Below are 115,343 nucleotides of genomic sequence, written 5' to 3'. Positions count from 1 at the left end.
GTCCTGCGCGCTGCGCGGACGGGCCAGCATCACCTGGCTTTGTCCCAGCAGATTGGTGACGGGCGTGCGGAATTCATGCGCGAGATCGGCGGAAAACTGCGACAGCCGCGCATACCCTTCCTGCAGTCGCGCCAGCATGGCGTTGAGCCCATGGATCAACGGCAGCAGCTCCGTCGGCGCGCCGCGCGCCTCGAGCTGCTGCCCCAGCTTGCCAGGCCGCACGAGCGCCGCATGGGCGGCGATATTGCGCAGCGGCCGCAAGCCGCGCAACAGCATCACGCTCGCCAGCAAGGCCGCCACCAGCGCGCTGACGGCCACCGACACGACGATCTGCCAGCGGTAGGCGGCAAACATGACGCTGCGGTCGCCATAGACCCTGGCGATGGAAATATCGGCCATCTGCGCCGGATCGCCGATGCGCGCGCTGGCCGCCACGACCCGCGCCGGATAGCCGTCGCGGCTGGTCCAGCTGACAATCGCGCTGGCCGTCACTGGCGCATCGACGGCCACGGGAACAGCATGCGCGACGTTCTCGCCATACGGATTGACATCGATCAAACGCGTGCCATCGGCGCGCACGATGCGCACGAGCGAATTCTCTTGCCCACTCATGGTGTCGCGAAAATACTGGGGCCGCTCGCGGATGATGTCCAGGGTGCCCGCATTGCCCAGCAACTGCTGGATTTGCCGCAATTTTCCCAGCAATAAAATATCGTCGCGGCGCTCGATTTCCGCCACGAATGAACGGTACAGATGCATGCCCAGGCCGGCCGACACGAGCGCCACAATGAGCACGAACACGAGCGTGACGCGCAGGGTCAGCGAGCGGCGTAGCTGCGCCAGCTTCATGGGGCGGCGCCGCTGTCAGAAACCGTGGGCGCGCGCAATTCGCAGACATACCCCATGCCGCGCAGGGTGTGGATCAGCTTGGGGTCGAACGGGTCGTCGAGCTTGCTGCGCAGGCGGCGGATGGCCGCGTCGATGACATTCGTGTCGCTCTCGAAATGGATGTCCCATACTTGCGCGGCGATGATGGAGCGCGACAGCACTTCACCCTGGCGCCGCGCCAGCAGGTGCAGCAGGCCGAATTCCTTGGCCGTCAGGGTGATGCGCTGGCCCTGCCGGCTGACCTTGCGCTTCATCACGTCGATTTCCATGTCGCCGATGCGGATCACCTCGTCCTCGCGGGGCGGGCCGCGGCGCAGCAGGGTGCGGATGCGCGCCACCAATTCGGCAAACGCGAACGGCTTCACCAGGTAATCGTCGGCGCCCAGCTCCAGCCCTTTCACGCGGTCCTGCACCTCGTCGCGCGCTGTGAGGAAGATCACGGGCACGTCGGCGCCGCCTTCCTGCAGGCGCAGCGCGCGCAGCACTTGCCAGCCATCCATGATCGGCAGCATGACGTCGAGCACGATGAGGTCGGGCGCCTGCGTGCCGGCCATGTGCAGGCCGTCGCGGCCGTTGCGCGCCAGGCTCACCGTGAAGCCGGACTCGGCCAGGCCGCGCAGCAGATAGTCGCCCGTCTTCGGTTCGTCTTCGATTACCAGGATGCGCATGGCCGCTTTCGTCAGGGGGAATGCCCCATTTTACGCCCGCCAACCGGTCGCGAAGATGATAAAAATGTCAGCTGACGGTTTTTGCCGTCTGGCCGAACAGCACGCTTTTCGCGTCACCGCTGACGGTCGGCTGCACATTGATCTCGGCGGCGCGGGCATATGCGCGCACGGTGGCCGGGCGGGCGGCAATCGCCGCGAACCAGCGCGCCAGATGCGGGAACTCGTCCAGGTTCTGGCGCTGGCGCGCGTGCGGCACGATCCACGGATAGATCGCCATGTCGGCGATGGAATAGCTGTCGCCGGCGACGAAGGCGCGGTCGGCCAGGCGCTTGTTCAGCACGCCATATAGACGGTTCGTCTCATTCACATAGCGCGTGATCGCGTACTCGATGGGTTCGGGCGCGTATTGCACGAAATGGTGGTTCTGCCCGGCCATGGGACCCAGTCCGCCCATCTGCCAGAACAGCCACTGCATGACCTCGGCGCGGCCGCGCACGTCGTCCGGCAGGAATTGCCCGCTTTTCTCGGCCAGGTATTGCAGGATGGCACCCGACTCGAACAGCGACAGCGGCGCGCCGCCATCGGCCGGCGCCTGGTCGACGATGGCGGGAATCCGGTTGTTCGGCGCGATGGCGAGAAACTCGGGCTGGAACTGCTCGCCCTTGCCGATATGCACTGGAATGATGTTGTAGGGGATGCCCGCTTCTTCCAGGAACATCGTCACTTTGTGCCCGTTGGGCGTGGTCCAGTAATACAGGTCGATCATCGCGGTCTTTCCAGGTCGGTGGGATGGGACAGGCGCGGTAGGACGATAGTCGCGCTATTGTCGCGCCGCAACTGGTGTGCATGGATATAATGCCATGTCAGCGAAAAACAAGATGGCGGGCGCACCCCGGAGCGATAGAGCAAGCGCCCACCCTCGCCATTGCCATTATTTTTCGCCATTCCTGGGAACCATCAACGAAAGCCGACCATGCGCAAACTCCTGATCGTCATGCTGTCCGTCCTGCTGTCAGGCTGTGTCCAGGACTTCGCCATCTATATGTTCGATGGCCACGACCATTCCCTGACCGTGCGCCGCCAGCAAAGTTACTTTTGGCAAGATACGGTGGAAGTGCAGCTGATGGCCACCAATCTGCCGCACTGCCAGCGCCTGCACACCCTGTCGACGGACGCGCCCGCCGACATCAAGGTCGAGCTGTTTGCGGCCGGCGAAGGCGTGTGGAATATCCGCATGGGCAAGCAGTTGTGGCAGGCGGAAACGAATACCTGCAATAGCCTGACGGAAATGGAAAACGACCCGAAAGCCGACCTGGGCCAGCCGGTCGGGCAATTCGTGGTCGTCGATGACCAGCTGACATTCGAACCGGCGCCGCAAGCGGCGGCGCCCGCCCAGTAAGACCTTAGCGCGCCGCCAGGCTGCGCAGCGGCTTTTTCGCCACGGCGCGCGGCGCGGCGGCAGTAGCGGCCAGACGCGGCGCCGTCCCCTGTTCCTGCGCCGACAGTTTGAAGCGCGCCACCAGCTGCGCCAGCACGGCCGCCTGGTCCTGCATGCTGGACGCCGCCGCCGCCGCCTCTTCCACGAGGGCCGCATTTTGCTGCGTCACGCTATCCATCTCCGTGATCGCCTGGTTGACGTGGCCGATACCCGTGCTTTGCTCATGCGAGGCGGCCGTGATGTCGGCCATGATGTCGGTCACGCGCGAGACGCTGGCCACCACCTGATCCATGGTCGTGCCCGCCTGTGCGACGAGCGTGCTGCCGGCCGCGATGCTGTCGACGGAAGCGCCGATCAGTTCCTTGATTTCCTTGGCCGCGCTCGCCGAGCGCTGGGCCAGGTTGCGCACTTCCGAGGCAACGACGGCGAAGCCGCGCCCCTGCTCGCCGGCGCGCGCCGCTTCCACGGCTGCGTTCAGGGCGAGGATATTCGTCTGGAAGGCGATGCCGTCGATGACGCCGATGATGTCGACGATCTTGCGCGACGACGCGTTGATGGTATCCATGGTGCCGATCACTTGCGCCACCACGGCGCCGCCCTGGCGCGCCACTTTCGAGGCCGACTGCGCCAGCTCATTGGCCTGCACGGCGTTGCCCGTGTTTTGCGACACGGTCGACGTCAGCTCCTCCATCGAGGCGGCCGTTTCTTCCAGCGAACTGGCCTGCATTTCCGTGCGCGCCGACAAGTCCATATTGCCGCTGGCAATCTCGCTCGACGCCGTGGCGATGGTTTCGGCGCTGTGGCGGATTTCGCTGATCGCATCGACCAGGTTGGCCTGCATGGTCTTCATCGCGTACAGCACGCTGTGGCGGTCGCTGGCATGCGTGCGCACGCTGCCGCTCAAGTCGTTGTTGGCGATCTTTTCCGCCACTTCGGCCGCATATTCCGGGTCGCCGCCCAGCGCATGGCGCAGGCTGCGGTTGATGACCACGACGACGGCCGCCAGCAGCGCGCACACCAGCAGCAGCACGCCCAGCGAAGTGAGCAGCGACTGGCGGAAAGCGGCGTCGATATCGTCCATGTACACGCCCACGACGAGGGTCCAGGCCCACGGCTTGTAGGCCACCACGCGGCTCATCTTCGGTTCCGGGGTTTTCTGCCCGGGACGGGGGAAATAATAGTGGACGAAACCCTTGCCCGCATCGCTCTTGCCGACGGCGACGATGTCGCGGTACAGATAGGTGCCGTTGGCATCCTTGAAGTCCGACATGTTCTTGCCATTCGTTTGCGGCGCGGCGGGATTCATCACCACCACGGCATCGAGGTTGATGATGGACAAATAACCGGTGTCGCCGAAACGCATGCTCTTGATGACGGCGGTGGCCTGCTTCTGCGCCTCTTCCTTGCTCAGCGCGCCGCTGGCGGCCAGCTCGCCGAACATCTTCACGGCGCCCAGGCCCAGGTCGGCGGCATTGCTCAAGTCGGCGCTACGCTCCTCGATACGGATCTTGCGGATCTCCAGGGCGTTGTACACAAAAATAACCGTAATGCACAGCAAGCTGCAAATCAGGGGAATCCATAACTTCTGCTGGAACGTCAATTTCTTCATGCGGTGTCTCCAACTGTGTGTGCGGCGAAGGGGGCGTGCCCGCTTCCAGCTCTGCGGCCAGGAATGCGGCGGCGACGGTGCTCTGGCGGCACCGTTCAGACGACTCCAGCATACGCTTGAACTACCGATATTTACAATGCCATACAGCAATTTTTAGCGCAGTGTTGTTAATGCGATGCGACAAGACATGCTGCATCGCAATAAAACTGCGGCAAGCGCCCGCCGCCCTTTTCCGCTACAGTCACAGCACCTTCCCCACTGCACAAGGAGCAGCATGTCGACTACCTTGACCTGGCAAGGCTTTGCCATCCTGTCGGCCGTGTTCGCGGCCATGACGGCCATCCTGGGCAAGCTGGGCGTCGCTGAGATGAACAGCAACATGGCCACCCTGATACGCACGGGCGTCATCCTGCTGGTAACGGCGGCCATCATCTCGCTGCGCTCGGAATGGCAGCGCCCGGGCGGCGGCAACTGGGTGGGCTGGACGTGCCTGATCGCGTCGGGGGTCGCCACGGGCCTGTCGTGGCTCTGCTATTTCCGCGCGCTGCAACTGGGCCCCGTTTCGCTGGTGGCGCCCGTCGACAAGCTCAGCGTGGCGCTGGTGATGCTGGCCGGCTGGCTCGTGCTGGGCGAGCCGTTCACCCTGAAGGCGGCCATCGGTGGCGGCTTGATCGTGCTCGGCTCGCTGATTTTGCTGCTGTGAGGCAATACGCGGCACGCGGCGGCGCGCCTGTGTCAGAATGCACGCCGGATAGATCGAATCACGAAAGAACAGCATGACCAAGAATGAAGCCATGAAACGCATCAATGACCGCCTGGGCAAGCCCACCCTGACGGACAAGAACACGCACTTTGCCAGCGTCGCCAGCTATGGCACGGACGAGGGCTGGTGGTTGAAGATTCCCTTCCTCACCTTCAAGCAGGAATTGCACTTCATTCTCAACAACGAGAAGACGAAGAGCTTCCAGCACCTGAAAATCGGCGCCAACCAGATCCTCAGCCCCGGCATGAAATTCCGCAGCACGGGTGGCGCGGCCGACGCCTTCATGTCGGCCTCGGCGCCGAAGCGCCTGGTCGACTTGCTCGATGGCGGCAGCAAGTACAACTTCACCAAGCATTTCATCAACGACTACCGCTACTAAAACACCTGACCAAACCTACTGCGCGGCGCGCTTTGCGGCCTGCGATGCTCACCGTACTAGAAGTACGGTTGCGCTTCTTAGCCACAAATCACTGCCGCTCGCTACGGTTTTGTCAGGTGCTCTTGAGTTTGTCAGCCCTCCCTTGGCGGCAGCCACGCCTTGAGCAAATGCTGGGCGATGTCGAGCGCGTCGTCGCGGCTGGTGCCGAAATGCAGGGGATAGCCCCAGAACTTGCCGAACATCACGGCGAAGGCCTTGCCGGCCAGACGCTTGGCCGCGCTCGGTTCGACCAGCACCATGCCCTGGATGTAGGCGCGGATGGCCGCCTTGTTCTGCTTCATCCACAGTGCAGCCCGCTTGCGCTCCTCCTGCGGGTGTTCATGCCCATCCTCGTCAAAGCCTTCCTCGCTGAGGATGACAAATGCTTGCCGGCGCGCCAGCAGCGCATCGAACTGGGCGAACAGGATATCGGGTTGGGCGGGCGCTGCCGCGCGGCGCATCCAGACGAGGGGGAAAGTGGATAGATCAAGCTGCATGGTGATGACTCCTTCAATGGGGGTTGCCGTTCCTCCTTACCTTCATCAGAACACTGGCGGCGGCGGTTGCCGTTGAAGCGGGGCTGCGGATCAGCACACGATACCGGTGGCGCGGTCGGACGTCATTGCATAAAATAGCCACAATATTATTCAATCCAGCCAAAGCCCCTGCCATGCCCCATCCCCTCCTGCCCAGCATGCTCTCCGCCCAGCTGGGCCTTGACGCCACCGCTTCCCTCATGGATTTCGACGTCGATGGCGTGCTGCGTCCGCTGCTGGCCGTGGGCCTGGCCAGCGTGCGCGAGGAATGGGAGCAGGCGCCGCACCAGCACCGCAAGGGACAGCTGCTGTACGCCACGCGCGGCGTCATCCATTGCGAGGTAGACAGCGGGGTATGGATCGTGCCGCCCCAGTGCGCCGTATGGATACCGGGCGGCCTGATGCATGCGGCACAGGGCGTGGGCGAGGCCGAGTGCTATTGCCTGTTTGTCGAGCCGGCCATGGCGCCCGCCTTGCCCGCCGTCTGCTGCACCCTGGCCGTCTCGCCGCTGCTGCGCGAACTGATCGCCAAGGCGGCCGGCTTTCCCACCCTGTATGCGCTGCATGGCGCGCAGGAACGCCTGGTGGCCACCCTGCTCGATGAATTGGCGGCCGCCCCCGTGGAAGACTTGCACCTGCCGATGCCGCGCGATGCGCGCCTGCGCCGCCTGGCCGCCCTGCTGCTGGCGCAGCCGGCCGACAAGAGCACCTTGGCCGAGTGGGCCAAACGCATCGGCATGAGCGAGCGCAGCATGACCCGGCAGGCGTTGGAAGAGATCGGCATGAGCGTGGGCCGCTGGCGCCGGCAACTGCACGTCATCGTGGCCCTGCAGCGCCTGGCGGTGGGACACAGCGTGAAAGCGGTGGCGCTGGAACTCGGCTATGAAAACACCAGCGGTTTTGTCACCATGTTCCGCAAGGCCGTGGGCAAGCCGCCGGCGCGCTACCTGGCCGAAAGGGAATCAAAAGGGAAATAAAAAAAGGCGGCATCGCGCCGCCTTCCTCATGCATCTTCGGCGAAAATCAGGTTTCGCGCGCCAACGCCAAGAATTCCGTGCGCAGCGCCAGATTCGGCTGCATCTCGCCCAGCATGGCCGAGGTGATGGTTTCCTCGCCCGGCGTGCGGATGCCGCGGCTTTCCATGCACAGGTGGCGGCAGCGTACGACCACACCCACCGATTTCGGTTCCAGCACGTCCATCAGCGCGTTGGCGATCTGCATCGTCATGCGTTCCTGCACTTGCAGGCGCTTGGAGAAGCAGTCGACGAGGCGCGTCAGTTTCGACAAGCCGACGATCTTGCCGTTCGGCACGTAACCGATGGTGGCCTTGCCGAAGAACGGCGCCAGGTGATGTTCGCAATGGCTGTAGACGGGGATGCCGCGCACGACGATCAGCTCGTTGTACTGTTCCGCACCATCTTCAAAAGCCTTCAGCAAGTCGACCGGATCCTGGCCATAGCCGGAAGTCCAGTGCTTCCAGGCCTTGGTCACGCGCGCCGGCGTTTCCAGCAAGCCAGGACGCTGCGGGTCTTCGCCAAAGCTGCTGATCAGCCGGCGCCAGTCGTTTTCGGAGAATTCTTGAGACATGCTAAAACACCCTAAAATTTGCAATTGCCGCCAGTATATAGAAAATGTGACAGGCTGCCCCGACAGCCATTGCTTTTACTCTGGCGCCGGCGGCCGGTGGGCCCGTACCAGCAACGCGGATATCGATACGCTGGACGTCGCTTCCGGCCACGCATCGCCGGGACCGAACCAGCGCGCCTCGGCGATCTCGTCCTCGTCCAGGCGGATGTCGCCATCGAGGTAATCGGCCGTAAACGCGATCATCAGCGAATGGGGAAATGGCCACGATTGGCTCATGAAGTACTGCAAGTTATGCACGCGCAGACCCACCTCTTCCATCACTTCGCGGTGCACGGCTTCCTCGATCGATTCGCCCGCTTCCAGGAAACCGGCCAGCGGACTGAAACGCTGCGATGGCGAATGCCTGTGCATGGCCAGCAGCACCTGCTCGCCCTTGCGGATCAGCACCATCATGGCCGGCGAAATGCGCGGATACGCGAGCATGCCGCAGGCGGCGCATTGGAAGCAGCGCTCGCCGCGCGCGCGCTGCATGGGCGTGGCGCAGACGCCGCAATAACGGTGCGTGCGCGCCCATTCGGCCAGTTGCGCGGCGCGGCTGGCCAGGCCCAGGAAACCATCGTCGACGGCATTGAACAGCGAGCGCAAGCCATGCCAGGCCACGCCGCCATCGAGGGGCAAGGCATCGTCGTCGCGCCAGACGGTCTGGCAATAACGGCCCTGCCACACACCCACAGGCTGGGCCTGGCTCAGGTCGATATCGAGCGCGGCCACCTCGGCCTGCGTCGGCAAGGCCAGTTCCGGCGTGCGCAGCAGCACGCGCCCGCGATGAAAGACAAACGTCAGCGTCTGGGCGGCGGCGGGCGCCGGTTCGGGCACATCGATCAGGGGGACAAAAGCGTCGGGAGTATGGAGCATGCTTGGCGGAAATTTGTAAAGGTTGCTCATCATACTCCCGCTCCCGGACGCCTGCGCGCATAGCAGCGGCGGGGCCGCAAAGCAAGCATTCATGCGGCATCACAGTGTTTTTTTCCTGGCACATTCAATTCGTTGCGTAAACGAGACTGATAACGATTCTCATTTACGAAATAGCGCCCAATTATTACAATGTCACACAACCCGTTTCCCCAGCCAGCCACTTGCCCGCGTGCAATAGCACTGTGCGCAGCGCCAGCCAGGAACCACTACCCTGACCTTATCGAGAGAGCAAGATGGCAATCAAGAGCCGCAAACACGTCCAATCCCGTTTTAACCAGCATATCGGCGCCGCCCTGGCCGTGATGCTGCTGCCCGTTGCCGCCCAGGCTGCCGACCCGGCCGGCCAGAGCGTCCCGGCATCGCAGCAAACCCTGAACGAAGTCAAGGTCGTGGGTTCCAAGGAAAATGATTTCAAGGCCGAAAAAGCCTCGTCGCCGAAATACACGGAAGAACTGGTCAACACGCCGCAAACCATCGTCGTGATCAAGAAGGAATTGATCGAACAGCAAGGCGCGCTGACCCTGACGGAAGCGCTGCGCAACACGCCGGGCGTCGGTACTTTTTTCCTCGGTGAAAACGGCAACACGAACACGGGCGACGCCGTCTACATGCGCGGCTTCGATTCGTCGGGCAGCATCTATGTCGATGGCGTGCGCGACGTCGGCTCGATCTCGCGCGACGTCTTCAACATCGAACAGATCGACGTGCTGAAGGGCCCGGCGGGCACGGACAGCGGCCGCGGTTCGCCGACAGGCTCGATCAACCTGGTCAGCAAGACGGCCACCATGGAAAACAAATTCAATTCCCTGCTGACGGCCGGCAGCGGCAAGCAGAAACGCGCCACGGCCGACTGGAACCGCGTCCTCGACAGCGATTCGGGCACGGCATTGCGCCTGAACCTGATGACGCAGGACAGCGGCAACCCGGCGCGCGATGAAGTCACGAACAAGCGCTGGGCCTTCGCCCCCACCGTCACCTTCGGCATCGGCAAGCCGACGCGCATCACGGCCAGCTATTTGCACGTCGACCAGGACAACGTGCCCGACGGCGGCGTGCCGACCATCGGCTTGCCCGGCTATTCGACGCCGGACGTCGCCACGAAGGAGAAGCCGGTCATCCGTACCTACCTGAACAGCGCCGCCAGGGTCGATCCAAAGAATTTCTACGGCTCCACCTCGGACTACGACAAGGTCAAGGCCGACATGGGCACCTTGCGCATCGACCATGATTTCTCGCCGACCGTGCAGCTCCAGAACACCACGCGCTACGGCAAGACCAAGCAGGACTACCTGCTGACGGCCTTCATGGCCAATACCGCCAACCTGAATACGGAAACGAACGGGGCGGTAAAAGACAACCCTGCGACCTGGACCCTGGCGCGCTCGCTGCGCACCGTGAAGGACCAGGAAAACACGATCTTGACCAACCAGACCGTGGTCAGCGCGCAATTCGACACGGGCGTGCTCAAGCACTCCCTGGTGGCCGGCGCCGAGTTCACCAGCGAAAAGCAGACCAACTACAGCTATGTGCCAGCCACCCTGGGCACCTTGCCGGCAGCGAACCTGTACCATCCGAACCCGCGCGACCCCGTCACCGGCTACAACCCCGTGCGCAGCGGCGCCTTCACGGAAGGCGAAGTCAACACGCAAAGCCTGTATGTGTTCGACACCATCAAGTTCGGCGACAAGTGGCTGTTCAACGGCGGCGTGCGGTTCGACCATTTCAACACCACGTATGACGCCGTCACGCTGCAAACGGCCGTGGCCCAGGGCCAGGTGCAAAAGCTGCCAGTGGGCACGCCCATCCCCACCCACCTGACCCTGAGCGATACCTTGGCCAACGGCAAGATCTCGGCCATGTACAAACCGACGCCGGACAGCAGCGTGTATGCCTTGCTGGCCACGTCGAAAGCGCCACCGGGTGTCAACTTCGCCCTGAGCACGGGCGCCAGCAGCGCGCAAAACCCGAGCTACGATCCGCAGGAAACGCTCACCAAGGAAATCGGCACCAAGTGGGACTTCCTGAAGCAAAAACTGTCGTTCTCGGCCGCCGTCTACCAGACCACCGTCAAGAATGAAGTGGAACAGGATCCCGTCATCCCCACCATTTATTACCAGACCGGTAAAAAACGCGTGGAAGGGCTGGAACTGGGCGTGGTGGGCGAAATCATGCATAACTGGCTGGTCAGCGCAGGCTATACGCGCATGAATACCAAGGTCGAGTCGGGCAAGGTCGTCACGGCCAGCGGCGTCAACAACCTCAGCTACACGCCGAAGCAGGCGTTCACCAGCTGGACTTCGTACACCCTGCCGTTCGGCCTGAAGATCGGCGGCGGTGCCCGTTACGTCGGTGAAATGCTGCGCGGCACCGATGGCGCCGTCGGCACGCCGGCACGCGTCGACTCCTACTGGGTCTTCGACGCCATGGCGACGTATCCGGTCAACAAGAACCTCGACCTGCAGCTGAACGCCTACAACCTGGCCGACAAGACCTATGTGGCGGCCATCAACAAGTCCGGCTTCCGCTACACGCCAAGCCAGCCGCGTTCGTTCAGCCTGACGGCGAATATCAAGTTCTAACGTCAAGAGAACGCACATTGCGCAACATCAAGCCCCTCTTCGGAGGGGCTTTTTTATTGTCCTGATAATCTTGTCTTTTTCGCGCAACGGCGCCCTGCCACGACTAGCGTATGAAAAGTCATACAGCGATCGCCTCCCCCGTCCAATATTTCGCGCAGTGCGGCAATATAGCAACATTCTTGAATTTAAATAAGTTCTATAAATCAATAACTTATGAAAGGTTCTGTCGAAAAAGCATTTCAGGCATATCCTTTGCTATGTACAGGTTTTGCTGCAAATAATCGCCAGCATGCAAGGGCTTGTTTTTGAGAAATATTGACTCCAAGCTTGAGTTGCTCGCTATCAATAATCCGCTCACAGCGGCGCTTCATTTGGAGGAGTCAAAATGAAAAAGAAACGGCCATTAACCCTGTACATCCTGATTGCCATGATCCTCGGCATCGCCGTCGGCTATGGATGCAACACCGCCTTCCCAGATGCCAAAGTCAGCGCCCAGATCGCTGGCAATATCTCCATCGTCACCGACGTCTTCCTGCGCCTGATCAAGATGATCATCGCGCTGCTGGTGTTCTCCACGCTGACGGTCGGCATCGCCCACATGGGCGACGGCAAGACGGCGGGCCGCATCGGCCTGAAAGCCATGTGCTGGTTCGTCGTCGCCTCGCTCGTGTCGCTGGCGCTGGGCATGGTGCTGTCGAACCTGATGCAGCTCGGCACCAACCTGGGCTTGCCATTGCCGGATATCCACGCCTCGACCAACTTGAAGACGGCCGCCTTTACCTTGAAGGATTTCTTCACGCATCTGGTGCCGAAATCGCCGATCGAGGCCATGGCCAACAATGAAATCCTGCAAGTGCTGGTGTTTTCCATCTTCTTTGGCGGCGCACTGGCCGGCCTGGGCGAGTCGGGCAAGACCCTGACGGCCGTCGTCGACCAGCTGGCGCAAGTCATGTTGCGCATCACCGGCACCATCATGAACCTGGCCCCGCTGGCCGTGTTTGCCGCCATGGCGTCCGTCATCACTACCCACGGCCTGGGCGTGCTGGTCACGTTCGCCAAATTCATGGGCGGTTTCTACCTGGGCCTGATGTGCCTGTGGGCACTGCTGATCGCCGCCGGCTTCCTCGTCATCGGCCCGCGCGTCTTCAAGCTGGTCGGCCTGATCCGCGAACCGTTCCTGCTGGCATTCTCGACGGCCAGCTCGGAAGCGGCCTATCCAAAACTGCTGACGGCGCTCGACCAGTTCGGCGTGGACCGCAAGATTTCCAGCTTCGTGCTGCCGATGGGCTACTCCTTCAACCTCGATGGCTCGATGATGTACTGCACCTTCGCCGTGCTGTTCATCGCCCAGGCCTACGGCATCGACCTGTCGATCGGCACGCAGATCACCATGCTGCTGCTGCTGATGCTGACCTCGAAGGGCATGGCCGGCGTGCCGCGCGCCTCGCTGGTGGTGATTGCCGCTACCCTGAACCAGTTCAATATTCCGGAAGCGGGCCTGCTGCTGCTGATGGGCGTCGACCAGTTCCTCGACATGGGCCGTTCGGCCACCAACGCGGTCGGCAATGCCGTCGCCACGGCCGTCGTTGCCAAGTGGGAAGGTGGCCTGGCCACGGAAGAAGAAGCGGCGGCCGCCAACGCGGCCAACCAGAATACGGAAAGCCATTGGGGCGAAGCGGACCACGCTAGCAAGGCCTGATAGCGCCATGGCCCGCCACAAGCGGGCCATTTATTTGTTTTCAATGTTGAGTAACAAGCAGTCAGGTAGTGCGATCAGTAGTCATCCCCCTTACTAGAGAGATTCTCATGAAAAAAGTCCTGTTTACCCTGCTGGCCCTTGGCGCAGCTTCCGGCGGCGCGCTGGCCCAATCGAGCGTGACCATCTATGGCGTGGCCGATGCCGGCCTGGTGTTCGACAAGGACGCGGCCGGCGACCGCCTGAACCGCGTCGCTTCCGGCGTCGCCTCCGGCTCGCGCATCGGCTTCAAGGGCAAGGAAGACCTGGGCGGCGGCATGTACGCCAATTTCGTGCTGGAAAGCGGTTTCAATATCGATACCGGCACCTCGGGCCAGGGCGGCTTGCTGTTCGGCCGCCAGGCGTATGTCGGCCTGTCCGGCAGCGCCGGCGCCGTCACCCTGGGCCGCCAGTACTCGCCGTACTACCTGGCCCTGCGCGACGTGGCCGACCCCTTCGTCATCGGCCTGGCCGGCACGGCATCGAACCTGATGGCAACGAATATCCGCGTCGACAACATGGTGCAATACACCACGCCAACCTGGAGCCACCTGTCGGCCGACCTGGCCTACGGTTTCGGCGAAGTGGCGGGCGACAATGCGAAAAACCGCAGCATGGGCGGCGCAGTGCACTACATCGATGGCCCGCTGAACGTGACCCTCACGCATCACCGCAAGGAAAATGCGCTGGCAACACAGCAAACGCGCAACACCCTGCTGGCCGCGCGCTATGACTTCGGCGTCCTGCAAGGCAACTTCGGCTACGCGGACAACCGCGCCCTCGACGACAGCAAGAGCAACGACATCCTGGTCGGCTTCAGCGCCCCGTTCGGCGCCACCAAGCTGGTCGCGTCGTATATCCGCCACAACGACAAGAGCAACCTGAACCGTGACGCCCAGCAGTGGGCCATCGGCGCCTACTACGCCCTGTCCAAGCGCAGCGACCTGTACACCGGTTATGGCCACATCAGCAACAAGAACGGCGCCACCTTCGTCGTCGGCAACGCCACCGACAATGGCACCGGCAACAGCGGCTTCAACTTGGGCATGCGCCACACGTTCTAAGGACGTCGGCCAAATCTGCCGCGCGGCGCGCTTTGCGCGCCGGCGATGCTCACCGTACTCGAGTACGGTTACGCTTCTCAGCCGCAAATCACTGCCGCTCGCGACGATTTTGTCGGACGTCGAGAGGTCCGTGAAATAACAGCGTGAGCCGCCGGATGCACATCCGGCGGCTTTTTTTATGTTGAGACACATCAAGATGCGATACTGTCGGTTCTTGCAAGTTGGCACCAGACTATGAATAGCAGCAGCAAACCACCTCTTTCCTGGCGCCAGCGCCTGTCGCAACGGTCGGGCCGCGAAACGCTGGCCTGGGGCGTGGTGCTGGCCGCCTGCCTGGCCACCGTCTGGCTCGTGTATTTCTGGACCGAACGCATCGCCATCGGCAAGCTGCAGGCGAGCGGCGCGCAGCGCCTCGAGGTGTATGTCAGCAGCCTGGAAAATGCGCTGGAGAAATACGACTTCCTGCCCAAGACGCTGGAGCTGAACCGCGACGTCATCCGCCTGCTGCAGCACCCGGAAGACCCCGTGCTCGTCGACACGGTCAACCATTACCTGGAGCAAATGAATGCCCAGGCGAAATCGTCGACCATCTTCATCAGCAACCTCGACGGCAACACGCGGGCCGCCAGCAACTGGCAGCAGCCGGACAGTTTCATCGGTGACAATATCGCCTTCCGCCCGTATGCCCAGGACGCCCTGCGCGGCACGCCGGGGCGCTTCTATGGCGTCGGCACGACGCGACTGGAACCCGGCTATTTCTTTGCCCATGGCATTTACCAGAATGGCCGCATGCTGGGCCTGGCGACGGTCAAGGTGAACCTGGAAAACCTGGAAAAACGCTGGGTGCAGGGCGCGGACAAGGTCATGCTGGCCGACGAGCACGGCGTAATCTTCCTCAGTTCCATGCCGGACTGGAAATACAAGACGCTGGCCCCGCTCTCGCCTGCCATCGTCGATGAACTGAACCGCACGCGCCAGTATTACTCGAAGCAGCTGGCGGCGATTCCCTTCGTCTCCGACCGCCAGCTGGGCAACGGCGCGCGCGTCATCAGCGTGCGCGAGCAGGAGCGGGCCGACGCGCCGCCGAAGACCAGTTCCAGCGTCATGACGCAGATCAAACTCAAGTCGCCGCGCGACTGGACCTTCATTTACCTGTCCGACCTGGCGCAGGCGAAGGCCAGCGCACGCGCGGCGGCCGCCTTCTCCTGCGTGCTGCTGGGCTTTTTCATGCTGCTGTTCTTTTACCTGCGCCAGCGGCGCGCGGCCGTGGCGCAGAAATTGCGCGCCCGCGAAGACTTGCAGCACGCCTACGACAACCTGGAAACCATGGTCGAGGAACGCACGTCGGAGCTCAATGCCATGACGCAAAGCCTGAGCCAGGAAATCGAGGTGCGCAGCAAGGCCGAGCAAAAACTGCACATCACGCAAAACGAACTCTTTCAGGCCGGCAAGATGGCCGTGCTGGGGCAGATGTCGGCCAGCATCACGCACGAGCTGAACCAGCCGCTGACGGCGCTGCGCACCATGTCCGACAATGCCGTCATCCTGCTCGAGCGCGGACGGCTCGACGACGCGCGGCGCAATCTGGCGAAGATCTCGCAAATTGCGGCCAGGATGGGAACCATTACGGGACAATTGAAGATTTTTGCGCGCAAATCGACGACCAGCCTGACCTCCGTCTCGATCCCCACGGCGATCAGCAACGCGCTGTTCCTCGTCGAACGCCGCCTGCAGGTTGAAAATGTGCGTTTCAGCCTGCATCTGCCGCCCGAAGACATCTTCGCCATGTGCGAAAGCAACCGCCTTGAGCAGGTGCTGGTGAACCTGTATGCGAATGCGCTCGACGCCATGAATGGCAGCGACGTGCGCAGCCTGCGCGTGTCCGTCGAATGCACGCGGGAACAGGTGCTGATCCATGTGGCCGACACGGGACCGGGCCTGTCGACGGAAGTGTGCGAACACCTGTTCGAACCGTTTTTCACCACCAAGCCGCAGGGGCTGGGACTGGGCCTGGGCCTGGCCATTTCCGAACAGATCACGCGCCAGTTCGGCGGCGTGCTGCGCGCCGAAAACGCCGCCGGCGGCGGCGCCATCTTCACCATCGAACTACAGATTGCAACGCAGGAGGAAAAACATGTTTGACGGCTTGAAGGTCTTGCTGGTCGAGGACGACCCCACCGTACGCGAAGGCAGCGAGCAGGCACTGCAGCTGGCCGGCCTGGACGTGCTGGCCTTCCACTCGGCCGAACTGGCCTATAAACTGCTGACACCGGATTTCCCCGGCATCGTCGTCAGCGACGTGCGCCTGCCCGGCATGAGCGGCCTCGAGCTGCTGCAAGCCGTGAAAACGCTCGACCCGCACCTGCCCGTGATCCTCGTCACGGGCCACGGCGACATCACGATGGCCGTGCACGCCATGCGCACGGGCGCCTACGATTTCATCGAAAAGCCGTATTCCTCGGACCAGCTGGTCGACGTCATCCTGCGCGCGCTGGAAACGCGGCGCCTGATGCTGGAAGTGCACAGCCTGCGCCGCCAGCTCGAGGACGGTGGCGGCATCGAAGCGCGCTTACTGGGCAATTCCGTGGCGATGCGCGACATACGGCGTCTGATCCTCGACGTTGCCAACGAACCGGCCGACGTGCTGATCTATGGCGACACGGGCACGGGCAAGGAAATGGTGGCCCGCTGCCTGCATGACTTCAGCCATCGCCGCAAGCACAACTTCGTCGCCGTCAACTGCGGCGCGATACCGGAAAGCATCTTCGAGAGCGAAGTGTTCGGCCACGAGCCGGGCGCGTTTACGGGCGCGGCCAAGCGCCAGGTGGGCAAGATCGAGCATGCGGACCACGGCACCTTCTTCCTCGATGAAATCGAAAGCCTGCCCCTGTCGCTGCAGGTAAAACTGCTGCGCGTGCTGCAGGAGCGCTATATCGAACGCCTGGGCTCGAACATTCCCACGCCCGTCGACGTGCGCGTCATCGCGGCGGCCAAGCTGGACCTGGAAGACTTGTCGCAGCAGCAGAAATTCCGCAGCGACCTGTACTACCGCCTGAACCTGATCGTGCTGCATTTGCCGCCGCTGCGCGAACGGCGCGAAGACATTCCCATCCTGTTCGAGCATTTCGTGCTGGCCGCGGCGGCCCGCTACAACCGCGCCGCGCCCATCGTCTCGAGCGCCCAGATGCGCAACCTGATGGCGCACTCCTGGCCCGGCAACGTGCGCGAACTGCGCAATATCGCTGACCGCTTCGTGCTCGGCATCGCCGGTGGCGCGTCGAGCCTGCTGGCAGGCGGCCAGGCCAGTCCCCTGTCGCTGGCCGAACAGGTCAATGGCTTCGAACGCGCCCTGATCGAGCAGGAACTGCGCGCATATTCCGGCAACGTCAGCGAAGTGAGCACCGTGCTGGGCTTGCCGAAACAGACGCTGTATCACAAGATGCAGAAGTACAACCTGGTGGCGGAAGAGTTCCGCTAGGCGAACGCGGGCGGCAGGCCTATGCAAAAGAACAACACAATATTGCCATATGGTATATATTGTTTCTTTTTGATAATTTTCTGAGGCCAATGAAAAACCCTGCTTTCCTGCTGTCCCTGTTATGTTGCGCCGCCAGTTTTGCCCAGGACGCCGTCAATACCGCAGCGCCCGCCGTCTCCACCGAAGCGGCCAGCGCGCCAGCGGCCCCGGCAACCTCCGCCATCAGCCGCCTGCGCCTGTTCGGCCAGAATGGCGCCACTGCCTTCCTCTACCGCGACAGCAGCTGCATCCGCGGCATGTTCAGCGATGGCGTGGAAAAGGCCAGCGGCGGCATGGGTTCCGCCTTCGGCTCCCTGACCGGTACTGTCAGCAATGTCAGCCTGGGCATGGCGGAGACGGAAACGTCGCAAAACCTGGCACGCAAGGATGGCTTTTTCTCGAAAGCGTATTTCCGCGAATATGAGATTCCCGCCGATAAGCCGAGCAGCCTGCGCCTGGGCTTCCAGGATGTCTCGTCGTTCTACGTGGCCAACGGCGTGCGCTATGAAACGGTATCGCCCAGCTGCCATGGCGACATCACCTTCACGCCGCGCGCCGGCGAGGATTACGAAGCCGCGTTCTCGTGGGAAGGCAAGCGCTGCAGCATCAGCATCAACCAGGTGATCGCCAGGGAAGGCAAGACGGAGCTGGTCCCCGTGCCCGTCACGCGCGCGCCGAGCTGCTAAGCAATCTCAGGCGGCGCCGACGAAGCCCGTGCGCAAGGGCCTGACCCAGTCGGGCCGCCCGTTGGCCAGCGCCAGCCGCGCCGCCGTTTCCCAGTCATATTCCACCGCGTGCCACTGCGCCGTCCAGCCGCCATGCGCGTCCTGTTCGGCAATCGCATAGCGCGCGTGCGGCGTGCCGTTCTGCATCAGGTGCGGATAGCCATGGTCGTCGTCGTAAGCCTGCAAGCCCACGCTGCCCGGATTGACGATCAGCCGGCCATCAGCCAGGCGCACCTGGCGCGGCATGTGCGTGTGGCCGCACAGGATCAGCGCCGCGTCAGTATCGCCGGCACGCGTGGCCACCTCGTCCGGCGTGGCGGCGCGGCTGCCCTGCGGCGTGACGGTGTCGAGAAAGTATACGAGGTCGCTGCCTGGCGTGCCGTGCACGAGCAGCACGTCTGGGCGCAGGCGCAAAGTGGCGGGCAGCGCATCTATCCACGCGAGTTGCTCCGGCAGCAGTTGTGCCCGCGCGTAGGCGTCCGACACGCCCATGCGGGCCGGATCGCCCAGCAGCTGGCGCTCGTGGTTGCCGCGGATGGTCGGCAGGCCGAGCGCCATCAGGCGCGCCGCCGTGGCGCGCGGCTGCAGATGGCCCGAGACGATATCGCCGAGGTTGACGGTCACGTCCACGCCACGCCGGGCGATGTCGGCCAGCACGGCGTCAAGCGCGTCCAGGTTGCCGTGGATATCGGATATGGCGGCGATTCTCATGTCGTAACTCCCTCCCTTGCGCACCATTCTGCGCGCGTCAGGCGATACAGGCAATGCGTACGCAATGCGTGCCCTGGCGGCAGGGCCGGATGCTCGAACGTGGCGGCTTCGCGGCGCATGCCCAGGCGCGCCATCAGCGCGCTCGAGCGCCGATTCGGCAAGGCCGTGAACGAGACGATTTCCGGCAGCTGCAAGCGTTCGTAAGCTGCCCGCAGGGCGGCCTGCGCCGCTTCCTGCGCGTAACCTTGCCCCCAGTAATCGAAGGCCAGGCGCCAGCCGATTTCCACGCACGGCGAACAGGGCAATTGCGCGTCGGGAATATGCAGCCCCGTCATGCCGATGAAGCGATCGGTTTCACGCAAGGCCACGGCCCATAAGCCCCAGCCCCGCCCCGCGATCAGGTCGCCGCAGCGCCGCGCCATGGCGTCGCTGGCCTCGCGCGACAGCGTGGAAGGAAAAAATTCCATCACGCGGGGGTCGGCATTCAGGGCTGCGAACGGCGCCAGGTCGCTGTCGCGCCATTGCCGCAGCAGCAGCCGCGGTGTGACCAGTTCCATGATTTCCTGCATCGCTTACTTCCTCTCATAACCAGTCTTTACAGGCGGCTTACCTGCGGTAGGACAAGTCCGACGGCCACTTGGGCCGTGCGGCTACGTAATTTAAAAGTAACAATTGCTACCATTTCCTCATTGCATTGCTGTCCAATGCAGGCCGCCCCAGCGTCGCGGCAGTGTTCACTTTATCTTGAGGAGTTATCCATGTTTTCCACGTCCGTGTCCGCCCGCCTGTCTCCCCCACGTCCGCACCACCTTGCCTTGCGTGGCGCCATGATGCTGGGCGTATTGGGCGTCGCCACGGCCGCCGCCACGGCGCGGGCGGAACCGTCGCCCACCCTGGACCGCGTCAGCATTTCCGTGGGCGCCTTCGCGGCCGATCCGCGCATCAATGTCGGTGCCGACACGGAGTTTGGCCGCATCGACGCGCCCGAATCGAAGCCCAGCCGCACGACGATACCCCGCATCAAGGCTGAATTGCTGATCGGCGACCGCCATGGCCTGGCATTCGACTACTACCGCTACGACAAATCCTACACCCCCACCCTGACGGGCCAGACCACCATCAATGGCCAGCCCGTCACGGGCACGGCCACCGCGGACGCCGACCTGAAGCTGGACCTGGCCAAGATGTCCTACCGCTGGTGGCTCGGCAGCGGCAACGACACCTTCGGCATCGGCCTGGGCGCCGCCTACTATAATGCCAACCTGAACGGCACGGCCACCGGCGTCGTCAATGGCGAGACGGCCACGGCGCGCGATTCCATCGGCGAACACGCATTCGCGCCGCTGCTGGAAGTGGGCTGGCGCCACGCCTTCACGCCGGACTTGCGCATGTATGCGGAAGCGTCGGGCATCAAGAAAAATGGCGGGCGCATCAACGGCCACATTTATGGCGGCAATATCGGCGTCGAGTGGTTTCCATTCAAAAACATCGGCTTCGTCGCCGACTATGGCATCTCGAAGATCAAGCTGCACCGCGACAGCGAACGCGACGCTGACCTGAACGTGCGCCTGACGGGACCGTCGGCGTATGTGAAAGTACGCTTCTAACCCCCTCAGCCACCGCTTTCCGCACGACAGCGCGGCAAGCTTGATCCGGCCACGGCGCCAGTCCCCCGGCGCCGGCATTTCAACAGAATCACACCATCGCCGCATGCCCGCTTGCTCGCTGTAAGCGCCGGCCGGCGCGCCACCGGTCCCGACCCAGGCCAGGAGCACACGCATGCGCTGCGTGATCCTGGCTCCGCGGCATTCATGCCGGCTCTCCCGCATTTCATCCCTGCATTGTCGCCTCTTGTCGCAAACATCTTAGTTTTTATCCAATTGACGATACATTATTGTTTTTAAGTAACATCCGCCATCGCGGTTGACGAGAAGGGCGATCCCCTTGCACAGACCGGCAGACATGCATCTGCCGGCTTTCACCCCAAGCTCAGGAGAGTGCTGCACATGCTATCGATCAAACAGCTGAACAAAACGTATGCCAATGGCGTCAAGGCCATCAACAATGTCAGCCTGGACATTCCGAATGGAATGTTCGGCTTGCTGGGACCGAATGGCGCGGGCAAGTCCTCGCTGATGCGTACCATCGCCACGCTGCAAGATCCCGATAGCGGCAGCATCCATTTCGATGGCCTCGACGTGCTCAAGGACAAGACAGAACTGCGCCGCCAGCTCGGCTACCTGCCGCAGGATTTCGGCGTGTATCCGAAGGTCAGCGCGGAAACCCTGCTCAACCACTTTGCCGTCCTGAAAGGCTTGACGGAAAAGGGCGCGCGCAAGGACGCCGTGCACGCCCTGTTGCAGCAGACCAATCTGTGGGAAGCGCGCAAGCGCAACCTGAGCACGTATTCGGGCGGCATGCGCCAGCGCTTCGGCATCGCCCAGGCGCTGCTGGGCGCACCGCGCCTGGTGATCGTCGATGAACCGACGGCCGGCCTGGACCCGGAAGAGCGCAACCGCTTCCTGAACCTGCTGGCGAAGATCGGCGAGCAGGTGGTGGTGATCCTGTCGACGCACATCGTGGCCGACGTGACCGACCTGTGTCCGCGCATGGCCATGATCGTCAAGGGCGAAGTGCTGGTGCAGGGCGAACCGCAGGCGGCCATCGACACCTTGCGCAACAAGGTCTGGCGCCGCAGCGTCACCACGGATGAACTGGCGCAATACCAGCAGTCGCACAATGTGCTGTCGACGCGCCTGGTGGGCGGCAAGCCGCAGATCAATGTGTTTGCCGACAGCCAGCCCGACAGCGGCTTCACGCCATTTGCCGCGACGCTGGAAGACGTGTACTTCTTACACGTGAACAACGCTGCCCGCCATGGCGCCGCCGCGCCGGCCGCAGTCGCCGCGTAAGGGGCCGCCATGTGGAAGGAATTTTTCAAGTTTGACCTGGCCTACCAGCTGAAACAGCCGCTGCTGTGGGTATTTGCCGTCATCCTGGCCCTGATGGCCCTTGGCGCCACCAGCAGCGATTCGATCCAGATCGGCGGCGCCATCGGCAACATCAACCGCAATGCGCCCACCGTGGTGGCGCAACTGCTGGCGATCTTCAGCCTGCTGGCGATGTTGCTCGTCACCGTCTTCATCGCCGGCGCCGTGCTGCGCGACAGCGACTTCGGCATGGCCGACATGCTGTTCGCCACGCCCATGCGCAAATGGGACTACCTGTTCGGCCGCTTCGGCGCCGGCTTTGTCGCCTGCCTGGCGATCTTTGTCTGCATCGCCTTCGGCACCATGCTCGGCCCCCTGATGCCCTGGGTCGACCCGCAGCGCGTGGGCGCGTTTGCGCTGCACACGTATGCGTGGAGCTTCGCCGTCCTGGTGATTCCGAACCTGCTCTTCATCGGCGCCCTGCTGATGCTGCTGGCGGCCACCACGCGCTCGATGCTGCTCGTGTATGTGGGCGTGCTGGGCTTTTTCGTGCTGTGGGGCACGGCGGGCGCCTTCACGCGCGACATCAACAATGAGTGGATCGCCGTGCTGCTCGACCCGTTCGGCATCCGCGCCTTTGGCCGCATGACGCGCTATTTCACGGCGGCCGAAGCGAATGCGGGCCTGCCGCCGCTGTCCGGCTTCCTGCTGGCCAACCGCCTGTTGTGGCTGGGTATTGCCGCCGTGCTGTTCACCGCCACCGTGCTGCTCTTCAAGCCGCAGCGCGCGGGCACGGGCAAGCGCCTGTTCGGTCAGTACAAGGCGTCAGCGGACGCGACCTTCGCCGCGGCGCCGTCGCAGCTGCCGCGCAGCGTCCCCGCGTTTACCGCCGCAACGGCCTGGCGCCAATGGTGGCAGATCCTGCGCTTCGACGCGGCCGGCGTCCTCAAGAGCCTGCCCTTCCTCGTCATGCTGCTGTTCGGCATGGCAAACCTGATTGCCGGCGCAAATGTCGGCAAGAATATGTACGGCACGGCCGTGTATCCGATGACGCATTTGATGTTGCAACAGATCAGTAACAGCTTCAGCTTCCTGTTGATCATCATCGTCACGTTTTACGCGGGCGAACTGATCTTCAAGGAGCGCCAGGCAAGGATCGCCGACCTCAGCGACGCCATGCCCGTGCCCAACTGGGTGCCGCTGCTGGCCAAATGCACGGCCTTGCTCGGCGTCATCGGCGGCTATCTGCTGGTGGGCGTCATCGCGGTCATCGGCTTCCAGCTCGTCAAGGGCGGCGCCCCCGTGGAACTGGGGCTGTACCTGAAAGGCACCCTGCTGGGCACCCTCGCCTTCGTGCTGATGGGCTTGTGCGCGCTCACCCTGCAAGTGCTGGCCAACAACAAGTTCATCGGCTACCTGCTGGTGATCCTGCTGATGGTGGCGCAAGCCGTGCTGGGCATGCTGCACTTCGAACACAAGCTGTACAACTTCGCCAGCTTGCCTGCGATCCAGTACTCGGACATGAACGGCTATGGCCACTTCCTGACCGGCTGGGCCTGGTTCGCGCTGTACTGGAGCCTGTTTACCGTGGCCCTCGTCATGCTGGCGCAGGCATTCTGGGTGCGCGGCCTGTCCGCCGGCTGGCGCGCGCGCCTGCGCCTGGCCGGCCAGCGCCTGCGGGGCCGTACGGGCGCCGCGCTGGGCCTGGTGCTGCTGTGCTGGGCCGGCACCGGTGGCTGGATCTTCTACAACACCAATGTGCTGAACCAATACGAAACGTCGGACCGCACCATGGACAAGCAGGCGCGCTACGAAAAATTGTACAAGCAGTACAAGGACTTGCCGCAGCCGAAGATCACGGACGTGCAGGCCGACGTGGATATCTATCCCGAGCAACGCAAGGTCTTGATCAAGGGTCACTACGTGCTGCAAAACAAGACGGGGCAAGCGCTCGATACCTTGCGCATCCAGCGCGATCCGGAACTGCAGACGGCGTGGCTGAATCTGCCCGCGCACAGGGTCGAACTGGACGACAAGGAACTCGGTTTCAGCATCCTCAAGCTGGCCCAGCCACTGGCGCCGGGCGCCAGCTTGCCGCTGGATTTCACGGTGGCCGTCACGCACCGGGGCTTTACCAACAGCGGCGCGCCTAACCAGGTCAACCTGAATGGCAGCTTCTTCAACAACCAGTCTTATTTCCCCCACTTCGGCTACGTGCAGGACATGGAGTTAATAGACCGCAACGAGCGGCGCAAGCGGGGCCTGGGCGAGCCGCAGCGCATGGCCAAGCGGGAAGACGCATCTGCCTATGGCAACACGGTCTTCGGCGGCGAAGCGGACTGGATCCATTTCGACACCACGGTCTCCACCAGCGGCGATCAGATCGCCCTGGCACCGGGCTACCTGCAGAAGAGTTGGGAACAGGATGGGCGCCGCTATTACCGCTACAAGATGGACCAGCCGATGATGCCATTCTTTGCGTATCTGTCGGCGCGCTGGGAAGTCAAAAAAGGCGACTGGCGCGGCATGCCGATCGAAATTTATTTCGATAAGAAACATGGCTACAACACGGAGCGCATGATCACGTCCGTGCAAAAGTCGCTCGACTACTACACCACCGAGTTCACGCCCTACCAGCACAAGCAGGTGCGCATCCTCGAGTTCCCCGGCTACCAGACGTTTGCGCAATCATTCGCCAACACGATTCCGTATTCGGAAGGCATCGGCTTCATCGCCGACTTGCGCGACAAGGACGACATCGACTACGTGTTTTACGTCACCGCGCATGAAATGGCGCACCAGTGGTGGGGCCACCAGGTCATCGGCGCCAATGTGCAGGGCGCCAGCATGCTGATGGAATCGCTGGCGCAATACTCGGCCCTGATGGTGATGGAAAAGGAATACGGACGCGACAAGATGCGCCGCTTCCTGCGCTATGAACTGGACCGCTACCTGAGCGGACGCGGCGGCGAAGCCATCGAGGAACAGCCGCTGGCGCGCGTGGAAGGCCAGCAATACATCCACTACAACAAGGGCAGCCTGGTGTTCTACCGCCTGCGCGACGAGATCGGCGAAGCCGCCTTGAACCGTGCCCTGAAACGCTATCTGCAAGACAAGGGCTACCAGCAGACGCCGTTCACCACAGCGTCGGAACTGCTCGCGTACATCCGCGCCGAAGCGCCGCAGGACAAGCAGGCGCTGATCACGGACCTGTTCGAGAAGATCGTCTTCTACGACAACCGCGTGACGCAGGCGACGGCCGTGCAGCGCAAGGATGGACAATGGGATGTCACCATGCAATTGCACCTGGCCAAACTGGAATCGGATGGCAAGGGCAAGGAAAGCCCGCGCGCCTACGACGAGCCGGTGGAAATCGCCATCTTCGCGCGCGCGCCCGGCGCCAAGGAAAAGGATGAAAAAGTCTTGTTCACGGACAGGCGCGTCTTGCAGGGCAGCGACCCGGTGCTGACCATCACGGTGAAGGACAAACCGTTCGACGTGGGCGTCGATCCGTACAACAAGATGATTGACCGGGTCGCGCGCGACAACCGCAAGGAAGTCAGCATACACTAAGCCCGAACCAGGCCAGGCGAGCCTTGATCCAACGCAACAGGCCGCGCCAGCGACGATGACGCGGCCTGTTTTTCATGCGTGGCCTGTGCGCGATCAAGCCATCAACGGTACACGAGGCCACCATCGATCAATGGCGCCTGGCCCGTCATGTAATCGGCATCGGGCCCGGCCAGGAAGGACACGAGGCCGGCCACGTCGTCGGGCGTCTCGGCGCGTCCCAGCGCGATGCCGTCCACGTATTTCCTGTACGTGGCGCCCAGCTCGGCGCCCGTCAGCTCGGCCATGCGCTTGTCGATCTCGACCCACATGTCCGTGCCGACGACGCCGGGGCAATACGCATTAACGGTGATGCCGTCGGCCGCCAGTTCCTTGGCCGCCGCCTGCGTCAGTGCGCGCACGGCAAACTTGGTGGCCGAATACACGCCCAGCAAGGCGAAACCGTCATGCCCGGCGATCGAGCACGCATTGATGATCTTGCCTTTCTGCTGGCGCGCCTTGAAGCTCTTGGCTGCCGCCTGGATGCCCCACAGGGTGCCCTGCACATTGATGCGCATGATGCGGTCGACTTCTTCCGGCGTCACGTCGAGCAGCGGCTGCACTTGCGCGATGCCGGCGTTGTTGACGATGATGTCGAAGCCGCCCAGTTCCCTCTCGGCAAACGCCACCGCCTCGGTCACCTGGTGCAGCTGCGACACGTCGGCGATGCAGGTGACGGCGCGGCGTCCCAGCGCGCGCACTTCGGCGGCGGCGCGGTCCAGTTTCTCCTGGTTCAGGTCGACGAGCGCGATATCGGCGCCATCCTTGGCCAGGCGCAAGGCGATGGCCTTGCCGATGCCTTGCGCGGCCCCCGTGACCAGCGCGACTTTTCCGGAAATACCCATATTGCGTTCCTTTCAGTACAGGGAAGAAGAGCTGCAAAACCGGTCCGGCACAGCGGCGCCTGCGGCCGGTTTCGCATCGAAGAGACGCTTCAGCCTACCTGAAATTTTCAATCCGCCGCCTCTTGAAACGTGCGCGGCCGGAAAAAGCGCGCAGGTCAAGAAAGGTGAAAAAAACGCGCCGCAGCACGCCATTACGCGCGCGATACACGCATCCCATGCGCGCACTGCCGTACTGGCAAATGGCGGCAGCTGGCGTAAGATGGACGGCATCGCCAGCGCGCGCTGGCACCACGTTCAAGGAGAAACGCATGCTGCACCGCCACCTGCCCATCCGCGCCAGCCTGCTGCTGGCAGCGCTCGCCCTTGGCACACCCGCCTGGAGCGCCGATCCCGTCCACAAGGAAAGTGTGGCATTGACGGCGAACAAGGCCGCGCATAGCGTCACGGGCAAGATCAAGGGCTACGCCACGGCCGAATACACGCTGACGGGCAAGGCCGGCCAGACCCTCAGCGTCAAGCTGAAAACCAAGCAGCCCTCGAATTACTTCAACATCCGCCAGACCGGCCAGGACGAAGCCCTGTTCGTCGGTTCGAGCAGCGGTAACACTTTCCAGGCGAAGCTGCCAGCCGATGGCGAGTACACGGTGCAGGTGTATTTGATGCGCAACGCGGCGCGCAGGAATGCGGTGGCCAGCTACACCCTGGAGATGGGCTTGCGCGATTAAGCAGGGAATGGCCAGCGCGCTCAACGCTCATCGCACGGCGCGACGCGGTCGATGCGGCCCGCATAACAGCCCCGCTTGGCGTTATGGACGTGAATATAACTGACGTCCGGATGGCCGAATAACTGCGCGATGACGGTTTCCACGGCCACGCCATCCACCACCTCGGCATCGAGCATCATGCCATCGGCAGCATAGGCGCGCAGCGACAACAGCCGCAACCGCATCGATTCGGGCACCTGATTGACGGCATCGTACGCTTGCGTAGCCCCCTCGCGCACATAGATGGCGTGGGAAGCCCGGTATGGCGTCCTGGCGGGCTGGCACACATGATTGAGCAACAACACGGTTTCGCCCAATTCGGCTTCGACCATTTCTATGCGGTCAGGAAAACCAGGTTTTTGGTCAACCACCTGGCGCCGCATGCCGAACGCCATCAATTCGGCATCGGACAAGGCAAAAAAGGGTCGAAAAGGCTCGGGCGACAAACCCGTGATGCGAAAATCCATGCTGTTCTCCGGCGGTGTCAACACCCCCATCAGACCAGCATCCGGCCAGCGCCGCCACCCGCTTCTTGCTGTGGAATTCGCCAGTCCGCCCCGGATTGCTGTCTACCGCCGTTGAATAAAAAAAAGCCGGCTTCACTGAGGAAGCCGGCTTTTTTATCGACAGTGCCTGACGCAAGGCGTCAGAACGGCGGATTTAGAATGGAATATCGTCATCCATGTCCGAGAAGTTCGGTGCTGGCTTCGGTGCCGGGCGTGGCGCCGGTGCCGGAGCTGGACGCGGGGCTGGCGCCTGGCGCGGGGCCGGGGCTTCGTAGCCGCCGCCACCGCCGTAGCTGTCATCGCCACCGCCGGCGTCGCCGCCCATGCCGGAACGACCGCCCAGCATTTGCATCTGTTCCGCGATGATGTCGGTTGCATACTTCTCGACGCCGTCCTTGTCCGTGTATTTACGGGTTTGCAGACGGCCTTCGACGTAGACGGACGAACCTTTTTTCAGGTATTGGCCGACGATTTCCGCCAGGCGGCCGAAGAACGAAATACGGTGCCACTCTGTCAATTCTTTTTGTTCGCCCGTGTTGCGGTCCTTCGATTTGTACGAAGTGGCCACGGCGATGTTGGCGATCGCGTCGCCGCTAGGCATGTAGCGGATTTCCGGGTCACGGCCCAGATTGCCGACGATGATGACTTTGTTGACTGATGCCATGAATAACTCCTGATGAACTGCGGCGGGAGCCGGAACTCGCGCGCGTTAGATTTTTTGCTAAACGAGGATTATAAGCGACTAGCCCGCGCAAAGCACACGCTTTATAAGCGCCGCCACGAGCTTGCGGCGGCACGTTTTTTTCACGGCAGGTGAAAACAAGAAACTTGAATACTGGTATTATATACAGTGTTTAAACGTCTGCACGCATCTGTATCAATCTTTCCCGGGCACGCTGGCCTGGCGGCGCAATCCGCCCGCAGCCGCCACAGGCATGCAGATCAAAACCCGGCTATAGTAACAGGTTGACCCGTTGTGGCTCCTCATCTGGCAGCTCCCGCAATGCGCCGGCCGCACCACTCACTGAAAGCAAGGCAATCACATGGAACAGATCCGCATTCGCGGTGCTCGCACGCATAACCTCAAGAATATCAATCTCGATTTGCCGCGCAACAAGCTGATCGTGATTACCGGCTTGTCCGGCTCCGGCAAATCGTCGCTGGCCTTCGACACGCTGTACGCGGAAGGCCAGCGCCGCTATGTCGAATCGCTGTCGGCCTACGCGCGCCAATTCCTGCAACTGATGGAAAAGCCCGATGTCGACTTGATCGAAGGCCTATCTCCCGCCATCTCCATCGAACAGAAGGCAACTTCGCACAACCCGCGCTCGACCGTCGGCACCGTGACGGAAATCCACGACTACCTGCGCCTGTTGTATGCGCGCGTGGGCACGCCATACTGCCCCGACCATCCGGAAAACGCGCTGGCCGCGCAATCCGTGTCGCAAATGGTCGACGCCGTGCTGGCCATGCCGGAAGACACCAAGCTGATGATCCTGGCGCCCGTCGTCGCCAACCGCAAGGGCGAACACGTGGATCTGTTCGAGCAGATGCAGGCACAGGGCTTCGTGCGCTTTCGCGTGCAAAGCGGCACGCATGCGGCAAAAATCTATGAAGTCGATGACCTCCCGAAATTAAAGAAAACGGAAAAACACACGATCGACGTCGTCATCGACCGCGTCAAGGTGAACCAGGACATCAAGCAGCGCCTGGCGGAAAGTTTCGAGACGGCACTGCGCCTGGCCGACGGCCGCGCCGTCGCCTACGAAATGGATACGGCCAAGGAACATGTGTACTCCAACAAGTTCGCCTGCAATGTGTGTGGCTATTCCCTGCAGGAACTGGAACCGCGTCTGTTCTCATTCAACAACCCCATGGGCGCCTGCCCCGAATGCGACGGCCTCGGACACATTGAATTCTTTGACCCGAAACGCATCGTCGCGTTCCCGAATCTGTCGCTGGCCTCGGGCGCCGTCAAGGGCTGGGACCGCCGCAACCAGTTTTACTTCCAGATGCTGTCGAACCTGGCCGCCTATTACGAGTTCGACCTCGACATGCCGTTCGAACAGCTGGACTTGAATTCACAGCAGGCCGTGCTGTACGGTTCCGGCAAGCAAGTGATCCCGTTCAGCTATGTGAACGAACGGGGCCGCACCGTCATCAAGGAACACACGTTCGAAGGCGTGGTCAACAATCTGCAGCGCCGCTACCGCGAAACGGATTCGATGGCCGTCAAGGAAGAACTGGCCAAGTTCATCAATGAAAAATGCTGCCCGTCATGCGATGGCGCGCGCCTGCGCGTGGAAGCGCGCTTCGTCAAGGTGGGCACCGGCAAGCAGCAGCGCGCCATTTATGAAGTGGCGGCCAAACCGCTGCGCGAGACGCTGGAATTCTTTGAAAAGCTGAAATTGACGGGCGCGAAGAAAGAGATCGCCGACCGCGTGGTGAAAGAAATCATTTCGCGCCTGAAATTCCTCAACAATGTGGGCCTCGACTACCTGTCGCTGGACCGCAGCGCCGACACGCTGTCCGGCGGCGAAGCGCAACGCATCCGCCTGGCCTCGCAAATCGGCTCCGGTTTGACCGGCGTCATGTATGTGCTCGATGAACCGTCGATCGGCTTGCATCAGCGCGATAATGACCGCCTGATCGAAACCCTGAAACACTTGCGCGACATCGGCAACAGCGTGCTGGTGGTCGAGCATGACGAAGACGCCATCCGCACGGCCGACTACATCGTTGACATGGGCATCGGCGCGGGTGTGCACGGCGGCGAAATCATCGCCGAAGGCACCTTGCAAGACATTTTGAAGAACAAGAAGTCGCTGACGGCGCAGTACCTGAACGGCAAGCTGAAAATCGCCGTGCCGGCCAAGCGCCACGCCAGCAATCCGGAAAAGCAATTGGTGATCACGGGCGCCACCGGCAACAATCTGAAAAAGGTGTCGCTGAGCTTGCCAGTGGGCTTGATGACGTGCGTCACGGGCGTGTCCGGCTCGGGCAAATCGTCGCTCGTCAACGATACCCTGTACCCGGCCCTGTCGCGCCATCTGTATGGTTCGCAGACGGAACCGGCGCCGCACGAATCGATCAGCGGCCTGGAACACTTCGACAAGGTCATCTCCGTCGACCAGGCGCCGATCGGCCGCACGCCGCGCTCGAACCCGGCCACGTACACGGGTTTGTTTACGCCGATCCGCGACCTGTTCTCCACCGTGCCGACGGCCAAGGAACGCGGCTACAGCGCCGGGCGCTTCTCGTTCAACGTGAAGGGCGGACGCTGCGAAGCGTGCCAGGGCGATGGCGTGATCAAGGTCGAGATGCATTTCTTGCCCGACGTCTACGTGCCGTGCGATGTCTGCCACGGCAAGCGCTACAACCGCGAAACCCTGGAAGTGCAATACAAGGGCAAGAACATCACGGAAGTGCTGGGCATGACGGTGGAAGAGGCGCATGAATTCTTCAAGCCCGTACCGTTGATCGCGCGCAAGCTGCAAACCCTGCTCGACGTGGGCCTCGGCTACATCAAGCTGGGCCAGAGCGCCACCACGCTGTCGGGCGGCGAGGCGCAGCGCGTGAAGCTGTCGCTGGAACTGTCCAAGCGCGATACGGGCCGCACCCTGTACATCCTCGATGAACCGACGACGGGCTTGCACTTCCACGATATCGACTTGCTGTTGAAAGTCATCCACCGCCTGCGCGACCAGGGCAACACCCTCGTCATCATCGAACACAACCTGGACGTCATCAAGACTGCCGACTGGATCGTCGACCTGGGTCCGGAAGGCGGCGCCGGCGGCGGGCAAATCATCGCCACGGGGACGCCGGAAGACGTGTCGCTGAACCCGGCCAGCGTGACGGGTAAATACCTGGGGCCGCTGCTGCAGCAGTAAGTGCCGGTTTGCCGGCGTGCTGGAAGTGGAGGACCGCCTGCACGAAACGACGCTGCCGCCGCCATCCTTTCCGGCGGCAGAACCTGGCCAATGCCCGAAAATGAACGATGACGCCAAGCTGCGCTATTTCGTGCCAGCCATGTCTCGCTGAACCGACAAGCCACAAAAAAAAACGGCGCGGATTGCTCATGCAATCCGCGCCGTTTCTCTTTTTGCTAGCACGCCAGTCATTGCCAGCGTGTCATTTATAGCACGCCAGTCTATGCCGGCGTGTTTCTCCCCCACTACAACTCTCAACACCTGACAAGCTACTGCACGACGCGCTGGTCAGGCGCCGCTTGACGTTAACTTACTTATGCACTCAGCCGCTTTTCCAGCGCCGCCTTGTGATCTGCCAATTCTTGCGGCAGATGATACGCGAGTTTTTCAAACAACTCCGTATGCAATTTCAATTCTTCCACCCACGCGGCCTTGTCGATCGAAGTGATGGTGTCGAACTGTTCTTGCGTGAAGGGCAAGCCATCCCAGTTCAAGTCGCCATACTGCGGCGTCGTGCCGAACAGGTTTTCCACGCCGCCGGCCTTGCCTTCGATGCGCTCCAGCATCCACTTCAGCACCCGCATATTGTCGCCGAAGCCAGGCCAGACGAACTTGCCCGCCTCGTCCGTACGGAACCAGTTGACGCAATAGACCTTCGGCAGGGCGGCCGGGTTGACCTTGCCCACCTTGACGCCCATGTCCAGCCAGTGCTGGAAGTAATCGCTCATGTTATAGCCGATAAACGGCAACATGGCAAATGGATCGCGGCGCACGACGCCCATCTGGCCGACGGCAGCGGCCGTCGTTTCCGAGCCCATGGTGGCGGCCATGTAGACGCCTTCGACCCAGTTGCGCGCTTCCGTCACCAGCGGCACGGTGGTCGAACGGCGGCCACCGAAGATGAAGGCCGAGATCGGCACGCCGGCCGGGTCGTCCCAGGCCGCGTCGATGACAGGGTTTTGCGTAGCAGCAACAGTGAAGCGCGCGTTCGGATGCGCGGCCTTGGTGCCGGAGGCCGGCGTCCAGTCCTTGCCCTGCCAGTCGATCAGGTGGCTTGGTGCTTCCTTGGTCAAGCCTTCCCACCACACGTCGCCATCGTCCGTCAGCGCCACGTTGGTGAAGATCGTGTTGTCGCGCATGGACGCCATGCAGTTGTAATTGGTTTTTTCGTTGGTGCCCGGCGCCACGCCGAAGTAGCCGGCTTCCGGGTTGATCGCGTACAGGCGGCCATCGGCGCCCGGCTTGATCCAGGCGATATCGTCGCCGATGGTGGTTACTTTCCAGCCGTTAAAACTTGCCGGCGGAATCAGCATGGCGAAGTTGGTCTTGCCGCAGGCCGACGGGAAGGCAGCCGCCACGTAATGCTTCTTGCCTTCCGGCGACTCCACGCCGAGGATCAGCATGTGTTCTGCCAGCCAGCCCGGATTGCTGTCGGACGCTTGCGCTTCCTGGTAGCCCATGTTCGAGGCGATGCGCAGGGCGAAGCACTTCTTGCCCAGCAAGGCGTTGCCGCCGTAGCCGGAACCGAAGGACCAGATTTCGCGCGTTTCCGGGAAATGCACGATGTACTTGGTGCTGTTGCACGGCCATTTCACGTCTGCCTGGCCGGCGGCCAGCGGCGCGCCCACGCTGTGCACGCAGGGCACGAACTCGCCATCGGTACCCAGCACGTCATACACGGCATGGCCCATGCGGGTCATGATCTTCATGTTGACGGCCACGTAAGGCGAGTCGGACAGTTCCACGCCGATGTGCGCGATCGGCGAGCCCAGCGGGCCCATCGAGAAAGGCACGACGTACATGGTGCGGCCGCGCATGCAGCCGTCGAACAGGCCGTTCAAGGTGTGGCGCATCTCGCCAGGCTCGGTCCAGTTGTTCGTCGGGCCGGCCGCTTCTTTCGTTGCCGAGCAGATATAGGTACGGTCTTCGACGCGGGCCACGTCGCTCGGGTCGGAGCAGGCCAGGTAGGAATTCGGGCGTTTTTCCGCGTTGAGTTTTTTCATGGTGCCGCTGGCAACCATCTCGGCGCACAGGCGCTCATACTCTTCCTGCGAGCCATCGCACCAGTAGATGCGCTCGGGCTTGGTCAGCGCGGCAATGTCGGCTACCCAGTTGATCAGTTTCTGTTGTTTAATATAAGCTGGGACGTTGAGTGCGGCGACGCCACCCATGACGGGCTGATTCATATTACCTCCAATACCAATAAAAGAAATTCTGGTCGTTCCGGCAAGACAGGCAGCATCGTTGAGAGGTGGCTGCGGCTCACTGCGGGCGGCAAGGTCACGCCGGCAGGGCTCTGGTGTCGTGTCAGCGCGGCGTTCGCGCCGGCGGCATTTATCTGGAGCATGCTCCAGACTTGCTGGAACATTGTGCGCTCCATTTGCACTTCGTTCATCAGGAAGCGTCAAAAGTGCCGGCGATTGTACACCCGCAAAACAGCTATTCTCGCAAAAATGTAGGAGAATAGCTTGACTAATGTAGTAGGCTATTCAGCATTTCCCGTATCCTGTTATTTCCCTACCAAATCTTCACTAAAATCGGCCATCCACCATGAAAATTGCCATACTCGATGATTATCAGGATGCCGTGCGCAGCCTCGATTGTTTCAAATTGCTCGATGGACACGAGGTCAAAGTGTTCAGCAATACGGCGCGGGGCCTGGGCCAGCTGGCCATCCGTCTGGCGCCGTTCGATGCGCTGGTGCTGATCCGCGAACGCAGCAGTTTCAACCGGGCATTGCTGTCGAAACTGCCGAACCTGAAACTGATTTCACAGACGGGCAAGGTCAGCGGACACATCGACGTGCCGGCCGCCACGGAACTGGGCATCGCCATCGCGGAAGGCATCGGCTCGCCCACGGCGCCGGCCGAGCTGACGTGGGCCCTGATCATGGCGGCGCAGCGCAAGATCGTGCCCTACGCACAGCATTTGCAGGAAGGACTGTGGCAGACGGCGTCGCTGGAACCGGCGCGCAACACCCTGGGCACGGTACTGAAGGGGCGCACCATGGCGATCTGGGGCTATGGCAAGATCGGCCAGCTGATCGCCGGCTATGGCCGCGCCTTCGGCATGACCATCCTCGTCTGGGGCAGCGAAGCGAGCCGCGCGGCGGCCGCGGCGGCAGGCGACACGGCTGCCCCATCGCGCGAGGCCTTCTTCGAACAGGCCGACGTGCTGACCCTGCATTTGCGCCTGTCCGACGCCACGCGCGGCCTGGTGACGGCAGAGGACCTGGCGCGCATGAAGCCAAACAGCCTGTTCGTCAACACGAGCCGCGCCGAACTGGTGGCGGAAGGGGCGCTGGAAGCGGCGTTGCCGCGGGGATGCCCGGGCGCGGCCGCGCTGGACGTGTTCACGGACGAACCCTTGCCGCCCGGCTCGCCGCTGTTGCGGCTGCCGAATGTGCTGGCCACGCCGCACCTCGGCTATGTCGAGCGCGACAGCTATGAGCTGTATTTCCGCTACGCCTTGCAAAACATCGTCGATTTTGCGCAGGGTCAATGTACGCGCCTGCTCAATCCCGCGGCGCTGACGCATGCGCGGCAAGCCCCTCAGGAGCGCTGAAAGCCCTTCAGCAGGTCCGGCGTGCCCGTCAGGCTGATGGCGGGCGCGGGCAGCACATGGCGGCCGCGCCACAAGCCTGCCCAGCCGGGTGGCCAGGCGATCGCCGGCCCCGCATACGGCGCCACGCCGGCGCGCACGGCAACCACCGGCACGGGCGGCATGTCCTGCAGCGGTGCGCCATCGGCGCGCTGCATGTCCAGGCTATACATATAGTCCGGCAGCAAGGCGTCGCAGACGCGGGCAAACCACTCGCTGTGGTCGTCGTCGCGGCCCAGCGCCTGCGCCAGCCCTTGCGGGTCGAAGCGCGCCAGCGCGTCGATCAGTTCGCCCGTGGAGGCGCCGGGCGAATCGCCCCAGCCCATCACGGGATTGACGTTGTAGTCGGCGCCCGAGCCATACCAGCCTTCGCGCCATGGCCGCTGCATCCAGTCGCGCGGCCCCGTAAACAAATGCCAGCGCCAATGCAGGCCCGACGGTTTCGGCCAGGAATACAGGTACAGTTTTTGATAACCGGCCTGGTGCAGTTCGCGCACCATGGCCATCAGGCGCGCGTGCGGCATGCGGTCGGGCGGCGCGCGGCGAAACAGGATCGGTTCGCCATCGGCGAACTGCACGTCGTCGGTCGACAGGTTCAGGTCCAGGGTGCGCGCTTCGCTGCCAAACCGCGCGGCGATCCAGCCCGTCAGCAGATTGACGGACGTGATCACGCCATAACCGCGGTGGCGGTGAAAAATGACGGTGCCGGGTGCGAGCGCTTTCATACGGGAGTCGGGCCCTTGGGCGAACAAAGAAACAAGTGTACTCACAGATGGCCGAATTTTCCAGACGCGGCGCAAGGCGATCGCCATCAGCGCTACCCGCATCGAACCGGTCATTGACGCAATCGTGGCAATCCACGATATCATGCGCGTCATTCTCCACTGACATCGTGACCACATCATGACTTTGCGCATACTCGCCACCGGCGGCACTTTCGACAAACACTACAACGAATTGAACGGCACCCTGGGCTTTTCCGACAGTCATTTGCCGGCAGCGATCGCCCGCGCGCGCATGACCGCGCCCGTGGCACTGGAACAATTGCCGCTGCTCGACTCGCTCGACATGCAGGATGCGGATCGCCAGCGCGTGCTGGCCTCATGCCGCGCGGCACAGGAAAAAGCCATCGTCATCATCCACGGCACCGATACCATGCGCGAAACGGCGCAGGTGCTGGGCGCGGCGAATCTGCAGCAGACGGTGATCCTGACGGGTGCCATGATTCCGTACGAGATCGACAATTCCGACGCCTTGTTCAACCTGGGCTTTGCCTGCGGCGTGGCGCAAACCTTGCCAGCCGGCGTGTATGTGGCCATGAATGGCCAGATCTTCGCCTGGGACAATGTGCAGAAGAACCGCGCCGCCGGCGTGTTCCAGCCGCTGTAATGCCATTGCGCTGCGACAACGTCGCAGCGCTACAACAAAAATCTGCTGCAACATTTCCAGAAAAATAAAGAATCCGTCCATTAATTCCCATACGGAAATAAAGAAAGTAAAAAAACAATATATTTGTTCATAATTGCAATTTTTTCCTGGGGTTCAATGCTATATTCAGGTCATCGACTAACCCTTTCTGGGAAACCCATCATGACCAAGCGCAAATCGGCTGCACAACTGTTCCAACTGGGCGCCATGGCCGCCGCGTTTGCGCTGAGCGGCGCCGCCCACGCGACGACGAACCTGACGAATGAATACACGGTGACGGCATCGGCCACGGCCGCAGGCGCGAACACGTGGACCTTCGATTACAGCGTCTTGAACAATAACCAGGGCATCGGCGGCCAGACGGGCCTGGACGGCTTCACGATTTTCGTGCCCGTTTCCGCCACGCTGGTCAGCTCCACCGCCCCCGCGCCATTGAATGGCGCGCCCGGCTTCTGGTCGCAAGGCACCAGCGCCCAGCTCGACCTGGGCGGCGACGGCTCGCAAAACCTCGTGGCGCCCTCGGGCTATGCCGCCTATACCTGGTGGGGCCAATACACGCAATCCGTGTACACGCCAGGCTCGACCGCCAACTTCAGCATTACCTTGAGCAATGTTGCCGTCGGTGCCAATACCGTCGGTATCAGCACCTATTTCGGCTATGGCGCCGCGACCGCACAATCTGCCAGCAACCAGTATGGCAATTACTCTACCTTTACCGGTACTTTCGCTTCACCGGTGGCCGCAGTGCCTGAACCGGAAACATACGCCATGCTGCTGGCCGGCCTCGGCCTGGTCGGCTTCATGGCGCGCCGCAGAAAGGCAGGCAAGCAAGCCGCCTGACTTCCACTCTGCAGCACCTCGACAAGCCCGCTTTCAGCGGGCTTTTTTTACATTTTTTTACTTTGCATAAATTCCGTAATGCAACAGTTTTCATCGAATTATTGTTGGCGAAACATCGAATTGCCAATACATTAATTTAATGTTGTAAAAAAACGCCATTATTCATTTTTTAAAACAGTGATATTTTGAAATATAAAACTGCGATTTAACAAATAAATTGAACATTCTTCAGTATCGGCTATTTCTTGCCAAATCCGACACGGTTGATATGCATTTTTCCTTGCTGAGAAGACATAATGTTTGTCTCGACAAGTCAAAAGTGCATTTATAACAATATTGCGCTAAGTAGTCTTCCACCTCCTTCCGATGTGGTTCCGCCTACCGTACACGCCGCCGCAGGCCATCTATCCGATGGCTTTATCGGTGCTCGTGTGCCGCTTGTCGTTATTAAAACTACTACGGAGTAATTGTTACAATGGCATTTAAAGAAAAAATTGGCGTGCGCAGCGTACGCCTGGCCCTGACCGTACTGGCAGGCAGCATGTTGTTCTCCGGCCAATCCATGGCGGACGAAGCAATTCAAAAAGTCGAAATTACCGGCTCGAGCATCAAGCGTATCGCCGTCGAAGGCGCATTGCCTGTGCAACGCCTGTCGCAAGAAGCCATCGCCAAATCGGGCGCTACATCGGTAGCTGACCTGATCCAGGCTCTGCCAGCCATGCAAGGTTTCACCATCGGCGCAGTCGCCGCTGGTTCCGACTCGGGCGGTAACACCAGTGCATCGCTGCACGGTATCGGCGAGTCCTACACCCTGGTACTGCTGAACGGCCGCCGCATCGCGCCACAAGGTTCGGGCACCACGGTCAACTTGAATGCCATTCCGATGAGCGCCGTTGAGCGCGTCGAGATCCTGACCGACGGCGCTTCGGCACTGTACGGCTCGGACGCCATCGCCGGCGTACTGAACTTCATCCTGAAGAAAAACCAGCAAGGCGCCACCCTGGAAGCCACCTACGGCGGTCCGGAAGACAAGGGCGGCAACGCCTGGAATACCAGCGTCACCTACGGTTTCGGCGACCTGGACGAAGACCGCTTCAACGTGCTGCTGTCGTACCGCCATGACGAGCAATCGAAACTGCGCGCCACCGACCGCAACTTCGCCGCCAGCTCCTTCGTGCCATTCAGCCGCAACGGCAATAACTATGTATGGGACCGCACCAGCACCTCGGCTTCGCCGGCCGGCGCCACCGTTGCCTACAAGAGCGGTGCTCCGTCGACCGTATTTTCGCCTTACCTGGCGCAACATAACGGTACCGCCTGCCCTGACGGTTTCGAGATCACCCCAAGCAATACCCGCGCTTGTGGCTTCGACACTGGTTCCACCGTGGAAATCGTGCCGCAATCGAAACGCGACAGCCTGTTCTCCAAAGCAACGTACAAGCTGAACGACAACCTGAACGCGTTCGCCGAACTGGCCTACTCGCGCTACGACCTGACCGCGCGTATCGCCGCCAATCCGATCCCGATCGCGATCGCCAAGGACAGCGCGCTGTACAACACCTATGTGTCGCCATACCTGACGCCAGCACAACGTGCCGACGTCAAATCCGTGACGGCCAACTACCGCAGCACCGACTTCGGCCTGCGCGCCAGCAACACCATCACCGAAACCAAGCACGTCGTGCTGGGCGTTGAAGGCGAGCTGGGCGCGTGGAACTTCGAGAGCGGCCTGACCTGGTCGCAAAACTCGATCGACGAGCGCTACACGGGCGGTTACCAGAAAAACCAGGCGTTCAAGGACATCCTCGCCAATCCGGAATTCGATCCGTTTGCAATGACGCAAAAGCCATCCGTGCAAGCGCAAGTCGCGGGCGCGCAATTCGTCGGTTCGGTGCGTACCGCATCGACCACGATGCGCGCCATCGATACGCACGGCTCGCGTGAACTGTTCGACCTGCCAGGCGGCAAAGCCAGCCTGGGTATCGGTGGCGACTACCGCACCTATATCTATGAGCAATCGCCAGGCAGCAATGCCACCGGCAACGACATCTACAGCTTCAACACGAAGGCTGCCTACGACATGAGCCGCGACACCTATGGCGCGTTCGTCGAATTGCTGGCACCGCTGACGAAGTCGTTCGAAATGACCGTTGGCGGCCGTTACGATGCTGTCAAGGCGATCGATGACAAGCTGAACAACAAAACCGTGGGCAAGAAAGACAGCGCCAATACCTACAAGGTATCGGCACGCTGGCAGCCGGTACAAACCGTGCTGATCCGCGGTTCCTACGGCACGGGCTTCAAGGCGCCAAGCATGCTGGACATTGCTCAGCCGCTGGTCAATGCCAGCTTTACCGCCAAGAAATTTGACTGCCCATACCCAGGTAACGCACTATGCCGCGGCGAACCAACGCAATACAACGCGGTATCGCAAGGCAATCCAGACCTGCAATCGGAAAAATCGAAGCAGTTCACCCTGGGCTTCCGTGTCGAGCCTAGCGCGGCCTTCTCGTTCGGCGCCGACCTGTGGGATGTAAAACTGCGCAACGCCGTGTCCGAAATCACCGAAGATCAGGCATTTGGGGATCCGATCAAGTACGCGTCGAGCTTCACGACCTACATCGAACCATCGACCGGCTTTCAATACTACGCATTCAAGAAACTGTCGGTCAACGTCGGCAAGAAGGAATACCGTGGTATCGACTGGGATCTGTCGGCCAACCACAAGTTCTCCTTCGGTAAGCTGACGGCTCAACTGAGCGGTACGCACATGTTGCACGCCAACTACACCAAAGCCGGTAGCGACAACGTGTTCACCAGCAACATGAACTTCTTCGGCGACACCAACGAAGTCACGTTCCGCAACCTGATGAAGCTGACGACGACCCTGGACACTGGCCGCCTGAGCAACACGGTCACCGTCAACTACCGTAACGGCTACACCGATGCTGCGGCGACCGTCTACAACGTCGATACCCACAAAGAAGAGAAAAACTTCCGCCTGCAAGTACCGTCGTACACGACGTTCGACTGGCAAGCGCGTTTCGTCTTTGACAAGCAAACCACGATCCGCGCAGGCATCAAAAACCTGTTCGACCGTGCACCACCGCTGTCGCTGCGCGCTTCGTCGGGCCACCAGATTGGTTTCGACCCACGCTACGCCGATCCAATGATGCGTTCGTTCTACATCACCGGCAACTACAAGTTCTAATTTGACGTTGTAAATTAGCTTGTCTGAAAAGCGCCTTGCACTTCACCGTGCAAGGCGCTTTTTTTTATGCCGCAACATCGTCACAGGTGAAAACTGCGCGGGCGAAAAAAAAAGGAGCGTGAGCTCCTTTTCTGTACCGGCACGACGGTGTTTACGCGGTCGCTTCGCCGCCCAATGCCTCGACCACGTCGGCCATCAGCTTGCTCAACTCACCCGTCATCAGCATCACGTCGCCGTCGAAACGCTCTTCGTCGTTCTTCGTGCTCGATTCCGTTTCCTTGATCACGTCCAGCGGCTTGACGCTCTTGATGGCCAGCGACTCCGTCAGCACGAACGAGATCTTGTCGTTCCACGTCATGGCCAGGCGCGTGCACTGCTTGCCGGCCGCGATGTGGCGGCGCACGTCGTCCGCTTCCAGCGTGTGGCGCACATAGCGCACGGTGGCCTTGCTCTCGCCCGTGGCGCGCAATTCCGTATCCATGTCGACCGTGAAGCCGGCAGGCGCATCGTCGGCCTGCAGCCATTCCGTCATCACCGCCACCGGCGAGCGCTGCACGCGCAGGCTTTCCAGCGGCAGCTTGTCGACGGCTTTGAGCAGCAGCTTGATGACTTCATCGGCTTTTGCCGGGCTGGCGGCATCGACCACCAGCCAGCCATTGACGGGATCGATCCACGTCCAGACATTGCTGCGGATGCTGAAGGCGCGCGGCAGCAGTTCGTCGGCGACGCGCTCTTTCAATTCCTTCATGGCTTTCTTGCCCGGCGCAAAGCCTTGCGCTTCTTCCATTTCAGCGGCGCGGGCCTTGGCGACCTGGTTGATGACGGTGGCTGGCAGCAATTTCTTTTCCGTGCCCAGCAGGATCAGCATCTGCTTGTTGACCACGTGCACCAAACCGCCATTCGGGCGTGGCGTATCCCAGCCCTGGCGCATCAGATCCATGCTGGTCGCCGGCGTAAATTTGTTCGAGGACAGCGCCTCTTCCAGTTGTTCTGGCGTATAAGCCCATGGTGCGGGCAGGCGGTAAATCTGAAGATTCTTGAACCACATAGTTTTTGTCTTCCGTTTGTTTCAGTAGTGCCAGGGGAACGCCATTCTACACTTTCGACACGCTCATGCCGTCAAAGGCGCGGACTGGCGCGATGCTTGTACAACAGGATTGGTGGCCGCGCGATGCCGCTACAGGGCGGGAAACAGCTCGGCCTGGGCCGGCGCCTGCCGCGTGACCAGGGCAGGATCGGACAGGGTCGAGATGCGCACGCCCAGCAGGCGGATTTTTTTCTCGAACGGCACGCGCCGCAAACAATCGCGGCTGGCACGCAGGATGGCGGCGGCATCCGCCGTGGCGCTGGGCAAGGTGACATCGCGCGTCACCGTGCTGAAATCCTCGAAGCGCAGCTTGATGCCCACCGTGCGCCCCGCCAGCGACTGCTTGTCGAGGTCGCCCGCCACGCGCGTGCACAGGCTTTCCAGCTTTTCCGACAGGGTGGCGCGGTCGCGCACCACCTGCAAGTCGCGCTCGAACGTCGTTTCGCGGCTGACGGACTTGGTTTCCCGGCTCGTCTGCACGGGCCGCTCGTCGATGCCCAGCGCCGCCTGCCGCAGCCAGCTGGTGTACACGTCGCCAAACTGCGTGCGCAGCATGGCCAGGTCGGCTTGCGCCAGCTGGCCGATGCTGACGATGCCCAGCGCTTCCAGCTTGGCCGTGGCCTTCGGCCCGATGCCGTTGATTTTTTTCGCCGGCAGGGGCCACACGCGCGTTGCCACATCCTCGGGCGACAAGATGGTCAGACCATCGGGTTTTTCCAGATCGGAACAGATTTTCGCCAGCAATTTGTTCGGCGCCAGGCCGATCGAGCACGACAGGCCCGTCGCCTCGGACACGGCCGCCTTCAGGCGCGCGGCCATGGCCGGCGCCTGCCCGCCATATTCCGTCAGGTCGACATAGATTTCATCGATGCCCACGTTCTGGATGATGGGGCACAGGTGGGCCACGGCCTGCTTGAAACGGGCCGAGTACTCGCGGTACGCCTCGAAGTCGGCCGGCAGCAGGATGCTGTCCGGCGCCAGCTTGGCCGCCTTCATGATGCCCATGGCGGAAAACACGCCGAACGCGCGCGCCGCATACGTCGACGTGGTGACGACGCCGCGCCCCACGTAATCGCGCATGCGCGCAAACTGCCGCGTGCCATCTTCCTGCAGCACGGGCTGCTGCAAGCGGCCACCGCCGATGACGACGGCTTCGCCGCGCAATTCCGGATATTTCAGCAATTCAACGGACGCAAAGAAGGCATCCATGTCCAGGTGGGCAATCCAGCGGCGCGGCGCGGGTGACTCAGGAAATGTAGGGGCAGATAGGGTCAAGGGCACCTCGCGGCGGGATGCTGTTAAATACTGTTGTTATATACAGTATCGCTGGAAATGCCCGTGGATGCAAGCGCCGGCGCAGCATTGACTGAAATCATGATTGGCTTTTCTATTTAGCAAGAATAGAATCGCTGCACAACAACGAAACCTAGGGAGTTGCCTTGTCCACAGTACCTTACGTCTTACGCCGCCTGGCCGCCTGCTCATCCATCATGCCGGCCCTGCTGCTGTCCACGCTTTCGCCATCCGCGACAGCCGCCGACGCCGCCACCACCACCGTCGCCACGGCCACCGCACCCGTCGCAGCCCCCGTTGCCGCCAAGACAGCATGGCAGGAAACACGCCATGGCACGGTCGTCACGGACGACTACCGCTGGCTGCAAAAGAAGAGCGATCCAGCCGTGATCGACTACCTGAATGCGGAAAACGCCTATACGGCGGCCGTCACGGCACCGATACAGCCGCTGGCCGACAAGGTGTATGCCGAAATCAAGGGCCGCATGCAGGAAGTGGACCTGTCCGTGCCTGCACGCCAGGGCAATTTCTACTATTACACGCGCGTGGAAGCGGGCAAGCAGTACCCGATCCATTGCCGCCGCCCTATCGGCAAGGGCGGCGCCTATGATGCGCAGGCGCCTGAGGAAGTCCTGCTGGACCAGAATCAATTGGCCGAAGGCCAAAAATTCTTTGCCGTGCGCGCGTTTTCCATCAGCCCGAATGAACAGCTGCTGGCCTACACCACCGACACGACGGGTTTCCGCCAGTACGAATTGCACGTCAAGGATTTGAAGACGGGCAAGTTACTTACCGACAGCATGCCACGCGTAACGTCGCTGGCCTGGGCGTCGGACAACGCCACCCTGATGCTGGCCCAGGAAGACGCCACCACCAAGCGTTCGGACCGCGTATTCCGCCTGGCCCTGGGCGGCACGCAGCAGCAGGTCTACCACGAGCCGGTGGAACAGTTCGCCATCAACGTGGGCCGCACGCACGACAAGCAATTCTTTGTGCTCACCTCGGGCAGCACGGATACGACGGAAGTGCTGCTGTTGCCAACCAACAAGCCGGAAGGCAGCTTCCAGCCCGTGCTGAAGCGCGAGAAGGGCCACCGCTACGTCGTCGAGCACCGCGACGGCCAGCTGTATATTCTGACCAACAAGGAGGCGAAGAATTTCCGCATCGTCAGCGCGCCGCTGTCGGATCCGCAGGCCCGGCACTGGAAGACGCTGGTGCCGCACAACAAGGATGCCGTGATCCAGTCCATCGACGTCTTCCAGGGCTACCTGGTGGTGATGGAAAAAGCGCGCGCCCTGAACCGCGCGCGCATCCATGATTTTGCGCAGAAGAACTGGAAAACCGTGCAGTTCGACGATGCCGTCTACCTGGCCAGCGCGGCCGGCACGCCGGAATTTTCCGCCACGCAATTTCGCATGTCCTACCAGTCCCCCGTCACGCCGCCCACCGTCATCGACGTGAACATGCAAGATGGCAAGCGCACGGTGCTGAAGCAGCAGGAAATCGTCGGCGGCTTTGACGGCAGCCGCTACACCACGCAGCGCCTGTGGGTGAAAGCGCGCGATGGCGTGCAAGTGCCGCTGTGGATCGTCTACAAGAAAGGCGTCAAGCTCGACGGTTCCGCGCCGCTGCTGCTGTACTCGTATGGTTCCTACGGCATCTCGACGGAAGCCAGCTTTGCCATCAGCCGCATCAGCCTGCTGGAACGGGGCGTCATCTATGCGCAAGCGCATATCCGTGGCGGCACCGACATGGGCGAAGCCTGGCATGAGGACGGCATGCTGATGAAGAAGAAAAATACCTTCAATGACTTCATCGACAGCGCCGACTACCTGGTGCGCGAAAAATGGACGAGCCCGAACCGCCTGATCATCCAGGGCGGCAGTGCCGGTGGCTTGCTGATGGGCGCCGTCGTCAACATGCGTCCCGAACTGTTCCACGCCGTGCACGCGGCCGTGCCCTTCGTCGACGTGATGAACACCATGATGGACGCCAGCCTGCCGCTGACCACGGGCGAATACCTGGAATGGGGTGACCCGAACCAGAAGGCGGCCTATGACTACATGCTCAGCTACTCGCCTTACGACAACATTGCACGTAGGAATTATCCCGCCATGCTGGTGACGACGGGCCTCAACGACAGCCAGGTCATGTACTGGGAACCGGCCAAATACGTGGCCAAGCTGCGCGCGTATAAAACGGACGGCAATCCCCTGCTGCTGAAAACGAATATGGGCGCCGGCCACGGCGGCGCCTCGGGCCGCTATAACGCCATCGCCGAAAACGCTTTTAATATGGCGTGGATGCTGTCGCAATGGGGCATCGACAGCTAAAACGGTAAAAAGTTGGAAAAAGCGCTTGCAGAAGGATTTTGCCCGTCCTATAATAGCGCCTCTTCCAGACGTGGTGACAAACGTCGGGATGGTTTTCTGAGACAAGCAACGGGTGCTTAGCTCAGTTGGTAGAGCGGCGCCCTTACAAGGCGTAGGTCGGGAGTTCGAGCCTCTCAGCACCCACCAAATCAGAAAACTGTCCAGTGCTTCATGGATCAGCAACACAGATCATACGAGCTTGGAGTGGTAGTTCAGTTGGTTAGAATACCGGCCTGTCACGTCGGGGGTCGCGGGTTCGAGTCCCGTCCGCTCCGCCAATAAAAGAAAAGCCCTTTGGTTCCTGGAACCGAAGGGCTTTTCCCATTTCCGCGCCAGAAAATGCGCCCCGCCTTCTCCTCCCCGGCATTTTTGCGCTTTTTCGCAAAAAAACTGCTTTTATCCCTCAAGAATAGTTGCACAAGCGGGAAGGCGCCCCCTATAATAGTGCCTCTTCCAGACGTGGTGACAAACGTCGGGATAGTTTTCTGGGTATGCGGGTGCTTAGCTCAGTTGGTAGAGCGGCGCCCTTACAAGGCGTAGGTCGGGAGTTCGAGCCTCTCAGCACCCACCACCAAACAGAAAATTATCCAGTGCTTCATGGATCAGCAACACAGATCATACGAGCTTGGAGTGGTAGTTCAGTTGGTTAGAATACCGGCCTGTCACGTCGGGGGTCGCGGGTTCGAGTCCCGTCCGCTCCGCCAATAAAAGAAAAGCCCTTTGGTTCCTGGAACCGAAGGGCTTTTCCCATTGTGGGGCCAGAAATACATCAGCGCTCTTGCCGACTCTGCCGCTCCTGCCTTGATGCACCTGCCCCGCCATCGTCCCCCTACCTTGCGCCTGCGCCTGGCCCATCATGCGCTGCTGCAATTTGCCGCCAGCCTGGCCAGTTCCATGGAAATCCTCGTCTTCCTGGCCGCGCCCGTCTTGCTGGGCCTGCTCAGCGTCATCGCCCTGCCCGGTTTTCTTGCCTTGCCTTGAGCGCCACCGGAAGCAAATGATGGCATGGACTGCCTCTTCTCCCGTCCTGCAGGTCGAGCATCTCGATTTTCATTTCCCCACGCACAGCGTGTTCCAGGGCTGCCGCCAGCCATTCGGCGCCGGCGTCACCTGGCTGCGCGGCGCGCATGGGGGCGGCAAGACCACCCTGCCGAAGCTGGCGGGCGGCGCCCCGCTGCCTGCGCGCGAAATATAGTCAGGAAATACAGCTTTGCAGATGGGGCCGCTACAGCTTACGATGCCGTGTTGCAAAAACCGGCGATCCCGGCGCAGCCACGACAACAAACGGCGGCTTACCAGCCCGCCATGACTATTCTTGGAGAACATGATGTTGAACACCCACTGCAGCGCCCTGGCCATCCTGTGCGCCGCCCTTGCCACGTCCGCCATCGCCGCCGGCCCGACGGGCACGGCCGCCGACTATGGCAGCGCCGCCCCGCATGCCGCTGCCCAGCGCACCATCACCCTGCAGGACGATACCCGCCACGTCAATGTCACGCGCGGCGAGACCGTCACCATCGTCCGCGCCGGCCAGCGCTTTACGTGGCATGTGCAAACCTTCAACCATCAAACCAGATTCGCCCTGGCCGCCATCGCTCCCGCGGACATGCCCGTCGACGGCGTCTTGGTGTATGTCGCCGGCAACCCGCTGTACGCGGGCAGCTGAATTTCTTGCACGTAAAAAAACCGGAAGGGCCTCGCGGTCCTTCCGGTTTTTTTGATCCAGCGCAACGTTAAAAGCTTACGCCGTCAGTGCTTCTTTCGCGGCAGACTCTTCAACCACTTCCTCGTCGTCCGAGCGGATCAGGTGGTCAAAGGCGGACAGGGCTGCCTTCGCGCCTTCGCCGGTGGCGATGATGATCTGCTTGTACGGCACCGTGGTGACGTCGCCGGCCGCGAACACGCCGGGGATCGAGGTCTGGCCGCGGGCATCGACTTCGATTTCGCCGTGGCGCGACAGGGCCAGCGTGCCTTTCAGCCACTCCGTGTTCGGCACCAGGCCGATCTGCACGAAGACGCCTTCCAGTTCGACCTTTTTCGACTCGCCGCTGATGCGGTCCGTGTAGCTGAGACCATTGACGATCTTGCCGTCGCCGTGGATCTCGGTCGTCTGCGCCGAGGTGATCACGGTCACGTTGGGCAGGCTGTGCAGCTTGCGTTGCAGCACCGCATCGGCACGCAGTTCCGCGCCGAACTCGATCAGGGTCACGTGTTTCACGAGGCCGGCCAGGTCGATCGCCGCTTCCACGCCCGAGTTGCCGCCGCCGATCACGGCCACGCGCTTGCCCTTGAACAAGGGACCGTCGCAGTGCGGGCAGTAGGCGACACCGTGGTTGCGGTATTCCTTCTCGCCCGGCACGTTGATTTCGCGCCAGCGGGCGCCGGTGGCCAAAATCACGGTCTTGGCTTTCAGGACGGCGCCATTCGCCGTTTCAATCTCGACCAGCTTGCCCGGCGTCAGTTTCGTCGCGCGCTGGGTGTTCATGATGTCGACCTCGTACTCCTTGACGTGCTGTTCCAGCGCCATGGCGAACTTCGGACCGTCCGTTTCCTTGACGGAAATAAAATTCTCGATGGCCAGGGTATCGAGCACCTGGCCGCCGAAACGCTCGGCCAGCACGCCCGTCTTGATGCCCTTGCGGGCCGCATAGATGGCCGCTGCCGCGCCGGCAGGGCCGCCGCCGACGATCAGCATGTCGAACACGTCTTTCTTGTTCAGCGCTTCGGCCTGACGGGCGCCGGCGTTGGTGTCGAGCTTGGCGAGGATTTCCTCGACATTCGTGCGTCCCTGACCGAAGTGTTCACCGTTCAGGAACATCATCGGCACGGCCATGATCTGGCGTTCTTCCACTTCTTTCGGGAACACGCCGCCGTCGATGGTGGTGACCTTGATGCGCGGGTTGATCACCGCCATCGCATTGAGCGCCTGCACCACTTCCGGGCAGTTATGGCAGCTCAGCGAAATAAACGTTTCAAAGACATAGTCGCCGTCGAGGTTGCGGATCTGCTCGATCACGGCATCGTCGAACTTGATGGTGTGGCCGCCCACTTGCAGCAGCGCCAGCACCAGCGACGTGAATTCATGGCCCAGCGGCACACCGGCGAAACGCACGCCGATGTCGGAGCCTGTACGGTTGATGCTGAACGACGGGGTCCGTACGCCAGCGTCAATGCGCTCGACCAGCGTGATCTTGTCGCTCAACAGGACTATCTCCTGGAGCAATTCCTTCATCTCACGGGCTTTTGCGCTGTCATCGAGAGAAGCGACCAGCTCAAGCGGATACACCACTTTTTCCAGGTAGGATTTCAGTTGGGTTTTGAGGGTTGCGTCTAACATGATTTTTTCCTTTTCTACAAATATTTAGGCGAATGCCGGGCCGGACACCCGGTCCGGCATCGCGGTAACTACTTGTTTGCTGCTAGATGTTTCAAAGCTTCAAAACTTAGATCTTGCCAACCAGGTCCAGCGATGGGGTCAGCGTTGCTGCGCCTTCCGTCCATTTTGCCGGGCATACTTCGCCTGGGTGGCTCGCCACGTACTGGGCGGCTTTGACTTTGCGCAGCAGTTCTGCAGCGTCACGGCCGATGCCGTTGTCATGCACTTCCAGCACTTTGATGAAGCCGTCCGGATTGATGACGAAGGTACCGCGCAGTGCCAGGCCTTCTTCTTCGATCATGACTTCGAAGTTGCGCGACAGGGCGCCGGTTGGGTCGCCGATCAGTGCGTATTGCACTTTCTTGATCGCATCCGAGGTGTCGTGCCATGCTTTGTGTGCGAAGTGGGTATCGGTCGAGATACCGTACACATCGACGCCCAGTTTCTGGAATTCAGCGTGGTGATCGGCCAGATCTTCCAGTTCGGTTGGGCAAACGAAGGTGAAGTCGGCTGGGTAGAACACGAATACCGACCACTTGCCTTTCAGCGACGCTTCCGTCAGGTCGACGAACTTGCCATTGTGGTATGCGGTTGCCTTGAATGGTTTAACTTGGGTATTGATGAGCGACATAGTCATTTCCTCTCGTGTGGTGAATCAGTAAGACTCTAGTGTAAGGGGTTTTAACCCATATGCAAAATTGATTGTCACAATAGTTTCAATTGATTTTAGCTATCGCGACGCTATGGGAACTCCATCATAGGCAGTTCCCACAGGATTGAATAGCGGCAGCGAGATATTCCTGCCACCGCCAGGTGTGCAGTTCTTAGTTCTTCAGCTCTTCCGGGACTTTTCCGCCGTTTTCCGCCAGCTTGATCATCACCTGGCGGTGCAGCCAGATATTCATGCTGGCCGAATCATTGGTATCGCCCGTGAAATGCAGCTCTTGCGCCAGTTCCTTGCGCGACGCCAGGCTGCTGTCGAGTTGCAACAGCTTCATCAGGTCGACGATGGATGTGCGCCAATTGAGTTTTTCCGCATTCTTGCTGGCCAGGTCGACCAGCACCACTTCCACGTCCACCACGGGCACGGCGGCGGCCGGGGCGGCCGCAGGAGCGCTCGCTGCCGGTGCCTCGGTAGCGGCGGCCGGCGTGGCAGCCGGGGCGGCATCGGACGAATGGTGGAAGATCTTGTTGTAGATATTGCTGAAAATGCCCATGAGTACACCTCGAGTTGGAGTGAATGGAAGAAAATTTGCCTGCGCAAGCAGTCGATGACCGGTGACAGCTGAAGCCGGGCGCAGGCGCCAGCGTATCGAGTATAAGCCTGTTCCCGCCGGGAGCCCTGTCCCGCAGGCCTGGCTGGCATGTGCTGGCGCGACGCCCCCATTTCAAGGGTGCAAGGGCCGCTGCGCGTGCAGCAGCGCATCGAACGCTTCGATGGTCAGGGGCGGGGCGAACAGATAGCCTTGCGCATAGTCGCAGCCTATGTCCTGCAGCAACGTCCGCTGCGCCGCCGTTTCCACCCCTTCGGCGATGACCCGCATGCCCAGCTTGTGCGCCACGCTGATGATGGCTTCGCACAAGGCCAGCTCGCTGGCGCCCGGCGCCAGCTTGCGTATCATGGCGCCGTCGATCTTCAGGTAATCGATGCCGCACTGCTGCAATTGCGTCAGCGATGCATGGCCGCTGCCAAAATCGTCGAGGGCGATCTGCACGCCCGCATCGCGCAAATGCTGGAGCCGCTGCGCCATGCCGCTGCCGGCGCCGCTGCCCGTTCCCAGCAGCGCATCCTCGCGCATGTCGAGCACGATGGCCGAGACCGGCACGTCGAGCGCCATCAGCTGGCGCAGCCAGGTGCCGGGCGCTTCCGCCTCGCGCTGCAACTCCAGCGGCGACAGGTTCAGGCACAGCTGCAAGCCCGTCTGCCCGATGGCGTGGCCGTCCGCGCGCCAGCGCAGCAACTGCGCGGCCGCCGCGCGCAGCACCCAGTCGCCGATTTCCACGATCAGGCCGCTGCTTTCGGCCAGCGCGAGAAAGTCGGGCGGGTACACGAGGCCCCGTTGCGGATGGTTCCAGCGCAGCAAGGCTTCCGCCTTGTCGATGCGGCCGCTGTGCAGCGCGACGATGGGCTGGTAATACAGCTGCATCTGCTGCTCGCGCAGGGCCGTGCGCAAGTCCGCGCCCAGGCGCATGCGGTTGACGGCCGCCACCTGCAGGGCCGGCGTGAAATAGCTGTAGCGGTTGCGCCCCGCGCCTTTCGACACATACATGGCCTGGTCCGCATGCTTGAGCAAGTCTTCGATATTGCCCGCGTCGTCCGGATACAGGGTGATGCCGATCGAGGCCGAGACGAATGCCTGCTCCTGCCCCAGCAGGAACGGCGCCAGCAAGCCGTCGAGTATCTGCCGCGCGATGCGGTCGACTTGCTGCAAGTCATCGAGGTCGGACAGGATCACCGTGAATTCGTCGCCGCCCAGGCGCGCCACCGTATCCGTCTCGCGCACGCCGACGCGGATGCGCCGCGCCGCCTCGATCAGCAGGATGTCGCCCTGGTGATGACCAAGCGTATCGTTGACTTCCTTGAAGTGGTCGAGGTCGATGAACAGGATGGCCACACGGCTCGTGTCGCGCCGTCCCTGCGCCAGCGCCAGGCGCAGGCGCTCGTGGAACATGCGGCGGTTCGGCAATTGCGTGAGGGTATCGAAATTGGCTTGCTGCCAGATCAGCGCTTCCGACTGCCGCTTGTCCGTCACGTCTTCCAGCATGCACAGATGGTGCGGACCGCCGTGGCGCGCCGTCTCGATGGCCGTCACGGAGGCGTCGACCCACACCACGCCGCCATCGGGGCGCACGATGCGCTTCGAGTGGCGAAAGCCGCTCAGGCGCCGCGCCAGCAGCTGCGCCACCTGCTCCTGCTCGCCCGCCACATCGTCGGGATGGCTGATTTCCATCCAGCTCGATTTCTTCATATGCTCGAGGCTGCGCCCGGCGATGGCGAGATAGCGTGGATTGATATCGAGAAACTGTCCGCTCAGGGTATCGATCAGGGCGATGCCCATGGGTGCTTCCTCGAACATCGTGCGAAAACGCAACTCCCCCTGGCGGATGGTTTCCTCCGTACGGCGGCGCTCGCGTGCCAGGTTGCTGAAGTGAAACGCTGCCGAGACAGCCAGCAGGCTGCCGGCCACGCCCAGCGACAGGTACAGCCAGCCCAGGTCGGCGCCAGGCACGGGGCGGTAGAGGAAGCCGCGGTAGGCGGCGCTGGCCGTCGCGTCCGGCGCCAGCAAGCCCATGGCCGCGTAGGTATCGGCGATATGCTGCCAGCGCTGGGGATTCATGTAGCCGAGTTCCACCAGCACGGGCTGCAGCAGCAGCTCCATCTGCTGCGCCTCGTACAGCAGGTGCGCGCTGTCGTGGCGCTGGCTGTATTTGGCATGGATCAACTGCGCCATTTCCTCGCGATGGGCCATCGCGTATTGCCAGCCGCGCAGGCTGGCCGCGCGGAACGCTCTCACCCGCTCGGGATGGCGGCGCAGTTCATGCTCGCTGGTAAACAGGTTGTCGCCATAGAAATCGATGCCGGCCGTGCGCGGCGTGAACTGGTAGTAGGGAAAGCCAGCCCGGTCCAGATAGTCGGGCTCGTTGGTGGAATAGGCGGCAATCGCATCGACCTTGCCGTCGATCAAGTCCTCGACCCGGTAACTGGGCGGCAAATGCCGCATCTGCTGCGGCGCGACGCCCATTTTCTTCAGGAACAGCGACACTTCATCGGAAGCGGACGCCACATCGGCAGGCGCGCCTATCATCACGGGGGCGCCCGCCAGCCGGTGCACATCGGGCGCACCGCCATGCTGGCGCATCAGCAGCACGCTGGGCGAATGCTGGAACACCACGGCCAGCACCACCACGGGCTTGCCGGCCAGGCGGCTGAGCAACAGCGTGCTGTTGCCCACGCCATATTCGGCCTGGCCCGCCAGCACGGCCGTCTCGGCGCGCCGGCCGTCACCGCCTTCGACCAGGGTCACGTCGAGGCCCGCCTCGCGGTAATAGCCCTGCTCGATGGCCGCGTAATAGCCGGCAAACTGGAATTGGTGCGTGAAATTGAGCTGCAGGACGACGCGCTCCAGCGCATGGACCGGCATGGCGCAGCAATACAAGCAGGCGAGAAAAAGCAGCCAGGCGAGCGCCCGCCTGCCTGTACGCGGCGGCAAAGGGGAACGGCAAGCGCGCAATGCTTCCATCGGCATGGCAGTCAACCATCAGGAAACTGCCGGGCAGGCAGGATAAGCCTATTGTAGCCGTCCCTTTTGCCAATGGATAATTATTTCACTTGCAGCAAGATCGTTGATGTTTTTGGCAAACAATCTCGCACTTCTTTGCGCTAAAACACGACGCCAGCCACCAGGATGACGTTGGCATACGGACTGCATTCGCCCGTGCGCACGATGGCGCGCGCGCCCTTGCACAGCTGCTTGAACTCCTCGTGCGTCACCTGGCGCGCATCGGGCAAGCCGAGCGCCGCCACCTGGGCCGCCATGGCCGGATTGTGCTGCGGCAGTTCGCTGGCGAGCAAATGGTATTCCACTTGCATTTCGCTCAGCACCGTCTGCACGGTGTCGATGAAGCCGGGAATGCCGCGCGTCAGGGCCAGGTCGATCAGCGGCACGCCCGGCTGCGACGGCAAGCCCGCGTCGCCGATGACGAGCATGTCGCCATGACCGAGCGAAGCGATCAGTTGCGACAGCGCAATATTGAGCAGCGGTGATTTTTTCATGGTCTCAGAACAGCTCGTGCAGGTAAGGGATCGACGTTTGCGCGCCGGGCTTGGTGACGCTCCAGGCGGCAGCGCGCTGGCCCTGGCCGATCGCTTCCGCCTCGTCCATGCCAGACGCCAGGCCCGCGACGAAACCGCCGATGAAGGTGTCGCCGGCGGCCGTCGTGTCGACGGCTTGCACGGCTTCGGCCGGGAACATGGTGTCGCCGCCATACAGGGCCGCGTGCACGCCCTTGTTACCGAGGGTGATGATGACGTTGTCGCTGCCCTGCTTTTGCAGCGCGGCCGCCAGCGCGGGAATGTCGGTGGCGGACTCGGGACTCACGCCGGCCAGCATGGCCGCTTCGATTTCATTCGGGATCAGGTAATCGACCAGGTCCAGCACGCCTTCCGGCAGGCTGGCGGCCGGCGCCGGATTCAGCACGACGGTCTTGCCCAGCGAGCGGGCCAGCTTGATCGCATGCACGACGGTGGCCATCGGCGTTTCCAGCTGCAGCACGACGATGTCGGCCTGTTCGATCAAGCCTTGCGCCGCGTCAATGTGCGCGGGGCTCAATAAATCATTGGCGCCGCCGGCGATGACGATGCTGTTCTGGCCGTTGTCATCGACGAGTATCGAGGCGATGCCGGATGCCACGCCCGGCAAGGTACTGATGTGGCTATCGATGATGCCATCGCCCACCAGCGCCGCGCGCAGGGTGGCGCCGAAGGCGTCGTCGCCCACGCAAGCGACCATGGCCACTTGCTGGCCGCCCGCCTCGACCTTGCCGCTCATGCGCGCGCAGGCGACGGCCTGGTTGGCGCCCTTGCCGCCAGGAATGGTTCGAAAAGCGCCGCCCGTCAGGGTTTCGCCGGGGAGGGGCATGCGCGGCACGCGCAAGACCAGGTCCATATTGATGCTGCCGATAACCACGATCATGATGTCATTCCCATCAGTTCAGTTGCAGGTAAAGAAAAAGGTACTGGCGTGGCCGCCACGCTGGAGCCGCGCACGTGCAGCTCGGGGACGATGCTGCGCTGCTGACGCGGCAAGCCGGGTTCGGCGATGCGCGCCAGCAGGCAGGCGGCCGTGATGTGGCCCAGCTCGCGCGTGTTTTGCGCCACGCTGGTCAGGGCCGGATGCACGAAGCTGGCCAGGTCGATATCGTCGAAGCCGACGACGGCCAGTTCTCCGGGCACGGCAATGCCGCGCTCGGCGGCGGCGCGCAGGGCGCCAAACGCCATCAAGTCATTGCAGCAAAACAGGGCGTCCGGGCGCTGGCCTGGCGGCAGCGCCAGCAAGCCGAGCGCGGCCGCATAACCGCCCGCGCTGCTAAAGTCGCTATGCAGGCACAGGGCCGATTCCAGCACCGCGCCCGCCTCCGCCATGGCGCCGCGCGCGCCAGCGATGCGCTCGTTGGAAATGCTCACTTCGCGGGGTCCGGCGATGCAGGCGATGCGCCGGCGTCCCAGGTCCAGCAGGTGGCGCGCGGCCAGGGCACCGCCGGCGCGGTTGTCGACGGCCACGGCGTCGATGGCCAGGTCGCTGGGGGCGCGGTCGAGCAGCACGGCCGGCACCTTCATCTTGCGCAGCAGTTCGCCATCGCTGTCGGCCAGCGCGGACAGGATCAGGCCGTCGCAACGCTTGGTCAGCAGCACGTTCAGGTAATCGCGCTGCTTGACGGGATCGTCATCGGAATTGCACAAGATTACGCTGTAGCCGGCCGCGTAGCAGCTGTCTTCGATGCCGCGCGCCACTTCCGAAAAATACGGGTTCGTATTGTTGGGAATGATGAGGCCGATGGTGCCCGTGCTGCGGCTGCGCAGGGAACGCGCCAGCGCGCTGGGCACGTAATGCAATTGTTCCGCCGCCGCCAGCACGGCGCGGCGCGCCTCGTCGCTGACGGGGCGGGTATTGTTGAGGACGTGCGAGACGGTGGTAAACGACACCCCCGCCGCCTGCGCCACTTGCTTGATGGTTGCCATGGGACGCGCTTTCTGCTGCGATTAGGCGCGCTCGCCGCGGCGGCGGTAGGTGTCGAGCACCACGGCGGCGACGATCACCAGGCCCGTGACGATGCGTTTCACCGGTTCCGACACGCCCACCTGCGCCAGGCCCGCTTCCAGCACGGAAATGATCAGCACGCCGATAAATGTGCTGATGACGGAACCGCGTCCGCCCATCAGGCTCGTGCCGCCGATCACCACGGCGGCGATCACCTGCAATTCCATGCCGACGCCGCCGTTCGGGTCGGCCGCTTCCAGACGCGACACCTGGAACAGGGCGCCGATGCCGGCCAGCAAACCCATCAAGGCAAACACGAGCACTTTCGACGGCTTCGTGTTGATGCCGGACAAGCGCACGGCTTCTTCATTGGTGCCGATGCCGATCCAGTGGCGTCCCAGCACCGTGCGCGTGAGCACCAGGTGGCCGATGACGACGATGGCGATCGAGGCGATGAAGGCGGGCGACAGGCCGAAGGCGATGGGCGAACTGATGCCTTCGACGGCGCTGCCGATGTATTCCGTGCGCGAGTTGGTGACTTGATACGCCAATCCCCGTGCCATCTCCAGCACGCCCAGCGAGACGATGAACGAGGGGATGCGCCAGCCGACGGAAATCAGGCCCGTGGTGGCGCCGCACAGGGCGGCGACGAACATGCCCAGCAGGGCCGCGCTCCACACGGGCCAGCCCCAGTGCACGACGGCCAGCGACAGCACGGAGGCGGCCAGCGCCATGACGGAGCCGACCGACAGGTCGATGCCGCCGATGATCAGCACGAAGGTCATGCCGACGGCCATCACCACCAGGGTCGGGATATTGTTCGACAGGGTGCTGAGGGTGGCCAGCGTGAAGAAGTTTTCGCTGGCAAACGAGAACAGCACGCACATGGCCAGCAGGGCGCCGATCAGGCCCGCATAGTTTTTCAGGTCGGCCAGGCTGCGCTGCAGATACGAAGGAGAGGAGTTGGTGGTCATGGGAATCTTTCCGGCGGATCAGGCCGCAGCTGGAGTGGAAGTTGGGGTCAAATAGCCGGAGAAGGCGGCCGACAGCAGCGCGTCCTGGCTCCAGGCGCCGCGCTCGAAGGTGTCGACGATGCTGCCCGCGCTCATGACGGCGATGCGGTCGCAGATCAGCATCAGTTCGCGCAAGTCGCTCGAGACGATGACGAGGCCCTTGCCCTGGCGTGCCTGTTCGGCCAGCACCTGATAAATATCAAACTTGGCGCCGATATCGATGCCGCGCGTGGGTTCATCGAACAGCATGACGGGGCAGTCGCGGTACAGCCAGCGGGCGATCACCACCTTTTGCTGGTTGCCGCCAGAGAGCTCGGCTACCGTTTGCGCGCTGTTGCGCGAGCGGATGCCCAGGCGCTGGATATAGTCGTCGGCCACCGACGCTTCGGCCGCGTCGTTGAGCCAGCCGGCGCCACTGACGGAGTCGAGCGACGCCAGGGTCGTGTTGACGGCGATGGACTGGCGCAGCAACAAGCCCTGTCCCTTGCGGTCTTCCGTGATCATGGCGATGCCGGCTTTCACTGCTGCCTGCGGCGAGTGCAAGGCGGCCGGCGTTTCGCTGTCGCCAAGATACACGGCACCGGCGTCGGCGCGGTCGGCGCCGAAGATCAAACGCAGCAATTCCGTGCGGCCCGAACCGATCAGGCCGGCGATGCCGAGGATTTCGCCCGCGCGCAAGTCGAACGAGGTGGGGTGGACCACCTTGCCGCGCGCCAGGCCGCGCACGCGCAGCAGCGGCGCGCCGATGGTGCGCCCGCTCAGGTCGACGGCGTCGTCGGCCGAACGGCCCACCATCAGGCTGACCAGGTCGGCGGCGGAATGGCCCGCGATGTCGTCATCGCACACGAGCTGGCCATCGCGCAGCACGGCGATGCGGTCGGCCACGCGCTTGAGTTCTTCCAGGCGGTGCGAAATATAGATGATGCACACGCCTTCGGCCTTCAGGCGCTCGATCTGCAGGAACAGCAATTCCACTTCGCGGTGCGTCAGCATGGCCGTCGGTTCATCCAGCACCAGCAAGCGGCAGGAACCGATCAGGTTGCGCGCGATCTCGATCATCTGCTGGTGACCGATGCCGAGCGCACCGACGAGTGTCCACGGGTCGAGTCCGCCCAAGCCCACTTTTTCCATCTGCTCGCGCGCATCGCGCTCCAGGCGGGCGCGGTCGATGAAGCCGAAGCGCTGCGGCAGGTTTTTCAAGTACAGGTTTTCCGCGATCGACAGGGTGGGAATCAGATTGAGTTCCTGCATCACCATGCGGATGCCCAGCGCCTCGGCGGCGCCGCGCGAGGCGGGCTGGTAAGGCTTGCCGTCGAGCAGCATGGTGCCCGTGGTGGCTTGCTCCAGGCCGCAGATGATCTTCGACAAGGTACTCTTGCCGGCGCCATTTTCTCCCGTCAGCGCCAGCACCTGGCCAGGGGCGAAGCGCAGGGCCACGCCGCCCAGCACGGGGCCGACATAGGACTTGCCGATATTATCGAGCGTTAACAAGGGGATGGCGGCTGGCGCCGGGGGGATGTCGGTAGGCATGATAAAACTCCGCGATGGTGGCGGCGGGGCCGGCGCCGCCTACTCGCATGAGTGGGCAGGCGCCGGCCCCGGCGGGATCAGACGATCAGGACTGGGCGCCCTTGGCGACCAGTTCGACCTTGGTTTCGATGACGCCACCGAGCTCGGCCTGTTTCTTCTTCTGCGCCAGCGCTTTCAGCACGGTGTCGATGCCGAACACGGCTTGCTGCGAACCGAACTGGTCGGCGGTGGCCAGCACGCGACCATCGGCCAGCATCGGCTTGATGGCGTTGATGTTGTCGTAGCCGACGACGAGGACCTTGCCCGTCTTGCCGGCCGCCTTGATGGCGGAAATGGCGCCGATGGCCATGTTGTCGTTACCGCACAGCAAAGCCTTGATATTCGGGTTGGCATTCAGCATGGCGGCCGCCACCGTGTTGGCGGGGGCGATTTCCCACTGGCCCGACTGCACGCTGACGACTTTCGCACCGGCCGCGCTCATGGCGTCCTGGAAACCCAGGGTGCGCTGCTGCGCGTTATACGTGGTGGACACGCCTTCGATGATGCCGACCGGGTCGCCCTTCTTGATCTGCTTGGCCAGGTAATCGCCGACCACCTTGGCGCCCTTGCGGTTGTCCGGGCCGACGAACGGCACGGTGATGCCCTTCTCTTTCAAGGCGCCCGCGTCGAGCTTGTTGTCGATATTGACGACGATGATGCCCGCGTCGATGGCTTTCTTCAGCACCGGCACTAGCGCTTTCGAATCGGCCGGCGCGATCACCAGCGCGTTCACGCGCGAGACGATCATCTGCTCGACCAGCTTGATCTGGCTCGACGTATCCGTTTCATCCTTGATGCCGTTCGACAGCAGGTCGTACTTGGCGGCATTCGCCTTCTGGTGCGCCTTGGCGCCGTTTTCCATGGTCAGGAAGAATTCATTGGCGAGCGACTTCATCACCAGCGCCACCTTCGGTTTGGCAGGTGTCTGCGCCATCGCCGGCACGGCGGGCAAGGCACACACCAGGACAGCGGCGGCAATCATTTTCAGGCGAATACGGGATGTCATGAGCGTCTCCAGAGTTGTTGGTCAAGCACGTCTACATCATGCTTTTGTGGAATTTCACGGCGCGCAAACGTTTGCGCGAAGCGAATAGTGCCTCAATGCCCCATTCCAGTGCAAGCAAAACTGTATGTGCGGTGCAGCAAAAAGACGACGCCCAGAGGGAAGCGAACAGGCTGATGGCATCAGCCTGTTGCGGAGCATTGCGCAAAAATCAGCGCGTAGTTGCGGACTGGGCGCTGGCCCACTGCACGGCCAGCACGCTGGCCAGCACCAGCAGCAAGCCCAGCATCGACCAGCCCGTCATGGCCTGTCCCAGCAGGGCCCAGCCCAGCACGACAGCCATCAGGGGGCTGAGCAGTCCCAGCGAGGACACGGCCACAGGCGACAGGCGGGCGATGCCGCGAAACCACAGCGCGTAGGCCAGCAAGGCGCCGGCCAGGCACAGGTAAGCGTAAGCCAGCACTTGCTGCAGCGACAAGGCCGGCAGCGCAGGATCGGCCAGCCAGGCGACGGGGGCCAGCATCAGGCCGCCCAGCAGCAATTGCCAGCCCGTCAGCGCCAGCACGGGCAAGTCCGGCTTCCAGCGCCGCGTCAGGTAGGTGCCGGCCGCCATGCAGGCCGTGCCGCCCAGCGCGGCGGCAATCCCCACCGGTTCCCACACCGTGCGCGGCGACAACAATAAAATGCCCATGCCGGCCACGCCCAGCACGCTGGCCAGCAGGGCCAGGCGGGCCGGACGGCGTCCTTCCACGCCCCAGGCCAGGCCCATCACCAGCAGCGGCTGGATGGCGCCCACCACGGCCGCCAGGCCACCGGGCAAGCGGTAGGCGGCCACAAACAGCAGCGCCTGGAAGACGCCGATGTTCAGCGCGGACAATATCAGCACCCTGCCCCAGTCGCGCCGCGCCGGCAGGCGCCGCATGACGAGCAGCAGCAACAAGCCGGCCGGCAAGACGCGGATCAGCGCCGCCGTGAAGGGACGGTCGGGCGGCAGCAGTTCGGATGTGACGATGTACGTGGATCCCCAGATCAGGGGCGCCAGCGCCGTGAGCACGATATCGCCCCAGGCGGGGCGGGCAGGAGCAGAGGTCATACGACTATCTCGACATTAAGATAATTCAGTGTGGATGCAAACTATCTTGATGTCAAGATAAATACCCGCCCAGCGCAATGCCGGCATGAAAAAAGCCCGGCATCGCCGGGCTCTGGGACGGTGCAAGGCAGCAAGCTGCCGCGCCGGGATGCTTAATCGCGCACGCGCTGCAGGGTTCCCACGCGCATGCCGCCAAGGCTGATCTGCGCCGTGTTGTTATTGTTGCTCAGGCTAATCCGCATGACCGTTCCGCCCGCGCCTTCCGGCGCCAGCGTCACGACGTTGCCTTCGGTGGTAAACGTGCCCTTGGTCACCTTGCCATTTTCGATGACGCTGTCACGCGTAAATTCCAGGACATTGCCCCTCGGCGCCTGCCATTTTCCCACCAGCGGGTGGCCGCCAAAGCTGAACACGCTTTTCAGCTTGTCCAGCATGCCCGCACCCTGTACGGCCGGCGACTGTCCGATGGCGGCGGCCATGGCCATGGCCGCCTGGTTCAGCTGCACGCGGTCCGTGACTTGCCACTGCTTGTCGACCAGCGCCAGCGGCAGCTGCACTTCGAGGTCGCCGTGCGGCAGGCGTTCCAGGATCAGCGCGCGGTCCGCCGACTTGGCGAGCCACGCCGCCTCATCGGTCAAGGCCAGCTTGGCCGCGGCCATCGCCACCTGCTGGCCGCCCAGCTCGCGCACCTGCTCGTAGCCGCTGACACTGGCCACTTTCACGCCCTTGGCCACGCACAGCTTGTCGCCGCGCAAGGCCGCCTTGCCGGGGGCGGCCAGCGTGTAGACGAACTGCGATTGCGCGATCCAGCCGCCGCTGCTCTGCTCGACGGGACCCGTGTACAGCTCGCTACGCACGAGCGCATCGAGCCATTGCCGCGTGGAACTGTCGTACGACGCCACGCGGATTTCTTCCTTCTGGTACGGCAGGTTGGACAGGCACAGCAGCTTGTCGCGCGCCGCCTCGTCCGCCGCCAGGTGGGCATCGATGGCGCGGCTGAAACTGCCAGCCGATGCCGCCTCGGGCGCCAGCAGCCACGCCAGGGCGCCGCCGGCCACGACGACGACCGCCAGCACGCCGCCGGCGAGGATGAGGTGGCGCCGCTTCACGCCGGACAGTGCCGGCGCCTGCGCCGGCACCTGCGCCGGTGCAGGCGACGATGCTGGCGCCGGCGCGGTGTTCACGGCGTTGCCGCACTCATCGCAGAAACGCGCGTCGGGCGTGTGGGCGGTGCCGCACTTTTTACAGAATTGCGCCATGGTCAGCCTTACTTGAGTTTATGCGCGCATTCGCCGCAGAACGCATCGTCGGCCGCGACCGGCGCCTTGCAGCTCGGGCATTGCAGGCTGTCAGCCGGCGCAGCGGCCTGTGCTGCTGGAGCGGCGGGCGTGGCCGCCTGCTCGGCCAGGGCGCGCGCGCGTTCACGCGCTTCCTCGGCTTTTTTCTTGACCGTGGCCAGGCCGTCGTTCAGGCTCGCTTCGGAAGCGCTGAAATCGACATTGCGCGTGGCGTTCAGGTAAATGATGCACACGCCCTTGGTGAAGATCAGGCCCGGCACGACGGCCGCTGCCGCCATCAGCAAGCCGCCGCCGAGACCGGCTGCGATGAGATAGCCGGAACCGGAGCCGCCGCGACCCAGGCCCGCAGCCAGCGCATACATATTCATCTCGCCCAGGCTGAGGATGCCAGCCGACATGCCGCTGGTCAGCGACACGCCCGTGCCCAGCACGCCAAAGATCAGCAGCGCCGTAAACGCGGTGATCAGGAACAGCAGCACTTCCAGCAAGATCACCGACACCAGCTTGGTGCGCACGATCAGGTTCAGGCGGGCAATGATCTGGAACACGGTGGCGCCCGACCAGGCGGCAGGGCCGGCCAGCGGCAGCATCACGTAGAACAGCGCGAACACCAGCACGCCCAGCACGATGGCCGAGAGGGGGAAGACAACCGTGTACAGCACGGGACCGAGCACGGGAATCTTGCACACAAACAAGATGATGGCGATGACGATCATGGCCGCCAGCACGATGAGGAATTCGATGATGAAGACGGCGATCAGGCGGTGGCTCGTGTACAGCGAGACGAGCACGGCATCAACCAGGCTCATGCCAGGCTGGCCCTGCGCATCGCGCATCAGCATGATGCCGACGGCGTTGGAGCCGTAAAACATCACGAGGAAGGCCATCAAGCCGCCCAGGAAGGCCAGCACGACACTGCTCATGCTGCCGGCGAGCATCGTCAGGACGCCGCCGACGAGCACGGCGCCGATGAAGGTCAGGGCCAACAGGGCAATCGCGCGGAAGTTCTTGATGGCGTCGGTCGCTTCGATCAGCGAACCGAGGGCGGAGGAAAACGGCAGGGGTTGATGTGCTTCGTTGGAAATGGTCATGTAAGGCCTGGAAGGGGTGAATCGGGATAGGGCGGCCAGCCTGGCCGCCCGTGGCAATCAGTTTTGACGGCGAGCTTAGTACGCGCGCGCCAGCTGCAGCTCCGCTGCAGGCGTTTGGCGCTGGACGATCTGCAACTTGACGTCCTGGCCGCCAACGCGCTTGTTATTCAGGTACAGGGCCGTGCGGACGGGATAAATGCCCTGCGGCACGCCTTCCGGCATGGGAATCGAGAAGCCGCCCTTGTAGGCGCCGCTGCCGTTGTTGCTGCTGACCACCTTGCGCACGGTTTTGATCAAGTCGCCATTCGGCTTGTACAGGCTCAATTCCTCTTCCACCAGCGGGTTCGGATCGCGCGTGCCGGCGGCCACTTCGATATACGAATTGGTCTGTGCCTTCTGGCCCGGACGCACGGAGGCCGGCGTAAAGCCCGTTTCGTATTTCACCAGGGTCGACTGCTCGGGCAGCTTGCCCTTGTTGGCTACCTTGTAATCGCTCTGCACCTGCTGCGCCGTCTTGACTTGCTGGCTTTGATAATTCAAGGCCACGCAGGCAAGCGCGCCCAGGCTAGCGCCCAGGGCCGCGCCGCGCACCGTGTTGTTGCCGCCGCCCAGCAAGCCGCCGACGACGGCGCCGATGCCGGCCAGCATGGCCGTATTGCATTCGCCGCTGGCCGCTTCCGTGCCTGCGGTGGTGGTATTGCCGGTGGCGCCAGGGCCGCCCGGCGTGGCGCAACCGGCCAGCATCGAGGATACGACCAGCATCGCCACCAGGGGCTTGGCCATTTGTTTCAAGTTTTTCACGTTATTCTCCGGAAAGATCAAAATAGGAATGGAAGGCAAGCCGCGCGGCTTACTCGATCTGGATTTGCGACAGCGCCTTGTCTTGCGCCTCTTTTGCCTTGCGCTTGATGTCGAGCGCGTAGCGGTTGCCCGTGTCCATGCGCAGCACGGCATTCGCGTTGGCGATGGCGCAGTCATACTTGCGTTGGCTCATGCAGTGGCTCGCTTCCGACAGGCTGTCCGTGATCACGCCTTCGAGACCGGACGGCTTGCTGGCAGGCGCGGCCGGCGGTGCCACCTTGACGGGTTTGACGGGCTTTTCCACGACGGGCGCCGGTGCTGGCGCCGGCAGCGGCGCGGGCGCCGGGACTGGTACAGGGGTGGAAACCGGGACTGGCGCCGGCGCCGGTTCGGCCGCGGCGGGCGTCGCGGCAGGCTCGGCCGCCGTGACGCCATCGAGGGCCTGATCGCTGATGTCCAGCGGCGCCTCCGCCGCCGGCGCCGCGTCTGTGGTGGCCAGCGCCGCCGGAACAGCGTCCGCCGCAGGCACTGATGCGGATGGGATGCCTGACATGTAGTAATAAGCACCGGCAGCGGCGGCCAGCACCACCGCCGCAGCGGCGGCAGCGATCAGCTTGCTACGCTTGCCGTCAGCGGGCGCAGATTCAGGCGCAGGTTCAGGCAGCGCTTCAGGCTCAGGTACGGGCGCAGGCACGCGTACCGCCTCAGGTGCAGGTTCTGGCTCCGGTGCGTGAACAGGCTCGGCAATGCGCTTCTCCAGCGCGGGAGGCGGCGGCGACTTGCTCAGGCTCAGAGGCACGGCGACCGGCGCCAGCACTTCGGCGACGGTTTCCGGAACGGTTTCCGGAGCGGTTTCCGCAACCGGCTCCGTCACCGGCTCGATAGCGGGCTCAGAAGCTGGCGTGAAGACGGGTTCGGGCAGCGGCGGCGGCACGGATGCAGCGGCGGGCGGCGCGGCCACGGCAGGCGCGGCAACGCCAAAACTGAACGCGCACTTGGGGCAGAACTTGGCGTCCGGCTTGCAGTCATGGCCGCACTGGCCACAGGATTTGCCCTGCACGGGCACGGCAGCGGCAAACGTCGTGCCGCAGGAAGAACAGAATTTGGCGCCCGGCTTATTCTCGGCCTGGCAGGAAAGGCATTTCAATTGGCATCTCTTTTCATATAAACGCTGGAGCCGCCTGCATTCGGCGATTGCCAGAATTACAGCTTTGTTGCCGTACGGCTAAATATTCAGCGAGTATATTTTCAAACCACTAGTTGCCACAAGGGAAAATTGCCTTTTGCTCTATCCAATTTTTAAATATTGGTAAAAAATTTTCCCGCCTGCCATGCACGTCCGGGCCGGCGCGGCGCATAAAAAAACCCGGCAACGCAGGCTGCGTTGCCGGGTTGTGCATCGTCCGGCGCCAGGATCGGCGCGGAATGCCTGACTTGCGACCTACTTGCGACCGCCACGCGCCTGCGCGCCATGGCCGCCCTTGGCCGGCGGCTTGCTGCCACGGCCCATCGGCACGGCGGCCGGCTTGGCCTTGGTCTTGATGGTCGACAGGATCGATGGACGCACTTTCGACTCGACGGCCGTGGCCTTTGGCGCCGCCGCCGTGCCGCCCAGGGCGATGCGGCTCTTGCCTGGCGCCACCTTGAACTTGTCCGGCGTGCCGGCGCCATGCGTCTGGCGGCTGCGTTCGCCAGCGGCCAGGCCGCCCGACTCCGACGACGTCCAGGCGGGGATCAGATGCTTGTCGCCATTGCCGATCAGGTCGCCACGGCCCATGTTCACCAGCGCTTCGCGCAGGATCGGCCAGTTGGCCGGGTCCTGGTAGCGCAGGAAGGCTTTATGCGTGCGGCGGATCTTGCCGCTGCGCGCCGTTTCCACCACTTCCGAGTCGGCCGTGACCTTGCGCAGCGGATTCTTGCGCGTGTGGTACATCGTCGTGGCCATGGCCATCGGCGTGGGCATGAAGGTTTGCACCTGGTCCAGCTTGAAATTGTTTTTCTTCAGCCACAGGGCCAGGTTCAGCATGTCCACGTCCGTCGTGCCTGGGTGGGCGGCGATAAAGTACGGAATCAGGTATTGCTTCTTGCCCGCTTCCAAGGAGAAACGGTCGAACATTTCCTTGAATTCATCGTAGGCGCCGATGCCGGGCTTCATCATCTTCGACAAGGTGCCCTCTTCCGTATGCTCGGGCGCGATCTTCAGCAGGCCGCCGACGTGGTGCGTCACCAGTTCCTTCACATACTCGGGCGAACGCACGGCCAGGTCGTAGCGCAAGCCCGAGCTGATCAGCACTTTCTTGATGCCGGGAATGGCACGCGCCTTGCGGTACAGGGAAATGAGCTTGCTGTGGTCCGTGCCCAGGTTGACGCAGATGGACGGGTAGACGCAGGACAGGCGGCGGCACGAGACTTCGATCTCTTTTTCCTTGCACGCCAGGCGGTACATATTCGCCGTCGGGCCACCCATATCGGAAATGGTGCCCGTAAAGCCTTTGGTTTTATCGCGGATATGCTCAATCTCGCGCAGGATCGACGGTTCCGAACGGCTCTGGATGATGCGGCCTTCGTGCTCGGTGATCGAGCAGAAGGTGCAGCCGCCGAAGCAGCCGCGCATGATGTTGACGGAGAAGCGTATCATTTCCCAGGCCGGGATATGCGCCTTGCCATAGCTCGGGTGCGGGGCGCGCGCGTAATTCATGTCGTACACGCCATCCATCTCATCCATGGCCAGCGGCAGCGGCGGCGGATTGAGCCACACGTCGCGTTCGCCGTGCGCCTGCACCATGGCGCGCGCATTGCCGGGATTCGATTCCAGGTGGAACACGCGCGAAGCGTGCGCATACATGACGGGGTCATCCTTGACGACGTCGTAGGCGGGCAGGCGCACCACCGTCTTGTCGTGCTTTTCCTTGGCCATGGCCAGGCGCTCTTCGCGGCTCATGATGCGGATCGGCTTGATGACCTCGGCCGATTTCGACGCGTTTTCCGTGGCGCAGGCGGTCTTGTCTTCCTGCACCATCTCGTACGGGCTGTAGTGCGGATCGATCTTGCCGGGCACGTCGACGCGGGTCGAATTGTGCACGCCCCAGTCGTCGCCAGGCAGCCAGCCGGACGGCACCATGAAGGCCGTGCCGCGCAAGTCGCGGATATCCTTGATGTGTTCGCCAGCGGCCAGGCGGTGCGTGAGGTCGACCAGCGCCCGCTCGGCATTGCCAAAGATCAACAAATCGGCCTTGGAATCGGGCAAGACGGAACGGCGGACCTTGTCCGACCAGTAATCGTAATGGGCGATGCGGCGCAGCGATGCTTCGATGCTGCCGATGACGATGGGCACGTCGGGGTACGCTTCGCGCGCGCGCTGGGCGTACACGGTGACGGCGCGGTCCGGGCGCTTGTTCGGTTCCGCGTTGGCCGTGTAGGCGTCGTCGGAGCGGATCTTGCGGTCGGCCGTGTACTGGTTGACCATCGAGTCCATGTTGCCGGCGGTAATGCCGTAGTACAGGCGCGGCTTGCCGAGGATGCGGAAGGCGTCGGCCGACAGCCAGTCCGGCTGGCTGATGATGCCGACGCGGTAGCCCTGCGCTTCGAGCAGGCGGCCGACCAGGGCCATGCCGAAGCTCGGATGGTCGATGTAGGCGTCGCCCGTGACGAGGATGACGTCGCACTGGTCCCAGCCCAGCGCGTCCATCTCGGCGCGCGACATCGGCAGGAAAGGCGCAACGGCAGCGCGGGCAGACCGCTTGGGAACGGTCGCAAATAAATTGGTAGGGGAGCTCATAGGGTACGGATTGTACCGGAATTGGCCATTTCCAACCTGACGGCCTGCTTTTTACTGTTGGATTTCAGTACAAAAAACGTTTATTTTTCAATCACTTGGGGAATTCCCATTGAGAAATTGTAACTGAGGAGCGGTTTTTTATCATTGCATCAACATCGTCCCGGCGCCGCTCGAAAGCGTCGCGGGCAAGCGCAATGCCGGGTTGAATAGCGGAACCGTACGCAAGCACGGTGAGCAAGACATGCCCGGCAGTGGGCTGCGCAGTCGGTTTTCAGCGCTGCATCAGATACCCATATTGGCGAGAATCTCACCCAATTCGCGCAATGCCGGCTCCAGTTTCGGATGTTTCACCGCGAATTTGGCCGACAATTCCTGGCTGCGCTCGGCCAGGCCGTAGGTGGTCGATTCTTCTTCCTGCTCCTGCGCGGCGCGCTTTTCCATCAGCAACTTGATGTCGACATCGAGTTTTTGCAGCAAACCATGCAGTTCTTCATCGACGGGGCCGCTGGTTTCCAGCGTCGAGTGCAGCTGTTGCAGCGATTCCTTGAGTTTGCTATCCATGTTTTTTCCTGTCAGTCCGTAAATTGCGTGTCCAGGTACAGCTGTTCCACCTTGCTCCTGGCCCACGGGGTCTTGCGCAAAAACTTCAGGCTCGACTTGATGCTGGGATCGCTGATGAAGCAATTGATATCGATGTGCTTGGCCAAGCCGTCCCAACCGTAGTGGGCGTGCAGGCGCGTCACGATACCTTCCAGGGTAATGCCATTCAAATCTTGCTGACTCATATACTCTTTCGACTGCCTTCTTATTGACATCTTACTCAATTCTACGCCGCCGGCACAGAAAGCTTGCGTGCGCCATGACGACGCAGCGCAAGCTTCAGATGAGGGCGGTTTACTTGGCGTTCAAGCCGCGGCGTTCCAGCAGCGGTTCGACGGTGGCGTCGCGGCCGCGGAAGTCGCGGAACAGTTGCAGCGCATCGACGCTGCCGCCGCGCGACAGCAGCTTGGCGCGGAACCAGTCGCCATTCTTGCGCGTCAGGCCGCCGTTTTCCTTGAACCAGTTGACCGATTCCGCGTCCAGTTTCTCCGACCACAGGTAGGCGTAGTACGCCGCCGAGTAGCCGCCCGAGAAACTGTGCGAGAAGTAGGCCGTGCGGTAGCGCGGCGGCACGGGCGCGTAATCGACGCCCGCGTCCTTCAGCGAGGCCGCTTCAAAGGCCAGCACGTCCGTCGGAATCTGTGCTGGCGCCAGCTGGTGCCAGCGCTGGTCCAGCAGGGCCGCCGACAGGTATTCCGTCGTCATGAAGCCCTGGTTGAATTTCTTCGCCGCCGTCACCTTGTCGAGCAATTCCTGCGGCATGGCCGCGCCGCTCTGGTAGTGCTTGGCGTAGTTTTGCAGCACTTCCGGCCACACGGCCCACATTTCATTGACTTGCGACGGATACTCGACGAAGTCGCTCGGCACGCTGGTGCCGGCAAAGCGCGGGTATTTCACGTTCGAGAACATGCCGTGCAGCGCATGGCCGAATTCGTGGAACATGGTCGTCACTTCATCGAAGGTCAGCAAGGTCGGCTGGCCGGCCGGCGGTTTCGGGATGTTGAGCTGGTTGGCCACCACCGGGTGCGTGCCCATCAGCGACGATTGCGACACGTATTCATTCATCCACGCGCCGCCATGCTTGTTGCCGCGCGCATAGAAGTCGGCGATGAACAGGGCCAGCGGCTTGCCATTGGCATCGAGAACGTCGTAGACGCGCACGTCCGGGTTATACACCGGCAAATCCTTGCGTTCCTTGAAGCTGATGCCATACAACTTGTTGGCGGCAAAGAAGACGCCGTTGTTCAGGACGCTGTTGAGTTCCAGATACGGTTTCAGCTCGTTTTCATCGAAATTGAAGCGCTGCTTGCGCAGCTTGTCCGTGTAGATGGCCCAGTCGGCCGCCGCCACCTGGAAGCCGCCCTTTTCCGCATCGACCACTTGCTGCAGGTCGGCCGCTTCGCGGCGCGCGTTGGCGACGGCCGGTTTCGCCAATTCCGACAGCAGGGTGTTGACGGCCGTGGTGGTCTTGGCCGTCTGGTCTTCCAGCGCATACGCGGCGTAATTGGCGTAGCCGAGCAAGGTAGCCCGTTCGGCGCGCAGTTTCGCCAGTTTCAGCACGATGGCGCGGTTGTCGAACTCGCCGCCCTGGCTGCCCCGGTTCAGCGACGCCTCCATCAGGCGCTGGCGCGTGGCGCGGTTGGTCAGCACGGCCAGCGGCGGCTGGCCGCTGGTGTTGACGAGGGCGATGAGGAACTTGCCCGTCAAGCCGCGCTCCTTGGCGGCCGCGGCGGCCGTGTCGATATCGCTGTCCGTCATGCCGGCCAGCTCGGCGCGCGTGTCGACGACGATGCTCTTGGCATTCGTTTCCTTCAGCACATTTTGTGCGAAGGCCGTTTCCAGGCCCGCCTGCTCGGCGTTGTAGGCTTTCAGTTTGTCCTTGTCCGCATCGGACAGCTTGGCGCCGGCGCGCACGAAATCCGTGTGATAGCGTTCCAGCAGGTGCAGGGATTCCGCATCAAGGCCCAGCTTGTCGCGCTTGGCGTACAGGGTGTCGATGCGGGCGAACAGTTTCGGGTTCAGGTTGATGGCATCCGTGTGGGCGGCCAGTTTCGGCGACATCTCCACTTCCACCGCTTCCAGCACGGCATTCGTGTTGGTCGACGTCATGTTGCTGAAGATGCTCTGCACGCGGTGCAGCAGCTGCCCCGTGCGCTCGAGCGCAACGACGGTGTTCTCGAACGTGGGCGCCTGGCGGTTGCCGGCGATCGCATTGACTTCGGCCAGCTGCCGCTTCATGCCTTCGGCAAACGCCGGCGCGTAGTGCGCATCCTTGATCAGGCCGAACTGCGGCATCTGGAATGGCAGCGGACTGGCTTTCAGCAAGGGGTTCTGGGCGCTGATGGCGGCGGCAGGCGCAGCGGCGGCGGCCAGGGCGGAAGGGGCGGCGTGGGCCAGCATGACGCTGGCGGCGATGACGAGCAGTTGTGGACGGATCATGACATCTTTCAGGAAGCGCGGGGAAGAACCGCGATCGCGTCGCGGGCCAGTTGCAGATCATAGCAGCCTGTCACACAGGCGTCATCCAGCATGGGCTATCCTGTGGTGTATCACACCAATTGCACGGTTTACCACGGCATACACCGCGATGCACCAAATAAAAATGGCCGCCAATCGCTTGGCAGCCATTTTCATTGACCCGGCTTTGACACCGGGAACAAGGCTTTTACTTGCCGTTCAGGCCACGGCGTTCCAGCAGCGGCTCGATCTTCGCATCGCGGCCGCGGAAGTTGCGGTAGATGTCGAGCGCATCGGCGCTGCCGCCGCGCGACAGCAGTTTGCTGCGGAACCAGTCGCCGTTCTTGCGCGTCAGGCCGCCGTTTTCCTTGAACCACTCGACCGTGTCGGCATCGAGCTTTTCCGACCACAGGTAGGCGTAGTAGCCGGCCGAGTAGCCGCCCGCGAACGCATGCGAGAAGTACGTGGTGCGGTAGCGCGGCGGCGCCGGGGCGAAATCGACGCCGGCGTCGCTCAAGGCGGTTTTTTCAAACGCCAGCACGTCGGTCGGGATCTGTGCCGGGGTCAGCTGGTGCCAGCGCTGGTCCAACAGGGCCGATGCCAGGTATTCCGTGGTTTTATAGCCCTGGTTGAAATTGTCGGCCGCCGTCACTTTCGCCAGCAGCTCGGCCGGGATGGCCGCGCCCGTTTGATAGTGCTTGGCGTAGTTTTGCAGCACTTCCGGCCACAGCGCCCACATTTCATTGACTTGCGACGGGTATTCGACGAAGTCGCGTGGCACGCTGGTGCCGGCGAAGCGCGGGTATTTCACGTTCGAGAACATGCCGTGCAGCGCATGGCCGAATTCGTGGAACATGGTGTTGACTTCGTCAAACGTCATCAGGGTCGGCTGGCCCGCTTCCGGCTTTGGAATGTTCAGGTTATTCGCGATGACGGGTTTGCGATTGAGCAAGCTCGACTGGCCCACGTAGGCGTTCGCCCAGGCGCCGCCGCGCTTGTTGCTGCGCGCGTATGGATCCAGGGTGAAGATGGCCAGCTGCGTGCCGTCTTCGTTGAAGACGTCGTACACCAGCATGTCGGCCGTGTAGACGGGCAAGTCGGTGCGCTGCTTGAAGGTCAAGCCATACAGTTTACCTGCGGCAAAGAACACGCCCTTGGTCAGCACGCTGTGCATTTCAAAGTACGGTTTCAGCTGATTTTCATCAAAGTTGTAGCGTTCGGCGCGCACCTTGTCGCTATAGAAGGCCCAGTCGCTGGCCGCGACCTTGAAACCGCCCTTGTCCGCATCGATGACCTTCTGGATATCGTCCGCTTCACGGCGCGCATTGACGACGGCCGGCTTCGCCAATTCGCCCAGCAAGGCGTTCACGGCGGTCGTGTCGTGCGCCGTCTGGTCTTCCAGCGAATAGGCAGCGTAGTTCGGGTAACCCATCAGCGCGGCACGTTCGGCGCGCAGCTTCGCCAGTTCCAGCACTTCCTGGGTATTGTCGAACTCGCCGCCACGGCTGCCGCGCGCTTGCGAGGCGGCCATGATGCGTTCGCGCAAGGCGCGGTTGGTCAGCAGCGCCAGCGGCGCCTGGCCCGTCGTGTTGACGAGGGCGATCACGTACTTGCCGTCCAGGCCGCGCTTCTTGGCCAGGCCGGCGGCCACTTCGATGGCGGCCGGCGACAGGCCGTCGAGCTCTTCGCGCGTATCGACAACGACGGCCGACGCGTTCAATTCCTTCAGTACATTCTGCGCGAACTTGGTCGACAGGGCGGCCAGCTGGCCGTTGTAGGCGCGCAGCTTTTCCTTGTCGGCCGCCGACAGCTTGGCGCCGGCGCGCACGAAGTCCGTGTGGTAGCGCTCGAGCAGGCGTTTCGATTCCGCGTCGAGGCCCAGCTTGTCGCGCTTGGCGTACAGGCTGTCGATGCGCTTGAACAATTTGTCGTTGAGCATGATCGCATCGCTGTGGGCCGCCATCTTCGGCGCCAGCTCGCGTTCCAGGCCCTGGATCGTGTCATTCGTGTTCGAACCGGACATCACGGAAAACACGGTGCGCACGCGGCCCAGCAGCTGGCCCGAGCGTTCCATGGCGACGATGGTGTTGTCGAAGGTGGCCGCTTTCGGGTTGTTGGCGATCGCCGCGATTTCCGCCAGGTTGGCGGCCATGCCTGCCGTAAAGGCGGGCGCGTAGTCGGCATCCTGCACCTTGTCGAACGGCGGATAATTGAATGGCAGGCTGCTGGCTTGCGCAAACGGGTTCGAGGCGGGCAGCGTGGCCGCAGCGGTAGCTGTGGCTTTAACAGTGGCTGGCGCGGCGGTAGCGGCAAAGGCGGCTGGCGCCAGCATCAGGCTGGCGGCGATGACGAGCATTGTTGGACGGGTCATGTCTTCTTTCAAGAAACGCAAGAGAGCCGCGATTGTGTCGCGGGCCAGCCTGAAATAATAACAGCCTGAAACACTTGCGTCACCAGCAACTACCGATGGTAGCGCGCCAGCCGGTGATGAACGGTTTTCATGCCCTCCACATCAAGATACCCATTTAGTAATGCGGCGGACGCTCGTTGACCAGCCCGCCATTCGCCTGCTGCGCCCCATCGCGCACGTGCTCGCCCAGCTTGTGCAGCATGGCCTCGAGCTGGTCGATGCGCTTGCCCTGCTGGTACACCATCTGGTTCAGCGATTCGACCAGGTCTTCCTGCTGCGCCAGCTTGATTTCGATATCGACGAAACGTATTTCCGTCTGTTCTGCATTGTCCATGGTGCTCACGCTCATTTCTCACTGAAAGCGGCATTCTACCGCCGCCACGGCGTGAACCAGGACAAACCTCCTCCATTCGTCGTCGGACGGGGCCCGATGGCTGCCTGTTCTTTCGTTTGGGCCGACTCAAATCGCTTGACGAAGGAGAACAAACGATTGCAATGACTGCATCCCCCCACCCGAACCAACGCTGAGCGATACGCGCAAGACGGCCGAGTACCGGCGCTGGGAAGATTCCCTGCACGACGTGGCGGCGGCCGCCATCGACGCGCGCATCAAGCACTTGCAACACGGTAAAAAGGACGACTGGCGGCCGGTAGGGGAAAGCGTATGCGAGCTGCGCTTTTGACAGGTCGGGCCCGGCTGGCGCGTGTATTTTCACGAAACCAATCTGGGCACCGTGATACTGGCCAGCGTGCCGAAGGCCACGCCGGACGGCGCCGTGGAAGCGTGAGCGCGATTTAAACTTTCGGCGCGGCCAATAACGCCTTCATGCGCGCCAGGCGTTCCTTGGGCGAAATCACTTCCGCCTCCGTCGGCACGGCGTCGCCCACGTCGAGTTGCATTTCCTTGATGAAGCGCGACGGGTCGCAATGCACTTGCTCGCCGGCGCGCTTGCGCTTCTTGCACCAGGTAATGTGCAAGGTACGCTGGGCGCGCGTGATGCCCACATACATCAAACGGCGCTCTTCCTGGATGCGCGCGGCAATGGTCTCGGCCGGCGCATCGGCGTCGCCCTTGTGCGGCAAAATCCCCTCTTCCACGCCGACCAGGAACACGTGCGGAAACTCCAGCCCTTTCGATGCATGCAGGGTGGACATGCGCACGGCATCCTGCTCCTCGTCCTTGCCCTCGAGCATGGTCATCAGGGCCACCATCTGCGTCAGTTCCAGCACGTTCTTTTCTTCGCCGTCGCGGTCCTTGCCGCCCCGGCCCCGTTCCTTGAGCCAGTTGACGAATTCCAGCACGTTCTGCCACTTGCTTTGGGCTTGCCGTTCCTCGAAGGCATCGTACAGATACGATTCGTAGTGGATTTCCTTCATCATGTCATCGAGCACCTCGGCCGCGTTGTCGCCGCTGCCTGCCGCGCCGGGACGGCTGGCGCGCGATTCGAGGTCGTTGATGAAGTTGCAGAAGTCGCGCAGCGGCCCCAGCTGGCGATCCGTCAGCTTGGCCTCGATGCCGCCCTTGAAGACGGCCTGGAACAGCGAACACTGCCACTGCCCCGAGAACGCCCCCAGCACCTCCAGCGTCGACTGGCCCACGCCACGGCGCGGCGTCGTCACGGCGCGGATGAAGGCCGGATCGTCGTCTTCGTTGGCCAGCAGGCGCAGGTAGCTGATGATGTCCTTGATCTCGGCCTTGTCGAAGAAGCTCTGGCCGCCCGAGATCGTGTACGGGATGCGTTCCTTGCGCAGACACTGCTCGATGATGCGCGCCTGGTGGTTGCCGCGGTACAGGATCGCGTAATCGGAAAATTTGTTCTTTCGCTCGAAATGGTCGGCCGAGATCATGATGGCGACCTGCTCCGCCTCCTGCTCGTCCGTCTGCATGCCCAGCACCTTGATCGGCTCGCCCAGGCCATGCTCGGACCATAGCGACTTTTCAAACAGCTTCGGGTTGTTGCCGATGACGGCATTGGCCGCGTTCAGCACGCGCATGGTGGAGCGGTAATTCTGCTCGAGCTTGATGACGCGCAAATCGGGGAAATCCGTTTCCAGCGTCTTCAGGTTTTCCACGGTGGCGCCACGCCACGCATAAATGGCCTGGTCGTCGTCGCCCACGGCCGTAAACATCGGCTTCTTGCCGATGCCCGTCACCATCAGTTTCACCAGTTCGTACTGGCACGTGTTCGTGTCCTGGTATTCGTCGACGAGCAGGTAGCGCAAACGGCGCTGCCACTTGTCGCGCACGGGGCCATTGTTGCGGAACAATTCCACGGGCAGGCGGATCAGATCGTCGAAATCGACGGCCTGGTAGGCGGACAGGGTCGCCACATAGCTGCGGTAGATGCGCGCCGCATTCGCCTCGTCTTCATCCTTGGCTTGCGCCAGCGCCATGTCCGGATCGATCAGGCCGTTTTTCCACAGCGACATGGCGTTCTGGATGCCGCGTATCACCTGTTTATCTGTGGTAATGGCAAGATCTTGCACGAGGGAAAAACAATCGTCGCTGTCCATGATGGAAAAGCGGTCTTTCAGCCCCACGCCATTGGCTTCCTGGCGCAGGATTTTCACGCCCAGCGAGTGGAAGGTCGACACCGTCAACTGCTTGGCCTGGCGCGGCTGTTTCAACAGCTTGGCGATGCGCTCCTGCATTTCCAGCGCCGCCTTGTTGGTGAACGTCAACGCGGCGATGGTGCGCGGGTCGTAGCCCCGGTCTTCGATCAGGTGGGCGATCTTTTGCGTGATCACGCGCGTCTTGCCCGAACCGGCGCCGGCCAGCACGAGGCAAGGGCCGTCGAGGTAGGTCACCGCTTCGCTTTGGGGGGCATTCAGACCGAATTGTGGCGCTTTGGACATCAGGGTATTTCCGGAGGGAACAGCGGCCCATTGTAACAGCGTCGCGCCCGCCTTTTGCACGCTGGCGCATGCCTGAAAAACAGGCAATGGCATTGATATATCGCCATTTGACGCCATTTTGGCACATGGAAGGCGTGCGGCGTTGCCACGCCTGGAGTACCATTCCGCCTATATCGCCCGTGCGCGCCCCTTACCGAATGGCTGTCCTATGAAATTTGAACACCTGATTGAAATCAACGATCCACTCAATCCCCTGATCGACACCTTGTCCCTGGAACAAGTATGGCGCGGCCTCGTCTTGCGTGCCGAATCGCCGAAACTGTTCGTGCCGCACCTCGACGAATGCCAGATCAGCGAACGCAGCGAGAACGGTTTCGCGCGCAGCCTGCGCTACGGCGAGCTGGTGATCAACGACAGGGTGGTGCTGGTGCCGCAGATGCAGGTGCGCTATGAAGTGGCGGCGCAAAAAGATATCAGCAAGTCCTCGCTCGTGATGACCATCGAGATGCCCGACGAGATCAGCCTGTGGGTGCGCTTCCAGTACGACGACGGCCACGATGCGGCCACCGACGCGGCCAACGCCATGTACGACGAATTCCGCCGTTCCGCCTACAAGGAATCGGATATCGACACGGTGCGCGTCATGCGCGAGCTGGCGGCCGAGGGCCGGCTGGACGGCGTGCTGCTCAATTAAATAGGCTATATACGTCTGGATACGTCTGGAAACGTTCAGCGCCAGGCGCCTTGCCGAAGGCAGTACGCAAGTACGACGAGGCAATGCACAACGCCATGGGCGTCTTCCAGGCGCTCTACACCCTGGCGCTGCGGCCCCATAGCTGGTCCGGGCGGAACTGCAATCCCGCCTGCTCCGCGCTGAGCACTTCGCGGATGGCGTGCAAGTCCACGCGCGTGTCGCGCCGCAGCGGCACATCCAGGCGCGCGCCACGCGGTCCGATCAGCGACTGCACATGCGGCGTGGCCGCGCTCAAGCCCTTGCGCGTGACGACGCCGATTTCCCCATTCAACAGTTTCACGAAGGTGCCGATCGGGTAAATGCCCAGCTCGCGCACCAGCAGCGAGGCCAGTGGCGCGTCCAGCGTGGCTTTTTCCGCCATCAGCATCTCGCGCAGGGCCACGTTCGGCAACAGCGGCTTGCGGTAGCTGCGCCGCGACACGCGCGCGCAATAGCGGTCGGCCAGCATGATCAGCCGGGCGCCCACGCCAATCTCGGCGCCCGTGGCGCCCAGCGGATAACCGCTGCCATCGACATTTTCATGGTGCTGCAGCACGGCTTGCAGCCAGGCGGGATCCGTCACGCCGGCCGCGCGCAGCAAGTCCACGCCCGCTTGCGGATGGGCACGGATGTAGGCGCGCTCCTGCGCATCCAGCGGATCCGCCTTGTGCTGGAAATGCGCGTGGCGCGCCAGCATGCCCACATTCATGCTCAGCGCGGCCAGCACCACGCTGCGCAAGGCGGCGTCATCGAGTTTCAGGGCCCGCGCCAGCATGGTCGCGATGACGGCCGTGTCGACGCTGTGGCGCACGGCGAAATCGCCCGCGCCTTGGTTGTGCAGGATGCAGGCCAGGGCCACGTCGGCGTCGAGCGCGACGGCCTCTTCCACCAGTTGCGCCAGCGGCGCCAGTTGATCCTGTGCTATAACTTGCCCGGCGACGATGGCCGGCAAGACCAGCGCCAGGCCGGACGTGGCCCGGTTCAGCATGCGCAGGGCCGACGGCGCCTCCGTGCCAGGGCGCCTCTCGTCATCGCTGGCATCGGCGATCATGCCGCGCGCCAGCAGCAGCTCGATCTGGTGCTCGCTGCGGATCACATGGCCTACCTTGGCCAGCAAGCCGCCCGCCTCGCCGTGCACGTCCCAGGGCAGGGACAGGCCCAGCGCCAGTTCCCCCGCATGTATGCGCCGAATTGTCACATCGTCTCCGTGTCATCGCTGCCACTGCCAGTTGTACCACCCAGGCATCGTTGGCATGAACCATTTGAAATGTTTTTTGCTTTTAATCAATGTTTCAATGTGGCAGCGATGATCGCGCAATCATGTGTGCCTGTCTACATAATTATATAAATCGCAAAGTTGCAACACATTTCCCTCACACGCCAGGCGAGCAATCGGCGCAGCCGGGCGCATGTTCCGGGTCCTTTTCCAGGTGCAGCGCCAGTTCGCGCAAGGCGGTGCGCACGCCTTCCTCGATGACGGGGTGGTAGAACGGCATGTCGAGCATGGCCGGCACCGTCAGCTGCGCCTGGCACGCCCAGGCCAGCAGATGGCCCAGGTGTTCCGCGCGTGGGCCGATCAGCTCGGCGCCGAGAAAGCGCTTGCTGCCGAATTCCGCATACACGCGCAGCACACCCTGGTTTTGCAGCATCACGCGGCTGCGGCCCTGGTTGCCGAACGACACGGCGCCGACGGCGAAGCGGCCCGCGTGGCTCGCGCACAATTGCTGGTAGGTGGCGCCCACCGTGGCGACCTGCGGTTCCGTGAAGGCGATCGTCAGCGGCGTGCGGCGCAAGCCCGGTTTGACGTGCGGAAAGCGCGCCGCATTGTCGCCGGCGATGCGGCCCTCGTCGGCCGCCTCGGGCAGCAGCGGCAATGCATTGTCGGCATCGCCCGCGATGAAGATGGCGCTCTTGCCGCATTGCATGGTGTGCTTGTCGTACACGGGGATGCCATGGCGGTCGAGGGCGATCTGCGCCGTTTCCAGGCCGATCCGGTCGACATTCGGACGGCGGCCGATGGCGGCCAGCACATACTCGAACTGCTCGGTTTTTTCCTGGCCGGCGCCATCGCGGCTGGTCAGCAGGATGCCGGCCCCATCGGTCGTTTTTGCCACGTGGGCAACGCTGGTCTGAAAGCGGATGTCGAGCTCGCGCGCCAGCACGGCGCCCGCCTCCTGCAGCACGAGCGGGTCGGTCAGCTGCGCCACCTTGGTGCCGCGCGCAAACAGGGTCACGCGCACGCCCAGGCGGGCCAGCGCCTGGCCCAGTTCCAGGCCGATGACGCCGCTGCCGACGACGGCCACCGACTGCGGCAAGTCCGTCCATTCGAACACGGCGTCGCTGGTGATGACGCGCTCGCCCGCCGCCTGCCACTCGGGCGGCACGATGGGCGTGGAACCGGTGGCGATCACCACGCTGGCCGCTTCGACCAGGGTATGTTCATCGACCTGCAGCTTGCCCGGCGCGATGAAGCGCGCATGGCCGCGCAATTTTTCCTCGTCGGCAATGGCGTTGACGCCATCGAGCACGAAGCCGACAAAGCGGTCGCGCTCGCTGCGCACCCTGGCCATCACTTGCTGGCCGTCGATGCGCACGGGCCCAGGATGCACGCCGAAGCCGGGCGCGGCAACCACCGCATGGGCCGCCTCGGCCGCCGCGATCAGCAGTTTGCTGGGCATGCAGCCCACGCGCGCGCACGTCGTGCCGTAGGGCCCGCTTTCTATCATCAGCACGCGCTTGCCTTGCATGCGCGCCGCCTTGTGCGCCGTCATGCCGGCCGTGCCGCTGCCGATCACGGCCACATCCACCCGTAGTGTTTTCATGCTGCTGTCCATCCCGTTTCAGGTTGCTCACAGCATTCGATACTACCCGTTTGCTGAAAATAAGGTTTTACTTTGCAGCAATATATGCATTAGTATAACTAATCATTTTTAGAATTTATAAGTACAGCTAATGGGATCACTCGATTATCGCGCGCTGGCCGTGCTGGACGCCGTGGCCAGCCACGGCAGTTTCGACAAGGCAGCCCTGGCCCTGGGCATCACCCAGTCGGCCGTCTCGCAGCGCATCAAGGCGCTGGAAGACGCCAGCGGACGCCTGCTGATCATCCGGGGCCAGCCAGCCGTGCCGACAGGGCTGGGCCAGCGCCTGATCGTGCATCACCGCAACGTCAAGCTGATGGAAGCGTCGCTCGATATCGACCTGGGCAATAGCGTCAGCATGCCGGAAATCGCCATCGCCATCGATGCCGACAGCCTGGCCACGTGGTTCCCCGACACCTTGCCCGCCCTGCTGGCGCCGCCGCGCTGCCAGCTCGACGTGCGCCTGGCCGACAGCGATGCCGCCTTGCAACTGGTGCGCGATGGTTCCGTCTTCGGCTGCGTGGCGGCCGAGTCCGGCGTCGCGCCCGATGCGTCCGCCGCCACCAGCGTGACGCCGCTGGGCACCTTGCGCTATGTCTGCGTGGCCACGCCCGTGTTTGCGGGCCACTGGTTTGGCGATGGTTTCAGCAGCGAGGCGGTGCAGCTGGCGCCGGCCGTGGTGGGCCAGCACGGTCTGCTGGCACGTTTCCTGGCCGAACAATTACAGCTGCGCGCACCGTTTCCGCACCACAGCTTGCCGGTGGAAACGGCGCGCCGCGCCTGCATCCAGGACAGCCTGGCCTACGGCCTGGTGCCGCAGCGCCTGGCCGCGCAAGCCTTGCTGGCCGACCGCCTGGTGGACCTGATGCCGGGGCGCACCCTGGACGTGCCGCTGAGCTGGCATGCATGGACCCTGGACACGCCATTTACCAAGCTGCTGTCGGAACAGATCGTGCGCGCCGGCCGCGATTACCTCAGTTAAATCAGATATCCAGCGGGTCCACTTCCAGCGACCATTTCACGCGCGTCTTCATGGCGCGCAATTCCCCCAGCCATTCTTTTAAAAACGCTTGCAGGGCGGGCCGCGAGGGGGACTCCAGCAGCAGCTGGGCGCGGTCGACGTTGTAGACGCGCGTCATGCTCATGGGAATCGGATCATTGATGGTGACCTGCGGGTGCTCCATGCATTCCTTGGCCGCCTGCAGGAATTCGATGGCCGTGGCCAGCTCGGGCGCTTCCGCGCGCAGCAGGGCCTGGAACAGGTACGGCGGCAGCGCCGCCTGGGCCCGCTCTTCCAGCAGGGTGGTGGCGAAATGGTCGTAATCGTGGTTGACGACGGCGTCGTACAGCGGATGGCGCGCATAGCGCGTCTGGATCAGCACTTCGGAAACGCTGCCGCCCTCCGTCTGCGCCGCCCGTCCGGCCCGGCCCGCCACCTGCATCAGCTGGGCGAACAACCGCTCGCTGGCACGGTAATCCTGGGAAAACAGGGCCGTGTCCGGATTCAATATGCCGACCAGCGTCAGTTTCTTGAAGTCGTGGCCCTTGGCCACCATCTGCGTGCCGATCAGGATATCCACTTCACCGCGGTGCACGGCATCGAACGCTTCCTGCGCGCTGCCCTTCTTGCGCGTGGAATCGGCGTCGATGCGCAGGATGCGCGCCTCGGGAAACAATTGCTGCAAGCCTTCTTCCACGCGTTGCGTGCCGCGTCCCAGCGGCTGCAAGTCGACGTTGCCGCAGGTAGGACAGTGACGGGGGATGCGCAATTCCAGGCTGCAATGATGGCAGCGCAAGCGGTGCTCGGGCTTGTGCAGCACCATGAACGAGGTGCAACGCGTGCAATTGCTGATCCAGCCGCACGATTCGCAGCAGATGACGGGAGAATAGCCGCGCCGGTTCAGGAACAGCAGCGACTGCTCGCCGCGCTCCATGCGCAGCTTCAATGCCGCCACCAGGTGCGACGTCAAGCCATCTTTCGGCTTGTCGCGCTCCATGTCGAGTATCTTGACGCGCGGCAAGACGGCATTCTTGACGGCCCGCTCGCGCAATTCCAGCTTGCGGTAGCGCCCCGTCTGCGCATGGTGCCAGCTTTCCAGCGACGGCGTGGCCGAACCGAGCACGATGGGAATCTGCAATTGCCAGGCGCGCCACACGGCCAGGTCGCGCGCCGAATAGCGCAAGCCTTCCTGCTGCTTGTAGGACGGGTCGTGCTCCTCGTCGATGACGATCAGCTTGAGCTGCGGCAAGGACGCCAGGATGGCCAGGCGCGTGCCGAGCACGATGCGCGCCTGGCCCTGGTGGGCGGCCAGCCAGTGCAGCATGCGCTCGCCTTCGGACAGGCTGCTGTGCAGGGTGGCCAGCATGACGCCAGGAAAGCGCGCGCGGATATTGCCTTCGAGCTGGGGCGTGAGGTTGATTTCCGGCACCAGGATCAGGATTTGCGCCGCCTCGTCGCGCGCCAGCACCTGGGCGCACGCCTGCAGATACACTTCCGTCTTGCCGCTGCCCGTCACGCCATACAGCAGGGTCGGTTGAAAACCCTGGGCGCCGCCGATGGCGTCGGCCGCTTCCTGCTGCGCCGGATTGAGCGCCGGCATGTTCAGCGGCGTGCCGTCATGCGCGTCGGCCAGCTTGGCCAGCTTCTTGATGGCGCGGTCGAGCGCCACCGTCGTCAGCACGCGCAAATTCTTCGGCAAGCCCGGCAGCGCCACTTCGCCCAGCGGACGCTGGTAGTAATCGGCGGCAAAGGCGGCCAGCGCCAGCCACTGTGCCGACAGCGGCGCCAGCTGGCTGCGCACGGCCAGCACCTCCTTCAATTTCGCGTCGGGCACGTCGGTGCTGTCGGACACGCCGACGATCAACCCCATCACTTCACGCCGGCCGAACGGCACCAGCGCCAGCTGCCCCACCTGCGGCAATGCCGCGTCAGCGTCGGCCGCCGCCTGCCAGCGGTAGTCGAACAGGGCGTTCAGGGGCGTGTCGAGCGCGACTTTCAAGATGCACTGCGGCATGGGTGGGATGGCCTATCTTAATAAAAAAGCATGCCGTGCGGCGATGCGTGAGGTCAGGCATGGCGCCAGCCGGCCATGATACTTGTTTCGCCCGTCAAACGCCTAACGGGGGGCGGCACGAGCAGGCGGACGCCCTCACCTGCCCTGAAGAAAATTCTGTGGATAACTTTGTGGACAAAGCAAAATTAACTTCCAGAATAATGTGGATAGAAAATTTTGACCCTCGTCAAGGGGGCACGAAAGAAAATTTAATCGTTTAAAATCAATCACTTAAAAATCACTGCCCCGGAGGGAAAAAAACCAAGCGACTTTTCCGCCCTCTGTGCATAACTGAACCATTTGTGAATTTTTTTGCATGAGCATCCATGTATTTTGCATGACGCCAATCAAGGATTTCGACATTTTCACTGGCAAAATGGCCGCTTGCCGGGCAAGGCCCGCGAATGCGGCCACGCCGCGGCAGAAAATTGTTTAAATATCATGCAGTGCAACATACACTTCAGGTGAAACCTGAACATGCGCGCTAAGTGCCCGTTAACAAATTACTTTTCAATTTTATCCACAGAATCTGTTGATAACTTTGTGGACAATGAACTTATAAGCCTGCCGGCCAGAAGAACAACCTTGCTCATTGTGGCAAGGATCGTTAATACCTGAAATTTTTATTTCTTAAAAATCAAATACTTGCAGTCATCTCCCGGGCTAGGCTTTTCGACTGCCTTTTATTTCCGCAGTAAAAAAAATTGTGCATAAGTCGGTATTGCCCCAGGGGCGACAGCCATGAAAAAAGGCAGGCTTCCTGTGGGAAACCCGCCTTTTTGCCATGCCAGGCGCCCCAGGGCGCCGCTGATGACGTTATTGATTAACTATTTACTGGCCGCTGCGCATGGCGCGGCTCATGCTGTGCACGGCTTCCACCATGGCTGCCACGGATTCCGGCGGCGTAAACTGCGAAATGCCGTGGCCCAGGTTGAACACGTGGCCCGTGCCTGCCGATGGCGCGCCAAACGCGTTGAGCACTTTCGCCACTTCGGCGCGGATCTGCTCGGGGCTGGCGAACAGGATGGCGGGGTCGAGATTGCCCTGCAAGCCCACTTTGTGGCCCACCAGCTGGCGCGCGCGCGTCAGGTTGACGGTCCAGTCCAGTCCCACGGCGTCGGCGCCGATGTCGGCGATCTGCTCGATCCACTGGCCGCCGCCCTTGGTAAACACGATGGCAGGGATCTTGACGCCATCCTTGTCGCGCTTCAGTTGCGCCACCACTTGCTGCATGTAGGCCAGCGAAAATTCCTGGTAAGCGCCATCGGCCAGCGCACCGCCCCAGGAATCGAAAATCATCACGGCTTGCGCGCCGGCATCAATTTGCGCATTCAGGTATTGCGCCACGGACGTGGCGTTGATGGCCAGGATGTGGTGCATCAGTTCCGGGCGGTTGTACAGCATCTTCTTGATGGTGTGAAACTCTTTCGAGCCGCCGCCTTCCACCATGTAGCACGCCAGGGTCCACGGGCTGCCGGAAAAGCCGATCAGCGGCACGCGGCCGTTCAATTCCGTGCGGATCTGCGTGACGGCCTTGAAGACATAGTCGAGCGTATCGAGGTCCGGCACTTGCAGGGCCATCACATCCTGTTCCGTGCGCAGCGGGCGCTCGAACTTCGGTCCTTCGCCATCGGCGAAATACAGGCCCAGGCCCATGGCGTCGGGCACCGTCAGGATGTCGGAAAACAGGATGGCCGCGTCGAGCGGGAAGCGCTCCAGGGGCTGCAGGGTCACTTCCGTGGCGTAATCGGGATTCTTTGCCAGGCCCAGGAAGGAGCCGGCCCGCTCGCGCGTGGCGCGGTATTCGGGCAGATAGCGGCCCGCCTGGCGCATCAGCCAGACAGGCGTGTGCTCGGTTGGCTGGCGCAGCAGCGCGCGCAGGAAAGTATCATTCTGAAGCGGAGCAAATTGTGGCATGGCAGGCAATCGAGCTTGGAGAAGCGGTATTATCGCACCCAATCGCCGCCATTTCATTGATTCCAGTGCCGCTTTGCAGCATTTGCCATGCACGGCAGCGCTTTCGTTGTGCCTGCCCTTCCATTATGATGATGTACGCTGCCACGCGCCCTGACCCTGCCTGGCGGCCCTTGATCCCACCACACACGGAGCCCGCATGACCTCAACCGCATCCAGCACCCCTTATGGCACCTGGCCATCGCCGATCAGCGCCGCCATCGTCGCGGCCGGCGCCTCGCCGCTGACGCAGCTGGCCCTGGGGGGCGCCGATGGCGGCGATGTCTTCTGGCTGGCCGGCCGCGCCAGCGAAGCGGGCCGCAACACCCTGCTGCGCCAGCGCGGCGCGCGTGTCGATGAATTGACGCCGGCGCCGTTCAACGTGCGCACGCGCGTGCATGAATACGGCGGCGGCGCGTATGCCGTCGCTGGCGATACCGTGTATTTCTCGCATTTCGCCGATAACCGCCTGTACCGCGTCGCCGCCGATGGCGCCGCGGAAGCCTTCAGCGCGGGAGGCAATACGCGCTACGCGGACTTCGTCGTCGATGCGGCCCGCGCGCGCCTGATCGCCGTGCGCGAGCAGCATCCGGAAGAGGGCCATGCCCACCCGGAAAACAGCCTGGCCGCCATCGGCTTCGACGGCAGTGAAACGGTGCTGGCGCGCGGCCACGATTTCTATGCGGCGCCGCGCCTGTCGCCGGACGGCAGCCAGCTGGCCTGGATCAGCTGGGACCACCCGCGCCTGCCGTGGCAAGGCACGGAACTGTGGCTGGCCGACGTGCATGCGGACGGCAGCCTCGGTTCGCCGCGCCTGATCGCCGGCGGCGCGCGCGAATCGATTTGCCAGCCAGAATGGTCGCCGAACGGCTTGCTGCACTTCGTTTCCGACAGCAGCGGCTGGTGGAACCTGTACCGCCTGCACGGCGCCGACATCGAGGCGCTATGCCCGATGGAAGCGGAATTTGCCACGCCGCACTGGACCTTCGGCGGCAGCATGTACGGCTTCCTGTCCGCCGACGAGATCGTCTGCACGTATATCCAGGCCGGCATCAGCTACCTGGCGCAATTGAACGTGGCCGCGGCCAAGCTCGAGCCGATACCGCACCCGTACCAGGAAATCCGCGAACTGCGCGTCGGCCCCGGCTTTGTCGCGCTGCTGGGCGGCAGCCCCACGATTGCGCTGGAACTGGCGCGCATCGACCTGTCGAACCACGAGCTGGAAGTGCTGGCGCAATCGATCGCGCAATTACCCGCGCTCGGCTACCTGTCCGTGCCGCGCAGCTTGAGCTTTCCGAGCAGCAATGATCGCACGGCCCACGCCTTCTTCTATGCGCCCACCAACAGCGACGCGCTAGCGCCCGATGGAACGTTGCCTCCCGTCATCGTCATCAGCCATGGCGGCCCTACCAGCATGGCCAGCAATACCCTGAAGCTGGCGACCCAGTACTGGACCAGCCGCGGCATCGGCGTGCTCGACGTCAACTATGGCGGCAGCAGCGGTTTCGGCCGCGAATACCGCGACGCGCTGCGCGGGCAATGGGGCATCGTCGATGTGGAAGACTGCATCGCCGGCGCGCGCTACCTGGCCGCCCACGGCCTGGCCGACCCCGAGCGCCTGATCATCCGCGGCGGCAGCGCCGGCGGCCTGACGACCCTGTGCGCGCTGACCTTCCATGACGTCTTCAAGGCCGGCGCCAGCTATTACGGCGTATCCGACCTGAAAGGCCTGGATCTCGATTCGCACAAGTTCGAATCGCACTACAACGATTACCTGATCGCCTCGCAGCCGCAGGCCGAGGCCCTGTACCGCGCGCGCTCGCCCATCCACCACACGGATAAATTGTCGCGCCCGATGATTTTCTTCCAGGGCCTCGATGACAAGGTGGTGCCGCCGCAGCAGTCGCAGCTGATGGTCGACGCCCTGCAGGCGCGTGGCGTGCCGGTCGCGTATGTGCCGCTCGAAGGCGAGGGCCACGGCTTCCGCAAGGCGGAAAACATCGTGCGCACGCTGGATGCGGAACTGTATTTCTACCAGCGCGTGTTCGGCCTGCCCGTGCCGGCCGGCGATGCGCCCGTGCAGATCGCCAACTTGCCCGCATGACCGAGCAGCATGTAGACCAACATCTGCTGGACGAGTTCGCTGCACTGGAACAGCACGAACAGATGATCCTGGCCCTGCTGGCGATCGCGGGCGAACCGGTCGGCAAGCATGCCGTCTACGAACACTTGCAGCGCGCCAATGTGGTCGAACCGGACGGCACGCCGTTTTCCCTGCCCGTCGTGACGGCCATGCTGCAGCGGCTGACGCGCCTGGCGCTGGCGTCCGAGATCGTCGGGCGCGGCTTTGCCTGCGAAGCGAAATTGCGCTGGCCCGCCATGCGCGCGGCCATCGAGCACCTGGTGTTCCGCGACCTGTGCCAGGCGATCGAGCTGATCAATCCCGTGCGCCGCAACTGGGATGGCTATGTGGAGCTGCGCAGCTACCGCCAGGGCGTGGCGCGCCTGCGCATCGCCCTGTTGCGCAACGACGAGGTGCGCCACGTGGCCGCCGTCCTGGCCGCCTGCATGGCTTGCTACGAAGCGCAGCAGCTGCATCCGCTGATCGAAATCTTCGGCCGCCCGTTCGAGCCGGAGATGCTGTCCTTCGTCATGCCGCAATTGCAGGATGACATACTGGCCGTGCTGCTGGGCAATGCGCCGCGCGAGCCGGCCACGGCGCGCGCCATCCGCGGCTATGCGCGTGAGCACCACGCGCGCCAGGCGGCCGCCGGCGACCACATCGGCGCCGCCCTGCCGCTGGCCCTGGCCGAGGATGCCCTGCTGTGCGGCGAACTCGACACGGCTGCGCGCTACCTGGCGGGCCAGCAGGGCCCGCAGGTGCTGTTTATCGACAGCAGCATCGCCCTGTTGCGCGGCGAACTCGCGCACGCCGTGGCGGGCTTCGAGACGGCCTTGAAGGGGCTGCGCAAGGAAGCGGGCAAGCGCAAGCTGTGCTTTACGGGCATCGGCGGCCACCTGTATGTGCTGGCACTGCTGCGTGGCAACGACGCCAAGCTGCTCAAAAACGCGGAAAGTTATCTCGACATCGCCCTGCACGCGCAGCCGAACCACGACAGCATCGTCTACCAGCAACTCAATACCTTGCGCCTGGTGCGCGCCGGCGTGCTGCAGGCCGAAGCGATTCCCGCGCGCAACTGGGAAACGGGCTTGCAGGCGCAGCTGTTCCAGGGCTTGCTGTATTACTGGCTGGCGCTACCGCAATTGAGCGAACGCAAACCCCAGCTGCGCCTGCTGGTGCAGCAGGCGGACGCGGCCGGCTACGACCTGATCGCGGCACAGGCGGCCGGTCTGCTGGGCTTGATGAGCGAGCCGGAACAGGAACGCTATGCGACGGGCAAGCGCGCGCAACATGGCTTGACGGATATGGCGCCGTGGTTCGAGCGCCAGGAAGCTTGGCAGCGCCAGCTGAGCGCCCTGATCAACCTGCAGCAGAATGCCCCCGCCGAAGCGCCGGGCGGCGTCTCGCGCCTCGTGTGGCTGGTGGCGTTCGACCCGCGCTTCGGCTTGACGGCCGTGGAAGTGCGCGAGCAGAAACGCGACGCGCGCGGCGGCTGGAGCAAGGGCCGCGCCATGGGCCTGAAGCGCCTGGCCGAAGAGGCGGGCGACATCGATTTCCTCACGCCGCAGGACGCGCGCGCGGCCGGCAGCATCGCGCCATTCAAACAGTATTATTCGTCGGCGCCGCGCTATGAAATCGAGCTGGACAAGGCCGCCGTGCTGCTGGTGGGCCACCCGCTCGTGTTCTGGCTCGACCACCCCGACACGCGCGTGGAACTGATCGCCGGCGCGCCCGAGCTCCTCATCAAGTCGCACGAGGGGCAGCTGTGGCTGGGCATGCAGCCGCCGCTGCCCGACAGCGGCAGCCATGTCGTGGTGCAGCGCGAGACGCCGACGCGCCTGCGCGTCGTGCACATCCTCGACGAGCACCGGCGCATCGGCGCCATCGTGGGGCTGGGCCTGTCCGTGCCCCTGCATGCGGAAAAACAGGTCATGCAGGCCATCAGCGCCATCTCCTCGATGGTCACCGTGCAATCCGATATCGGCGGCGGCGCGGGCGACGCGCAGGCGATCACGGCCGACCACCGCCTGCACGTGCACCTGCTGCCCTACCAGCAGGGCCTGAAAATGCAGATCCTCGTGCGCCCGCTGCTCGACAACGGCGCCTATTACGCGCCCGGCAGCGGCGCCGAGAGCGTGTTTGCCGATGTGGCGGGCCGGGCCGTGCAGGCGCGGCGCGACCTGAACGCGGAGCGCGAGGCGCAGCGCCAGCTCATCGGGCGCTGCCTGGTGCTGGAAGAGGCGGAAGAAGAGCATGGCGAGTGGCTGCTGGGCCAGCCTGCCCTGGGCTTGCAGCTGCTGGTGGAATTGCAGGTGCTCGATCCCGCCAACATCGTGCTGGCCTGGCCCGAAGGCGAAACCATGCGCGTGTCGAAACGCATCGACAGCGGCCAGATGCGCCTGAAGATCAAAAGTGAAAAAGACTGGTTTGCCGCCAGCGGCGAAGTGCAGATCGACGAAGACAAGGTCATGGACCTGCGCGCCCTGCTGGACTTGATGCAGCACAATAAAAGCCGCTTCGTGGCCCTCGGCGACAACCAGTTCCTCGCCCTCAGCGACGAATTGCACCGCCGCCTGTCGGAACTGGCCGCGTATGGCGAGGCGCATGCCGATGGCGTGCACGTCCACCCGCTGGCCGCCTTCGCGCTGGAAGAACTGGCCACCGATGCGGGCGGCGTGCAGGCCGACAAATTGTGGCGCGAACACTTGCTGCGCCTGCGCGCGCTCGACGATCATCAGCCGCAGCTGCCCAGCACCCTGCAGGCGGACTTGCGCGACTACCAGCTGGCCGGCTACGAATGGCTGGCGCGCCTGGCGCACTGGGGCGTAGGTGCCTGCCTGGCCGATGACATGGGCCTGGGCAAAACCTTGCAGGCGCTGGCCCTGATCCTGGCGCGCGCGCCGCACGGCCCCACCCTGGTGGTCGCGCCCACGTCCGTGTGCATGAACTGGATCAGCGAAGCGCAGCGTTTCGCGCCCACCTTGAAGGTGAAGCTGTTCGGTACGGGCGACCGCGCCGACATGCTGGACACCTTGCAGCCGTTCGACGTGGTGGTGGCCAGCTATGGCTTGCTGCAGCAGGAAGCAGCCATGTTCGCGGGCGTGCGCTGGCATACGATCGTGCTCGACGAGGCGCAAGCGATCAAGAATGGCGCCACCAAGCGCTCGCAAGCCGTGATGGCGCTGCAGGGCGACTTCCGCATGGTGGCCAGCGGCACGCCGCTGGAAAACCACCTGGGCGAATTGTGGAATCTGTTCCGCTTCATCAATCCGGGCTTGCTGGGCACGCTCGACCAGTTCAACCTGCGCTTTGCCGGTCCCATCGAGAAAGACCAGGACAAGCGGGCGGCGGCCGGCGCGCGCCTGCGCCTGCGCCGCCTGATCGCGCCGTTCATCCTGCGCCGCACGAAGACACAAGTGCTGTCGGAATTGCCGTCACGCACGGAAATCGTGCTGGAAGTGCAGCTGTCGCCGCCGGAAACGGCACTGTACGAATCGCTGCGCCGCGAAGCGCTGGAAAAGCTGGCCATGGTGGAAGGGCCGGCATCGAAGAAAGCCATCCAGATCCTGGCCGAGATCATGAAGCTGCGCCGCGCCTGCTGCAATCCGCAGCTGGTGGCGCCCGAGCTGGGCCTGGCCAGCAGCAAGCTGGCCGCGTTCGCGCAATTGTTGTCGGGCTTGCTGGAAAACCGCCACAAGGTGCTTGTCTTCAGCCAGTTCGTCGACCATTTGACCCTGATCCGCCAGCACCTGGAGCAGCATGGCGTGGCCTACCAGTACCTTGATGGCGCCACGCCCATGCAAGAACGCAAGCGCCGCGTCGACGCCTTCCAGGCGGGCGAGGGCGATGTTTTCCTGATCAGCCTGAAAGCGGGCGGCATGGGCATCAACCTGACGGCGGCCGATTACGTGATCCACATGGACCCGTGGTGGAACCCGGCCGTGGAAGACCAGGCCTCGGACCGCGCCCACCGCATGGGGCAATTGCGTCCCGTCACCATTTACCGCCTGGTGGCCAAGCACACGATCGAGGAAGGCATCGTCGAGTTGCACCAGCACAAGCGCGACCTGGCCGACAGTCTGCTGGAAGGCAGCGACGCGGCTGCGCGCATGTCGGCCAGCGACATGCTGGGCATGCTGCAGGAAGGCTTGAAAAAATGAACGGGGAAGCCGCGTTCCATGCGATGATCGTTTTTCCCTGTTTTGATCCCATGCCATGACCGACTATATCGCCACCAGCGCCGGCCAGCGCGCCACCTTCTTGTGCGGCAAATCCTGGACGGCCTATGCCGGCACCTTCATCATGGCCGTGCTGCTGTTTTTCGCCGCCCTGCCGCTGGCCTTCAAGTACAACACGCGCGCCGCCCTCGTCGTGCTGATCGGTTCGGCCCTGATCGTCGGCTACCGCCTGCTGACGACCCGCAGCTACCAGCTGTACTACGACGAGGCGGGCGTGTGGCTGGCGTCCGGCATCTTGCCGTGGAAGAAGAAACTGACGGGCGTCAAATGGCGCGACATGGATGAAGCCGTGTATGAAACCAACTTCTGGAGCTGGCTGTTCCAGTCCTACACGATCCACGTCAGCCAGCGTTACACACAAGAAGTCGAAATCCACGCCACCGGCATGGCGCGCGGCAAGGATGCCGTGGCGGCCCTGAATGCGCGCCACCAGGAGCTGCTGCACGGCAGCGCCATCGTCGTCTAGCCCGGCGGACGGCCGGCAAAAAACTGCGCAAGCGCGGCAATTAGTGCTAATCTTTGGGCCGCCCTGGCAAGCAAGGCCGACCTTTCAATAGTTGTTTGTTATTTATATTATCAGTTTATTCGTGACTGGATTTAACAAACAACCAAATATTCAAGAGATGAACTATGCTGACAAGAAATAAAGTTGCGCTCGCCGCATTGATGATGGCATTCACCCTGACACCGGCCAGCGCCGCCAAGAAACCGCAGAAAAGCGGCAAGGCCAGCACCAGCAGCAGCAAGAAAAAAACCGTCGCCAAGAAGGCGGCCGTCGTCAGCGCCGCCACGGCAGCCACGGTAGCGGCCGTCGCCAGCGAGAACAGCAGCGACCGTTCCATGAATAACCTGAGCGGCCAGTTCCTCACCGCGCTGTGGCGCATGGATCCGGAAGGCGCCATTGCCGTCGGCAAATACGACGGCGCCGCCAACCTGAGCATTCCCGACGCGGCCAGCCGCCAGAAGCAGCTGGCCTTCATCGAAGAATGGCTGGGTAAATTCGGCAAGCTGAATGCGGGCAAGATGTCCGACAAGCAACGTACCGACCTGGCCTTGCTGACCAATAAACTGCAGTCGGACCGCTGGTACCTGACCACCTTCCGCGAATTCGAATGGAATCCCGCCCTCTACAACGTGGCCGGTTCCATCGACTTCATCCTGAACACGGAATACGCGTCGCAGCCGCAGCGCCTGCGCACCTTGCTCAAACGCATCGCCACCGTGCCGCAATACTATGTGGCCGCGCGCGCCAGCATCCATCAGCCCACGCGCGAACACACGCAGCTGGCCATCGCCCAGAGCGCTGGCGTGCTCAGCGTGCTTGACGACTTGAACAAGACGGCGCAAGGCTCGATCCTGACGGCGACCGAGAAGCAGCTGTACAACGCGCGCATCGCCGCGGCCCGCACCGCCGTGCAAGGCTATGCCGCCTGGCTGACGGAGCAGGATGCGGCACTGGCGCAAAATGGCAACGCCCGCTCCTTCCGCATCGGCAAGGACTTGTACGAGCAGAAATTTACCTACGATATCCAGGCCAGCGTCAGCGCCGAACAGATGTACCAGAAGGCCCTGGCCGCGCGCGAAAAACTGCTTGAACACATGGACAGCCTGTCCGACGAGCTGTGGCTGAAAACCATGGGCAACGCGGCCAAGCCGGCCGACCGCACGGCGAAGATCGGCATGGTCATCGACAAGCTGTCGAGCAACCACGTGGCGCCAGCCGATTTCGTGCCGGAAATCCGCCGCCAGATCCCGGAATTGCAGGAATGGGTGACCAGCCACAACCTGCTGACGATGGACCCGAAAAAGCCGCTCGTCGTGCGTGAAACGCCGGCCTACCAGCGCGGCGTAGCCGGCGCCAGCATCGAGGCGCCCGGCCCGTATCGTCCGCAAGACCGCACCTATTACAACGTGACGCCGCTCGACGGCGAAACGCCGGAACAGGCGGAAAGCAGCTTGCGCGAATACAACCACTGGATCTTGCAGATCCTGAACATCCACGAAGCCATCCCCGGCCACTACACGCAGCTCGTGTACGCCAACAAGTCGCCGTCGCTGGTCAAGTCCATCTTCGGCAATGGCGCCATGATCGAAGGCTGGGCCGTGTATGGCGAGCGCATGATGCTCGAATCGGGCTATGGCAATAACGCGCCGGAAATGTGGCTGATGTACTCGAAGTGGAACTTGCGCAGCGTCACCAACACCATCCTCGACTACAGCGTGCACGTGCTGGGCATGACGCGAGAGCAGGCGCTCGACCTGCTGACGCGCCAGGCCTTCCAGACGCAGCGCGAAGCGACGGAAAAATGGCGCCGCGTGCAGCTGAGCTCGGTGCAACTGACCAGCTATTTCAGCGGCTACAGCGAAATCATGGACTTGCGCGAACAGCGCAAGCAAGCGCTGGGCAGCAAATTCGTGCTGAAGGATTTCCATGAACAATTCCTCAGCTATGGCAGCGCGCCCGTGAAAGTCATCAAGGAATTGATGAATTAAGCCGCACGCATCCTCACCGTGCACAGGGCGCCGCGGCGCCCTTTTTGCATGCGTTTGCGCCACCGCAAACCGCCCGGCGCCGTAGCGCCTACGCTGACAGGAAGGCAGGCGCCACTGCTCTCCTCACCGGCAATTGCCGATTTTTCTGCTAGGGTGATGGCCAGGAACGTTCACGCATATGCCCGTCCAGTGCGACACCCGCGATTACGCCAAGCGCCTCGCCTCGGCAGGCGTGCCCATGTCGCAAGCGGAAGCCCATGCGGCGGCCCTGGGGGATTTGCTGGGTGCGGCCGTCGTCGTGCGTGGCGAGCTGGCGGCGCTGGAGCGCAATCTGTCGGGGGAAATCCAGCCGCTGGCGCAAAAGGTCGACACCAGGGGGATGCCCTGGAATTGCCACTCGCTACCAGAATAGATGCACTGGAGCATCAGCTCGACACGAGGATAGATGCCCTAGAATTGGATGCCCTGGCATTGACACGCAATACCAGGATAGAGACGCTGGGGCAAAAATTTGACACCCGCCTGGAACGCCTGGACTTGCGCCATGGCGCCGACATGAAACACGTGCTCTGGATGGTGCGCAGCCTGATCCTGCTCAACCTGGCCATCCTCGGCAAACTGATGCCGCAGCAAGCACCCACTAACGTCCCGCTCGATAAAAAAGCCGCGGCTCCCGAGGAAGCAGCGGCTTGCATCTGCACGTGGTGGAGCTGGCTTTAGGACGCCTCTTCCGGCGCCTGCGTGGCCTTGACGAAGATGGGCGCCACCAGCAAGCCCAGCTCGAACAGCAGGCACATGGGAATGGCCAGTGAAAACTGGCTGACCACGTCCGGCGGCGTGACGATAGCGGCAATGACGAAGGCGCCGACGATCACGTACGGGCGCACTTCCTTGAGCTTCGCGATGGACACCAGGCCCATGCGCACGAGGATGACCACCACGACGGGCACTTCGAAGGTGGCGCCAAAGGCCAGGCACATCGACATGACGAAATCGAGGTAGTTTTCGATATCGGGGGTCACGGCGATTGACGACGGCGAAAAGTCGCTGATGAAGTGAAACACGCGGCCAAAGACAAAGAAGTAGCAGAAGGCCACGCCGGCCATGAACAGCAGCGACGAGGAAATGACGAGCGGCGCGATCAGGCGCTTTTCATGCGTGTACAGGCCGGGGGCGATGAAGGCCCACATCTGGTACAGCACCCAGGGCAGGGCGACGATGAAGGCGATCACCAGGGTCACTTTCATCGGCACCAGGAAGGGCGAGATGACGCCGGTGGCGATCATTTTCGAGCCGGCCGGCAGCGAGGCGATCATCGGCGCGGCGATGAAGTCGTAGATCTGCGACGGGCCTGGCCAGTAAAACAGCACGGCGCAGACGACGGCGATGCCGATCGAGGCCTTGACCAGGCGGTTGCGCAGCTCGACCAGATGCGAGATAAAGGTTTCTTCCACCGGGGATTTGCTACTCATGAGTAAAAGGAGGAGGAACTGGCGCGCGGACGGAAACGCGCCACGCGGGCGGCGGCCGACTGCACGTGCATCTTGCCGCCATGGCGCTGCTTGTACCAGCCGGGAATGGCGGAATTGCGCACCAGCTTCTTGCGGCGGAATTCGCGCGCCTTGCGGGCCAGGTCATCGTTGGTGGCGCGCAGCATGGCTTCATGGGCGTCGTGCCCATCGTCATGCCCCGCATACGCGGCGGAGTCGCCACGCCACGCGTTTTCCACCTCGGCCAGGTTGCCCGAGATCGAGTTTTCCACGCCATGCATGGATTTCTCCACGCTTTGCTTGACGGAATGGGCCGCCTCCTGCACTTCCTTCTGCAGGTTCTTCAGCTCTTCCATTTCGATTTCGCGTGAGACTTCGGATTTGACCTGGTTCAGGTAGCGCTGCGCGCGGCCATACAGGGTACCGGCCATGCGCGCCACTTTCGGCAGCTTTTCAGGGCCGATGACTATCAGTGCAACCACGCCGATGATGGCGATTTTAGAGAGACCGAGATCGATCATAAGCGGACAAGTGCCGTTACCGGACGAGGCAATCGCCCCGCCACGCTATCAGGACTTGCTTTTCTCTTTCGTCTCGACGTCGATGGTGCTTTTGTCGGCCACTTGCGATGGCGCAGCAGGAGGAGTGTTGGCTGCCGGGGCATCATCTTCGCCCTTGACGCCATCCTTGAAGCCTTTGACGGCCTTGCCGATATCACCGCCGATATTGCCCAGTTTCTTGGTGCCGAAGACCAGCATCACAATGACCAGAACGATCAGCCAGTGCCAAATACTCAATGAACCCATCACATTCTCCTTGCGGGACGGTGCCCGAATAGCGTCAACCAATGCGGGTAGTATACACGCGAACCCGGCGCGCGGCGAAATCAGTGCTGGCCGCGCCAGGGACGCGGGCCGCCATACACGTGCATGTGCAGGTGGTATACCTCTTGCCCGCCGTCCGGGCCACTGTTGATCATGGTCTTGAAGCCGCCGGACGGCACGCCATCGGCGTCATAGCTGACGGCACAGCCGAACTCGGCAGCGAGCTTCGGCGCCAGGCGCAGCAGCTTGCCCAGCACTGCCGTATGGCTGTCGTCGCAGTCGGACAGGCTGGCCACGTGCTGCTTCGGTATCAACAGCAGGTGCACGGGGGCGGCCGGGTTGATGTCCTTGAAGGCCAGCAAGTCCTCGTCTTCATAGACTATGCTCGAAGGAATTTGCTTTGCAGCAATCTTGCAAAAAATACAGTTATCCACGCGCGCTCCCATCAATCAGTGTTTATCCGTTTCGCCGGCGTCGCGCAGCTCATCCTTGCGCGCCGCCTTCTCTTCGAGACCGGACAGGCCTTCGCGGCGCGCCAGCTCGTCAAGCACCTGCTGCGGCGTCAGGTCGAACTGCGCCAGCATCACCAGGCTGTGAAACCACAGGTCGGCGCACTCGTACAGGACCTTGGACGGGTCGTTGTCGCGCCGCGCATCCTTGGCGGCCATCACGGTTTCCGTCGCCTCTTCGCCGATTTTTTTCAAGATGGCATCGTCGCCCTTGGCAAACAGGCGCGCCACATAGGAGGTGGCGGGGTCGCCGCCATTGGCCGGCTTGCGCGATTCGATCACGGCGGCCAGGCGCTTTAAAGTTTCACTCATTTGTTCTTGGTTTCCGCGTATATCGTTTCGGGGTCTTTCAGCACCGGGTCGGTGACTTGCCATTCGCCCGTTTTCTCGTCGCCTTCGAACTTCTGGAAGAAGCACGAGTGGCGGCCCGTATGGCAGGCGATGCCGCCGGCCTGCTCGATTTTCAGCAAGACCACGTCTTCGTCGCAATCGAGGCGGATTTCCAGCACCTTTTGCGTGTGCCCCGACTCTTCGCCCTTGTGCCACAGTTTCTTGCGCGAACGGCTCCAGTATACGGCTTCACCCAGTTCCACCGTGCGCGCCAGCGCGTCGCGGTTCATCCAGGCAAACATCAGCACGTCATTGCTGCCCGCCTCCTGCGCGATCACGGGCACCAGCCCATGCTCGTCCCATTTGACCTTTTTCAGCCACTTGGCATTGCTCGATACGATCGTTGCGTTTTGCATATGGTTCTATCCCGGGTTGGACGCTGATTATGCCAGGCGCATGGGAATGCCCTGCTGCGCCATGAAGCGCTTGGCTTCCTGCACCGTATGCTGGCCATAGTGGAAGATGCTGGCGGCCAGCACGGCGTCCGCGCGACCCACCTTGATGCCGTCGACCAGGTCCTGCAAGCCGCCCACGCCGCCCGAGGCGATGACGGGAATGCTGACGGCGTCGGACACGCCGCGCGTCAAGCCCAAATCAAACCCCACCTTGGTGCCGTCGCGGTCCATGCTGGTCAGCAAGATTTCACCGGCGCCCAGGCTTTCCATTTTACGCGCCCACTCGAACGCGTCCAGGCCCGTGGCGGTGCGTCCGCCGTGGGTAAACACTTCCCACTTGCCCGGTGACACCTGCTTGGCGTCGATGGCCACGACGATGCATTGCGAGCCATGCTTTTGCGATGCCTCAAACACCAGCTGCGGATTCGTCACGGCCGAGGTGTTGATGCTGACCTTGTCGGCGCCCGCGTTAAGCAGCCGGCGCACGTCTTCCACCACGCGCACGCCGCCGCCCACCGTCAGCGGGATGAACACTTGCGAGGCCACCGCTTCGATGATGTCGAAGATCAGGCCGCGGTTGTCGCTCGAGGCGGTAATGTCGAGGAAGGTGATTTCATCGGCGCCCTGCTCGTCGTAGCGGCGGGCGATTTCCACCGGGTCGCCGGCGTCGCGCAATTCCGTGAAGTTGACGCCTTTGACGACGCGGCCATTGGTCACGTCGAGGCAGGGGATGATACGTTTTGCAAGCATGATGATATCCAGATTGTCGCCAGGCCCGGGCATGCGCAGGCACGCCCCGGCCGGGCTGGCTTAAACGGCGGCGTCGGTCAGCTCGTCGGCGCGCTCTTGCGCCTGCGCCAGGTCGATCGTGCCTTCATAGATGGAGCGGCCGCAGATCACGCCTTCGATGCCTTCGGCCTGGACCGCGCACAGCGCTTCCACGTCGCCGATATTGTGCAGGCCGCCCGAGGCGATGACGGGGATCTTGACGGCTTGCGCCAGCTTGACGGTGGCTTCGATATTGATGCCGCCCATCATGCCGTCGCGGCCGATGTCCGTGTAGATGATCGATTCGACGCCATACGCCTCGAATTTCTTGGCCAGGTCGATCACTTCATGGCCCGACATCTTGCTCCAGCCGTCCGTTGCCACCTTGCCATCCTTGGCATCGAGGCCGACGATGATGTGGCCCGGGAAGGCGCTGCAGGCGTCGTGCAGGAAGCCGGGGCTCTTCACGGCCGCCGTGCCGATGATGATGTAGCTGATGCCGGCATCCAGGTAGCGCTCGATGGTGTCGAGGTCGCGGATGCCGCCGCCCAGCTGCACGGGGATTTCCTCGATGTCGTTTTCCACGGCGAAATCTTGCACGGCCTTCAGGATGGATTTCACGGCGCCTTCGTTTTTCGGCTTGCCGGCAAATGCGCCGTTCAGGTCGACCAGGTGCAGCCGGCGCGCGCCTTGCATCAGCCAATGGCGGGCCATCTCGGCCGGGTCTTCGGAAAATACGGTGGCAAGTTCCATATCGCCTTGTTTCAGGCGTACGCAGTGACCGTCTTTCAGGTCGATGGCGGGAATGAGCAGCATGGTCAGTGTGGTGTCAGAGTGAGTGAGGAGCGAAGCCGGAAAGGCCACGAAGGTACGTCAAGGTTGCCAGTGAACGAAGTTCTTGTACAGCTGCAAGCCAGCGGCAGCGCTTTTTTCAGGGTGAAACTGTGTCGCGAAAATATTATCACGCGCGACCGCGCACGCAAACGGCGCACCATAGATAGTCTGGCCCACCGTGTGCGCGGCCTCTTGAGGTTGAGCAAAATAGCTGTGCACAAAGTAAAAATACGCCTGGTCGGCAATGCCCTCCCACATGGCATGGGATGCCGTTTGCCGGACTTGGTTCCAGCCCATTTGCGGCACCTTGAAGCGCGAACCGTCTTCCTGCACCTGGCCATCGAGCTGGAAGCGCACGACTTTGCCCGGCAGCAAGCCCAGGCCCGCCGCATCGCCCTCTTCGCTGGCGTCGAACAGCATTTGCTCGCCGATGCACACGCCCAGCACGGGCTTGCTGTCGGCGGCGCGCAGCAGCGCTTCGAGCACGCCCGATTCGCGCAGGCTGCGCATGCAGTCGGGCATGGCGCCCTGGCCCGGCAAGACGATGCGGTCGGCGCTGTCGATGTCTTGCGCCAATCCGGAAATGCGCACATCGGCTTCCGGCGCCACGGCGCGCAGGGCTTGCGCCACGGAGCGCAGGTTGCCCATGCCGTAATCCACCACCACAATTTTATTCATGTTTAATCTCGGAATCTACAGGGTATCGAGGGTGGCGCTTACAGGCTGCCCTTGGTCGACGGAATGATGCCGGCCGCGCGCTCATCGAGCTCGGCCGCCATGCGCAGCGCACGGCCAAAGGCCTTGAACACGGTTTCGCACTGGTGGTGGGCATTCGTGCCGCGCAAGTTGTCGATATGCAATGTCACGCCCGCATGGTTGACGAAGCCGCGGAAAAATTCCAGGGTCAGGTCGACGTCGAAGCCGGCGATCATGGCGCGCGTAAACGGGATGTGGTATTCGATGCCGGGGCGGCCCGAGAAATCGAGCACCACGCGCGACAGCGCCTCGTCCAGCGGCACATACGCGTGGCCGTAGCGGCGGATACCCTTCTTGTCGCCGATGGCCTTGGCCACGGCCATGCCCAGGGTGATGCCCACGTCTTCCACCGTATGGTGGTTGTCGATATGCACGTCGCCCGTCGCTTCGATATCGAGGTCGATCAAGCCGTGGCGGGCGATCTGGTCCAGCATATGGTCGAGGAAGGGCACGCCCGTGTTCAGCTTTTGCTGGCCGGTGCCGTCCAGATTGAGGGCGACGCGAACTTGCGTCTCATTGGTGTTGCGCGTGATTTCTGCGGTGCGGTTCATGGGAGGCTCTGGCGATAGGCTAAACGAGGGATGCCTTGAAGGCATCGAAAAAAAGGGAATTCTCTTCCGGGGTGCTGACGCTGATGCGCAGGCAATTGACCAGCGCAGCATGCATTTTACTCATATTTTTAATTAAAACCCTGCGGGCAAGCAGTTTTGCGCAAACATCGTCGGAATCAGCCACACGAATCAGAAGAAAATTTGCCTTCGACGGAAATACCGTCACGCCGGGCAGTTCCGCCAGGCGCAGCGCCAGGTCGTCGCGCGCGCTGTTGAGCAGGGCCGCCTGCGCATTGAGCACGTCGAGATGCTCGAGCGCGAATTCGGCCGCCGCCTGCGTCAGCACATTCACGTTGTACGGCGGGCGCACTTTCTCGAATTGCGCCAGCAGGGCCGGCGCGGCCGACATGTAGCCGAGGCGGATGCCGGCCAGGCCCAGTTTCGACACGGTGCGCATCACCACCAGGTTCGCGAATTCGGGCAGGCGGCCCATGAAGCTTTGCTGCGCGAACGGTTCATACGCTTCGTCGACGACGGCAATGCCCGTGTCGCCCAGGGCCGCGAGGATGCGTTCGATGTCGGCGCTGGCAAACAGGTTGCCGGTCGGGTTGTTCGGGTAGGCGAGGAACACCAGCGCCGGGCGGTGCTGCTCGATCGCCGCCAGCATGGCGTCCATGTCCAAGCTGAAGTCGGCGTTCAGGGGCACGCCAACGAAATCCATGCCGGCAAACTGCGCCGAGCGCGCATACATGACGAAGGCCGGCACGGGCGCCAGCAGCACGGCGCGCTTGCCCGGCTCCTGGCGGGCGCAGGCCATGGCCAGGATCGAAATCAGTTCGTCGGAGCCGTTGCCCAGCATGACGTCATAGCCAGATGGCACACCCAGCTTGGCGCAGATGGCCGCCTGCAGGCTGGCGTACGACGGCGGATAGCGGTTCAGCACCACGTTGGCCAGGCGCGCGCCCAGCGCATCGCGCAAGTGCTGCGGCAGCGGATACGGATTTTCCATCGCATCGAGTTTGATGTAACCGCTGGCGTCGGCCACATGATAGCCGCCTATGGCCCGCACATCAGGCCGCACGGTATTGCTGATTAACTGATCGAGGAAAGACATGCTGCAAATACTCCTGATGTAAATGGATGCTAGAGGGCCACGTCTTCCGGCACGGCGGCGCTGCGCGCCTTGCGGGCCGGGGCTTTTTTCACGGCGGGCGGTTTTTTCACGGCAGCCGGCTGTTTCACGGCAGCCGGCTTTTTAGCGGCCGCCTTGGCGGCCTTGGGCACGGCGGCGGCGCGGCGCTTGGCCGGCGCCTTTTTCTCAGGCTTAGCCGCAGCCGGTTCGGCCAGCTCCTGTGCCAGCGCCGCCAATCGCTGTTCGATGATGGCGCAGTAATCGGGATTGAGTTCGAAGCCGACGAAATCGCGCCCGCAGCGCTTTGCCGCCAGCGCCGTGGTGCCGCTGCCCATGAACAGGTCGAGCACCACGCCGCCAGGCGGACACGATGCCTTGACCATGCGCTCGATGATTTCCAGCGGCTTTTGCGTCGGGTGGTCGGCCCGTTCCGGGTGTTCCTTGTGCAGGCGCGACACGCTCCACAAGTCTTTCGGGTTGTAACCGACTTCCAGCCATTTGGCGCCGATGAAGATCGAGCGCGAACGGGCTTTCTTGGTGGCCGCGTCGTAGGCGATGCGCACCGCGTCAAGGTCGAAGTAGTAATCCTTGCGCTTGACGAAGAAGCCGATGGTGTCGTGCACCGATGAAAAGCTGCGCACGCTGCCACCCATGGACGGCACGCGGCGATCCCAGATGATTTCATTCATCATCGCCATGCGCTGTTTCAGCATGACGAAGATCTCCGGCGAATAGCGCCAGGTGAGGAAGATATACAGGCTGCCGTTGGCTTTCAGCTTGGGCAGCGCCGCATCGATCCATTGCTCCGTCCAGCGCAGGTAGTCGGCTACCGACTGCTGGTCCGAGGCATTGCCGTAATCCTTGCCCAGATTGTAAGGCGGGTCCGTCAGGATCAGGTCCACCGAGCCATCGGGAATGCGCGCCAGCCCCGCCAGCGCGTCTTCGCAATAGACCCGGTTGGCCCAGTCCGGCCGCTCCGCCATATTCGTCATGGCTGCGGCTTCAGACGCAGTTCGGCGCTGCGCGCGTGGGCTTGCAAGCCTTCGCCATACGCCAGGGTGGCGGCGACACGGCCCAGGGTTTGCGCGCCCGCTTCGCTGACGTAAATGATGGACGAGCGCTTCTGGAAGTCGTACACGCCCAGCGGCGACGAGAAACGCGCCGTGCGCGACGTCGGCAGCACGTGATTGGGACCGCAGCAATAGTCGCCCAGCGATTCGGACGAGAAACGGCCCAGGAACATGGCGCCCGCGTGGCGGATCTGCTCGGCCCACTGCTGCGGATGCTCCGCCGAGATTTCCAGGTGCTCGGCGGCGATGGAGTTGGCGATCTCGCACGCTTCTTCCATGCTGCGCACCTTGATCAGCGCGCCCCTGTCCTGCAGCGAGGTGCTGATGGTGGCCTGGCGCGGCATCGTCGGCAGCAGCTTGGCGATGCTCTCCTCGACTCTGGCGATATAGTCCGCGTCGGGGCACAGCAGGATGGCCTGCGCCAGCTCGTCGTGCTCGGCCTGCGAAAACAGGTCCATCGCGACCCAGTCGGGGTCCGTCGTGCCATCGCACAGCACGAGGATTTCGGACGGTCCGGCGATCATGTCGATGCCGACGATGCCGAACACGCGGCGCTTGGCGGCGGCCACGTAAGCGTTGCCGGGGCCGACGATCTTGTCCACGGCGGCAATCGTCTGCGTGCCGTAGGCCAGCGCGCCGACGGCCTGCGCGCCGCCGATGGTGATCACGCGCGTCACGCCGGCAATCGCGGCGGCCGCCAGCACCATCTGGTTCTTCACGCCGTCCGGCGTCGGCACCACCATGATGATCTCGCCCACCCCCGCCACATGCGCGGGAATGGCGTTCATCAGCACCGACGAAGGATAGGCGGCCTTGCCGCCCGGGACGTAGATGCCGACCCGGTCGAGCGGCGTGATCTTCTGCCCCAGCACCGTGCCATCGGGTTCGGTGTAGGTAAAGCCGCGCAGTTCCTCGCGCTGGCGTTCGTGGAAGGCGCGGATGCGCTGGGCGGCGATCTGCAGCGCCTCGCGCTGGGCCGACGGCAAGCCGTTCAGGGCCGCCTGCAATTCGGCTTGCGAAATATCAAACGCCGCCATTTCCGCCGCGCCGCCATGCGGGATGCGGTCGAAACGGTTGGTGTATTCCAGTACCGCGGCGTCGCCGCGCGTTTTCACATCGGCCAGGATTTTCGCGACCGACGTTTCAATCGCTGCATCGGTACCCGCCTCGAACGCCAGCAGCGTATCGAGCGATTGTTGGAAACCTTCCTGGCTTGAATCGAGCTTGCGTATCTGTATCGGCATAATCGGCTTTCTGCTACTGAATGTCTAGGCTTGCGAAGCAGTTTGCGAGGCGCGTTCGAAGGCCTCGATAATCGGCTGCAAGCGCTCGCGCTTGAGCTTTAAGGCGGCCTGGTTGACCACCAGGCGCGACGAAATTTCCATGATGTGTTCAACCTCGACGAGGTTGTTCGCGCGCAAAGTGCTGCCCGTGCTGACCAGGTCGACGATGGCGTCGGACAGGCCCACCAGCGGCGCCAGCTCCATCGAGCCATACAGCTTGATCAGATCGACGTGCACGCCCTTGGCGGCGAAGTGCTCGCGCGCCGTGTGCACGAACTTGGTGGCCACGCGCAGGCGCGCGCCCTGGTGCACGGCCTTTTCATAGTCGAAACCGGCCTGCACCGCCACCGACATGCGGCAGGAGGCGATATTCAGGTCGATCGGCTGGTACAGGCCTTCGCCGCCATGTTCGAGCAGCACATCCTTGCCCGCCACGCCGAAATCGGCCGCGCCGTACTGCACGTACGTGGGCACGTCGCTGGCGCGCACGATGATGACGCGCACGTTCGGATCGTTGGTGGCCAAAATCAGCTTGCGCGACGTTTCCGGGTTTTCCAGCACCTTGATGCCTGCCGCTTCCAGCAGCGGCATGGTGTCCTCGAAAATGCGGCCTTTCGAGAGCGCCAGTATCAGCTGGGAGTTGTCACCGCTGTTCGATCCGTTCATGCTCGTTCCTTTTTTGTTTTTACTTGATGCGCACGATGTTCGCGCCCACGGCCGACAATTTGACTTCCATGCGGTCGTAGCCACGGTCGAGGTGATAGATACGGTCGATCAGCGTTTCGCCATCGGCGGCCAGGGCCGCGATCACCAGCGACGCCGAGGCGCGCAGGTCGGTCGCCATCACGGGCGCGCCGCGCAGCTGCTTGACGCCGGCGATGATGGCCGTGTTGCCCTCGATGGTGATGTCGGCGCCCAGGCGGTTCATTTCCTGCACGTGCATGAAGCGGTTCTCGAAAATCGTCTCGGTGACGCGGCTGGCGCCATTGGCGATCGTGTTGACGGCCATGAACTGCGCCTGCATGTCGGTCGGGAAGCCGGGGTATTCGGTGGTGCGGAAGCTGACCGGGTTCGGGCGGGCCGACATCTCGGCGCGGATCCAGTCGGCGCCGAAGGTCATCGTCAGGCCCATGGCGCGCAGCTTGTCGAGCGCCGCGTCGAGAATATCGGTGCGCACGTTGCGCAGGGTGATGTCGCCGCCGGTGGCCGCCACGGCGCACAGGAAGGTACCCGTTTCGATGCGGTCGGCGATGACCGCGTGCGAGGCGCCGTGCAAGGCGTCCACGCCCTGGATCACCAGGCGGCTGGTGCCGATGCCGTCGATCTTCGCGCCCATGGCCACCAGCAGGTGGGCCAGGTCGGTCACTTCCGGCTCGCAGGCGGCGTTTTCCAGGATGGTCTCGCCTTCGGCCAGGGTCGCGGCCATCAGCAGGTTCTCGGTGCCGGTGACGGTGATCATGTCGGTGACGATGCGCGCGCCTTTCAGCTTGGCGCACTTGGCGTAGATGTAGCCGGCTTCGATGCGGATCTCGGCGCCCAGCGCCTCGAGGCCCTTGATGTGCTGGTCGACGGGACGCGAACCGATGGCGCAGCCGCCCGGCAGCGAGACCTTGGCTTCGCCGAAGCGCGCCAGCATGGGACCGAGCACCAGAATCGAGGCGCGCATGGTCTTCACCAGTTCGTATGGCGCTTCGAGGGTGTCGATGGCGCTGCCGTTGAGGACCACGTGGTCGCCGTCCTGCCGTATCTTCAAGCCCGTCTGGCCCAGCAGTTTGAGCATGGTGGCGACGTCGTGCAGGTGCGGCACGTTCGTCAGGTCCAGGTCACCCGCGGTCAGCAGACCGGCGCACAGGATGGGCAGGGCGGCGTTTTTCGCGCCGGAGATGGCGATGTCGCCGTTCAGGCGGTTGCCGCCGTTGATCAGGAGCTTGTCCATGTGCTTATCCTTGGAATTCTTCAGGTGTCAGGGTTTTCATCGACAGCGCGTGGATTTCCTCGCGCATGCGGTCGCCCAGCGCCGCGTAGACGATCTGGTGGCGCTGGATCAGGCGCTTGCCGGCAAATGCGGGCGAGACGATCACGGCCTGGAAGTGCTGGCCATCGCCCTCCACTTCGAGGTGCGTGCATTCGAGGCCGGCCGACAGGTAGCCGTGGATCAGTTCTGGAGTGGTGGTCACGATAAGTCCTTGATATTGAATAATGTAGTGTGTGATGTGCCGCAATTAGTGGCGTAATCTGTAACCGCTTTTCAGCAGGCGGATCGACGCCAGCGCCAGGATCACGAGGAAGCCGGCGACGATGGAAAGACTGAGCCACGGGCTAACGTCGGAGGTGCCGAAGAAGCCGTAGCGAAAGCCGTCGATCATGTAGAAGAAGGGGTTCAGGTGCGACACCGTCTGCCAGAACGGCGGCAGCGAATGGATCGAATAGAACACGCCCGACAGGAAGGTGGCCGGCATGATCAGGAAGTTCTGGAAGGCGGCCAGCTGGTCGAATTTCTCGGCCCAGATGCCGGCGATCAAGCCCATGGTGCCCAGCATGGCGGCGCCCAGGAAGGCGAAGACGACGATCCACAGCGGCGCGACAAACGACAGGTCGGCGAACCAGCAGGTGATGGCGAAAACGCCAAAGCCCACGGCCAGGCCGCGCGCGACGGAAGCGAGTACATACGCCGAAAAGATTTCCCAGTGCGACAGGGGCGTCAGCAGCACGAACACCAGGTTGCCCGTGATCTTGGACTGGATCAGCGAGGACGAGGAATTGGCGAAGGCGTTTTGCAGCACGCTCATCATCACCAGGCCGGGAATCAGGAAGGCCGTGTAGCTGACGCCGGGGCTCGGCTCCACGCGGCCGTCGAGCACATGGCCGAACACCAGCAGGTACAGCATCGACGTGAGCACGGGCGCGGCCACGGTTTGCGTCGCCACTTTCCAGAAGCGCAGCGTCTCTTTGTAGACGAGGGTGCGAAATCCTGTCGAAATCATACGGTACCTTTATCCATGATCTGCAAGAAGATATCTTCCAGGTCGGCTTGTTGCAATTGCATTTCGTCGATGTCGGCGCCCGCTTCGCGCAGGCGGGCGAGGATCTTCTCGACTTCGCTGTATTCGTTGACGCGCAGGCTGAACTTGTTCGGCGCCTGCTGCTCTTCCGGGTGCAGCACCAGGTGCTGCAGGTCGGCCGGCAGGGCGCCGTGCTTCAGGTGCACCTGCAGCTGCGAGCCGGCGATGCGGCGGATCAGCGCCGACATGGTGTCGAGCGCCACCACCTTGCCCGTCTTGAGCATGGCCACGCGCTGGCACATGGCCTGCGCTTCTTCCAGATAGTGGGTGGTCAGCACGACGGTGTGGCCGCCTTCGCGGTTCAGGCGCGAGATGAACTTCCACAGGGTCTGGCGCAATTCCACGTCGACGCCGGCCGTCGGCTCATCGAGCACGATGACGGGCGGCTTGTGCACCAGCGCCTGGGCGACGAGCACGCGGCGCTTCATGCCGCCCGACAGCGCGCGCATGTTGGTGTCGGCCTTGCCGGTCAGGTCGAGGTTTTCCATGACCTCGTCGATCCACTTGTCGTTGTTCGGCAAACCGAAATAGCCGGACTGCAGGCGCAGCGTCTCGCGCACGGTGAAAAACGGATCGAACACGAGTTCCTGCGGCACCACGCCCAGGTTGCGGCGCGCGTTGCGGAAGTCCTTGACCACGTCGTGGCCGTGGATCTTGACGGTGCCAGCATCGGGCCGTATCAGGCCGGCGATGATGGAAATGAGGGTGGTCTTGCCGGCGCCGTTGGGACCGAGCAGGCCGAAGAACTCGCCCTCCTCGATCGCCAGCGACACGCCGCCCAGCGCCTTGAGCGATTTATAGCTCTTTTCTACATTCGTTATTTGAATTGCGGTCATGTGCTTGTTTCAAGTGTAATGCGTCTGGTGTGATGCGCCAGTTGCCGGGGAAATCCAGGCCGGCAGGCCAGTGCAGGGCGCCACCTTCAGGCGAGGACGGCGCAACAGTCAATTATAGTTGGAAAATTCGTGGAACACTTGGAGTTCAATCCGGCGGCGCTGCTGGCCTGCCGGCTTGAAAGCTACTGCTGATGCGGGGAGTGGGACAGGATCAATGATGATGCAGGTCGGACGGGCTGCGTTCGGCGTGGCCGCCGGCGCTGCCGCAGTCCTCGGCCGTCAACGTGCTCGAAACGAGCGAGCAGACGCCATACAGCTTGGTGAGGTTTTTCAGGTTGTTCGGCAGGTTTTTCAGCTCCAGCACGCCGCCGGCATCCTGCGCCGCGCGCTGCCACGTCAGCATCACGGAGACGGCCGCCGAATCGACGGCCTTGACGTTACGCAGGTCAAACTTCGTCTGACCCGAGCGGATGGCGTCCAGACCCTGCTCCAATGCCGAAGTGGCATTGTGCACGGTCAGGGAAGTCAGGGACTGCAAGGTGTCGAGAGAGTCTGGCATGGCGTAGGGCTGCGCTGGTCTGAAGCTGGGTCTGGAGCTGGGTCTGGAGCTATATGATAGCCGATTATTTGGCTTTGGCAGCGGGACGGCTGGCCAGGGCCTTGTTTTTCGCAGCCAGGGTCTTGATCAGGCCATCGATGCCGCCCTTGCTGATTTCGCTGGCAAAGCTGCTTTTGTAGGTTTCCACCAGCCACGCGCCGAGCACGTTGATGTCATAGATCTTCCAGCCGGCCGGGGTTTTCGCCACGCGGTAGTTCAGGGGCACGGGTTCGCCGCGCGCCATGTTCACCTGCGAGCGCACTTCCACGTCCGTATCGGCCGGATCGGCGCGCAGCGGCTTGAATTCCACGGTTTCGTTCTTGATCTGCGACAGGGCGCCCGAATACGTGTAGATCAGCAGCGTGCGGAATTCCGCAGCCAGCTGCTTTTGCTGGTCCGGCGTGGCGTCGCGCCAGTAGCGGCCGGCGGCCAGGGCCGTCATGCGCTGGAAATCCACGTACGGCAAGATCTTGCTTTCCACCAATTCGGTGACGCGCTTGATGTCGCCAGCCTGGATGCCCTTGTCGGCCTTGGCCGTGTCGATCACGTCCTGGCTGATGCGTTTTACCAACACATCGGGCGCTTCCACGGCGGGCGCGGCCTGGGCGGCGGTGGCAAAGGCGATGGTCGCCATCGCGAGCAATTGTTTCATCAATTTCATGGTTCTACCTTTCATGGTGTTGCTATGCACCGGCTGGCGCTGATCGCAGCCGTGGTGTTCTTGTCCCGAGTTTACTCCTGAGGCTTGGCCTCGGAAGCAACGGTATTGCTACCAGATGTTACGAGTTCGACAGGCACGACGTCGGCGGCGGCCGTGGCGGGCGCCGCTTCCACTGGGGCCGGCTGCGGTTTCGCATCGTACTCCGGCTCGTAATCGCTGGTGTCGTTTTTTGGCACTTTGCGGTCGCGGCGGTCCGTATCGCCATCGAAAACCTTGCTTTCGCGCGCCTGCAGGAAGCCGTCGCGGATGAATTCATAGCGGTCCAGCGCGGCCGCTTCCATCAGGTTGGTCGCGTCGAGCAGCGCGGCGCGCTTGTCGACCACGCGCGTCACCGTGCCGATATTGCGCACCGAGACAGGATCCTTGTAGCGCCACGGGTCGCCCGTGATATCGAGCGGCAGGGCCACCGTGTCGCGCACGGTCGATGGGCCCAGCAGCGGCAACATCACGTACGGACCAGGCTGGACGCCATACCAGCCCAGGGTCTGGCCAAAGTCTTCATTGTGCTTCGGAATGCCGGCCTGCGAGGCGATGTCGATCAGGCCGAAGATGCCGAAGGTCGAGTTCATGCTGACGCGCACGACGTCCTGCAAGCCCGCTTCACCCTTGCCTTGCAGCAAGTTGTTCACGGCGCTCCACACATCGGACAAGTTGCCGAAGAAGTTGCCGACACCGGTTTGCACGAACGATGGCGTGACGGTCTTGTAGGCCGTGGCGACCGGTTTCAGGGCCACCCGGTCGACGGTGTCGTTGAACTTGAACATGGCGCGGTTGTACCCCTCGAGCGGGTCGCGCGGGTTGGTGCCGGTGGCGCAGGCGCTCACGCTGGCGGCGATGGCCAGGGCCAGGCCGATACGCGCCAGGCTGCCTTGGGATTTCATGGTCGACTCGCTCATTTGCTGTCCTTTCCTTCCGCTGCCTTGCTGTAGATGAACTGATTGATCAGGTCTTCCAGCACTGTGGCCGATTGAGTACGGGCGATCTTGTCGCCCTCTGCCAGGTTAGCCAGATCGCCGCCTGCTTCCAGGCCGATATATTGCTCACCCAGCAAACCGGCCGTCAGAATCTTGGCCGAGCTATCTTTCGGAAATTTGTAACCATCTTCGATGTCGAGTTTCACCAGCGCCTGGTACGTCTTGTCGTCAAACGTGATGGCCGACACGCGCCCCACCACCACGCCGGCGCCCTTGACGGGCGCTTGCGGCTTGAGACCGCCAATATTGTCGAACTTGGCGTTAATGGTATACGTCTTGCTGAAGGACAGCGAGCTCATATTGCCAGCCTTGAGCGCCAAAAACATCAATGCCGCCACACCCAGCAAGACGAACAAGCCGACCCAGACATCCAAAGATTTACGTTGCATAAACAATCCTAAATAATTTTTACTTGCCGCCACCTGCGCGGAACACCACCCAGGCCGCTATTTGCCGCTGATGCGCAATTATTTGCTAAACATCAACGCCGTCATCATGAAATCGAGCCACCACACCATCAGCGACGAAATCACCACCGTGCGCGTGGTGGCGCCGGACACGTCTTCCGGCGTCGGCTGCGCCTGGTAACCCTGGAACAGGGCGATGAACGTCACCGCGATGCCGAAGACCAGGCTCTTGATGGTGCCATTCCCCACTTCTTTCCAGACATCCACGCCGCCCTGCATCTGCGACCAGAACGAGCCTTCATCGACGCCGATCAGCACCACGCCGACCAGGTAGCTGCCGATGATGCCGACGGCCGTGAAGATGGCGCCCAGGATCGGCATGGCGATCACGCCGGCCCAGAAACGGGGGGCCAGCACGCGCTGGATCGGGTTCACGGCCATCATTTCCATGGCCGACAGCTGCTCGCCCGCCTTCATCAGGCCGATTTCCGCCGTCAGCGAGGTGCCGGCGCGGCCCGCGAACAGCAGCGCCGTGACGACCGGACCCAGTTCGCGCGTCAGCGACAGCGCCACCAGCAAGCCCAGCGACTGCTCGGCGCCGTAGGTGGTCAGGGTGTAATACCCTTGCAAGCCCAGCACCATGCCGACAAACAGGCCGGAAACGGCGGTAATCACCAGCGAGCGGTTACCGATAAAAAACAGTTGCTCAATCACCAGACGCGGACGGCGCCACAGGCCGCCCGACGAGGCGATGATGATGAAAAACGACCGCACGGCAAAGCCGAGGTCTTGTACCGAACGACGCAACCAGGCTCCGATCGCCGCCAGGAAACGCGCGATCATCGGCCGCCCCCCGCCTGCAGACCCAGGTCGTCGGCCAGCGACTTGCCCGGATAGTGGAACGGTACGGGGCCATCGGCCTCGGCATTGACGAACTGCTTCACGTACGGATGCGTCGACACGGCCATTTCGGCCGGCGTGCCGTGCGCCACAATCTTGCCCGATGACAGAAAATAGACATAATCAGCGATGGCGAAACACTCCTTCACATCGTGCGATACCAGGATAGACGTGGAGCCCAGCGCATCGTTCAGATTGCGGATCAAATTGGCCGTCACGCCCATGGAAATCGGATCCAGGCCGGCGAACGGCTCGTCATACATGATCAATTCAGGGTCGAGCGCGATGGCGCGCGCCAGGGCGACGCGGCGGCCCATGCCGCCCGAAATCTCGGCCGGCTTCAATTGCGCCGCATTGCGCAAGCCGACGGCGTGCAGCTTCATCAGCACCAGGGTGCGGATCAGCTCTTCATTCAAGTCCGTATGCTCGCGCAGCGGGAAGGCCACGTTCTCGAACGCCGTCAGGTCTGTAAACAGGGCGCCGTGCTGGAACAGCATGCCCATCTTGCGGCGCAGCTGGTATAACTGGTCGGTCGCCAGCGTATGCACGATCTGGCCATCGACATTGACGGAGCCGGAACTGGGGCGCAGCTGGCCGCCGATCAGGCGCAGTACGGTCGTCTTGCCACTGCCGGAGCCACCCATGACGGCCACAACTTTTCCACGTGGGAAATCCATTTGAAGGCCCGATAAGATCGAACGTTCTCCATAGGCAAAGTGTAAATCACGGATTTCAACAAGATTTGGCACGACGAAGCTCACTATTTTAATGGCGTATTGTAGTGCAGAAACGCCAATCTCTGCTGAGACACCCCCTTGTGCTGCCCTGCAGAGGGGGAGAATACAACACTAATGAATCGAAAGTCAGATATTTTATTGTAAAAAACGCGCGCCTGCACGCCAGCATCTTCCCCGTCCGGCGCCGTGGCTAAAATAACAAGGGCCACGACGCATCGCGCGCCGTGGCCCCTGGCTTGATCCAGCTCAAATCGTCAGCGTGGCAGCAGGGAAGCCCCCATGAGGAACTGGTCGACGGCGCGCGCGCACTGGCGTCCTTCGCGGATGGCCCACACCACCAGCGACTGGCCGCGGCGCATGTCGCCGGCCGCGAACACTTTCGGCACCGACGTCTGGTAACTGGCGTCGCCTTCCGTGCTCGCTTTCACATTGCCGCGCGCATCCGTGTCGACGCCGAACGCTTCCAGCACTTGTTGCACTGGCGAAACAAAGCCCATGGCCAGGAAGACCAGGTCGGCCTTCATCTCGAATTCCGAGTTCGGCACTTCGCTCATCTTGCCGTCTTTCCATTCCACGCGGCAGGCGATCAGCTTTTCCACCTTGCCGCCCTTGCCTTCGAAACGCTTGGTGGCCACGGCCCAGTCGCGCTCGCAGCCTTCCTCGTGCGAGGACGAGGTGCGCAGCTTGGTCGGCCAGTAGGGCCAGACGAGCGGCTTGTTTTCCTGTTCCGGCGGCTGCGGCATCAGTTCGAACTGGGCCACCGAGGCGGCGCCATGGCGGTTCGAGGTGCCGACGCAGTCGGAACCCGTGTCGCCGCCGCCGATCACCACCACGTGCTTGCCCGTGGCCTTGATCTGGTCCTTGAGCTTGTCGCCCGCGTTGACCTTGTTTTGCAGCGGCAGGAAATCCATGGCGAAATGCACGCCTTTCAATTCGCGGCCCGGCACGGGCAAGTCACGCGGCTGCTCGGCGCCGCCGGCCATGATGACGGCGTCGAATTCTTTTTCCAGGTCTTCCGGGAAAATGGTTTCCTTGGCCCAGTTGTTCACGTGGGCGGGGAAATCCTTGCCGACGAGCACGCTGGTGCGGAACACCACGCCTTCGGCTTCCATCTGTTTCACGCGCAGGTCGATGTGCGACTTTTCCATCTTGAAGTCGGGGATGCCGTAACGCAACAAACCACCGACCCGGTCGCTCTTTTCAAATACGGTGACGGCGTGGCCGGCGCGCGCCAGCTGCTGCGCCGCCGCCAGGCCGGCGGGACCGGAACCGACGATGGCCACTTTCTTGCCGGTGCTAAACCCTGCCGGTTGCGGCGTGACCCAGCCGTGCTCCCAGCCCATGTCGATGATCTTGTGCTCGATGGACTTGATGCCGACCGGATCTTCATGGATGCCCAGGGTGCAGGCCGATTCGCACGGCGCCGGGCAGATGCGGCCCGTAAATTCCGGGAAGTTATTCGTCGAATGCAAGATGTCGAGCGCTTCGCGGTAGGCGCCGCGGTACACCAGGTCATTCCAGTCAGGAATGATGTTATTCACGGGGCAACCCGTGGTGCAGAAGGGAATTCCGCAATCCATGCAGCGCGCGCCCTGCACGGTCGCCTGCGCGTCCGACAGGTGCAGCACGAATTCCTTGTAGTTCTTCAGACGCGCGGCAGGCTCCAGATAGTGCTCGTCCTGGCGCTTGAATTCCATGAAGCCGGTAATTTTACCCACGATGTTTCCTTTGTATTTGGCTGGCGGGGAGCGGCCGGGCCGCTCCCTGGTCATTAATCTCAGCGATGAGTTGGCTGGCTCAGGCGGCGACGGCTTGCACTTCCATGGCGGCATCGGCGGCCATTTCAATCAGCGCGCGCTTGTATTCGTTCGGGAAGACCTTCACGAACTTGCCACGTGCGCTGGCCCAGTCGTCGAGCAGGACGCGGGCGCGGGTGCTGCCCGTGTGCTTGAAGTGACGCTCGATCAGGCGCTTGAGGATCACTTCATCGGCTTCCGGCACGCCGTCGCGGTGCTGCGTGTGCCAGGCGTCGCGGTCGACATGCTGCTCCGCCGCGGAGACGACCTTGTCCAGGCTGACCATGGCCGTGTTGCACTTGCTGGCAAAGTCGCCGGCCGGGTCATACACATAGGCGATGCCGCCCGACATGCCGGCCGCGAAGTTGCGTCCCGTGTTGCCCAGGACCACCACCGTGCCGCCCGTCATGTATTCGCAGCCATGGTCGCCCAGGCCCTCGACCACCGTGGTGGCGCCCGAGTTGCGCACGGCAAAGCGTTCGCCGGCCACGCCATTGAAGAAGGCTTCGCCGGCGATGGCGCCGTACAGCACCGTGTTGCCGATGATGATGTTGTCCACGGCCCAGCCACGGAATTCCGTATTCGGCCGCACGATGATGCGTCCGCCGGACAAGCCCTTGCCCACGTAATCGTTGCCCTCGCCCACCAGGTCGATCGTGATGCCGTGCGCCAGGAAGGCGCAGGCCGACTGCCCCGCCGTGCCTTGCAGCTGGATGTGGATGGTGTCGTCCGGCAAGCCGGCGTGACCGTATTTCTTCGCCACTTCGCCGGACAGCATGGTGCCCACCGTGCGGTTCAGGTTGCGCACGGGCGAGATGAAGGAGACGCGCTCGCCCTTTTCCAGCGCCGCGCGCGCCTGTGCGATCAGCTTGTGGTCCAGCGCCTTTTCCAGCGCATGGTCCTGGAATTCCACGTGGCGACAGGCCTGGCCATCCGGGGTTTCCGGCTTGTAGAAGATGGCCGAGAAATCCAGGCCCTGCGCCTTCCAGTGCGAAATCGCCTTCGACTTGTCCAGCAGGTCGACGCGGCCGATCAGTTCGTCATAGGTGCGGATGCCCAGCTGCGCCATCAGCTGGCGGGCTTCCTCGGCAACGAAGAAGAAGTAATTGACGACATACTCGGGCTTGCCCGAGAACTTGGCGCGCAGCACGGGATCTTGCGTGGCCACGCCCACGGGGCAGGTATTCAGATGGCATTTGCGCATCATGATGCAGCCTTCGACCACCAGCGGCGCCGTGGCGAAACCGATCTCGTCGGCGCCCAGCAGGGCGGCGATAACCACGTCGCGGCCCGTCTTCATCTGGCCATCGGCCTGCACGCGGATACGGCTGCGCAAGCCATTGAGTACCAGGGTTTGTTGCGTTTCGGCCAGACCCAGTTCCCACGGCGTGCCCGCGTGTTTCACGGACGACAGAGGCGAAGCGCCCGTGCCGCCGTCGTGGCCGGCGACGACCACGTGGTCGGCCTTGGCCTTGGTGACGCCGGCGGCCACCGTGCCGATGCCCACTTCCGACACCAGTTTCACGGAGATCGAGGCGCGCGGGTTGGCATTCTTCAAGTCATGGATCAGCTGCGCCAGGTCTTCGATGGAATAGATGTCGTGGTGCGGCGGCGGCGAAATCAAGCCCACGCCCGGCACGGAAAAGCGCAGGCTGGCGATGTATTCGGACACCTTATGGCCAGGCAACTGACCGCCTTCGCCCGGCTTCGCGCCCTGCGCCATCTTGATCTGGATCTGGTCGGCCGAATTCAGGTAGGCGGCCGTGACGCCGAAACGCCCCGAGGCCACCTGCTTGATGCGCGAACGCATGGAATCGCCTTCCTGCAGCGGAATATCGACGACGATCTGCTCGGCACCGACGACGGACGCCATGGTGTCGCCCTGGCGGATCGGGATGCCCTTCAATTCCTGCGTGTAGCGGTTCGGATCTTCGCCGCCTTCGCCCGTGTTCGACTTGCCGCCGATGCGGTTCATGGCGACGGCCAGGGTCGCGTGCGCTTCCGTGCTGATGGAGCCCAGCGACATGGCGCCCGTGGCGAAGCGCTTGACGATTTCCTTGGCCGGTTCCACTTCGTCGAGCGGGATGGCCTTGGTCGGGTCGAGCTTGAATTCGAACAAGCCGC

The 115,343-nt window shown here is 62.7% G+C and carries 102 protein-coding genes and 4 tRNA genes (2 of these 106 cut by a window edge); 36 read left to right on the top strand and 70 right to left on the bottom strand.

The annotated features are described in order from the left end of the window. The 3 genes from O0880_RS27655 to O0880_RS27645 form a co-directional block, all read right to left on the bottom strand. On the bottom strand, nt 1-849 hold the 5' portion of the coding sequence (locus tag O0880_RS27655; protein ID WP_289889635.1) for a heavy metal sensor histidine kinase. The gene continues 576 nt to the left of window position 1, outside the view; the window shows 849 of its 1,425 coding nt (coding positions 1-849); the start codon lies at nt 847-849; its stop codon lies beyond the left edge, outside the window. After that, nucleotides 846-1,556: a heavy metal response regulator transcription factor gene (locus O0880_RS27650; protein ID WP_289889634.1), complete on the bottom strand. Its 711-nt coding sequence runs from the start codon at nt 1,554-1,556 to the stop codon at nt 846-848. The genes O0880_RS27655 and O0880_RS27650 overlap by 4 nt, the downstream gene beginning before the upstream one ends. Before the next feature lie 67 nt (nt 1,557-1,623). Continuing rightward, nucleotides 1,624-2,322, bottom strand: a complete 699-nt coding sequence (locus tag O0880_RS27645) for a glutathione binding-like protein (protein WP_071326128.1) — start codon at nt 2,320-2,322, stop codon at nt 1,624-1,626. A gap of 207 nt (nt 2,323-2,529) precedes the next feature. Here O0880_RS27645 and O0880_RS27640 point away from each other — a divergent pair, with 207 nt between their 5' ends. Continuing rightward, nucleotides 2,530-2,955: a hypothetical protein gene (locus O0880_RS27640; protein ID WP_071326127.1), complete on the top strand. Its 426-nt coding sequence runs from the start codon at nt 2,530-2,532 to the stop codon at nt 2,953-2,955. A 4-nt stretch (nt 2,956-2,959) separates the two neighbouring features. On the opposite strand, the gene O0880_RS27635 is transcribed toward O0880_RS27640, so the two are convergent. Then, the gene (locus tag O0880_RS27635; RefSeq protein ID WP_071326126.1) at nt 2,960-4,603 is read right to left on the bottom strand and encodes a methyl-accepting chemotaxis protein; all 1,644 of its coding nucleotides are present in this window, start codon (nt 4,601-4,603) and stop codon (nt 2,960-2,962) included. Between the two features lie 274 nt (nt 4,604-4,877). On the opposite strand from O0880_RS27635, the gene O0880_RS27630 reads away from it, so the two are divergent. Continuing rightward, nucleotides 4,878-5,306, top strand: coding sequence for an EamA family transporter (locus O0880_RS27630; RefSeq protein ID WP_071326125.1), 429 nt, complete (start codon nt 4,878-4,880; stop codon nt 5,304-5,306). A gap of 73 nt (nt 5,307-5,379) precedes the next feature. Beyond that, on the top strand, nt 5,380-5,745 hold the full coding sequence (locus O0880_RS27625) for a hypothetical protein (RefSeq protein WP_046683244.1): 366 nt from the start codon (nt 5,380-5,382) through the stop codon (nt 5,743-5,745). A 131-nt stretch (nt 5,746-5,876) separates the two neighbouring features. Here the strand turns inward: O0880_RS27625 and O0880_RS27620 are convergent, their stop codons facing one another. Continuing rightward, the gene (locus O0880_RS27620; RefSeq protein WP_071326124.1) at nt 5,877-6,281 is read right to left on the bottom strand and encodes a hypothetical protein; all 405 of its coding nucleotides are present in this window, start codon (nt 6,279-6,281) and stop codon (nt 5,877-5,879) included. A gap of 173 nt (nt 6,282-6,454) precedes the next feature. Between O0880_RS27620 and O0880_RS27615 the strand changes: the two genes are divergently transcribed. After that, on the top strand, nt 6,455-7,297 hold the full coding sequence (locus O0880_RS27615; protein WP_083412078.1) for a helix-turn-helix transcriptional regulator: 843 nt from the start codon (nt 6,455-6,457) through the stop codon (nt 7,295-7,297). A 46-nt stretch (nt 7,298-7,343) separates the two neighbouring features. Here O0880_RS27615 and folE read toward each other — a convergent pair whose 3' ends face one another. Beyond that, complete coding sequence (gene folE, locus O0880_RS27610; RefSeq protein WP_071326123.1) at nt 7,344-7,907, bottom strand: GTP cyclohydrolase I FolE; 564 nt, start codon at nt 7,905-7,907, stop codon at nt 7,344-7,346. A 75-nt stretch (nt 7,908-7,982) separates the two neighbouring features. Next, the gene (nudC, locus tag O0880_RS27605) at nt 7,983-8,822 is read right to left on the bottom strand and encodes an NAD(+) diphosphatase (RefSeq protein WP_289889629.1); all 840 of its coding nucleotides are present in this window, start codon (nt 8,820-8,822) and stop codon (nt 7,983-7,985) included. Nucleotides 8,823-9,115: 293 nt separating this feature from the next. Between nudC and O0880_RS27600 the strand changes: the two genes are divergently transcribed. The 6 genes from O0880_RS27600 to O0880_RS27575 all read left to right on the top strand — a co-directional run bounded on the left by O0880_RS27600 (nt 9,116) and on the right by O0880_RS27575 (nt 18,463). Continuing rightward, a complete protein-coding gene (locus O0880_RS27600) occupies nt 9,116-11,461 on the top strand; it encodes a catecholate siderophore receptor Fiu (protein ID WP_289889628.1) in 2,346 nt (781 codons plus the stop codon). Nucleotides 11,462-11,846: 385 nt separating this feature from the next. Beyond that, nucleotides 11,847-13,160 carry a dicarboxylate/amino acid:cation symporter gene (locus O0880_RS27595; RefSeq protein ID WP_071326121.1) on the top strand — a complete coding sequence of 438 codons (1,314 nt, stop codon included), beginning with the start codon at nt 11,847-11,849 and terminating at the stop codon, nt 13,158-13,160. 107 nt (nt 13,161-13,267) lie between these two features. Further along, nucleotides 13,268-14,260 carry a porin gene (locus O0880_RS27590; RefSeq protein WP_289889627.1) on the top strand — a complete coding sequence of 331 codons (993 nt, stop codon included), beginning with the start codon at nt 13,268-13,270 and terminating at the stop codon, nt 14,258-14,260. A gap of 234 nt (nt 14,261-14,494) precedes the next feature. Continuing rightward, the gene (locus O0880_RS27585; protein WP_071326119.1) at nt 14,495-16,402 is read left to right on the top strand and encodes an ATP-binding protein; all 1,908 of its coding nucleotides are present in this window, start codon (nt 14,495-14,497) and stop codon (nt 16,400-16,402) included. Continuing rightward, the gene (locus O0880_RS27580) at nt 16,395-17,738 is read left to right on the top strand and encodes a sigma-54 dependent transcriptional regulator (protein ID WP_289889626.1); all 1,344 of its coding nucleotides are present in this window, start codon (nt 16,395-16,397) and stop codon (nt 17,736-17,738) included. The genes O0880_RS27585 and O0880_RS27580 overlap by 8 nt, the downstream gene beginning before the upstream one ends. Nucleotides 17,739-17,827: 89 nt before the next feature. Then, nucleotides 17,828-18,463, top strand: a complete 636-nt coding sequence (locus tag O0880_RS27575) for a hypothetical protein (RefSeq protein WP_289889625.1) — start codon at nt 17,828-17,830, stop codon at nt 18,461-18,463. 6 nt (nt 18,464-18,469) lie between these two features. Here O0880_RS27575 and O0880_RS27570 read toward each other — a convergent pair whose 3' ends face one another. Together O0880_RS27570 and O0880_RS27565 are read right to left on the bottom strand one after the other, a co-directional pair. Beyond that, nucleotides 18,470-19,213 carry a metallophosphoesterase family protein gene (locus tag O0880_RS27570; protein ID WP_289889623.1) on the bottom strand — a complete coding sequence of 248 codons (744 nt, stop codon included), beginning with the start codon at nt 19,211-19,213 and terminating at the stop codon, nt 18,470-18,472. Continuing rightward, on the bottom strand, nt 19,210-19,770 hold the full coding sequence (locus O0880_RS27565; RefSeq protein ID WP_289889622.1) for a GNAT family N-acetyltransferase: 561 nt from the start codon (nt 19,768-19,770) through the stop codon (nt 19,210-19,212). Before O0880_RS27565 ends, O0880_RS27570 begins: the two co-directional genes overlap by 4 nt. A 201-nt stretch (nt 19,771-19,971) precedes the next feature. Here O0880_RS27565 and O0880_RS27560 point away from each other — a divergent pair, with 201 nt between their 5' ends. The 3 genes from O0880_RS27560 to O0880_RS27550 all read left to right on the top strand — a co-directional run bounded on the left by O0880_RS27560 (nt 19,972) and on the right by O0880_RS27550 (nt 25,716). Further along, nucleotides 19,972-20,820, top strand: a complete 849-nt coding sequence (locus O0880_RS27560) for a hypothetical protein (RefSeq protein ID WP_289889621.1) — start codon at nt 19,972-19,974, stop codon at nt 20,818-20,820. Between the two features lie 399 nt (nt 20,821-21,219). After that, nucleotides 21,220-22,125, top strand: a complete 906-nt coding sequence (locus tag O0880_RS27555) for an ABC transporter ATP-binding protein (RefSeq protein WP_289889620.1) — start codon at nt 21,220-21,222, stop codon at nt 22,123-22,125. A 9-nt stretch (nt 22,126-22,134) separates the two neighbouring features. Further along, nucleotides 22,135-25,716 (top strand): M1 family aminopeptidase, encoded by a 3,582-nt coding sequence (locus O0880_RS27550; RefSeq protein WP_289889618.1) that lies wholly within the window; start codon nt 22,135-22,137, stop codon nt 25,714-25,716. Nucleotides 25,717-25,817: 101 nt separating this feature from the next. Here the strand turns inward: O0880_RS27550 and O0880_RS27545 are convergent, their stop codons facing one another. Both O0880_RS27545 and O0880_RS27540 read right to left on the bottom strand, forming a co-directional pair. Beyond that, complete coding sequence (locus tag O0880_RS27545) at nt 25,818-26,597, bottom strand: acetoin reductase (protein WP_289889617.1); 780 nt, start codon at nt 26,595-26,597, stop codon at nt 25,818-25,820. Nucleotides 26,598-26,691: 94 nt separating this feature from the next. Then, nucleotides 26,692-26,907: a hypothetical protein gene (locus O0880_RS27540; protein ID WP_289889616.1), complete on the bottom strand. Its 216-nt coding sequence runs from the start codon at nt 26,905-26,907 to the stop codon at nt 26,692-26,694. Here O0880_RS27540 and O0880_RS27535 point away from each other — a divergent pair. Beyond that, nucleotides 26,906-27,322 carry a hypothetical protein gene (locus O0880_RS27535; RefSeq protein WP_289889615.1) on the top strand — a complete coding sequence of 139 codons (417 nt, stop codon included), beginning with the start codon at nt 26,906-26,908 and terminating at the stop codon, nt 27,320-27,322. The two genes, O0880_RS27540 and O0880_RS27535, sit on opposite strands and share 2 nt — an antisense overlap. 20 nt (nt 27,323-27,342) lie before the next feature. On the opposite strand, the gene O0880_RS27530 is transcribed toward O0880_RS27535, so the two are convergent. After that, nucleotides 27,343-27,828, bottom strand: a complete 486-nt coding sequence (locus O0880_RS27530; RefSeq protein ID WP_289889613.1) for a DUF1203 domain-containing protein — start codon at nt 27,826-27,828, stop codon at nt 27,343-27,345. A 193-nt stretch (nt 27,829-28,021) separates the two neighbouring features. Further along, on the bottom strand, nt 28,022-28,531 hold the full coding sequence (gene ssb / locus O0880_RS27525) for a single-stranded DNA-binding protein (RefSeq protein WP_034781209.1): 510 nt from the start codon (nt 28,529-28,531) through the stop codon (nt 28,022-28,024). Nucleotides 28,532-28,910: 379 nt separating this feature from the next. Between ssb and uvrA the strand changes: the two genes are divergently transcribed. Beyond that, nucleotides 28,911-31,760, top strand: coding sequence for an excinuclease ABC subunit UvrA (gene uvrA, locus O0880_RS27520; protein WP_071326109.1), 2,850 nt, complete (start codon nt 28,911-28,913; stop codon nt 31,758-31,760). A 353-nt stretch (nt 31,761-32,113) separates the two neighbouring features. Here the strand turns inward: uvrA and O0880_RS27515 are convergent, their stop codons facing one another. Together O0880_RS27515 and O0880_RS27510 are read right to left on the bottom strand one after the other, a co-directional pair. Next, nucleotides 32,114-33,985 carry a phosphoenolpyruvate carboxykinase (GTP) gene (locus O0880_RS27515; RefSeq protein ID WP_289889610.1) on the bottom strand — a complete coding sequence of 624 codons (1,872 nt, stop codon included), beginning with the start codon at nt 33,983-33,985 and terminating at the stop codon, nt 32,114-32,116. Further along, the gene (locus O0880_RS27510) at nt 33,982-34,194 is read right to left on the bottom strand and encodes a hypothetical protein (RefSeq protein WP_289889609.1); all 213 of its coding nucleotides are present in this window, start codon (nt 34,192-34,194) and stop codon (nt 33,982-33,984) included. Before O0880_RS27510 ends, O0880_RS27515 begins: the two co-directional genes overlap by 4 nt. A 155-nt stretch (nt 34,195-34,349) precedes the next feature. Between O0880_RS27510 and O0880_RS27505 the strand changes: the two genes are divergently transcribed. Further along, complete coding sequence (locus O0880_RS27505) at nt 34,350-35,363, top strand: D-2-hydroxyacid dehydrogenase family protein (RefSeq protein ID WP_289889608.1); 1,014 nt, start codon at nt 34,350-34,352, stop codon at nt 35,361-35,363. On the opposite strand, the gene O0880_RS27500 is transcribed toward O0880_RS27505, so the two are convergent. Further along, nucleotides 35,351-36,124, bottom strand: a complete 774-nt coding sequence (locus tag O0880_RS27500) for an L-asparaginase (RefSeq protein ID WP_071326795.1) — start codon at nt 36,122-36,124, stop codon at nt 35,351-35,353. The genes O0880_RS27505 and O0880_RS27500 overlap by 13 nt on opposite strands. A gap of 178 nt (nt 36,125-36,302) precedes the next feature. Here O0880_RS27500 and O0880_RS27495 point away from each other — a divergent pair, with 178 nt between their 5' ends. The 3 genes from O0880_RS27495 (at nt 36,303) to O0880_RS27485 (ending at nt 40,878) form a co-directional block, all read left to right on the top strand. Continuing rightward, complete coding sequence (locus O0880_RS27495; RefSeq protein WP_034781194.1) at nt 36,303-36,788, top strand: asparaginase domain-containing protein; 486 nt, start codon at nt 36,303-36,305, stop codon at nt 36,786-36,788. A 201-nt stretch (nt 36,789-36,989) separates the two neighbouring features. After that, entirely contained in the window at nt 36,990-37,667 is a 678-nt protein-coding gene (locus tag O0880_RS27490; protein WP_289889606.1) for an FxDxF family PEP-CTERM protein, read from the top strand. A 475-nt stretch (nt 37,668-38,142) separates the two neighbouring features. Continuing rightward, on the top strand, nt 38,143-40,878 hold the full coding sequence (locus O0880_RS27485) for a TonB-dependent receptor (RefSeq protein WP_289889605.1): 2,736 nt from the start codon (nt 38,143-38,145) through the stop codon (nt 40,876-40,878). Between the two features lie 151 nt (nt 40,879-41,029). Here the strand turns inward: O0880_RS27485 and O0880_RS27480 are convergent, their stop codons facing one another. Then, nucleotides 41,030-41,926, bottom strand: coding sequence for a recombination-associated protein RdgC (locus tag O0880_RS27480; RefSeq protein WP_034754435.1), 897 nt, complete (start codon nt 41,924-41,926; stop codon nt 41,030-41,032). A gap of 129 nt (nt 41,927-42,055) precedes the next feature. After that, on the bottom strand, nt 42,056-43,189 hold the full coding sequence (gene dinB, locus O0880_RS27475) for a DNA polymerase IV (protein WP_289889698.1): 1,134 nt from the start codon (nt 43,187-43,189) through the stop codon (nt 42,056-42,058). A 215-nt stretch (nt 43,190-43,404) separates the two neighbouring features. Between dinB and O0880_RS27470 the strand changes: the two genes are divergently transcribed. The 8 genes from O0880_RS27470 to O0880_RS27435 all read left to right on the top strand — a co-directional run bounded on the left by O0880_RS27470 (nt 43,405) and on the right by O0880_RS27435 (nt 47,296). After that, nucleotides 43,405-45,591, top strand: a complete 2,187-nt coding sequence (locus O0880_RS27470) for a S9 family peptidase (protein WP_289889604.1) — start codon at nt 43,405-43,407, stop codon at nt 45,589-45,591. Nucleotides 45,592-45,701: 110 nt separating this feature from the next. Continuing rightward, a tRNA-Val gene (locus tag O0880_RS27465) sits at nt 45,702-45,777 on the top strand. 54 nt (nt 45,778-45,831) lie between these two features. After that, nucleotides 45,832-45,908: transfer RNA gene (locus O0880_RS27460), tRNA-Asp, on the top strand. A gap of 217 nt (nt 45,909-46,125) precedes the next feature. After that, a tRNA-Val gene (locus O0880_RS27455) sits at nt 46,126-46,201 on the top strand. A gap of 56 nt (nt 46,202-46,257) precedes the next feature. Next, nucleotides 46,258-46,334, top strand: a tRNA-Asp gene (locus tag O0880_RS27450). A 97-nt stretch (nt 46,335-46,431) separates the two neighbouring features. Further along, nucleotides 46,432-46,611 carry a hypothetical protein gene (locus tag O0880_RS27445; RefSeq protein ID WP_289889603.1) on the top strand — a complete coding sequence of 60 codons (180 nt, stop codon included), beginning with the start codon at nt 46,432-46,434 and terminating at the stop codon, nt 46,609-46,611. A 16-nt stretch (nt 46,612-46,627) separates the two neighbouring features. Beyond that, nucleotides 46,628-46,825 (top strand): hypothetical protein, encoded by a 198-nt coding sequence (locus O0880_RS27440; RefSeq protein ID WP_289889601.1) that lies wholly within the window; start codon nt 46,628-46,630, stop codon nt 46,823-46,825. Nucleotides 46,826-46,954: 129 nt separating this feature from the next. Continuing rightward, nucleotides 46,955-47,296, top strand: coding sequence for a CzcE family metal-binding protein (locus tag O0880_RS27435; protein WP_289889599.1), 342 nt, complete (start codon nt 46,955-46,957; stop codon nt 47,294-47,296). 75 nt (nt 47,297-47,371) lie between these two features. Here the strand turns inward: O0880_RS27435 and ahpF are convergent, their stop codons facing one another. From ahpF to O0880_RS27415, 4 genes are all read right to left on the bottom strand, one after another. Beyond that, complete coding sequence (ahpF, locus tag O0880_RS27430) at nt 47,372-48,967, bottom strand: alkyl hydroperoxide reductase subunit F (RefSeq protein WP_289889598.1); 1,596 nt, start codon at nt 48,965-48,967, stop codon at nt 47,372-47,374. Between the two features lie 106 nt (nt 48,968-49,073). Then, a complete protein-coding gene (gene ahpC, locus O0880_RS27425; protein ID WP_071326099.1) occupies nt 49,074-49,637 on the bottom strand; it encodes an alkyl hydroperoxide reductase subunit C in 564 nt (187 codons plus the stop codon). Between the two features lie 193 nt (nt 49,638-49,830). Beyond that, nucleotides 49,831-50,223: a DUF3597 domain-containing protein gene (locus tag O0880_RS27420; protein ID WP_289889597.1), complete on the bottom strand. Its 393-nt coding sequence runs from the start codon at nt 50,221-50,223 to the stop codon at nt 49,831-49,833. Between the two features lie 171 nt (nt 50,224-50,394). After that, nucleotides 50,395-53,148, bottom strand: a complete 2,754-nt coding sequence (locus tag O0880_RS27415; protein WP_289889596.1) for an EAL domain-containing protein — start codon at nt 53,146-53,148, stop codon at nt 50,395-50,397. Here O0880_RS27415 and O0880_RS27410 point away from each other — a divergent pair. Next, nucleotides 53,147-53,293 carry a hypothetical protein gene (locus O0880_RS27410; protein WP_232251010.1) on the top strand — a complete coding sequence of 49 codons (147 nt, stop codon included), beginning with the start codon at nt 53,147-53,149 and terminating at the stop codon, nt 53,291-53,293. The genes O0880_RS27415 and O0880_RS27410 overlap by 2 nt on opposite strands. 94 nt (nt 53,294-53,387) lie before the next feature. On the opposite strand, the gene rbsD is transcribed toward O0880_RS27410, so the two are convergent. The 18 genes from rbsD to O0880_RS27320 all read right to left on the bottom strand — a co-directional run bounded on the left by rbsD (nt 53,388) and on the right by O0880_RS27320 (nt 75,733). Further along, nucleotides 53,388-53,780 (bottom strand): D-ribose pyranase, encoded by a 393-nt coding sequence (rbsD, locus tag O0880_RS27405; RefSeq protein WP_071326096.1) that lies wholly within the window; start codon nt 53,778-53,780, stop codon nt 53,388-53,390. A 4-nt stretch (nt 53,781-53,784) separates the two neighbouring features. Then, nucleotides 53,785-54,699 carry a ribokinase gene (gene rbsK, locus O0880_RS27400; RefSeq protein WP_289889595.1) on the bottom strand — a complete coding sequence of 305 codons (915 nt, stop codon included), beginning with the start codon at nt 54,697-54,699 and terminating at the stop codon, nt 53,785-53,787. Further along, nucleotides 54,696-55,745 (bottom strand): LacI family DNA-binding transcriptional regulator, encoded by a 1,050-nt coding sequence (locus tag O0880_RS27395; RefSeq protein WP_289889594.1) that lies wholly within the window; start codon nt 55,743-55,745, stop codon nt 54,696-54,698. The genes rbsK and O0880_RS27395 overlap by 4 nt, the downstream gene beginning before the upstream one ends. Nucleotides 55,746-55,766: 21 nt before the next feature. Next, on the bottom strand, nt 55,767-56,738 hold the full coding sequence (locus O0880_RS27390; protein WP_071326093.1) for an ABC transporter permease: 972 nt from the start codon (nt 56,736-56,738) through the stop codon (nt 55,767-55,769). A gap of 18 nt (nt 56,739-56,756) precedes the next feature. Continuing rightward, entirely contained in the window at nt 56,757-58,307 is a 1,551-nt protein-coding gene (locus tag O0880_RS27385; protein ID WP_289889593.1) for a sugar ABC transporter ATP-binding protein, read from the bottom strand. A gap of 85 nt (nt 58,308-58,392) precedes the next feature. Further along, nucleotides 58,393-59,328, bottom strand: a complete 936-nt coding sequence (locus O0880_RS27380; protein WP_289889696.1) for a sugar ABC transporter substrate-binding protein — start codon at nt 59,326-59,328, stop codon at nt 58,393-58,395. Nucleotides 59,329-59,560: 232 nt separating this feature from the next. Then, nucleotides 59,561-60,442: an EamA family transporter gene (locus O0880_RS27375; protein WP_289889592.1), complete on the bottom strand. Its 882-nt coding sequence runs from the start codon at nt 60,440-60,442 to the stop codon at nt 59,561-59,563. Nucleotides 60,443-60,594: 152 nt separating this feature from the next. Continuing rightward, the gene (locus O0880_RS27370) at nt 60,595-61,701 is read right to left on the bottom strand and encodes a hypothetical protein (protein ID WP_289889591.1); all 1,107 of its coding nucleotides are present in this window, start codon (nt 61,699-61,701) and stop codon (nt 60,595-60,597) included. A gap of 8 nt (nt 61,702-61,709) precedes the next feature. Next, nucleotides 61,710-62,831: a hypothetical protein gene (locus O0880_RS27365; RefSeq protein ID WP_289889590.1), complete on the bottom strand. Its 1,122-nt coding sequence runs from the start codon at nt 62,829-62,831 to the stop codon at nt 61,710-61,712. Between the two features lie 75 nt (nt 62,832-62,906). Further along, the gene (locus O0880_RS27360; RefSeq protein ID WP_289889589.1) at nt 62,907-63,632 is read right to left on the bottom strand and encodes a hypothetical protein; all 726 of its coding nucleotides are present in this window, start codon (nt 63,630-63,632) and stop codon (nt 62,907-62,909) included. 49 nt (nt 63,633-63,681) lie between these two features. Continuing rightward, nucleotides 63,682-64,779 (bottom strand): zinc-ribbon domain-containing protein, encoded by a 1,098-nt coding sequence (locus O0880_RS27355; RefSeq protein WP_289889588.1) that lies wholly within the window; start codon nt 64,777-64,779, stop codon nt 63,682-63,684. 294 nt (nt 64,780-65,073) lie between these two features. After that, complete coding sequence (locus tag O0880_RS27350) at nt 65,074-67,335, bottom strand: YgiQ family radical SAM protein (protein ID WP_071326084.1); 2,262 nt, start codon at nt 67,333-67,335, stop codon at nt 65,074-65,076. Nucleotides 67,336-67,692: 357 nt separating this feature from the next. Continuing rightward, the gene (locus O0880_RS27345; protein WP_034753883.1) at nt 67,693-67,971 is read right to left on the bottom strand and encodes a DUF4404 family protein; all 279 of its coding nucleotides are present in this window, start codon (nt 67,969-67,971) and stop codon (nt 67,693-67,695) included. Between the two features lie 11 nt (nt 67,972-67,982). Then, complete coding sequence (locus O0880_RS27340; protein ID WP_071326083.1) at nt 67,983-68,195, bottom strand: VF530 family protein; 213 nt, start codon at nt 68,193-68,195, stop codon at nt 67,983-67,985. Between the two features lie 109 nt (nt 68,196-68,304). Then, nucleotides 68,305-70,449, bottom strand: coding sequence for a M3 family metallopeptidase (locus O0880_RS27335; protein WP_071326082.1), 2,145 nt, complete (start codon nt 70,447-70,449; stop codon nt 68,305-68,307). 226 nt (nt 70,450-70,675) lie between these two features. Then, on the bottom strand, nt 70,676-72,838 hold the full coding sequence (locus O0880_RS27330; RefSeq protein ID WP_289889587.1) for a M3 family metallopeptidase: 2,163 nt from the start codon (nt 72,836-72,838) through the stop codon (nt 70,676-70,678). Nucleotides 72,839-72,992: 154 nt separating this feature from the next. Further along, nucleotides 72,993-73,211, bottom strand: a complete 219-nt coding sequence (locus O0880_RS27325) for a SlyX family protein (RefSeq protein WP_071326794.1) — start codon at nt 73,209-73,211, stop codon at nt 72,993-72,995. 461 nt (nt 73,212-73,672) lie between these two features. Beyond that, nucleotides 73,673-75,733, bottom strand: coding sequence for a UvrD-helicase domain-containing protein (locus O0880_RS27320; protein ID WP_071326079.1), 2,061 nt, complete (start codon nt 75,731-75,733; stop codon nt 73,673-73,675). 208 nt (nt 75,734-75,941) lie between these two features. On the opposite strand from O0880_RS27320, the gene O0880_RS27315 reads away from it, so the two are divergent. After that, nucleotides 75,942-76,427, top strand: coding sequence for an SRPBCC family protein (locus O0880_RS27315; protein WP_071326078.1), 486 nt, complete (start codon nt 75,942-75,944; stop codon nt 76,425-76,427). A 115-nt stretch (nt 76,428-76,542) separates the two neighbouring features. On the opposite strand, the gene O0880_RS27310 is transcribed toward O0880_RS27315, so the two are convergent. Together O0880_RS27310 and O0880_RS27305 are read right to left on the bottom strand one after the other, a co-directional pair. Beyond that, the gene (locus O0880_RS27310) at nt 76,543-77,664 is read right to left on the bottom strand and encodes an HD domain-containing phosphohydrolase (protein WP_289889583.1); all 1,122 of its coding nucleotides are present in this window, start codon (nt 77,662-77,664) and stop codon (nt 76,543-76,545) included. Nucleotides 77,665-77,839: 175 nt separating this feature from the next. Then, on the bottom strand, nt 77,840-79,288 hold the full coding sequence (locus tag O0880_RS27305; protein ID WP_289889581.1) for a dihydrolipoyl dehydrogenase: 1,449 nt from the start codon (nt 79,286-79,288) through the stop codon (nt 77,840-77,842). A 130-nt stretch (nt 79,289-79,418) separates the two neighbouring features. On the opposite strand from O0880_RS27305, the gene O0880_RS27300 reads away from it, so the two are divergent. After that, nucleotides 79,419-80,309, top strand: coding sequence for an ArgP/LysG family DNA-binding transcriptional regulator (locus tag O0880_RS27300; protein ID WP_289889580.1), 891 nt, complete (start codon nt 79,419-79,421; stop codon nt 80,307-80,309). Between the two features lies 1 nt (nt 80,310). Here the strand turns inward: O0880_RS27300 and O0880_RS27295 are convergent, their stop codons facing one another. Together O0880_RS27295 and hemE are read right to left on the bottom strand one after the other, a co-directional pair. Then, nucleotides 80,311-82,341, bottom strand: a complete 2,031-nt coding sequence (locus O0880_RS27295) for a primosomal protein N' (RefSeq protein WP_289889578.1) — start codon at nt 82,339-82,341, stop codon at nt 80,311-80,313. 870 nt (nt 82,342-83,211) lie between these two features. After that, nucleotides 83,212-84,297 (bottom strand): uroporphyrinogen decarboxylase, encoded by a 1,086-nt coding sequence (gene hemE / locus O0880_RS27290; protein WP_071326074.1) that lies wholly within the window; start codon nt 84,295-84,297, stop codon nt 83,212-83,214. A gap of 196 nt (nt 84,298-84,493) precedes the next feature. On the opposite strand from hemE, the gene O0880_RS27285 reads away from it, so the two are divergent. The 6 genes from O0880_RS27285 to O0880_RS27260 all read left to right on the top strand — a co-directional run bounded on the left by O0880_RS27285 (nt 84,494) and on the right by O0880_RS27260 (nt 93,906). Then, nucleotides 84,494-86,437, top strand: a complete 1,944-nt coding sequence (locus O0880_RS27285) for a S9 family peptidase (RefSeq protein ID WP_289889577.1) — start codon at nt 84,494-84,496, stop codon at nt 86,435-86,437. Continuing rightward, a complete protein-coding gene (locus O0880_RS27280) occupies nt 86,434-90,615 on the top strand; it encodes a DEAD/DEAH box helicase (protein WP_289889576.1) in 4,182 nt (1,393 codons plus the stop codon). The genes O0880_RS27285 and O0880_RS27280 overlap by 4 nt, the downstream gene beginning before the upstream one ends. A 55-nt stretch (nt 90,616-90,670) precedes the next feature. Further along, the gene (locus tag O0880_RS27275) at nt 90,671-91,159 is read left to right on the top strand and encodes a hypothetical protein (RefSeq protein WP_289889575.1); all 489 of its coding nucleotides are present in this window, start codon (nt 90,671-90,673) and stop codon (nt 91,157-91,159) included. A 200-nt stretch (nt 91,160-91,359) separates the two neighbouring features. Further along, the gene (locus tag O0880_RS27270) at nt 91,360-93,186 is read left to right on the top strand and encodes a DUF885 domain-containing protein (RefSeq protein ID WP_289889574.1); all 1,827 of its coding nucleotides are present in this window, start codon (nt 91,360-91,362) and stop codon (nt 93,184-93,186) included. Nucleotides 93,187-93,364: 178 nt separating this feature from the next. Then, the gene (locus O0880_RS27265; protein ID WP_289889573.1) at nt 93,365-93,598 is read left to right on the top strand and encodes a hypothetical protein; all 234 of its coding nucleotides are present in this window, start codon (nt 93,365-93,367) and stop codon (nt 93,596-93,598) included. Nucleotides 93,599-93,657: 59 nt separating this feature from the next. Further along, nucleotides 93,658-93,906, top strand: a complete 249-nt coding sequence (locus O0880_RS27260; protein ID WP_289889572.1) for a hypothetical protein — start codon at nt 93,658-93,660, stop codon at nt 93,904-93,906. Here the strand turns inward: O0880_RS27260 and tatC are convergent. From tatC to O0880_RS27130, 26 genes are all read right to left on the bottom strand, one after another. After that, nucleotides 93,903-94,658 (bottom strand): twin-arginine translocase subunit TatC, encoded by a 756-nt coding sequence (tatC, locus tag O0880_RS27255; RefSeq protein ID WP_071326069.1) that lies wholly within the window; start codon nt 94,656-94,658, stop codon nt 93,903-93,905. The two genes, O0880_RS27260 and tatC, sit on opposite strands and share 4 nt — an antisense overlap. Beyond that, a complete protein-coding gene (gene tatB / locus O0880_RS27250; protein WP_289889571.1) occupies nt 94,655-95,197 on the bottom strand; it encodes a Sec-independent protein translocase protein TatB in 543 nt (180 codons plus the stop codon). The genes tatC and tatB overlap by 4 nt, the downstream gene beginning before the upstream one ends. 48 nt (nt 95,198-95,245) lie before the next feature. Next, a complete protein-coding gene (tatA, locus tag O0880_RS27245) occupies nt 95,246-95,482 on the bottom strand; it encodes a Sec-independent protein translocase subunit TatA (protein WP_071326067.1) in 237 nt (78 codons plus the stop codon). A gap of 80 nt (nt 95,483-95,562) precedes the next feature. After that, the gene (locus tag O0880_RS27240) at nt 95,563-95,934 is read right to left on the bottom strand and encodes a histidine triad nucleotide-binding protein (protein ID WP_071326791.1); all 372 of its coding nucleotides are present in this window, start codon (nt 95,932-95,934) and stop codon (nt 95,563-95,565) included. Nucleotides 95,935-95,949: 15 nt separating this feature from the next. After that, on the bottom strand, nt 95,950-96,321 hold the full coding sequence (locus O0880_RS27235; protein ID WP_071326066.1) for a phosphoribosyl-ATP diphosphatase: 372 nt from the start codon (nt 96,319-96,321) through the stop codon (nt 95,950-95,952). After that, on the bottom strand, nt 96,318-96,755 hold the full coding sequence (hisI, locus tag O0880_RS27230) for a phosphoribosyl-AMP cyclohydrolase (protein ID WP_071326065.1): 438 nt from the start codon (nt 96,753-96,755) through the stop codon (nt 96,318-96,320). Before hisI ends, O0880_RS27235 begins: the two co-directional genes overlap by 4 nt. A 27-nt stretch (nt 96,756-96,782) precedes the next feature. Then, entirely contained in the window at nt 96,783-97,544 is a 762-nt protein-coding gene (gene hisF / locus O0880_RS27225; RefSeq protein WP_070219637.1) for an imidazole glycerol phosphate synthase subunit HisF, read from the bottom strand. Nucleotides 97,545-97,604: 60 nt separating this feature from the next. Beyond that, the gene (gene hisA, locus O0880_RS27220) at nt 97,605-98,378 is read right to left on the bottom strand and encodes a 1-(5-phosphoribosyl)-5-[(5-phosphoribosylamino)methylideneamino]imidazole-4-carboxamide isomerase (protein WP_071326064.1); all 774 of its coding nucleotides are present in this window, start codon (nt 98,376-98,378) and stop codon (nt 97,605-97,607) included. A 57-nt stretch (nt 98,379-98,435) separates the two neighbouring features. Continuing rightward, the gene (gene hisH, locus O0880_RS27215) at nt 98,436-99,074 is read right to left on the bottom strand and encodes an imidazole glycerol phosphate synthase subunit HisH (protein WP_083412070.1); all 639 of its coding nucleotides are present in this window, start codon (nt 99,072-99,074) and stop codon (nt 98,436-98,438) included. Between the two features lie 38 nt (nt 99,075-99,112). Continuing rightward, a complete protein-coding gene (gene hisB / locus O0880_RS27210) occupies nt 99,113-99,703 on the bottom strand; it encodes an imidazoleglycerol-phosphate dehydratase HisB (protein ID WP_010402123.1) in 591 nt (196 codons plus the stop codon). A gap of 19 nt (nt 99,704-99,722) precedes the next feature. Then, a complete protein-coding gene (hisC, locus tag O0880_RS27205) occupies nt 99,723-100,817 on the bottom strand; it encodes a histidinol-phosphate transaminase (protein WP_071326063.1) in 1,095 nt (364 codons plus the stop codon). A gap of 29 nt (nt 100,818-100,846) precedes the next feature. Continuing rightward, the gene (locus tag O0880_RS27200) at nt 100,847-101,818 is read right to left on the bottom strand and encodes a site-specific DNA-methyltransferase (protein WP_289889695.1); all 972 of its coding nucleotides are present in this window, start codon (nt 101,816-101,818) and stop codon (nt 100,847-100,849) included. Between the two features lie 5 nt (nt 101,819-101,823). Further along, entirely contained in the window at nt 101,824-103,149 is a 1,326-nt protein-coding gene (gene hisD, locus O0880_RS27195) for a histidinol dehydrogenase (protein ID WP_289889566.1), read from the bottom strand. A gap of 24 nt (nt 103,150-103,173) precedes the next feature. Then, nucleotides 103,174-103,854 (bottom strand): ATP phosphoribosyltransferase, encoded by a 681-nt coding sequence (gene hisG / locus O0880_RS27190; protein ID WP_071326061.1) that lies wholly within the window; start codon nt 103,852-103,854, stop codon nt 103,174-103,176. A 19-nt stretch (nt 103,855-103,873) separates the two neighbouring features. Further along, the gene (gene murA / locus O0880_RS27185) at nt 103,874-105,124 is read right to left on the bottom strand and encodes a UDP-N-acetylglucosamine 1-carboxyvinyltransferase (protein ID WP_289889564.1); all 1,251 of its coding nucleotides are present in this window, start codon (nt 105,122-105,124) and stop codon (nt 103,874-103,876) included. A 4-nt stretch (nt 105,125-105,128) separates the two neighbouring features. After that, the gene (locus O0880_RS27180; protein ID WP_034753824.1) at nt 105,129-105,365 is read right to left on the bottom strand and encodes a BolA/IbaG family iron-sulfur metabolism protein; all 237 of its coding nucleotides are present in this window, start codon (nt 105,363-105,365) and stop codon (nt 105,129-105,131) included. Nucleotides 105,366-105,410: 45 nt separating this feature from the next. Next, nucleotides 105,411-106,172 (bottom strand): ABC transporter permease, encoded by a 762-nt coding sequence (locus tag O0880_RS27175; RefSeq protein WP_071326059.1) that lies wholly within the window; start codon nt 106,170-106,172, stop codon nt 105,411-105,413. Further along, nucleotides 106,169-107,086, bottom strand: a complete 918-nt coding sequence (locus O0880_RS27170; protein WP_289889562.1) for an ABC transporter ATP-binding protein — start codon at nt 107,084-107,086, stop codon at nt 106,169-106,171. The genes O0880_RS27175 and O0880_RS27170 overlap by 4 nt, the downstream gene beginning before the upstream one ends. A 211-nt stretch (nt 107,087-107,297) precedes the next feature. After that, nucleotides 107,298-107,645 carry an STAS domain-containing protein gene (locus O0880_RS27165; protein WP_071326057.1) on the bottom strand — a complete coding sequence of 116 codons (348 nt, stop codon included), beginning with the start codon at nt 107,643-107,645 and terminating at the stop codon, nt 107,298-107,300. Nucleotides 107,646-107,709: 64 nt separating this feature from the next. Next, on the bottom strand, nt 107,710-108,345 hold the full coding sequence (locus O0880_RS27160) for an ABC transporter substrate-binding protein (RefSeq protein ID WP_071326056.1): 636 nt from the start codon (nt 108,343-108,345) through the stop codon (nt 107,710-107,712). A gap of 71 nt (nt 108,346-108,416) precedes the next feature. Next, complete coding sequence (locus O0880_RS27155) at nt 108,417-109,301, bottom strand: VacJ family lipoprotein (protein WP_289889561.1); 885 nt, start codon at nt 109,299-109,301, stop codon at nt 108,417-108,419. After that, nucleotides 109,298-109,768, bottom strand: coding sequence for an outer membrane lipid asymmetry maintenance protein MlaD (gene mlaD / locus O0880_RS27150; protein ID WP_071326054.1), 471 nt, complete (start codon nt 109,766-109,768; stop codon nt 109,298-109,300). Before mlaD ends, O0880_RS27155 begins: the two co-directional genes overlap by 4 nt. A 78-nt stretch (nt 109,769-109,846) precedes the next feature. Continuing rightward, on the bottom strand, nt 109,847-110,629 hold the full coding sequence (gene mlaE, locus O0880_RS27145) for a lipid asymmetry maintenance ABC transporter permease subunit MlaE (protein WP_034753807.1): 783 nt from the start codon (nt 110,627-110,629) through the stop codon (nt 109,847-109,849). Beyond that, nucleotides 110,626-111,435, bottom strand: coding sequence for an ABC transporter ATP-binding protein (locus tag O0880_RS27140; protein ID WP_083412199.1), 810 nt, complete (start codon nt 111,433-111,435; stop codon nt 110,626-110,628). The genes mlaE and O0880_RS27140 overlap by 4 nt, the downstream gene beginning before the upstream one ends. A 242-nt stretch (nt 111,436-111,677) precedes the next feature. Next, on the bottom strand, nt 111,678-113,141 hold the full coding sequence (locus O0880_RS27135) for a glutamate synthase subunit beta (RefSeq protein ID WP_289889560.1): 1,464 nt from the start codon (nt 113,139-113,141) through the stop codon (nt 111,678-111,680). A 79-nt stretch (nt 113,142-113,220) separates the two neighbouring features. Continuing rightward, a protein-coding gene (locus tag O0880_RS27130; RefSeq protein WP_289889558.1) for a glutamate synthase-related protein crosses the window boundary here: on the bottom strand, nt 113,221-115,343 show its final stretch. 2,578 nt of this gene lie beyond the right edge of the window; only the last 2,123 of its 4,701 coding nucleotides appear in the window; its start codon lies beyond the right edge, outside the window — the gene reads right to left on this strand; it ends in the stop codon at nt 113,221-113,223.

It is taken from the genome of Janthinobacterium sp. SUN118, from assembly GCF_030397695.1.
Lineage (GTDB): Bacteria > Pseudomonadota > Gammaproteobacteria > Burkholderiales > Burkholderiaceae_D > Janthinobacterium.
The sequence above is the reverse complement of the archived record's forward strand: the minus strand, read 5'-3'. Positions and strand labels throughout refer to the sequence as shown.

Coding starts and splice junctions, on each gene's coding strand:
- O0880_RS27305 (WP_289889581.1), bottom strand. CDS start 79,288: ATGAAAACACTACGGGTGGATGTGGCCGTGATCGGCAGCGGCACGGCC.
- ahpC (WP_071326099.1), bottom strand. CDS start 49,637: ATGTCGCTCATCAATACCCAAGTTAAACCATTCAAGGCAACCGCATAC.
- O0880_RS27645 (WP_071326128.1), bottom strand. CDS start 2,322: ATGATCGACCTGTATTACTGGACCACGCCCAACGGGCACAAAGTGACG.
- hisI (WP_071326065.1), bottom strand. CDS start 96,755: ATGCAAAACGCAACGATCGTATCGAGCAATGCCAAGTGGCTGAAAAAG.
- O0880_RS27630 (WP_071326125.1), top strand. CDS start 4,878: ATGTCGACTACCTTGACCTGGCAAGGCTTTGCCATCCTGTCGGCCGTG.
- O0880_RS27565 (WP_289889622.1), bottom strand. CDS start 19,770: ATGGAACTGGTCACACCGCGGCTGCTGCTGCGGCAATGGCGCGACAGC.
- O0880_RS27370 (WP_289889591.1), bottom strand. CDS start 61,701: ATGGCGCAATTCTGTAAAAAGTGCGGCACCGCCCACACGCCCGACGCG.
- O0880_RS27435 (WP_289889599.1), top strand. CDS start 46,955: ATGATGTTGAACACCCACTGCAGCGCCCTGGCCATCCTGTGCGCCGCC.
- O0880_RS27545 (WP_289889617.1), bottom strand. CDS start 26,597: ATGGGTATTTCCGGAAAAGTCGCGCTGGTCACGGGGGCCGCGCAAGGC.
- O0880_RS27490 (WP_289889606.1), top strand. CDS start 36,990: ATGACCAAGCGCAAATCGGCTGCACAACTGTTCCAACTGGGCGCCATG.
- hisG (WP_071326061.1), bottom strand. CDS start 103,854: ATGAACGGATCGAACAGCGGTGACAACTCCCAGCTGATACTGGCGCTC.
- O0880_RS27560 (WP_289889621.1), top strand. CDS start 19,972: ATGTTTTCCACGTCCGTGTCCGCCCGCCTGTCTCCCCCACGTCCGCAC.
- O0880_RS27595 (WP_071326121.1), top strand. CDS start 11,847: ATGAAAAAGAAACGGCCATTAACCCTGTACATCCTGATTGCCATGATC.
- tatC (WP_071326069.1), bottom strand. CDS start 94,658: ATGAGTAGCAAATCCCCGGTGGAAGAAACCTTTATCTCGCATCTGGTC.
- O0880_RS27160 (WP_071326056.1), bottom strand. CDS start 108,345: ATGAAATTGATGAAACAATTGCTCGCGATGGCGACCATCGCCTTTGCC.
- tatA (WP_071326067.1), bottom strand. CDS start 95,482: ATGGGTTCATTGAGTATTTGGCACTGGCTGATCGTTCTGGTCATTGTG.
- O0880_RS27285 (WP_289889577.1), top strand. CDS start 84,494: ATGACCTCAACCGCATCCAGCACCCCTTATGGCACCTGGCCATCGCCG.
- O0880_RS27640 (WP_071326127.1), top strand. CDS start 2,530: ATGCGCAAACTCCTGATCGTCATGCTGTCCGTCCTGCTGTCAGGCTGT.
- hisA (WP_071326064.1), bottom strand. CDS start 98,378: ATGCTGCTCATTCCCGCCATCGACCTGAAAGACGGTCACTGCGTACGC.
- O0880_RS27510 (WP_289889609.1), bottom strand. CDS start 34,194: ATGAACGAAGTGCAAATGGAGCGCACAATGTTCCAGCAAGTCTGGAGC.
- murA (WP_289889564.1), bottom strand. CDS start 105,124: ATGGACAAGCTCCTGATCAACGGCGGCAACCGCCTGAACGGCGACATC.
- O0880_RS27410 (WP_232251010.1), top strand. CDS start 53,147: ATGGCGCAGCAATACAAGCAGGCGAGAAAAAGCAGCCAGGCGAGCGCC.
- rbsD (WP_071326096.1), bottom strand. CDS start 53,780: ATGAAAAAATCACCGCTGCTCAATATTGCGCTGTCGCAACTGATCGCT.
- O0880_RS27280 (WP_289889576.1), top strand. CDS start 86,434: ATGACCGAGCAGCATGTAGACCAACATCTGCTGGACGAGTTCGCTGCA.
- O0880_RS27345 (WP_034753883.1), bottom strand. CDS start 67,971: ATGGATAGCAAACTCAAGGAATCGCTGCAACAGCTGCACTCGACGCTG.
- hisC (WP_071326063.1), bottom strand. CDS start 100,817: ATGTCTTTCCTCGATCAGTTAATCAGCAATACCGTGCGGCCTGATGTG.
- O0880_RS27270 (WP_289889574.1), top strand. CDS start 91,360: ATGATGGCATTCACCCTGACACCGGCCAGCGCCGCCAAGAAACCGCAG.
- O0880_RS27420 (WP_289889597.1), bottom strand. CDS start 50,223: ATGGGCATTTTCAGCAATATCTACAACAAGATCTTCCACCATTCGTCC.
- rbsK (WP_289889595.1), bottom strand. CDS start 54,699: ATGATCGTGGTTATCGGCAGCATCAATATGGACCTGGTCTTGCGCGTG.
- O0880_RS27200 (WP_289889695.1), bottom strand. CDS start 101,818: ATGGCGGAGCGGCCGGACTGGGCCAACCGGGTCTATTGCGAAGACGCG.
- O0880_RS27375 (WP_289889592.1), bottom strand. CDS start 60,442: ATGACCTCTGCTCCTGCCCGCCCCGCCTGGGGCGATATCGTGCTCACG.
- O0880_RS27295 (WP_289889578.1), bottom strand. CDS start 82,341: ATGCCGCAGTGCATCTTGAAAGTCGCGCTCGACACGCCCCTGAACGCC.
- mlaD (WP_071326054.1), bottom strand. CDS start 109,768: ATGCAACGTAAATCTTTGGATGTCTGGGTCGGCTTGTTCGTCTTGCTG.
- O0880_RS27415 (WP_289889596.1), bottom strand. CDS start 53,148: ATGCCGGTCCATGCGCTGGAGCGCGTCGTCCTGCAGCTCAATTTCACG.
- mlaE (WP_034753807.1), bottom strand. CDS start 110,629: ATGATCGCGCGTTTCCTGGCGGCGATCGGAGCCTGGTTGCGTCGTTCG.
- hisD (WP_289889566.1), bottom strand. CDS start 103,149: ATGCCGATACAGATACGCAAGCTCGATTCAAGCCAGGAAGGTTTCCAA.
- O0880_RS27265 (WP_289889573.1), top strand. CDS start 93,365: ATGCCCGTCCAGTGCGACACCCGCGATTACGCCAAGCGCCTCGCCTCG.
- O0880_RS27555 (WP_289889620.1), top strand. CDS start 21,220: ATGCTATCGATCAAACAGCTGAACAAAACGTATGCCAATGGCGTCAAG.
- hisB (WP_010402123.1), bottom strand. CDS start 99,703: ATGAACCGCACCGCAGAAATCACGCGCAACACCAATGAGACGCAAGTT.
- O0880_RS27340 (WP_071326083.1), bottom strand. CDS start 68,195: ATGAGTCAGCAAGATTTGAATGGCATTACCCTGGAAGGTATCGTGACG.
- O0880_RS27495 (WP_034781194.1), top strand. CDS start 36,303: ATGACTTTGCGCATACTCGCCACCGGCGGCACTTTCGACAAACACTAC.
- O0880_RS27155 (WP_289889561.1), bottom strand. CDS start 109,301: ATGAGCGAGTCGACCATGAAATCCCAAGGCAGCCTGGCGCGTATCGGC.
- O0880_RS27615 (WP_083412078.1), top strand. CDS start 6,455: ATGCCCCATCCCCTCCTGCCCAGCATGCTCTCCGCCCAGCTGGGCCTT.
- O0880_RS27395 (WP_289889594.1), bottom strand. CDS start 55,745: ATGGCAACCATCAAGCAAGTGGCGCAGGCGGCGGGGGTGTCGTTTACC.
- O0880_RS27590 (WP_289889627.1), top strand. CDS start 13,268: ATGAAAAAAGTCCTGTTTACCCTGCTGGCCCTTGGCGCAGCTTCCGGC.
- O0880_RS27620 (WP_071326124.1), bottom strand. CDS start 6,281: ATGCAGCTTGATCTATCCACTTTCCCCCTCGTCTGGATGCGCCGCGCG.
- O0880_RS27535 (WP_289889615.1), top strand. CDS start 26,906: ATGCTGCACCGCCACCTGCCCATCCGCGCCAGCCTGCTGCTGGCAGCG.
- O0880_RS27650 (WP_289889634.1), bottom strand. CDS start 1,556: ATGCGCATCCTGGTAATCGAAGACGAACCGAAGACGGGCGACTATCTG.
- nudC (WP_289889629.1), bottom strand. CDS start 8,822: ATGCTCCATACTCCCGACGCTTTTGTCCCCCTGATCGATGTGCCCGAA.
- O0880_RS27275 (WP_289889575.1), top strand. CDS start 90,671: ATGACCGACTATATCGCCACCAGCGCCGGCCAGCGCGCCACCTTCTTG.
- O0880_RS27235 (WP_071326066.1), bottom strand. CDS start 96,321: ATGAGTGAAACTTTAAAGCGCCTGGCCGCCGTGATCGAATCGCGCAAG.
- hemE (WP_071326074.1), bottom strand. CDS start 84,297: ATGCCACAATTTGCTCCGCTTCAGAATGATACTTTCCTGCGCGCGCTG.
- O0880_RS27175 (WP_071326059.1), bottom strand. CDS start 106,172: ATGATTTCGACAGGATTTCGCACCCTCGTCTACAAAGAGACGCTGCGC.
- uvrA (WP_071326109.1), top strand. CDS start 28,911: ATGGAACAGATCCGCATTCGCGGTGCTCGCACGCATAACCTCAAGAAT.
- O0880_RS27505 (WP_289889608.1), top strand. CDS start 34,350: ATGAAAATTGCCATACTCGATGATTATCAGGATGCCGTGCGCAGCCTC.
- O0880_RS27335 (WP_071326082.1), bottom strand. CDS start 70,449: ATGATCCGTCCACAACTGCTCGTCATCGCCGCCAGCGTCATGCTGGCC.
- O0880_RS27330 (WP_289889587.1), bottom strand. CDS start 72,838: ATGACCCGTCCAACAATGCTCGTCATCGCCGCCAGCCTGATGCTGGCG.
- O0880_RS27380 (WP_289889696.1), bottom strand. CDS start 59,328: ATGATTGCCGCCGCTGTCCTGGTGTGTGCCTTGCCCGCCGTGCCGGCG.
- O0880_RS27625 (WP_046683244.1), top strand. CDS start 5,380: ATGACCAAGAATGAAGCCATGAAACGCATCAATGACCGCCTGGGCAAG.
- O0880_RS27350 (WP_071326084.1), bottom strand. CDS start 67,335: ATGTCGCGCGCCGAGATGGACGCGCTGGGCTGGGACCAGTGCGACGTC.
- O0880_RS27325 (WP_071326794.1), bottom strand. CDS start 73,211: ATGGACAATGCAGAACAGACGGAAATACGTTTCGTCGATATCGAAATC.
- tatB (WP_289889571.1), bottom strand. CDS start 95,197: ATGATCGATCTCGGTCTCTCTAAAATCGCCATCATCGGCGTGGTTGCA.
- O0880_RS27575 (WP_289889625.1), top strand. CDS start 17,828: ATGAAAAACCCTGCTTTCCTGCTGTCCCTGTTATGTTGCGCCGCCAGT.
- O0880_RS27170 (WP_289889562.1), bottom strand. CDS start 107,086: ATGACCGCAATTCAAATAACGAATGTAGAAAAGAGCTATAAATCGCTC.
- O0880_RS27635 (WP_071326126.1), bottom strand. CDS start 4,603: ATGAAGAAATTGACGTTCCAGCAGAAGTTATGGATTCCCCTGATTTGC.
- O0880_RS27485 (WP_289889605.1), top strand. CDS start 38,143: ATGGCATTTAAAGAAAAAATTGGCGTGCGCAGCGTACGCCTGGCCCTG.
- hisH (WP_083412070.1), bottom strand. CDS start 99,074: ATGAATAAAATTGTGGTGGTGGATTACGGCATGGGCAACCTGCGCTCC.
- ahpF (WP_289889598.1), bottom strand. CDS start 48,967: ATGTTAGACGCAACCCTCAAAACCCAACTGAAATCCTACCTGGAAAAA.
- O0880_RS27570 (WP_289889623.1), bottom strand. CDS start 19,213: ATGAGAATCGCCGCCATATCCGATATCCACGGCAACCTGGACGCGCTT.
- O0880_RS27320 (WP_071326079.1), bottom strand. CDS start 75,733: ATGTCCAAAGCGCCACAATTCGGTCTGAATGCCCCCCAAAGCGAAGCG.
- O0880_RS27480 (WP_034754435.1), bottom strand. CDS start 41,926: ATGTGGTTCAAGAATCTTCAGATTTACCGCCTGCCCGCACCATGGGCT.
- O0880_RS27300 (WP_289889580.1), top strand. CDS start 79,419: ATGGGATCACTCGATTATCGCGCGCTGGCCGTGCTGGACGCCGTGGCC.
- O0880_RS27440 (WP_289889601.1), top strand. CDS start 46,628: ATGATGGCATGGACTGCCTCTTCTCCCGTCCTGCAGGTCGAGCATCTC.
- O0880_RS27530 (WP_289889613.1), bottom strand. CDS start 27,828: ATGGATTTTCGCATCACGGGTTTGTCGCCCGAGCCTTTTCGACCCTTT.
- O0880_RS27390 (WP_071326093.1), bottom strand. CDS start 56,738: ATGACCACCAACTCCTCTCCTTCGTATCTGCAGCGCAGCCTGGCCGAC.
- ssb (WP_034781209.1), bottom strand. CDS start 28,531: ATGGCATCAGTCAACAAAGTCATCATCGTCGGCAATCTGGGCCGTGAC.
- O0880_RS27315 (WP_071326078.1), top strand. CDS start 75,942: ATGAAATTTGAACACCTGATTGAAATCAACGATCCACTCAATCCCCTG.
- O0880_RS27165 (WP_071326057.1), bottom strand. CDS start 107,645: ATGCCAGACTCTCTCGACACCTTGCAGTCCCTGACTTCCCTGACCGTG.
- folE (WP_071326123.1), bottom strand. CDS start 7,907: ATGTCTCAAGAATTCTCCGAAAACGACTGGCGCCGGCTGATCAGCAGC.
- O0880_RS27600 (WP_289889628.1), top strand. CDS start 9,116: ATGGCAATCAAGAGCCGCAAACACGTCCAATCCCGTTTTAACCAGCAT.
- O0880_RS27365 (WP_289889590.1), bottom strand. CDS start 62,831: ATGACCATTTCCAACGAAGCACATCAACCCCTGCCGTTTTCCTCCGCC.
- O0880_RS27550 (WP_289889618.1), top strand. CDS start 22,135: ATGTGGAAGGAATTTTTCAAGTTTGACCTGGCCTACCAGCTGAAACAG.
- O0880_RS27585 (WP_071326119.1), top strand. CDS start 14,495: ATGAATAGCAGCAGCAAACCACCTCTTTCCTGGCGCCAGCGCCTGTCG.
- O0880_RS27540 (WP_289889616.1), bottom strand. CDS start 26,907: ATGCGTTTCTCCTTGAACGTGGTGCCAGCGCGCGCTGGCGATGCCGTC.
- O0880_RS27580 (WP_289889626.1), top strand. CDS start 16,395: ATGTTTGACGGCTTGAAGGTCTTGCTGGTCGAGGACGACCCCACCGTA.
- hisF (WP_070219637.1), bottom strand. CDS start 97,544: ATGCTTGCAAAACGTATCATCCCCTGCCTCGACGTGACCAATGGCCGC.
- O0880_RS27500 (WP_071326795.1), bottom strand. CDS start 36,124: ATGAAAGCGCTCGCACCCGGCACCGTCATTTTTCACCGCCACCGCGGT.
- O0880_RS27515 (WP_289889610.1), bottom strand. CDS start 33,985: ATGAATCAGCCCGTCATGGGTGGCGTCGCCGCACTCAACGTCCCAGCT.
- O0880_RS27385 (WP_289889593.1), bottom strand. CDS start 58,307: ATGCCTACCGACATCCCCCCGGCGCCAGCCGCCATCCCCTTGTTAACG.